Consider the following 115343-nt stretch of genomic DNA (forward strand, 5'->3'; position numbering starts at 1 on the left):
GTTCAGGTAAGACCACTCAGGTGGCCAGGATCGCCGCCGAGTTCGAAGCGCAAGGACACAGCGTCGCCGCGGTGACGATCTGGGACGCGTTCCTCGATCCGAAAGTCTCGCCGAAACTGCCTTGGAACAGCCCCGCCGAGATCTACGGTTATTTGCAGTTGCTCACCCCGCTCAGTCGCGCGCACTTCCTGTTCCATGCCATGCAGCTGTCCTTGGATCTGGCTGCCGAACGCGGCGCGGACATCATGCTCGCGAACGCCTACTGGTACAAGTACTACGCCACCGAGGTCGCCCATGGCGGTGATCCGGCCGTATTGCGTAGCTTGACTGCGGGTTTCCCGGAACCGGATCGCACTTTCTACCTCGCGGTGAGTCCGCAGGACGCGCTGGGCCGCAAGCAGTTGCGCAGTGACTACGAGAGTGGCTACGGCGATGAGGAGTCGTTCTTGGCTTTCCAGCAGCGCAGCCACGATGCGCTCGACGCGTTGTCGGAGGAGCTGGGTTGGATACGGCTCGACGGCACCGCGGCGCCCGCCGAGGTCACCCGCGCCGTGATCGCTCAGCTGAGCGAGGATGACCGATGAGCACCGCTGGTACCCGCCGGGTGGCCCTGGTCGGCATCGACGGCGCGGGCAAGTCCTCGGTGTTGGCCGGGTTGCGCGTGCTTGCCGAGCCCGCCGGGATCGGCAAGTTCGCCTCGATGACCTGTCCCGACTTCCACGACACTCGTGACGTTCCACTCGCCGACCTCTCTCGGCAGTTGAGAGCGTTCAGCGTCGGCTGTGACGAGATCGGTGACGTGGCGATGAAGGCCACCGCGATGTATCTGCAGATGACTCTGTTCGGTCCGGTGGAACAGCATTTTCTGCGTACTTGGGCGCCGGATGTGTTGGTGTGTGAACGGCATCCGCTGATCGAGCTGTTGGTCTACGGCCCGCTCTATGTGGGTCTCGGGGGCACCGATGGGCGTTGCCGCGAGCGGGAGGGCGAGATCGCCGCGGTGTTGGAACGGCATCAACCAGGCACCTTCGCCGACATCCTGGCCTGGCAGCATGCGCAAGCCGAGCGACTTGGTAGCTCACCGGACCCGTGGATGTTGCTATCGGAGATCGCGGAACTGGTCGGTCGTGATGTCGCAGGCGCGATATCCGGTTTCGCCGACCGGTTCCGCACCACGCTGCCTGATGCGGTGTTGTGGCTGGACGCGCCACCGGAACACGCCGCGGCGCGTTGCGTACAGCGGTCGGCGGACGGACCAGTCGAGGCCCACGAGACCGCGGAGCGGCTGACCGCTCTGCGCGCAGGCTACGAGCGGGTGCGCGAAACCCTCGCGATCGCGTTTCCCGAGGTGGGATTCCATCGCATCGAGAGCGGTGACGGGATCGACATCGAGGAATCAGTGCGTGCCTGCGTGATGGAAGGGAAGTTGCTGGGATGAGCACACGCAGCAATGCCGGCGGGTCCGATCTGGAGGCACGGGTCCGCGCGATTGTCGCGGAGGTGCTGTGGGTGTCCGCCGCCGACCTGGACTCGACCACACCATTGGTCGATTACGGGCTCGACTCACCCACTTCCATAGAACTGACCATTCAGCTGGAAACTGCCTTCGCGGTGACGATCCCGGAGGACGTCGCCGCCCGGCTGACCACGGTCGCCACGATCGTGCAATACGTCGAGGACCAGACATGACCACACCGTCCCAGAACTTGCTTCCCGCGCACGCGAGTATCGTGCACGCGCTGCTGGCAGGTGGTGCGCGGGGTACGGAGGCGGCATCGACGATCATCATGCCTGAGCGTGCCACCGCGCACCACGATGCCGACATCTCCCTGAGGCACGACGATCTCGTGGTGATGGCGAGCCGGGCAGCGGCCGGGCTGGCCGCGAGCGGCGTGCGCCGTGGCGACCGGGTGCTGCTGTGCTTGACTACTTCGCCGGAGTTCGTCACAGCGTTCTTCGGCGCACTGCTGCTCGGTGCGGTGCCTACCGCACTCGCCACCCCAGGCGGATTCGGCGCCGCTGAGATCTTCCAGGACCGTTTCACTCGACTGCTGGACTATCTGGAGCCGACTGCCGTTGTGGCAGGCCCTTCGGTGCTGAGCGATATGTCTTTGCCCGCATCGGTGTCCGGGATCGACGCCGAGGGGCTGTATGCGACGGCGAACGAGTTGGATGCTCCCACCGTGACGCCGCACCTACCCGCGCCGGATGAACTCGCGTTCATCCAGGCCACCTCGGGCTCGACCGGGGTGCCGAAGGGAGTGCAGATCACACACGCCAATCTGGCCGCCAACTGCGAGCAGATCGCCCGTGTCGCCACGATCGGCCCCGGCGACACCTGGGTGAGCTGGCTGCCGCTGCATCATGACATGGGTTTGATCGGTGGTTTCCTCACGCCGCTTTTCCGTGGCGTCGATACAGTGCTGCTGCCGCCGAGCCGGTTCTTGCGCCACCCGGCAGACTGGCTGCGCGCAGTTGGCCACTACCGCGGAACACTCACCGCGGCACCGAATTTCGCCTTCGGTTATGCCGCCGCGCGGATCGCCGACCGGGAACTCGACGGAGTGGATCTGTCAGGATGGCGGTTCATGTTCTGCGGCGCCGAACCGATCTATCCACCCACGGTGCAGCGGTTCGTCGACCGATTCCGCGCCTGGGGGTTGCCCGCCGACGCGCTCGTGCCGTGCTACGGGTTGGCCGAAGCATCACTTGCGGTGACGGTCTCGCAGCCGCGCGCACCGCTCGCCCACGACACGGTCTCTCGCCAGAAGCTTGTCGAAGACGGCGTGGTCGTGGATGTTCCTGTCGGTGATGGCGACGGCCTCGACATCGTCGATTGCGGTGCGCCTGTGCCTGGCACCGAGGTCCGTATCCTGGCCGAGGACGGTTCCCTCTGCGGTCCGGACCTCGTGGGCCGCGTGCAGTTCCGTGGGCCGTCCACCACACCAGGTTATTTCCAGCTGCCGGAGACCACGGCCGCGGCGCTGGTGGACGGTTGGTGGGATAGCGGCGATGTCGGTTACCTGCGGGATGGCCGATTGCGGATCACCGGGCGGAGCAAGGATCTGATCATTATCCGCGGGGCGAACTATCTGCCCACCGACTTCGAGATCGCTGCCGAACAAGTGGCGGGGGTACGGCCGGGCGGAGTGGCCGCAGTGGGACGCACCGACGCCGAGGGAATGTCGGAGGATCTGCATCTGATCATTGAAACCACCCTGGACTCCGCCGAGCACGACACATTGGCTCGGGCAGTGCGCGCCGCGGTGAGCAAACGCACCGGGGTGCTGGCCGCTGGTGTGCGGATCGTCGCGCCGCGCAGCATCCCCAAGACCACCAGCGGCAAAGTGCAGCGCGCCGCGGCGCGGCGTCTGCTGGATGACGAGTCGGGAGGCCTCGTCGGCGCCGGACACGGGAAGGACAGCGCGCGATGACTGTGCTGACCAGAACCAGCGAGCGCCGTTTGGATGGTCCTGTGCTGCGGCATCCGCTGGGTGCCTATCCAGAGTATCGGGCCGATCCGCTCACCCTGTTCTATGACAATGCGCTCGCCTATGGCGGCAGTGTGCGGCTGCGGCTGGCGCACCAGCAGGTGCACCTGCTGGTCGAGCCGGAGCATATCGAACAGGTGCTGGTCACTCATGCGGAACGATATGAGAAGGGGATCAGCTACCGAAGTCTGAACTATCTGCTCGGCCCAGGTCTGCTGACCAGCGGTGGCGAACTGTGGAAACGGCAGCGTGCCTTGATCAAACCCGCGTTCGCGCGCAGGCACGTGGAGACCGAGATCCCGCTCATGGTGGAATGCGCCCAGCGGATGCGTACCCGCCTGGACGCGCGTGCCGACGACGGGGCGATATTCGATCTGGTGCCCGAGGTAATGGGGTTCGCTGCCGACGTGGTGTGCCGCGCGGTGCTCGGCGCAGACCTCGACGGTGTGCTACCGCAAATCGAAGACGATGTGCGGCAAGGGGTTTCCTGGGTGATGGAGCATATGTCCGCGCCCATCCAGCTGCCACCGGAGCTGCCGACGCCGGGAAACCGGCGATTGTATCGTGCGCGGCGCCGATTGCACCAGGTGGTGGATGAGGTGATCGGCAAGCACCGGCACACCGAGGGCGATGCCCACTCGCTACTGGCCCGGTTGCTCGCGGCGCGCGACGATGCTGGGCATGCGATGGACGATGAGCAACTGCGCCACGAGGTACTGACCTTCCTGCTGGCTGGGCACGAGACCACCGGAGGGGCACTGGCCTGGACGATCTACGAGCTGTGCCGGAACCCGGCTGTGCTCGACCGAGTGCGCGCCGAGATCGACACGTACCCGGATGCGCTGGACGATCCGGAGGCCGTGCGTGCCGCATTGCCCACGCTGGAGTACACCGGTCGCGCGATCGATGAGGCGATGCGCCTGCATCCCCCGGCGTGGGCGTTCAGCCGCACCGCGCTGGAGACGGACCACTTCGACCGGTTCGACTTGGCCCCTGGCGCGATCGTGGTGATCAGTCCGTTCGTCAACCACCGGCTGCCGCAGTTCTGGGACTCGCCGCTGACCTACGATCCAGACCGATTCACCAAAGAGCGCAATAGGGCGCGTCCCCCGTTCCGGTACTTCCCCTTCGGCTGGGGCGCGCATTTATGCGTGGGCCAGCAGATGGCGCTGATCGAGATCCGGGTGGGTCTCGCGATGCTGCTGTCCCGCTACGACATCGAACTGGTGAACGGGATGCGGGTGCGCGAAAACCCCGAGATCTCGAATACCCCCGACCCAGTCATGATCCGATTGACCCGGCGCGAACACGTTGCCGCACAGGAGGCGCGATGAGACACAATCGCGGAGCGCTGATCGCGCCGATGGGGTGCGGGATCTCCCGCAGGACACAGGAGGCGCGATGACCAGTGTTACCTCTGGCGCGATTATGCGTGCCGAAGCCCTTGCCATGAACCAGGAGCTCGCCGCGTACGCGGGCGCCAAAGCCACCAACCTGGCCAGATTAAAGGCCGCGGGATATCGGGTACCGCCGTTCGCGGTGCTGAGCACTGACGCCTGCGCCCGGGTGCTCGATCCGTCGGCCGACCTTGTCGCCGAGCTGCTGGCCGGACTCGATCCGGACGACCCGGCCGCCTTGCGAGAGGTCTCGGCCCGGATCCGCACGCATATCACGCAACTGCCCTTGCCCGCCGATATCGCGGCTGAGCTCGATACTGTGGTGTCCGAACTGTCCGCCACGGGCTCCGCCCCGGCGGGCGAGGTGCGTTTCGCGGTGCGCTCGTCGGTGCTCGGTGAAGACTCGGCCACCGACTCTTTCGCCGGACAGCTCGATACTGTGCTCAATGTCGCGGCGGCAGATCTGCCTGCCGCGATCGGCACCGTCCTGGCCTCTGCCTGGTCAGAGCGTGCGCTGTTCTACCGGGCTCGCCGTGGCCTCGACGGCGCGCCGATTGCCTGCGCCGTCGTGGTGCAGGTGTTGCTCGACAGCGCCGTATCCGGGGTGGTGTTCAGCTGTAACCCGCAGACCGGCGATCCCACCGAAGCGGTGGTCGCGGCGGCACTCGGATTGGGTGAAGGCGTGGTGGCGGGGACGGTGGATTGTGACACCTACTTCGTCGACCGTGGCACCGGCGCCATCACCTCCCGGGTTGTGGTCGACAAACGCAGCCGTGTGGTGTCTTCGGGGGATGGTGCCGGAACTACCGTCGAAGAGCTGGGCGATGCGGTGACCGGTGCCGTGTTGTCCGACGCGCAGATCCGGGAACTGACCGAGGTAGCGGGTGAGCTCGCCGACCATTTCGGTGCGCCGCAGGATATCGAGTTCGCCTATACATCCGATGGGCGGTTGCATCTGTTGCAGGCCAGGCCGGTCACCGCGACCGGTGCGCGGGAGACCGTCCTCGACAACGTCAATGTCGCCGAATCGTATCCGGGACTGTCGAGTCCGCTCACCTTCTCTGTGTTGCGGGCCGCCTATGAACAGGTCTTCCGTGCCTGTCATCGTGATTTCGGCGCCACCGCGCAGATCGTGGATCGCAATGCCACCGACCTGTACCCCTATCTGGTCGGGACCGCCCGCGGCCGGATCTACTACAACATCACCAACTGGTACCGACTGTTCCTCGAGATACCCGGTATGGAATTCGCCATCGAGGGCTGGGAAGCCGCACTCAATATCGAGAACCGTTATCGGCGGCCGGATGCGCCACCGCGTGGCATTGCCCGGCTGCGGGCGATCATCTTGCGGTTGCGGGTATTCGCGATCATCTTGCTCGGCTGGTTGCGGCTGCCGCGGCGGCTGCGCGCGTTCTTCACCGAATTGGCGGCAAGCACCGCCGACCTCGAACGTAGGCTGGACCCGGACACGCTAGAGCGGGAACGTGATCCCCAGGCGCTACTGGCGTGGACCGAACGTTTCTTCGACGAACTGGTGCCCGCGTATTCGGTGCAGATCTTCAACGACTTCATCGCTCAGCAGATGTTCCATGTGGTCGGACTGCAGCTGAACCGGGCGGGCATGGCCGAGGACGCGGCGCTCACCCTGCGCAATGAGTTGTTCTGTGGCGAGGACGGCGTCGACAGTGTCGATCCGGTGCGCTCTGCGCTCGCGCTCACCGCCATGGTGCGCTCCGATCCCGCGCTGCGCGAGCTGTTCGAGGGCACGGCCGATGCGCATGAGGTGTGGGCGACATTGTCGGACAAGCGGTTCGCAGGCTTCCGTGCCGCCTGCCTGCGGCATATCGCGGAGTTCGGCGACCGTACGGTGGATGAGCTCAAACTCGAAACAGATCCGTTGGGCGAGCATCCGGAGCGACTGGTTCCGATGCTGCGCAATTACTTGCGCGGCGGACAGAACGCCGATGACATGATCGCGCGGGAACAAGCCATCCGGCGCGCGGCAGAGCGCACGGCATCCGCGCTGTTCGCACAGAAACCATTGCAGCGTTTGCTTTTCCGGCTCACTCTCCGGCTCGCTCGGGAGCATGTGAAGCAGCGGGAGAACATGCGGCTCGGCCGCAGCCGCTCCTTCGGCTTGGTGAAGCGGGTGTTCCGGGAATACGGCAAGCAGATGTCCGCTGCCGGTTTGGTGGATGATCCGCGCGATATCTTCTGGCTCACTTATGAGGAGATCATCGCTCTCACTCGCGGTACGGCGGTGGACACCGATGTCGCTCGACTCGTGTCGCTCCGCAAGGCCGATCACGAGCACTGGCGTACCCAACAGCTGCCCTCCCGCATCGTCACCACGGGCATTGCCGCAGCGGGGATCAACGATCCCGCGCTGGAACAACCCCTAGAGGATGCTGTCGAAGGTACGCGGGTGCTGCGCGGCATCGGCTGTGCCCCGGGCCGTATCGAAGCCCCGGCTCTGGTGTTGCACACTCCGGACCCGGATGTGGTGATCGATGGACAGGTGTTGGTAGCCTCGACCACCGATCCCGGCTGGGTGTTCCTCATGGTCGCCGCGGGCGGCCTGGTGAGCGAGCGGGGCAGCCTGCTCTCGCACACCGCCATCATCGGACGCGAACTCGGCATTCCCACGGTCGTCGGCGTCCCGGACGTCACCCGCCTGGTCGGCGACGGTGATGTCCTGGTCTTGGACGGCCGGGCCGGAACAGTGACGCTCGGACAGGAGCAACAATCATGACCGCTCCCGATCTCGCTCATGGTGAGAACTTCAGCCTGGAGCATTATCTCGACCCCGCGGCACACACCTTCGAACAGCGTTTCGCGGAGTTTCATCCGTACGTCGAGCACGCCCGCGGCAGCGGGTTCGTGCTCCGTGAGGTGGCCGGCCCTTCTGGGGCGGTGGTGCCGGTACGCGATCCGGAGACCGGAGCGACCGACGAGCTCATCATGCTCGGGTCCAACAACTATCTCGGCCTCGGCAATGAACCGCAGATCGCCGAGGCCGCTATTGCGGCCATCCGGGAATACGGTGTGGGACACGGCGGTCCGCCGCTGCTCAACGGCACCACCACGGTGCACCGGCAACTCGAGCAACGGCTTGCCGAATCGAAAGGCTGTGAGGCGGCCATGCTCTTCGCCTCCGGCTACGCCGCGAATGTCGGCTGGGTGACCGGTCTGTTGCGCAAGGGCGACATCTTGCTCTACGACGAACAGAGCCACGCGAGTCTCTATGATGGTATCCAGCTCGGTCGAGTGCGTTCGATGGCCTTTGCGCACAACGACCTGGATCATCTGCGCCACCGGCTGATGCAGATCCGCTGGCGCAATCCGGGGGCGAACATCGTGGTGGCTGTCGAGGGTGTGTACTCGATGGACGGTGATATCGCTCCGCTGCCGGAGATTCGCGCGTTGTGTGACGCATTCGGCGCGTGGCTGGCAGTGGATGACGCGCACGGCACCGGCGTGCTAGGTACCTACGGGCACGGCACCGCCGAGCATTTCGGGCTCGGCCCAGGGACAGTGGAGCTGTCTATGGGCACGTTCTCGAAGGCTTTCGCGAGTACCGGCGGTTTTGTGGCCGGTTCCCAGGACTTGGTGGACACTCTGCGCTTCTTCGCCCGCTCCTACATGTTCTCCGCGGCGCTCACGCCGCCAGTGGTCGCATCAGTGCTCGCGGGGATCGACTTCTTGGACGAACATCCCGAGCGGGTGCGGCAACTGCACGACAATGTCACATATTTCGTCCAGGGATTGCGGGCCATGGGCTTCGCGGTAGATCCGCAGACTGCGATCATCCCGATCCTGGTGCCGCAACGTATCGCCGTCGCGGACGTAGTCACCGCCCTGCATCGCGAGGGCGTGTTCGTCAACGGGGTCGAATTCCCGGCTGTTCCCCGTGACCAGCAGCGCCTGCGTATCAGCATGATGGCCACCCTCACCAGGGAACATCTCGATCGCGCGCTGGACAGGATCGCCCTCGTCGCTCGCCGCTTCGGCTTCCATCCCGAACAAGAAGGGATCGCCTGATATGACCGATACTGTGCTCGCCGCGGGTGGAACGGCCGCCGAGCGGCTGCTGGTGCATGCCGCGTTGGCGGCGCCGACTGAGCAGGAACGCGGCGAACTGGCCGAGCTGGCCCACCGGGTCACCGATTGGGCAGCCTTCTTCGAGCTGGCCCAGTTGAACGCGACCGTGCCGCTGGTGCGCCGCTCCCTGCTTGCCGCCGACCTATATTCGCTTGTCCCTCCTGCGGTGCAGGCCCGGTTCGACGCTGTTACGCAGCGGATCGCGACCGCGAACGACCGCAGACTGGCCGGGGTGGTGCCGCTGCTGCGGCGGTTCGACGAAGAGGGCATCCGCTGCGTGGTGCTCAAGGGCATGCTCTTCTCCACCGAGATCTACCACGACCCCGGCTACAAGCGGATGAACGACTTGGACATCCTGCTGGAACCAGAGCAGGTCGACGCGGCTATCGCGATCTATCGTGAGCTGGGTCTGTTCGCGACCTCGGAGCTGCTCGGCAAGGCGCCCAAGGTGCGGGCCGAGCGCTCGCACCACCTGCCGTCGTTCGTCTCCCGCGACGGTGCGCTGGTCGTGGGCACCCATTGGGGACTGATCACACCGCTGACCCCCTACACGATCGACTACGCCTCGATCTGGAAACGAGTGCGGCGCATCGACTTCCACGGCGTTCCTGCATGGGCGATGGCATCCGAGGACAACCTGCACCACCTGGGTATCCACTTGCCCTACTACAAGACCGGGGTCCGCGAACTCGGGGACATCTGGAACCTGGCCCGCTATGCGGGCGCGGATCTCGATTACGAGCTGCTCGCCGCCGAGATCGCCACGGCGGGTACCGAAGGTCTGATGTACCACGCCCTTTCGCTGGCACACCGGCTGGTGCCCAACTCGCAGTTCGCCGCGCTGCTGGACCGGATCGCACCGCGCGTAGACCGGTTCACCCGCGCCGACACCGTGCGCAAGGTCGCGGATGTGCACACGCTGCTGCGTAGCCGCTCCACGCACACCTCCCGCATCGAGAAGGCATACACCGAGTTCAATATGACCGCCGACCCGAAGGAGAAGCTGGACAGCTTCGGCAGATTATGGTCGGGGTTGTTGCTGGCTCCCACGGAGGAGGCGGCCCGGATGAGTTCACTGCGCGATCCGGGTGCTTTCGGTGCTCTCGGCGCTCGAGTGATCGCGCCGTATCGGCTGACCAGGGTGTTCCAGCGCGACCTCGGTAAGTGGTTGTTCCCCGCCGCGCTCGCCAAGACAGTCTACGACCTCGGTGCGTCTTACGCCGGGCAGTTCCGGACGCGCACCGGACTCGGCGGCACCCGTCCCACGCCGCCGGGCATCGATGAATACGCGGCTCGGCTCGGGCTGACCAGGGCGGATCTGCAAGCTGTCCTGGACAGTCAGGAATGAGCGCACCCCCCACCGTGCTGTGGGATCTGGACGGCACCCTGATCGGTCTGCGGCGACGTACCTTCACGACATTGATGCCTGCCGCGGCGGCCTGGGTGTTCCGCGATCTCATGCCGCCACACCGTTTCTTGCCGATGCTACGCCGCACACTGCGTGACGTGCGCGCCAATGACACCGACCACACCAATAGAGAGCTGATGCTGAGCTTGCTCGCCGAGCGAGTCGGCAGCAGCTATGACATGGTCTCAGCCCGCTTGGACCGGCTGGCGGAGGTCGAATTCATCCGGTTGCGCGCGTGTTTCACGCCGCAACCGGAGGCTGTGACGATGGTGCGGCATTTGGCGCAGGCCGGTGCCTGCCAGGTGGTCGCGACTAATCCGCTGTGGCCACGCAGCACCGTGGTGACCAGGCTCGGCTGGGGCGGGCACGATCTCGGCTCGTTCGCCTACCTCACCAGTGGCGAGAACATGCATCGTGCCAAGCCGCGGCTCGACTTCTATCGCGAACTACTCGACCGGCTCGGTGTGGCGGCAGGCGATTGCGTGATGGTCGGTAACGACCCCGGCAACGACGGACCGGCAACGCAGTTGGGGATTCCAGTCTTCCTGCTCGGTGCCAGGATCGCCGAGGTGCCTGTCGCGATGACCAGGACCGGATTGGTCACCACCGGCGACTATCGCGCATTGCGTCGGTGGCTCGGTATCGAGGAGGATCCATGCTTGTCGTCTTGAACCCGCAGTCGAATGCGGGCACCGCGCTGCAGCGCTGGAAACCGGTGGAAACCATACTGCGCGAGCGGTATCCAGACTTGACTGTCGAATTGCCCGCAGACGAGCAAGCCGCCGCCGAGGTCGTGCGCACGGCCGTCACCCGCCCGGATCCGCCCGCAGTGCTCGTGGCCGCTGGTGGCGACGGCATGGTGAACTTGGTGCTGAACGCGCTTATGGATCCGGAAACCGATCGCCCGCGGGCCGCGGGCTCGGCGCTCGGCGCCGTGGGTCTCGGCAGCTCCAACGATTTCCACAAGCCGATGTCCGAAACCTCGCATGTGGGTACCGTCCCGGTGCGGCTGGATGCCGCGTGCGCCGAACTCGCCGATGTGGGCAAGGCCAGCATGCTGCTATCGGACGGTACGCACGTCGTCCGCTATTTCTTGCTCAATGCCAGCATGGGGTTGGTCGCGGCGGGCAATCACTCGTTCAACCACGCCACCGGCTTACTCAGCTGGCTCAAGGCACGTAGCGTCGACGCCGCTATCCTCGCCACAGCGTTGGCGACTATCGCCACCCACCGGCCGCTGCCGGTCACGGTGCGTGGTGGCGACTGGGTCCACACCGCACCGATCACCAACGTCGGCGTGCTCAAAAGCGTGCACTTCGCCGGTGGCATGCACTACGACACCGCGGTCACCCGCGCCGATGGTCAGTTCGATGTGAATATCTGGTCCGCGGCCGGTCGGCTACGGGTGCTCGGCCTGATCGCCGGATTGTACGCAGGTCGGTTCCGACGCTCGGGGCTGGCGGTGTGCTATCGGGACACAACGGTGGAGCTGCGGCCGGATCGTCCGACCCCGTTGGAGCTGGACGGGGAGATAACAGTAGTGGAATCGGCGCGGTTGGAAGTTCTTCCACGCGTACTGCGAGTGTGCACAACATGAGCGGTCAGGCCCGGAGGCGGCAGCGTGGTGTCACCACGCAGGGTCCCGCTCATGGAAGAAAGGACACAACATGACCGTCGTACTCATCACAGGAGCCGCGAATGGTATGGGCGCGGCTACTATTCATCATCTCGAGAACCTGGGGTATACGGTCGAGGGCTGCGACGTGGTAGCGGCACCTGGCCTCGATGAAGTGGACGTGCGCGATACGGCGGCGGTGGACCGCTGGGTGCGCGAGGCACATACCAGGCACGGCCGGATCGACGCGGTGGTCACTTTCGCGGCCTACGGTGTAGTCGGGTCGGTCGAGGAGACCACCCCGGAGGAGGCCGCGGCGCTGTTCGACACCAATGTGCTCGGCACGCAGCGGGCGCTGCGCGCCGTAATGCCGCTGTTCCGTAAACAAGGGGCGGGTAGGGCGATCGTGGTGAGCTCGGGAGCTGGTGCGATCGCCGAGCCGTACGGCGGTTGGTACTCGGCGACGAAGGCGGCAGTCGAGCGGATCGGTGAAGCAGCACGGATGGAGGCGGCCGGTTTCGGTGCGCAGGTGTCAGTGCTCATCCCGGGATGGACCGTTACCCCGATCATCGAAGCGGCCGAGCACGTGAGCGCCCCGATCGCCGCGTACGACAGCGACCGCGCATCTGTGCTGGACTTGGTGCGCGGCTACTTGGCGGCGGGACAGCCCGCTACGGCGGTCGCCGAAAAGGTCGCCATGATCCTTGCGGCCGACCGGCCCCGGCCGAGTTATCTCTGCGGCAAGGACGTGCGATTGTCCTTCTGGACTCGCCGACTGGTGCCCGCGCGCGTATACGAGCGACTGGTGCAGCAGTATTACGGATTTCGGTAGTTGCCGATAGCGCATTTCGGTCTGTCAGCTCCAGAATCCGATGTGTAGTGGCTCCCGCTCCCGGACTGTGCGATCTTCGGGCAGTCCGTCTTCGTGCTGGGCGTGGACCGGCCTCGGCCAGCACGCGCATCCGACAGGAATCCCGTGTGCGGGGCTACTCTGGGAGACGTTGGAGATCTCGCAGCCGGAGATCTCGCGGCCCTGATCCCGTGGTGCGGGAGGAAGGGTGGAGATGACCACTCGAACAACAAGAACAGTGCTGATATCCGGATGTGCGGTGCTGGTGCTGCTGTCCGGGTGTGCGGCGAACGACTCGCCGGCCACCATACCGGTGACAAGCTCTTCGACGGCGTCCGCCGCGCCGACTGGCTCCAGCCCGGCGGGCGCCACCTCCGCACCGATATCGCAGTCGGTCGTGGTGACCACTGCTGTGGACCGAGCGGCCTGCGGATCCGGCCAGGTGGATACGGCGATCGGCGAAAGCGAAGCGGCTATGGGGCATCGTGGGGTCCGGCTGAACTTCAGCCTCGCCGCAGGCGCGCAGCCGTGCACGGTGACCGGCTATCCCGGTGTGGACGCTGTCGGCAATGGCCCGGTCGTCCACGCCGACCGCACGCCGACCGGCTACCTCGGTGGCCTGCCCGCCGGTCAGGACACGGCGCCGACTGTCCTGCTCCAGCCGGGCCGTGCGGCTCATGCCCTGCTGGAGGCAGTTGTCTACGACAGCAACGGCCGAACCTGCGCGCAGTCTTCGAGGATTCTTGTCACCCCACCCGATTCGACCGACACTCGCTCCCTGCCGGTCACCATCGCCACCTGCGGGTTACAGGTGCACCCGGTGACCGGATAACCGCATGCCGAAGCGACCGGACCACCGCGTGGTAGGCGTGGCGACCACTGTCGGTTAAGCTCCTGCTCCTGTGGCTCTCAGTGCAACCGTGTACACCTTCGCCGTCCACTTGGCCGACGTCGATCGTGGCGTCTATCAGGAGCTGGAGTTACGCGTAGCGCGGCATCCTTCTGAAACGGCCGAGTTCATGCTGACGCGGTTGCTGGCCTACTGCCTCGAGTACGAGGAAGGCATCGTCTTCAGCGATGGCGGTGTTTCGTCCACCGACGAGCCCGCAGTGCTGGTGCGCGATCTCACCGGACACCGCACCGCCTGGATCGAAGTCGGCGCACCCGATGCGGAGCGGGTGCATCGCGGCAGTAAATCGGCCGACCGCGTCGTCGTCTACACTCATCGTGAGCCGACCAAGGTACTGGCGCAGCTCGCGGGCAAGCGGATCCACCGAGCCGATACGATTCCCCTCTACAGCTTCGACCGCGAGTTCATCGCTGCCGCGGGTACTGCACTCGAGCGGCGCAACACTGTGACTTTGTCGGTCACCGAGCGTTTGCTGTACCTGGATCTCAATGGCATCGGCTTGACCACATCGGTCGACGAGTATCGGCTCGGGTAGCTACTCCAGCCTTGCGGCGTCACAGAATTCAGGCATTCTTCTATGGAATGCGCTGCTCTATGGAATGCGCTGCGCGAAGCCGACTTCTCATCCACAGCGCGCCATTTGGATCGGGTCGCGTCAGAGGGCCGTCACCCGCTCTGCCGCTGTCTGCTGCCGAGGGCGGGTCCGAGCATATCGAGTTGGGTTTTGCCGAGGAAGCCCGCGAGTTCCACGGTGCCATCGGACCGGACCCGGACATCGAGCTGGTTTCGGTTGGTACGGGGATCATAGTGGCGGTAGCGGTCGGTGAGATGCAGGAATCGCTGGTTGGTCGAACCGACGAGCGCTCGGTGCTGTTCTGGTTGATCGGTTAGGTAGGGGCCGTCGACGAGGCAGTCGATGTGCTGGAGGAAACGGCGTTCGTCACGGCCGCGTGCGGCGAGGTCTTCCCGCAAGTAGCCGGTGAAGACGAGGACGCCGAGGCCGGCGGCGTGCGCTGCTTCGGCTAGATCGGCGCCGGGCGCGGGCCGGTCGAAGGGTTCGCCGCCGAGCAGAGTGATCCCTTCGCAGCCTGCGGTGATCGCGTCGGCAACGATCGTCTCCGGAGCGAAGTGGCGCCCGCCGCGGGTGGTGAACAGGTGGGGATTGACGCATCCAGGGCAGCGGATAGCGCAGCCCTGCACCCAGACAGCGGTCCGCAGCCCTGGGCCTTCGGCTGTGGTGCCGTGCAGGACGTGGGCGATCCGCAGCATCAGAACTCGAGCCTGCGGCCGGCGGCCGGCGGGGGCGCCGTTGTCGTGGTGGTCGATGTGGTGATGCGATCTTGGATCGCCAGGTAGACGTGTGGGGGTATCCCCGCTTCCGTCATGATCTGGTCGGGTGCGGAGTAGCGGCCGAGCCGATGCCTGGCGGTGACGATCGCCTGGGCTGCGGCAGCGTCCAGGCCGAGCTCGTGTTGCAGCTGGTGGGGTTCGGCGCTGTTGAGGTCCACTGGTCCCGCTGTCGGCACAGGCGTGGTGGCCTGGTCGGGAAACAGCGTAGGGGTGGCCGGAGCGGAGGGATCGGCGGAGGGGCCGGGGCTGCCGGTCCACGACGGAGCCGCCGTGGTGGCGGGCGGTCCGGGCCAGGGGCGCTGGGAGTGGTTCGGTGCGGCGGGGTACCCGCGCATGGCCGCGTCGACGGCGGGTGGGAGCTCGCCGCTTGCAGTGACCGTCGTCGGGTTCGCACCCGCCTGCGCCGTTGACTCGACGGCGTGCCACGGGCGTCTGGGATTGTAGGCCCGCCATTTCAGATAGGCGCGGTTCGTGGCGAAGGTGTGGATGATTCCGCCGATCCATGTGAACACACAGACCGCCGAGAGCAGGGAGCTGGCGGTGGAGTCGCTCGGCTCGGCTTTGGTGCCCGTGTCGACCGTGCTCAGAGCGATCACCAGGGCGATGCTGTACACCAGCCATCCTGCTGTTGCCAGTAGCCAGGTCTTGTTACGGACTCGCAGTCCGATGATCAGAAATCCGACGAAGTTGAGTATGCCGAACAACGGCAGCAGGCTCCACAGGGTCCAAGCACTGTTGCTTACTCGCCATCTCCGTGAGCAGAGGCGTTCTTCCGGAGTTGTCATGCGAGGTCTTCCTGCTGGACGAAGGCGGCGTCGGTGACGGTCTGGGACGCGTGATACTCCTGGGTCAGGCGGGAGTCGACGACCTTGGCCTGACGGCACAGCTGCTGAATGAGTGCGACGTCGTCGAGACACGAAGGTCCGGGACGGCCGGTCGATTGAGCGCTGATGGTGCCGTCCGCGGAGACGGTCACGACAATGCGGCGGTTCATCGTTGCTCTTCGAAGACGAGCTGGACAGTGCCGTCGGTGGCGTGTTCGGTGACCAGCCGCAAACCGAGCTCTCGGGCATGCTGCCGGACCACGGCCACGTTGCGGGCCTGCAGGACCCGGCCGACGGCGTGCTCGAGGTCGGCGAGCATCGTATCGGTGGCTTGTTCGTCGTTATTGATCCGGCCGAGGAAGACCTCGCCTACTCGCTGAAAGGTCGCCGCACCCAGCTGGGTGACGGCGGTAACGGTGTCTTCGGTGTGGACGATGTTCCGAGCTCCCAGTACGTGCAGTGCTTCGATCAGCAGCGCGTGGTCGGTGATCCGGGTCGTTTTGCATTTCCGGCACAGGTCCGTGTTGCGGCTTTCTCGCCATGCCGCCGCGGCGGCGATGCCGAGTGGGATCAATAGAAGTTCCACGCTCACGCGGTGTTCCTCTCCGGGATGCTCAGAACTCGAAGGTCCTGCCGCCTCGCCAGTTGCCGATCTCAGAAGAACCTTGTGGCGCGCTCTTGGTGTAGGCGGCGCGGTCCTCGGCGCCGGTGGCCGCCACCGCGCGGGTGGCTGCCCACTCCCGGATGTGCGCGATCTGTTCGGCTTGGGTGATCGACAGCGGAACGGTATTGGCGAGTGCGCGCTGCAAGTCGCCGATAAGCACATTGCGGCGTTCGGCGAAAGCGTCGAAGCACGCGGAGATGACCATCTGCTCGATCTCGACGCCGGAGAACCCTTCGCTCGCCGCGGCCAGCGAGGTGGTGACCTCGTCCGTGGGCTGTACGACGGGACCGGCGCAGTGCTCGCGGATGCGCTTCTGGATGTGCAGCTCCCAGATGGTGACCCGCTCGGCCTCGGTAGGCAGATCGACGAAGAATATTTCGTCGAACCGCCCCTTGCGGAGGAACTCCGAGGGCAGGCTTTCGATGCGGTTGGCTGTGGCCACCACGAATACCGGGTTCGTCTTCTCCTGCATCCAGGTCAAGAAGGTGCCGAATACACGTTGACCGGTGCCGGAGTCGCCCCCGGACGCTGACGAGCCGAAACCCTTCTCGATCTCATCGATCCACAGGATCGATGGCGATACGGCTTCCGCCAGGCGCAATGCCTCCCGCATGTTCTGCTCGCTCGACCCGACCAGGCCCGAGAAGACCCGTCCGACATCCAGCCGCAACAATGGCAGTCCCCACAGGCTGGACATGCACTTGGCGGTCAAACTTTTTCCACAGCCGGGCACGCCCGTGATCAAGATGCCTTTCGGGGCCGGGAGGATCCCACAGGAGTTACCGAGCCTGCCGAGAACTCTTGGGGTTCAGGTTTCCTTGTCCGGCAACTGTCGGGTCCGGCTTCCTCGCGTGGTCCGGTCGAGTCCGATCAGCACGACCAGCGTCCACACCACGAACAGCGTGATGGCCAGGCCGGTCGGATAGTTACGATCCAGCACAGTGGGGTTGTCCGGCAGCGCATGTCGTCTTCCCACCACTGGCGCGGCGAGCAGCACAAGCGTGACGGTGCACACGGCGCCGCAGGCGGCGGGGCCCCACCAGCCTGTGGGCAGGATGCGTCGCGCGCCGATCCCCGCTGTCGCCGACAATGGCGCGAAAACCGCGTCGTGCAACAGGATCCCCCCGCCGCACCACAGTACGACCGAGAACAGGTCCGTGCCGGCGAGTTCGAGCAGTAGCGTGAGGCCATATCCGCTGAGCCCGAGGCCGGCCAGCAGCAGCGCTGCCCGGATGGCTGTGATCAAGGCAGCACCTCGATTCGGGAAAGCCATTTTGTCTGCAGCACACCGGGGCGATTCGGTGCGATGAGACGGCAGGGATAGCCGTGGTCCAGGTCGAGGGGTTCCCCGTTCACTGTCATCGCGATGAGCGTGTCCGCGGCAAGGACATGTCGTTGTGGCAGTACCGAGCTGCGATAGATCCCGCCGGTCTCCAGCGAATCGAACCGAACGTCGCCGCCGGTGTAGCCGACGAGGGCGAGGACATCGCGCAGTCGGACACCCGACCACTGCGCGGACACCGACCAACCTTCGACACACGCGATCGGTAGCCGCGCCGCGGTCTGTGGCAGCGCTACCAGTTCGGTCCGGGTGAACTCACGTTGCCGTTTCCCGGCGCGCACTCGCAGCCGATAGCCGGGATCGCGTGCCCGTTCGGAGACACCGGCGGCGGCAGCCGAGCGATTGACCGGAACTCCTTGCGGTCCTTGCCCGCTACGCGGCGCGAGGACTGCCACCCACCGCAACAATGGCACGGTTTGCCCGGCTATTGCCAGCCCGGCCACCGCCGCGGACACCCATGCTGTGTTCAGTACAGTGCGGCGAGCGATCCGAGGTGCGCCATGATCGGTGTCGATCGGTATCGAGTGTTGCGGGGAAAAGCCATCGAGAGATGCTTGCTTCGAATTAGATTCGACCGGTCGGCTCAATGCTTCCCGCACCACTGGCAACTTCACCGCCAGATGCACCGCGAGTGCCCCTGCGGCCACATAGGCCATCGCGTAATGCGCGGTGGGGAAGAAGAACTTCCACGGGTAGTACTGTGCGATATTGGCCAGTCCGGTCGACAACTGGAAGATGACCGAGCCCACCAGCAGTGCGATCGATCCGCGCTCGGCGATACGAAGCGGCGAACCGAATATCGGCCGCTGGAACAATCTCGGATAGACCGCCCACAATTTCACCAGCAGCAGGGGAATGGCGACAACCCCCGCGATCACGTGTGTGCCCTGGGTGAGTCGGTAGAGCCAGAAGGGCCGGGTGGGCCACCAGAACCACGTCGGTGGATGTTGAATCCCATGGCTCAGCAGCCCGGTGCCGAAGCACACCATGATCGCGATGCCGAGCGCGATGCCAACCCGGCTTGCTACTTCGGGTCCGCGCGCACTCATGGTGTACTCGCATTCTCGTGCTCATCAGGGTGCCTTTTCAGCCAGGCGATGTGTCGCCCGGCCACCTCAGCGGTCGCGCGCAGCCGGAACCCGGTCGCGCGGGCCAGTGGCTCCGCGTATTCGATGCCCACATATGCCCACGGAAACCAAGGCCCCGCGGAATTTTTCGTTTCCAAGCGGAGCTGTCGCCGAGCGATGCCGGTGCCGGGACGGTCGAACTCGACTACGACGACTCCGTCCGCAGTGAGCAGATCGCGCGTCCGGTCGAGCAGCCGTAGCGGATCGCCGCCGATGCCGACATTGCCGTCGGCCAGCAGAGCATAGGTCCAACGCCCGGCTCCGGGCAGTGGCCCGAACAGATCGCGGTGCAGCGCGGGTGCCCCGCGAAATCGGGTGACCGCTACCGCCATCGGTGAGATATCCACCCCGAGTGCGACGACGCCGCGGCGCAGTAGCGCGGCGACCAGGCGACCGGGTCCGCAGCCGAGGTCGATGGTGGGGCCGTCGCAGCAGCAGGTCAAGGCGGTGTCGGCGAGGTGATCGGCGTCTTCGCCCGCGCCCAGCCATTGCTGTGTCGGCAGAGGGCGTATGGACCCGTCGATGGTGCGGACCCAGCAGTCCTCGCCTGCCAGCGCCCGATCGAAGATCTCGTTCACCATGCCGTGGTGCGATGATGTAGCCGCTGCACGACATCGGCGAATCGGCCCTCGGTGGCTGTTGCGACCCGCAGGGCGTCTTCGAAATGATCGACATCGGAGTGAGTCGGCAGTAAGCGAACACGCATACCGCATCGCTGTATCTCGTTTCGGGTCAGCAGTCCGGTGCGGGAAGTCGACATCGGTACATCCGTGAGCGCGCGCGCGGGTTGTGGTGTGGGCAGGCCGAGCGCCCACCAGCCGCCGTCGGTGGCCGGGCCGAGAACGGCGTCGCCGGTGTCGAGCAAAATCCTGGTCGCATGGTTCAGCAGCTCGGTGGTGAGTTGTGGAGTATCCATGCCGATCTGCAAGACCGGTAGCCCCGCCCGAGCGGCATCGGCGTGCGCGTTGGCCAACCGCTCGCCGAAGGTGCGCCCGCGTTGCGACAGCACCTCGACACCGGCCAGTAGTTCGCTCAATTCGCTGCGTCGCTCAGCGGCGGCGAGGTCGCCGGTCATGGCGACAACGCGGTGAACGACGGCACAGTGCAGGACGGCATCGAGAGTGTCGAGCAGGGATGCCGCGGCCACCTCGGCTGCTTCGTGCGGGGTGAGCGGCGGAGTAAGCCGGGTTTTGGCGAATCCGGCAACGGGCGCTTTCGCCACGATCAGCAAGGTGGCGGGCTGGGGTGCTGGCCAGGTCATTTCAGCACCGTCCAGAAGTCTCGGGTGGCGCGCACCGATCCGCGCCATGAGCCGGACACCTTCGATATCCCGCCTGTCCGTGGCCGGTAGGTGATGTCCTTCTCGACTACCCGCCAGCCTGCGGCGGCTGCCCCCATCAGCAGTTCCAGCGGGTAGCCGAAGCGGGCGTGCAGCGGTCCCAGCGAGAGCAGCGCCGTCCGGCGGGCGACCCGCATCGCGGCGATGTCGTGCACCGGTACGCCGTACCTGCGACGTAGTCGAGTGGCGATCATCCGATTGCCGAGCCGAGCGTGCCAGGGCCAGCTGCCCCCCCGCACCGGACGGCGCCGCCCGACTGCGAGATCCGCACCTACGCGTATCTCGTGCACCAGAACAGGCAGTTCAGCGGGGTCCATCGATCCGTCGCCGTCGAGCACCGCGACCAATTCGGTCCGTGCCGCGGCGATCCCTGCCTGTACTGCGGCGCCGTATCCGGGGCACTGCTCAGCGACCACGCATGCTCCGCCCGCCCGCGCGACGGCGGCGGTAGCGTCGGTGGACCCGTTGTCCACGACCAGCGCCCGGTAGCCGTGTGGAATCGCCGCGAGCACATCCGGCAACGCCTCGGCTTCATCACGGCACGGAATGATGACGGTGACGCCGTCTCGTTCGTCCATGGATTCGGTCACCCTTGAGACGCTAGGTCCGGAACGGACAGGTGAGACTGCGAAAACGGTTACGAAACTCTGACGGTGTCTGTTTCATTGCGACTGTCAGCGGATCCTCGTGCACTTCGAGCCTATCGTGGCCGTGTGCACGATCTCACCGAAGCCACCCGAGGGCAGGTCGGCCGATTCCGTGGCGAGCTGCTCGCCGCGGGTGTCGCTGTCCTCTTGGTCGCCGCGGCATTCGAAGTTCCGCGAATTGTCGGTGGTCAGTGGCAGCGTTCGCTCTATGCGGGCGCCGCGCCGATTTTCGGCGTGTGGTCGCCGCATGTCGGCTGGGGGACTGTCCCAGCTGTCCTGATAGCCGTGATAGTCGTGCTGACCGGCCCGGCCATCGCGGCCCGGCTGTCCTGGCCTCGACTGCTGATAGCGGCATATGTCGTCGCGGTGTGCTGGACGTTCGCGTTGGCATTGGTCGACGGATGGCGTCGTGGCTTCACCGACCGGCTCACCGACCACAATGAGTACTTGTACGAAGTTGGCGGAGTTACCGATCTGCGCGTGATGCTGCGCGAGTTCTCCAGCCGGATTCTCGACTTCCAGCCGGACTCGTGGACCACGCATGTCTCCGGGCATCCGCCGGGCGCCTTGTTGTTCTTCGTGCTACTGGATTGGGTCGGGCTCGGCGGCGGAGCATGGGCGGGAGCGGCCTGTCTGTTGATCGGATGTAGTGCGGTGGTCGCGGTAGCGGTCGCCTTACGCGCACTCGGTGCCGAGTACCGCGCGCGAGCGGCGCTGCCGTTTCTGGTGCTCGCGCCCGCCGCGATCTGGATCGCGGTGTCGGCCGACGCGGTATTCGCCGGTGTCACTGCGTGGGCGGTGGCACTGCTCGCACTGGCCACCAGGTCCGGTCGGACAGTGACTGCGGTCGGGGCGGGGGTGTTGTTCGGTCTCGGTGTCTACCTCAGTTACGGTCTGGCGCTCATGGTGTTTCCGGCCGTGGCCGTTCTGGTGGCGGGGCGGACGGTCCGGCCGCTGCTTCCAACCCTTGTCGGCGCGTTGGCAGTCGCCACCGCGTTCACTCTCGCCGGTTTCTGGTGGCTGGATGGCTATCATCTGGTCATCCAGCGTTATTATCAGGGCATTGCCGCTGAGCGGTCGTTCGGCTACTGGTGGTGGGGGAATCTCGCGGCGACTGTGTGCGCTATCGGTCTGGCTGTTGTCGCGGCGCTGCCGAGAACGTTGTCGCGGGCAAGCGTGCGCGCGTTGGACCCGGCGACGTTGTTGGTGGCCGCGGGACTGTGTGCTGTCCTGGTTGCCGATGCCAGCGGGTTGAGTAAGGCCGAGACCGAGCGGATCTGGCTGCCGTTCGATGTGTGGTTGTTGGCTGCCACCGCGTTCTTGCCGAGAGCCACCACCAGGATCTGGCTCGGCGTGCAGGCGCTTGGTGCTCTGTTGTTAGTTCATCTGATCCTGACGAATTGGTGAATGCCATGAGCATACTTATCGCAGATGATGATCCTGTTGTGCGCGACGTGGTCCGTCGTTATCTGGAACGCGATGGCTCGACCGTGCTCGAAACCGTCGACGATTATGTGACCAAGCCGTTCAGCCCGAGTGAGTTGGCGTTGCGGGTAGCTTCGGTATTGTATCGGTCTCGTTTTGTAGTCCCGGCCGACCGTTCGGTGCTGCGAGACGGTGTGATCGAGGTACGCTCTGCGGCCTGGCTGGTGCTTACCGACGGTGCCCAGGTGGAGCTGACCTCACGCGAATGCGATCTTCTGGCCAAGGTATGGGGCTGGGACGTATGGGGCTGGGACTTGGGTGATCTCTCCACGGTCACTGTGCATGTCAAGCGATTGCGCGTCAAGCTCGGTGATCATCATCGGATCGACACCATATGGGGGTGTGGCTATGCGTGGGGGCGCGCAGGTACCGAGCAGGATCGGTTACATGGATGAGCTGGCACTGCATCTGATCCTCTACACCGCCGCAGGGTCGGTGCCGGTGGTTCTGTTCGGGGCGATTCTGCTGTATGTGGTCGGTAACAGGTCACTGACCAGCAGTATGGTCGCGCTGGTTCTGATCCCGATCCTCTCGGCGCTCGCCGGGCTGGCCGTGGTCAGCGGGCTGATGTTCACCGCAGAGTTGCATCGCATGCTGGTGGTGCTCGCTGTTGTCGCCGCGGTTACCGTACCCACCGCGGTGCTGCTCGGCAGGCAGCAGGCGCGCAAAACTGTCTGGGAGAATCAGATCCGCGAGCAAGAACGAGCCGCCGAGCGCTCCAGGCGTGAACTGGTCGCGTGGGTGAGTCACGATCTGCGCACCCCGCTCGCGGGTATTCGCGCGATGGCCGAGGCTTTGTCGGGCGGCATGGTGTCCGACGCCGCGGCGGTCACGCACTACGCCGAGCAGATCGGTCGGGAGATCCATCGGCTTTCCGGCATGGTCGACGACCTGTTCGAGATGTCGAAGGTCGACACTGGTGCGCTACGTCTGGCGCTGGCGCCGATAGATCTGCGTGAGTTGATCGACGAGGTGCTCGCAGCCAATCGCTCGACTGCCGAGCGCGCAGTGGTGTCCTTGCGCGCCGAACAGCCGGACTTCCGCGTTATGGTCGCTGCCGACGACCGCGCACTCGGCCGGGTGCTGACCGATCTCGTCGCCAACGCCATCGCACACACCCCGCCGGGTGGTCATGTCGCGATCTCGGCCGGAGTGGTCGACGGGCGGGCGTGGGCGAGAGTGGACGATACCGGCCCCGGTATCGCCGGAGGCGACCTGACCCGGAACTTCGAGATCGCCTACCGTGGCACAGCAGTCCGTTCGCTGGTCGCTGTGGACGGTATGTCCGCGGGCAGCGGTATGGGGCTGGCTACTGCAGCGGGCCTGGTCGAGGACCACGATGGTGATGTCACCGCTCAGAATCGTGATCGTGGCTGCCGTTTCGAAGTGCGGTTGCCGCTTTCGGAGAACTGACTCACTGTGTCGGCGCACCCGATCCCGCGATGGCACGCAGCGGAGCGAACGCGAAATCAGCGAGCCCTTCGTGCGGACCGATCCGGGCGGAGAACCTCAGCAGCCGCCGGGCCGCATTCGGGTTCGCGACGATATGGCGGACATCACCGGGCCGATAATCGCCGGTCACCACCGGTGTGGGGCCGTGGCAAGCGTCCGCGAGCACCGTAGCGACCTCGCCGATCGTGATCGGCTGTCCGGAGCAGATATTCAGCGGCACGAACCCGGGCAGCGGCTGCTCGACAGCCGCGAGATTGGCTGTCGCGACATCGGACACGTGCACGAAATCCCTTGTCTGCCGACCATCTTCGAATACGCGTGGTGCACGCCCTGCCGCCAGTGCCGATCGGAAAATTGCCGCGACACCGGAGTACGGGGTGTCCCTCGGCATACCGTCACCGTAGACGTTGTGGTAACGCAAGGCGGCGACAGTGCCGCCGGTAGCCGCCGCCCACACGGCGGCGTAGTGCTCCTGCGCTGTTTTGCTCGCCGCGTACAGGCTGCGCGGCCGCAAAGGACTGTCCTCGGGTACCGGTGTCCAGCGCAGCGTATCCCCAGTGATCGCGCAGTAATGCTCGAACCGTCCCCCATCGAGATCCGCGCGGGTGCGCTGTCCGGGCTGGACCGACTCGCCGCGAGTGTTCCGATAGCACCCTTCGCCATAGACCACCATGGACGATGCCAGCACGAGCCGACGGCAGCCTGCCTCTGTCATAGCGGCAAGAACCACGGCTGTGCCCAGATCGTTGTGGCCGGCATAGGCAGGCGCATCAGCGACGCTCACTCCGGCCCCGACGACAGCAGACTGGTGGCAGACCACATCGATACCGCGCAGCAGCGGTGCCAAACCGTCGATATCGCGAACGTCGATCTGATGTACGCCCTCCGGGGCTCGCGCGCCGGGCCCGTGTGCTGCGGGCAGCATGAGATCTACGGCGATCACCTCGTGCCCGGCCTGGACCAATGCCGGGTGCACGTGAGATCCGATGAAGCCGGCCGCGCCGGTCAGCAGAATTCGCACAGGTATCGGATTCGTGTGGGGCGGGCTCGGCGGGCACTGCCCGCCTGGTCGGCATGCATGATCCGATTCTGTCCGTATTCCAGCTGGAAGTCGCGTGGCGCGGCCGCGGCGTCATACTTTTGTCAGCAATTACTCGGCGCGGGTTCGCCCCGCAACCGCGCGTCCAGCCAGCCGAACGCCGCAGGCAAGCCGAGCGCCCCAGCGGACAGGTGATCAGGACTCGGATACAACTCGTATTGGACACGCGCGCCCGCGGCGCAATACCGTCGTATCGTATTGTCGATCGCTTCCACCGGGATCAGCACGTCTTGGTGTGCCCGCCACTGGAAGATCGGCATGGTCGGTATGCCGTCGAAGAACTCCAGGCTGTTTTCTCTGAGTACCGCGCGTGCGCGTTCTTCGTAGAGAAGTGAAACCGAGGTCGAGACTTCATTGACGCTGAGTCCCGCACCCCTGAAAATGATTTCGTTGGTGCAGCTGTTGGCGATCTGGTCCCGGATCTCCATGCCTTTCGAATTCAAGTATTCGCTGATCGGCAATCTATCCGGATACTCTCGTTCCAAGCCGACCGCTGCTGCGAAGGCGAGGCCGAAGGCCGCATGCGCATCGTGGCCGATGCCATCGGTCATGGCTATCAGGTCCATCGGCACCCCGCCCGCGGCGACACCGGCGAAAGGCAGTTCGGGCGCGTATCGAGGTGCCAGCGCGGCCGCCCACGCGCTCGCCATGCCGCCACCGGAATAGCCCAGCATGGTGATCGGACTGTCGGCCAGCTCCAGCTGCGCGACGCGCCGTGCCGCGCGGAGGCTGTCGAGGGTGATCAAGCCCCCCAATTTCGCGGCACCGTAGGCACTGGTCGGACCGAGATGGTCGGGCAGAACCACCGACCAGCCGCGCAGCAGCATCGCGTTGAGCCCGGGTATCTCCCGGATCACCAGGCTGGGATCGTCGGTGTAGAGCAGTCGAGATACGGCGCACTGCGCGCCGAGCGAATTGACGTAGTGCTGATAGGACAACAGTGGCCCGCCGGGTGCGTGATTCGACGGAGTCAGCACGGTGGTAGTGGCCGCGATCGGCTTACCAGTGGAGTTGGTAGAGCGGAATTTGATCATCGTGATGCTCGTTCCGGGGAATATAGGTAGAGCGGGCATCGTCCGGACCGCTAGGACGTCACCGGGTGCGGCGCGGTCCAGCTCCGTCGGGGCGGCGTAGAACGGATCGGGATCCGGGTTCGGATAGATCGGCTGTGCGGCCGACATCGATGCGACCACGGACAGCGCGACCAGGGATAACGCGGCCACGGAGGTAGTGATAGTAGCTGATCGAAGCATGACGTTCGTCGACTCCCATCCATCACGACATTTCGTTTATGTTGGCGTGCTAAAGTCGAACGCTCCGTATCCCATTCGCCCCATTATCGAGATACGGACTCGATCACTCTAGGAGACGAGCGGAGAAAGCCGAGGTAGCCGCGCCGGTCGGCGGCTGCTCACCGCCGTGGCTCGCGATAGTGGAATCAGTCGCCGAAGTTCTTGTGCGGAATACCCGCGGTCAGGCCGCCGTCGATGACGAATTCGGCTCCGGTGGAGTACGACGATTCGTCGCAGGCGAGGAATACCACTAGAGCGGAAACCTCGGCCGGGTCGGCGGCCCGGCCGAGCGGAATCTGCAAGAAGTCCGCGGGGATGTTCTCTGTCATCGGGGTCCGGATCAGGCCGGGGTGTACCGAGTTCACCCGAATCCTATACTGCGCCAACTCGAGTGCGGTGGACTTGGTCAGTCCACGCACGGCGAATTTGGTAGCGGTATAGCCGTGCAGCTGGGGGCTGCCCCGCATACCCTCGACGGAGGAGATATTGATGATCGAGCCGCCGCCCGCCTTGACCATGGCCGGAGTCGCCTCCCGCATGCCGAGGAAGGTGCCGGTCAAATTGACGTCGATGATTCGTTGCCATTCGGCCAGCTCGTAGGAGACGAGCGCCTTACCGTTCGCGACGCCCGCGTTGTTCACCAGCACATTCAGCGACCCGAACCGGCGCACCGACTCGGCGACGGCCGCGCGCCAGTCATCCGGCTCACGCACGTCGAGAGACACGTAGACAGCACTGTCGCCCAGCTCGTCGGCGACCGCGGCGCCCTCCTCGTCGAGCACATCGCCCAGCACCACTCGCGCGTCCTCGGCGACCAGTGCCCTGGCGTGTGCTGCGCCCATGCCGCGCGCCGCCCCGCTGATCAATGCCACCTTTCCGGTTAACCGACCCATATCGTGATACCTCATCTCTCCCGAGTCTCATTCCAGGAATGAATGTCACCGACTGCGCCGTATACTCGGCTCACTGTGCGACGGTAGCCCAGATTCCGCATGAAACTCGTTGTGTGCGTGTGGTCTGCGCGAATCGAAATTGGTCTAGGGTTCGTCGTATGAGCGAACCGATGACGTTCACGATGGACACGCTACGCACCGCTACGGGTGCCGACCTCGGCGCGAGCGGCTGGATGGAGATCGATCAGCAACGTATCGACGCGTTCGCCGAGGCGACCGAAGACCGTCAGTGGATCCATACCGACCCTGAGCGGGCCGCGGCGGGACCGTACGGCACGACTATCGCACATGGTTACCTCACCTTGTCGTTGCTGCCGTCGATCATGGGCCAGATCTTTCGGATCACTGATGCCTCGGCACGAATCAATTACGGCGTGAACAAGGTTCGTTTCCCCGCGCCGGTTCCTTCCGGCTCTCGTATCCGAGGTCGGGCGCGGATCGTGACTGTCGAGCAGGTGCCGGGCGGTTTGCAGACGACTACCTCGGTGACCATAGAGCGTGAAGACGGTGACAAGCCGGTCTGCGTCGCGGAGATGGTCATGCGTGTCCTGGCGTGACCTGGATAGAAATCCCTGTGCTCAGAAGCTTTTCCGTGCTGCGGAAAGCAGTTCGGCGATTGTAGCCGGTACAGCGTCGGCGAGCTCCGCGATATCGGGCATCAGGTCCGCGCAGGCGATGAAGCCGAAATCGAGTTTGTCATTGTTCGACAACACGGTCACATTCAGTCCCGCGCCATGGAACACCGGCCCGAACGGATACATGCCGTCCACGCGTAGGCCGAGGAAGTGCAGCGGCACCGGCGGGCCGGGCACATTGGACACCACCAGATTGTGCACCACCGGGTGTATCTCGGCCAGCCGCCACGACGAGTATATTCGGGACGCGAACCGGAAGGTGTTCGGCGGCGCGTACTTCGACCAGTCCTGCAGGAAGTCGGCGCCGACGATCTTGTGCTCCTCCTTAGCCCCACGGTTGGCCTCGGCTACCCGCTGTAAGCGCTCTACCGGATCGGCGATATCGGTGCCGAGCAAGGTGAACAGCGCGGAGACTTTGTTGACGCCCGCCGTGTGCCGCGTCGACCCGTGCACGGATATCGGCACCGACGCGATGAGTGAGCGATCCGGTAGTTCACCGTGTTTGTCCAGGTAGGCGCGTAGCGCCCCGGCCACAATGGTCAGCACCACATCGTTTACCTTGACCTCGAACGCGTATCGGATCTCCTTGATGGCGTCGAGTTCGGCCTCGGCGAACGCGACGGCGCGCCGCTCGGTGATGGCCAGGTTGAACGGTGTGCGCGGGGCGGAGAACGGTATCGCCATCCCGGCTTTGTCCTTGCGGCGGCGTCGTGCGAAGCCTGTGACTACTTCGAAGGTTTTCGGGACCATGCCGAGGAAGCCTGCTTTGGCGGGCAACTTCACCACTGCCTCCGCCAGCAGTCGCCAGTCGTTCGGACTTGGTTCGGGGTGTTCTTCCTGATGGGGCACTAGTTTGGTGACACCCGGTTCCGGATCGCAGAGATGCGTTAACAGATTGGCGCCGGTGACGCCGTCCACAGCGGCGTGGTGGTATTTCACGATCACCGCGACCTTATCGTCGTCGAGGCCTTCGACCACCGATACCTCCCAGAGCGGACGATCGCGGTCCATGGGGCGGCTTGCGATATCTCCTACGAGTTGCTCGAGTTCGTAGCGACCGATCGGTGGGGTGATCGTGATCCGGTGAACGTGATTGTCCAGGTCGAAATTCTGATCTGTTATCCATACCGGATGATCCAGATTGAACGGCACCTCGTGTACACGGCGACGCAACTGCGGGATCAGTGGAAGCCGTCGGCCGAGCTCAGCTTTGAATCTATTGAACGAGTAATTTCCTGACGAGCGGTCCAGGATCAACAGCGCGCATATATGTAGATGCTGGGTCTTGGTTTCCAAGTAGAGGAAGCTGGCGTCCAACCCTGTGAGTCGCTCCATGTAGGAATTGTACTGTAACGCGTTCTAGTGAGGTATCGAGAACGTGATCTATCGGCTGTTGCGAAGACACGTGATAAGAAGGAGATGATCACCTTTTCATGTGACCGAAAGTTCTATATATTGAATCGAAATGATCAATTTTTTACTCGGGGGATGCGGACCAGCTATGTTGCTCTCGAACCGACGGCAGCTAGGCTGCTCTGTTCGATATGAGTGCGATTATTGTTACGGACTGGTAAGGATTTTTTGTCTGCGTCTGCGATTCGGGCCGTTTTCCTGCGGTCCGCGTCCATCAGCACGTCGGTTTCGGCTACGTGCCGATCTCGAGGTGTGTCCCGGCTTCGAGCGGGTGGTACAGACGCAGAGGAACGGGTATCAACCGCTATCGGGTGCGGCGTCGTGGTTCAGAGCGGGTAGCCGAACAGTCCGTCGGCCGTCGTCGGTTTCCAGCTAATACAGTGAAACCGACCTGGAATCAGGTGGAGATCACTCTGGTGAGCTCGGTCTCGATGGCGGCGACTCGCTGGGCCTCGATGCCCCATGGGCGCTGGACGCCGACCCGGCGATCCAGATCCCATAGCACGCATTCTTCGTCCACGGCCGCGACAAACCACCACGCCACTACTGTGCGACCAAGCTGCCGCGCTATCGCCTCATGCGAATTACTCTGTGGCCCAGAGTTTTCCGGGATATGATGTAGGAAGCGCCCATAGGCTGTCGCGCAGAATTCAGCGTAGCGCTTCGTGCACAGGATGAACCCGTGCCACGCCTCGTCCACCGCGTGCGATGGCATGCCGATCACCTGGTCATCGCGCAGTGCGGCGCCGCAGCAGAGCAGCCACTGTCGTAGCCCCTGCTCCACGAGCTCCCGCGGTTGCCAGGGACAGGTCTTGTACACGGCTTCGGGTAGCTTCAGCGCATCGACGGCGGCGCGAACGGTCAGTAGATCGATCTCGCGGGATCGGTATCTACGGAAGTTGAGGGACAGCACAATGCACTGTACTCGGGAACCGTTGGGCCGCTATCGTTTCAGTATGGGCGTCAGGCCCGGAGGTGGTAGCGCGGCTTTGTCACGTAGGGCTCGCTCATGCCAGGAAAGGACTCCGAATGAGCGTCATCACCATTATCGTTTTTACGGTTGCTGCACTGGTACTGCTGTTTTTCCTAGTGGCTTTGATCGCTGTCGTGTTCGGTGCCATCCGCTCGCGATTCAACCGCCACCGACCATCGCGGTATGTATTGCGACGTGGCGGGAATCAGGTTGGGAGACATGGCGATGCGAATTCCCCTGCTTCTTTCTGGACGGCAGGCGGCGCCGGCTTGATGGACCAGCACGACTGCGGGCAGTCGGGTGGTCACAGCGCAGCGGATAGCGGTGGGGGAAGCAGTTCCAGCTATGGCGGTGGCGACAGTTCCAGCTACGGCGGTGGTAGCTGCGGCGGTGGTGGCGGTGGGGGGTGACCCACCGTCGTTCGGCGGAAACGTGCCAGGTGCCGAGGCTGAGGTCGCTGCTGGATATTCGTCGGTCGGTTGTCTCTGCTCGGGCACGCCGATCAAGCGCATATCGCAGTCGAGTCCAGGATCGCCTTGGAACGCACTTTAACGGGGGTGTGCGCAAACCAGCTGGACTGGCGACTGGTCCGGCGGCAGCGCCGGGCAGCAACCTCCCCGTCGCTGGTACTGCCATCGTGGTCTCCGGCCTCGCCGTCGTGGTGATGTATCGAGTCGGTCGGCTGGTGGTAGCGCCGCGGCCGCACGGGCCGGAACGAGAACTACCTCGAGGACTGGTTTCCTCCGGACGATGGGCTGAGCACCACGACCGGGATGGGTCGGGTGGTCATCTTCTGATAAGCGCTGTAGCGTCCCCGATTCACTTTATCGACGATTGCCCATAGGCGCGCGTATTCCGGATCATCCGGCAGTGTCGGCCGTGCTGTCGCTGCCAGTTTCCGCCGCCCGATTTGGATTTCGCACTCCGATCGCGCCTTCAGGTTCGCCAGCCACCCCGGCGACCGTGGCGAGCCACCGTTGGACGCGGTCACCAGATAGTCCGCACCATCGCGGCCGTAGGTCAGTGCCGAAGTTCTTTCCCGTCCGGTTTTGCGTCCCACTGTCCGCAGCAGCAGTGTCGGGTTTCCGAACAACAGCCGATGCCCCACCAGCCCGCCGCTGTTGTCGTACATCCACTGATGCGCCTTCAGTACCTTCGCGAACAGACCAGCCATACCTGCCCTCTCCGTAAGTTCTAGAACTTCGTCAACTATCCGACTGGTCTCAACCCCGTCCGACGCGGTAGCATTCCCAACGCCCGCGGTCCCCGCGGCATGGGGCGGTAGCTCAGTCGGTTAGAGCCGTGGACTCATAATCCATTGGTCGCGGGTTCGAGCCCCGCCCGCCCCACAAAGAGCTTTTGTGAACTACTGACGGTAGTCGAATGGTGGCCGAACGGAGCTCTGGTGCCACCAAACCACTCCGCTCACGCAACGGGCGAAGCAGTCGGCAACTGTTACATACGTGTTGGTCACCCTGCACTCCGTGCAGCCGCTACGAGCTCGCCGATTCGCGTATCGGGCACGCGCTCGACGATCTGCTCGGTGTGGTGCTTGCGGTCGACCCGGCCTGTTGCCCGGCCGTGGATGCCGAGGGGTGCTGCTGATGGGGTAGCAGCTGGGGATGCCGCGCCCGGGTCCTTCATCGCGGCGACGGACGCTGCTGACACGCTGGATTCGCTGGTCGGTGGCCGCGACCATCTCCTACAACCTCGTCGAGGCAGCCATCATTGTCACCGAAGGTGTCCGGGTCTCCTCGACCGCCTTGCTCGGATTCGGCCTCGACTCGGTGATCGAGGTGACTTCGGCAGTGGTGTGGCTTGGCGTGGTGACGTCTGCTGTACGCCGCTCGAGGTTCCCGGCGGCCGCGATGCGGCCAGGTCCAGCTGTGCGTGCTGTGTCGCAGTCGGGCACTCCGCATCCGCGGACCCTGCTCAGCCGGTTGCGCTGTCGCTTCGTCCCGGAGTATCGGATACTACGATCATCGGACACTACGGAAAGGGCTTCTGATGTCCCGCATCCCGGGGGCGGCTCGCGCCCGCTACCACTATGAAATGCAGGCCGCCGAAACCAGCCGCACTCCCGATCAGCGGTGGGCGCACCTCGAACGCGCTCATATCCTGTCTCAGCCCGACCCGTGGCTGCACACCTGCAATCATGTCGCTATGTTCGTCTTCGCGGTGCGCCAACGTGACCGCCGTGAAGCCCTCGGGCAGGTCGTACGCATTGTCGTGGCTGCTCCCGGCTCGCTGTCCGGCCGCTATCCCAAGGGCAATACCGGACGAGCTCGCGTCGGGATACTCCAACCTATGCCGATCCCCGATGAACTTGCTGTCCTGATGAATCCGAAGGTCGCCTGATCAACTCGAGCCGGCCCGTGACCGGCGTCGTCGAGCGTTGTGCGCAGATTACCGCTGCTGGGTTCGGAGTGCGGATGCTTCCGCGCGTAATGGGAACAGGCGCTACTGGATCAAGAGGTGGATTCCTCCAGCGCCGACATATCGATGACCTCGCCGCGGTTGATGCTCACCCAATCGCGGCCACGCACATATGGTTTCAGTACTTCCCCGATGCGTTCGGTGGCAGCGGCGCTCTTGGGACGCTGGATTTCGTAGACATCCGGGAATTCGAGCATGCCGGTGACCAGTGCCCAGAGGCGGGCCGCGCGGTCGCCGGTCGGCGGATCGATCAGTACCGGTCCGAACAGTGGGGAACCATCGGGGAAGAACAGCGTGGGTACGCCGAAGCCGCCCGCGGCCGTGACGCGTTCATGATCGGCGCGTACTTCCGCGTGTGTCGATTCGTCCGCCATCGCGTCGTCGAGCACCGAGCCGGGGAAGCCGAGTCGTTCGAGGAGCTGGCGCGCTATCGCGGGGTCATGCGGCTTACCGCCGAGTTCGTGCAGTTCCCGGCCGATCTCGGCATACCAGCGATCCACGGCGTCCTGATCGCGGCGGCGTAGCAGAGCGCCGATGCGCATGAGCGACCAGCCGTAGGACCATGAGCGCTCCCAGGGATGCTTCTTCCCCTCGGCCCGATTGATCTCTTCCAGGCTGAAGAACCGCCAGTCGATCCGCAGTCCGGTCATTCGCCGGACTTCGCGTATCCATAGCGACGTCTGATACGCGTACGGGCACATGGGGTCGAAATGAAAATCGACGAATTCTGGTGCACTCATACTTTTTGACAGTATCGCCTCGCACTACTGTCGGCTATCGCCGTGCGTCACACGCGGCATACAGAAAGCGGCCCCACGGCCGCTAGGTCAGCGCGGGCGATGCCGCGGCGGCGGTGGGGATCTTCGGTAGCGCGTAGGGGTGGTTGTGCGCCAGCCAGCCGATCAGTTCCTCGCGAACCGCGCAGCGCAGGGCCCACACATCGTCGGCATTGCGGGCGGACATCGACGCGCGCACCACGATGCTGGTGGGCGTGCTGTCGGTGACCAGCAGGTTCCAGCCCCGTCCATCCCAGTCCTGGCGGGCCCGCAGATATTTGTGCAGATGCTCGCGTAGTTCCGGTACAGGGGTGCTGTGGTCCAGATACAGAAATACGGTGCCGGTGATCTGTGGCCCGCCTCTGGACCAGTTCTCATAGGGTTTGCTGTTGAAATAGGAGACCGGCATGGTCAATCGGCGATCGTCCCAGATTCGCACAGTGAGAAAGGACAGAGTGATCTCCTCGACAGTGCCCCATTCTCCCTCGACCACTACCGTATCGCCGATCTTCACCGAATCACCGAATGCGATCTGCAACCCGGCCATGAGATTGCCGAGTGTCGACTGTGCTGCCACACCGGCGATGATGCCGATCACGCCGGCCGAAGCCAGCAATGAAGTGCCCAAGGTGCGCAGGTCGGGGAAAAGTATCAATGTGGTCATGGCCGCAGTCGTTACGGCCAGCACTGTGGTGACGATGCGGCGAACCAGGGTGAGCTGGGTGTGCAACCGCCGTACCCGCGCTGTGTCGGCGGTGCGGGTGGCGTATTGGTCGAGTGTGTTCTCGGCTACAGCGTCGGCGGCGCGCATGGTGAGCCAGGCGGCGGCGATGATCGCCGTAGCGGCAAGACCGTTGAGAATGACTTCGCTCTGCTGTAATTCCAGGTGCGCCAATGGGTAGGTGAAATGCAATCCGGTCGTGGCCAGCAGCGCCTGCAATGGCAACTGTACGCGGCGCAGCAGTCCGGCCAACCGCATTCTCGGGTGTTTTTTCGCGCTGTAGCGCAGTAGGCGATCGATCAACACGCCGACCGTCATGGTTGCCACGAGTGTGCCGCTGAAGACGATGAGCGGCCGTAACACTTCCTCCAAGGTTTTCAACTCCTTGCTACGGGGTGTCTCGATGCCTTCCTGCTAGGCTACAGTTTGATAACGGTCACAATGCAGGGCCGGATCGGCCACGCCATCCAGCTTTGCGCAAGGGGGTCACATATCCTGGCTCGGTGCCGCATGCCTCGGAGGCCTGGTTCGATATGACACGCGCCATCGCGTCATGGCACATCGAAATGAGCAGGCGAGAGGGCGTAGGCTGGTCGCTCCGACGGCCGGCGCGACTTCTGGGAGCGGTGCATGAGCAAGGGTGAGGGGACTCCTCCCGCTACGACGCGGACCGGCACGATCAGTGTGCGGGTGCCTGCGGAGTCCGGACAGCTGGCGATGTTGCGGGCCCTGGCCGAGACCGTCGTACTCATGGCAGACTTCGGCATCGACGAGGTAACCGACATCCGGTTGGCGCTCGATGAGGTGGCCAGCGTACTGATGCTGGACGCGGTAGACGGCTCCGAAATCGACTGCGCGTTCAGCTTCGACGACACCGCGGTGGACGTACATGTCCGCGCGATCACGGTCTCGGATACCAGTCCGGATCAGTCGGGCTTCGGCTGGCATATCGTCGCGACGCTTACTGATGCGGTCTGCGTATCGCGGGCCGCATATGATCCCGTCGTCGGCGGCTATCCCACCGTGGTCGACTTCCGCTGGGTGCGTGGCGGCTCGGATGAATAACAAGCTGAATCGAGACGCTGCCAAGCGGGAGTCGAGGGGAGATAGCTACGACAATATCGAGCCGTTGTTCGTGGAACTGGTCGGGCTGACCCAGGATGATCCACGCCGGGAGGCGGTACGCACGGAACTGATCGACCGCTGTCTTCCGCTGGCCGAACATATCGCCCGTAAGTTCAGTGGACGCGGCGAGAGCTTCGAAGACTTGTTGCAGATCGCCCGGGTGGGCCTGCTCGCCGCGGTCGACCGATTCGATCCCGCGCGTGGCGCGACGTTCCTGTCTTTCGCGGTGCCGACGATCATGGGGGAAGTGCGCAGGCATTTCAGGGACTACGCATGGTCGGTGCGAGTACCGAGGCGGCTCAAGGAGATTCAGTCTACGATCGGTCCTACGGTGGAGGCTCTGTCACAGCGGCTGGGCCGGGTGCCGCGGGCACGGGAAGTGGCCGAGGAACTGGGCGTCGACCTCAACGAGGTGACCCAGGCACTCATCGCGCGCAACGCGTACAAGACATCCTCGATCGACGCGGCTTCCGACACCGACGAGGGGGAATCCGGTGGCCCCTCATTGCTGGACTCGCTTGGGGAGGAGGACCCCGACTTCGGCACCGTGGACAATTACCTGGCGGTGAAACCGTTGTTGGCCGCGCTACCGGATCGCGAGAAGCAGGTGCTCGCCATGCGCTTCTTCGACTCGATGTCGCAGGAGCAGATAGCCAGGCAGATCGGCTGTTCGCAGATGCAGGTCTCACGCATTCTCGCCAAAACCTTGAAATCGCTGCGCGAACAGGCTTTACGAGATTGACCTGACCGGCCTATGTGAACAGATCCGCTTGGATCCGGCGCGGGGAGAGTCGACTTGCGTTACATCGCCAGCGCGTTGTCGATCATGTAATACAGCTGGACCAATGGGTCGTGCACAAGCGTGAACAGCATCTGGAAAGTACCGCGCATGTCGATCACCTTCTGTTGTGGCTGTCGATCGGTTGCTATGACACATCTACTGCGCCACTTAGGCGCGTGGCACATAGATAAGTCTACGCTCCAGTTTTCTGGAGCGATGCGGAAATGACGCATTTCATGAATATCTATCGGAGAATTAGTCGATTGTTCGAATGATATGCATCGAAAATGCATCTTTTTTAGCGCCGATACGGTTGAACTGATCCGTCCTGCTCTGTCGCGACCTTGTTGCGGCGGGTGTGAACGATTATTACTCCACCGCCCACAGAAAGGCCCGGCCGAGGCCGGGCCTTTCTGTGGGCGGTGCGCATATGTGCCTGCGGTCCCGCTGAGCTCACCGGCACCGGCAAGGTCACCTGTTGTGGAGTGCCGCAGGGAGCTCTGGGTTACGTGGCCGGGATTGTGGGCGGCGCGAGCAGTCCCTGGGCGACGCCGACTCCGGCGCCGACGGCCGCACCGAGCGCGATGGCGGGCGAAGCGACGAACCCGTAGCCGACAGCCGCGCCGAAGATGGTGGTAACGACCGTCCCGGTCGGAAACATGGGGAGGCCGGCGATAGCACCGCTGATCGCGCCGATGACCAATCCCACCGACGCGACTGGGGCAGCCACCATACTGCCCACCGAGGCGCCTATGGCGGCGGAGCTGACAACATCTGCTGCGATGCGGTCGGAGCGCGACGGTTCGAAGCCCGCCGAGTCCAGGGCCTGGGCAATGCTTGCTTCCGGCCCCGCGATTGCGTCGTTGATCACCTTCCCCTGCTCGGGAGTCAGAAAGTCCGGCCTGCCGACCACCAGAGAACCAATGCGCAAGGTGCCGGGAGGCGCTTCGATCGGCGCGACCGGAGGAGCCAAGGCAGTCAGATCGGGCAGGTGCAGATTTTCCGGGATGACGGGAGCGAGTTCATTCGAATCCGGCATCGGCCGGTTGGTGCTCATGTCGTTGCGGCCGGCTGAAACGGGTGGTGTCTCGGGCACGGGGGGAGGCGGGGGAAGAATGCCAGGCGGCAGGAACGGCGCCAGCGGCGCCAATGGTGCCAACGGATCGAATGGAGCGGCGATCGGGGCTGCCGGGGCAATGGCGGGCACCGGCTCGAAGGGAAGCTGGATGGCGTTCTCCGGCATCAGCGGGTGGGCTGAGGCGGTCACGGCGCCGGCCACCGATAGCGGGATCGTGCTCGCGACGGCCAAGGTGGCAGCGCGGCGGAAAAGGGGGTGTGCCGGTTTTCTGGGTGTTGCTACGGCCATAGACCTTCCACCTCATTCTGAAGAGGACATATACCTACCCTTCTAGTTCGATCCAGGAGGACTTCCGGATACGCGGAAGGCGGATTTCTTTTCATGCCTCGATCGGTGTTCCGACACTGGAGGCATCGTGGGTAGTGAACCCGTTGACCGGTACCGTTATTCGGCGGGTCCGGTCTCGACTCCCGGCTCCGGCTGCCCGATAGTCGCCGCATCGATCTGTTCACCGATATAACGCAAGACGACTATGGCCATACCGGCGACCGGCACGGCCAGGAAGGCGCCGATAATCCCATACAGCGAGCCACCGGCCATAACGGCCAGCAGCACGATAGCGGCGTGCAATCGCATGCCGCGGCTCTGCAACACCGGTTGCAGCACATTGCCTTCCAGTTGCTGGACGGCGATGATGATGCCGAGCACAGCCAGCGCGGTGAAGAAACCGTTGCCGACCAATGCGACCAGTACCGCGAGCGCGCCTGCGACGAACGCGCCGACTATCGGGACGAATCCACCGAGAAACGTGATCACCGCGAGTACCAGTGCCAGCGGGACTCCGAGGAGCACCAGACTCACGCCGATGAGCACCGCGTCGATCAAGCTGACCAGCGCCTGGATCCGGATGAACCCGCCGAGAACTACCCAGGTACGGTGGAGCACTTCTTCCACATGCCTACCACTGCGATTGCCGCACACAGTGCGCACCCACGGCAGGAAATGTGCCCCGTCCTTGATGAAGAAGAACGTGAGCACAAGCACCAAAGACGTGGTCACCAATACCGATGCCGCAGTACTCACGCCATTGAAGACGCCGGTCGCGATCTGTTCGGAACTCGATTGTAATCGGGATACGATCGCATCGACCGCGGAGTCCAGTTGCTCGTCACGGATTCTCAGTGGTGGGCCCTGGAGCCATTCCCGCACCTGGTTGATGCCTGTGCTCGCCTTGTCCGCGAGCTCGGGCGTTTGGTCTATCACCGAGGGCACGATCAGTGCGATAGTACCGCCGAGCACACCGAGAAAGCCGAGGACGGTGAGCAATGCCGCCGCCGCGGGCGGCAGGCCGCGGATGGTGAGCCAGTGGACCGGCGGACGCAGCACGGTGGCGACCACTGTGGCCAGCGCCACTGGCAGAATCACCACCCATAGTTGAGCGACCAGGAATCCGAGTACCCACGCACCGGCAGCGATCGCGACGATGCACAGCGCCCATTTGGCCAGCCACAGCAGACCCGCGCCGATGATCTCACCGCGATCCCGTGGGGAGCGGTCCTCCGGTCGGTGATTCTCGACAGCTTCGCTCACGGGCCAAGTCTGGCAGAAGTCTAGGCTGGGGAGAGCTCATGATCGGTCGGCGACAGGGCATCCTGTTTGACTCCCGGATTACCGGTCATCACCAAAGAAAGCGACCGGAAGGGTAGTTCTCGTGCGCTGTGTGGTGTTGGGCGCGACTGGCTATATCGGTGGTCGACTGGTGCCGGAGCTGTTGCGGGCGGGCCATTCGGTGCGAGTAATGGCTCGCACCCCCGGCAAGCTCGCCGAAGCACCCTGGCGTGACCGTGTGGAGGTGGTGACGGGAGATGTGACCTCCGCTGTCTCGGTGCGCGCCGCGTTGTCCGGAGCCGATGTGTTGTATTACCTGGTCCATTCGCTTACCCGCGCGGATTTCGACACAGTGGACCGAGATGCGGCCAGGCTGGTCGTTACCGAGGCGGCGCACGCGGGGCTGAGCAGGATTGTCTATCTGGGCGGTATCACTCCACATGGACAGCGGATGTCGCGGCATCTGGCCTCCCGCGCCGAGGTCGGTGAGATTCTGAGTTCCGGGCCGGTGCCTGCGCTGGTGCTACAGGCCGCGGTGATCATCGGCTCTGGATCGGCCAGCTTCGAGATGCTGCGTTATCTGACCGAGCGGTTGCCGATCATGGTCACCCCTCGGTGGGTGCGTAACACCATCCAGCCGATCGCGGTGGGCGACGTGCTGTATTACCTGACCGAGGCGGCGAAGCTGCCGAGTGGAACCTGCGGTGTCTTCGATATCGGTGGTCCGGATGTCCTGACCTACGAGCAGATGATGCGGGGCTATGCCGAGGTGGCGCAGCTGCCCAGGCGGGTGATCATGCCGGTTCCTGTGCTGACCCCATGGTTGTCGGCACAGTGGATCAATCTGGTGACGCCGGTGCCCCGCGCGATCGCCGTGCCGCTGATGGAATCGCTTATCAACGATGTGGTCTGCCATGACCATGCCATCGCTACTCTCATCCCGGACCCGCCTGGGGGGCTGATCGGCTATCAGCGGGCAGTGACGCTGGCACTACAGAAGATTCGTGCTCTGGATGTTCCGACCAGGTGGTCGGATGCCGCTCAGCCAGGTATGCCGTCGGATCCGCTGCCCACCGATCCGGTGTGGTCGGGTGGTTCGCTGTATCGGGACGTCCAGGTACGTTACACCACCGCGAATCCGGCAACATTGTGGCAGGTGATCGAGGCGATCGGGGGCGAGTACGGATGGTATTCCTTCCCGTTGGCCTGGTCGTTGCGCGGGTGGATGGACCGGCTCGCTGGTGGCGTAGGTCTGCGGCGCGGCCGCCGTGACCCGCATCGACTGCACGAGGGGGAGGCCCTGGATTGGTGGCGGGTCGAGCTGCTGGAGCGACCGACCAGGCTGCGGTTACGCGCCGAGATGCGGGTACCAGGACGGGCCTGGCTGGAGCTGTCGGTCGAGCCGCGCGGCAGGGGTGCCGTCTATCGCCAGTGCGCCTTGTTCGAACCGCACGGATTGGCCGGACACCTGTACTGGAAAGCCATCGCGCCGTTGCACACGGTTATCTTCGGCGGGATGGCACGCAATATCACCGACGCCGCGGAGCGGTTGCGCGTGGAATGACTTGACCAGGCATGGTCGCTGTGCCGGCGCGGTGGTGGTGACAGCGAGAAGCGCTGTGGCGAGGAGAGTGTCCGGGTCAGCCGATCACAGCGTTCATGATGGTGCCCGCACTTGTGGCGATGATGCCGCCGATCATGGCTCCCGCCACCATCTTCGGCGACTCTAGCCCACCTCCGGTCCACTTCTCCCAGGCGAAGCGGCCACCTGCGTAGATGATGCCGCAGATGCCCGATAGCAGTACGAACCATGTCAGGTAACGGACTAGTTGGAGGAACTTGTCGGAGATCGGCGGTGCCTCTGGAGTGGGATTGCCGATCTGCGCCAGGGTGTCGTAAGCAGCGGCCAGGATCATCGTCGTTCGCTCATTCTGGATTCGGGGCAAGGGCAGTAATGCATGAGTTCAGTAATTCGCTGCCACAATCGTATCCGTTTGCTCGCCCCGATGCAGTCGGGTCGGCGCAGTCGCGACGGTGCGGCACAGGGAAGTTCGCATTCCGTCCGGTACGGGTACCCGATGCTGGGGATGGCGCGGGCAGCCTGTCTGTCGACCGGCTTTCCGGCATCGCCGGATTCGGTGGTGCGGCGCTACGACTGTCCAGACGAGATGGAAACCGAACCCGGCGCTCGCTCACCTGGCGTTCTGTGTGGTGCGCGCACCAGGGCCACCTTCGCGTATTGTCGTCGGTGGGCTAATTCATCGTTGGCCGAAAAGCTTTCGTGTAGCAGCCCGGCGACAGCAGAGTTGCAGTGGAGTATGGGGAGTAGACGGTGAGCAGCATTCAGGCGGCAGTCGGTGACACGTTCATAACACTGGCGCAGATAGATAATCCGACTCCGGAGCCACCGCCACTGGCGGACAAGATTTTACAGTTCGTCCGCTATTTCACGTGGTTCGCTCTGATGTCGGGCGTCATCAGCATCATCTACGCTGGAGGTCGCTTCGCTTGGGAGAAGTGGTCGGGCGGCTCGCAGTCGCCGAAGATGGTGGCGGGAGCCATGATCGGCGGCGTTGTCGCCACCAGCGCGGGCACGATTATGAACGCCGTCTTGTCGATCTGATCGCGCGCTGCGGTGGCTTCGGGCTCGGGTTCCGTCGCGTTGCCGCCCTTGCGGTGATCCAGCCCGGTAGAGTCTCGTGACCGATCGGTGGGGCACGTCTGGAGGATCGATACTTCGGTGGCTCGGGCACAACAATAATAAACAAGTATTACTAAACACTGTTCACGGGCTTTGATCTGTGCTTTTATCGATATGTACCGGGTCCCCGCAACACCGTGGGGTCTGCGTCCGGACCAGACCGGTAGGAGTTAGTCGTGACCATGCCCTCGATCCCCGCAGGATTCGATTTCACCGATCCAGATCTGCTTGCTACTCGCTTACCCATCGCGGAGTTCGCTGAACTGCGCCGCACCGCTCCGGTGTGGTGGTGTGCTCAGTCTCCCCACGCGGGTGGTTTCGCGGACAGCGGTTATTGGGTTGTCTCCAAGCTCGACCACATCAAAGAGGTCTCCAAGAATCCGGAGGTGTTCTCTTCCCAGCAGAACACGGCGATCATCCGGTTCAACGAGGACATCACTCGCGAGCAGATCGACATGCTCGGCGGCACGCTGCTGCTGAACCTCGACCCACCAAAACACACCAAGATCCGCCGCATCATCTCCAAGGGATTCACCCCGCGCGCCGTGGAAAGCCTGCGCGCCGCGCTGACCGAACGCGCTGACCGGATCGTGCACGCGGCCAAGAAATCCGGCAGTGGAGACTTTGTCGAGCAGGTGGCCTGCGAACTGCCCCTGCAGGCCATCGCCGAACTGATCGGCGTCCCGCAGGAGGACCGGATGAAGCTCTTCACCTGGTCCAATCAGATGGTCTCCTACGATGATCCGGATTTCCAGGGCGATCAGTACGCTGCCGCCGCCGAAATAACCAGCTATGCGTGGAACATGGCCGAGCAGCGGAGAGCCTGCCCTGCGGCGGACATCGTCACCCAGCTGGTCGATGCCGACATCGACGGCGAGAACCTGAGCTCCGATGAGTTCGCCTTTTTTGTCATCTTGCTGGCTGTGGCGGGTAGTGAGACCACCCGTAACTCGATCACGCATGGGATGAAGGCGTTCGTCGACAATCCCGGACAGTGGGAGCTCTATCAGCAGCAGCGTCCGCGCACCGCGCCCGACGAGATCGTCCGGTGGGCTACTCCGGTGATCGCGTTCCAGCGCACCGCGACTCGAGACACCGTCCTCGGCGGACAGGAGATCAGGAAGGGGCAGCGGGTCGGGTTGTTCTACAGCTCGGCCAACTTCGATGAGGATGCGTTCGCCGACCCGTTCACTTTCGACGTATCGCGTGATCCGAATCCGCATGTAGGTTTCGGCGGTACCGGCACGCACTATTGTATCGGCGCCAACCTGGCCCGGCTACAGATCGATCTGATGTTCAACGCCATCGCCGATGTGATGCCGAATCTGCGGCAGGTAGCCGAACCGGTGCGGCTGGGTTCAGGCTGGCTGAACGGGATCAAGCACTGGGAGGTCGAATACGCTTGAATTATTGGGTGCAAAAGTCCAAAACGCGGGGCCGTACGCCGGTTGTGACCGACGCCGAGATCCGGCGGATCGCCACCATGCTGCTGGTCGAGCGAGGGCCGGATGCGGTCACCTTACGCGCCATCGCACGTGAGCTGGGTGTCACCGCTCCCGCGCTGTACCGGTACTACAAGTCGCTCGAGGATCTGCTGGAGCGGCTGAGGTTGGACTTCTGTGCCGATTTGGCCGAGGAACTGACTGCTGAGATCGCCCCGTTGCCCGATGACGGCGTGGTGCAGTTCTTCGCCATCTGTCGGGGTTTCCGGCGCTGGGCATTGGCGCATTCCAGGGAGTTCACCCTGGTGTTCGCTTCGCCCGGCGGCGGGCGAAGACCTGCGTCGCGGCGATTCGACGAGCAGTTCGCCCGGGTCTTCCTCGCCGCGGCGGGCAGGGTGCTGGCGAATTACGACATCATCACCCCGCCCACCGACGTCATCCCGCCGGAGCTGCACGAGGAGCTCACGCACTTCCAGACCGAGCTGCTGGTGGCGCTTTCGGAAGCGGGCCAGAAGTTCCCCGCCGAGAAACTGGACCTCGGGGTGACCTACCTGATGATCCAGATCTGGGCGCGGCTCTACGGGCATGTCACCCTAGAGGTGTTCGGTAACTACCCGATCCCGCTGGACAATCCGGAGATCCTGTTCGATGCCATGCTCGACGACTTGGGGCGAACGACGGGCATGCTCGCCGGATGAGCCTTTGTTCAGCAGATTACTCGGCTAGATGCGAGCGCCCTTGGCGCGGTTACAGGCGCGACACAGGATCTGGAGGTTGGCGGCACTGGTCGCGCCGCCGCGGCTGAGCGGGATGATGTGATCGAACTCCAGGTAATGCCCTTCGCCGCATTCCACGCACCTGCCGCCGTCGCGCTGCCACACCTGTGCCTTCACCTCTTGCGGAATGCTGCGGGTGTCGCGTTGGCCTGGAGTGAGCACAAGGCGTTTCGCCACCCGTAACGCACCCTCTAATACGGCGGCGACATAGTCCGGGTCGTCGACGGCAAACCTCGCGCCGCCGCGCGCGGAGGTAGCCGCGATCACGACCGTGTCCTGTTCTGTATGCACGGAAACCACTCGCGACCAGGTCATTTCGGTGCCAGCGCTATCGCTGACGAAGCGTAGCTTCTTATTGCTCGCGATCAGCCTGCCTGCGGTGAGTTTGGGTCCGCGGGCCAACTGACGTACATGCGTCGCGGTCAGATCCACATGCACTGTCTCTTCCGGATCCAGGTGCAGGCCTGGTGTGCGGACCACCGGCAGGTCACCGGCCCGGAGCCGATGCAGCGCGTTTCCGCGCTGCATTCGCCTGCGCAGATCCTCGACCAGCGGGCCACTGAGCGCCAGTTCGGTAACCGACTGCTCGAACAGTTCCAGATCCGCGTCACGGACCTCGCCATCAGCGAAGGCGAAGGCGACCAGGCGCTCCACGTAGCTCAGCGCTATATCACGCACCGCGATCCTACCCGCCTCGGCATGGATACGCTGGTAGCGCAATGATGCCCATAATGCCGCCCACTCCGGCCCACGTGGGCCGTGGGTGGTGAGCACATGCCAGGCACGGGTGTGCCAGTGAGTGAGGTATTGCTCGATCTCTTGTTCGCATTTCTCGCATGGCGCCAGCCCGCCGAACAGCTTGCGGCGCAGCGGGCTCGCGCAGCGCTCGCAGCGCCTGCTATCGCTGGGTCGGGGCAGGTAGCTGTCGGTGGTCCACTCCGAGCCGTCCCACCAGCGCATGCGCTGGTGGTCCTCTGGGTCCTGATGCCAGTCGGCGCGCTCTGGGTCCGGTGGGGGCGCGGCTGGTGCGGCTTCCTGGGCGTGCCTGCTCAGGTCGACCGTGTGGTCGGCCGGCGCGCGGGGCCCGGCGGATGGCTGCGCGTGGTCGAGCGAACCGGCGTGTGGCCTGGGCTGTTCGCCGAAATCCGCTCGAGTGGAGCGGCCGCGGGTTTCACTGTCCTCGGGCTGTGCCGTGCCGTTCACCGGAGGGAGATGGCGCTCGGCGACCCGGTGCGCGGGCATGTCCTCCGGAGCCGTATTCGGCTGTGCGGCCTGTTCGGGCGGGGCTGAGCCGGATTCGCGGTGGAGCAGGCTCGACGCGTGCGATCCGTGCACAGCGTGCCGGACCGGAACACGGTCGGGCGGCCGGGTGGGCACTTGGTCGCGTTGTTCGTGACCGGACCGTGTGATAAGCCGTTCCCGCCCAGGTGGAGTACGGACCGACCGGTGTGGTCGGAATGGGTTGGCTGGATGTGTGGTTCGGGTCGGCTCGGCCGGATCGTTGACCTGCACACCGAATTCGGTGACCAATCCAGGAAGGCCGCTGGCCCAGCCTTGGCCGACGGCGCGGAACCGCCACCGCCCGTCCCGACGATAGAACTCGCCGAACATCAGTGCCGACACCGCGTCCACGCCCCCGATCTCGAAAGTCATGATCACCCCATCGACGGCATGCACAGTGACAGTCAGGTCATGGATATCGGTGAAAGTCCCTTCGTCGAGCGAGCCGGAGACGATGATGCGGTCGATGTCTGCTTCGGTGCGTGGCAGCGAGACACTCAACCGCGCCGTGCGTGGCGCGGGTTCCTGATCGAGTGTCACCGCTTGGGAGACGTGCCGCGGCGCGTTGTAGAACACCAGGTCCCGGTCGGAGCGAACCGTGCCGGAGGTGTCGAGCAACAGGGCGTGCGCGTCTACCGCATGGTCCGAATGCCAGGAAATAACCACGGCGAGCAGGGATGTCGGTACCGGTGCGTGCGCGCCCTTGCTGAGTTTCATCGTCTTCGAATATGCCACGCTTGTCCGACACGCCGAATTCGCGAAGATATTCCCTGGTGTGGCGAGAGGTGGGCCGATGGCTCGCTGCGCTGGCCAGATGCGCTCAACGGTGCGCGCGGTCGGTGGCCGCACGCAAGGTGGCGGCCGCTTTGAGCAGCACTTCGTAGTATTCATCGGCCGGGTCGGAATCGAGCACGATGGCACCGCCCGCCCCGATCCGCCAGTAGCCGTCGTAGCGCACCGCGGTGCGGATCACGATGTTCAGGTCCGCGGTGCCGCCGAGGCCGAGGAAGCCGATGGTGCCCGAGTAGATCCCGCGCGCTTCGGTTTCCAGCTCGTCGATGATCTCCATGGTGCGTAGCTTCGGAGCGCCGGTCATCGAGCCACCGGGAAAACACGCGCGCAGGCAGTCGACCACGCCTACATCCGGTCGTAGCGTGCCGCGCACCGTCGATACCAGCTGATGCACCGTCGCGTACTGCTCGGTAGCCATCAGGGAGGGCACGCGGACAGTGCCGATCTCGCAGACTCGTCCGAGATCGTTGCGCAACAGGTCGACGATCATCAGGTTTTCCGCCCTCGTTTTCGGGCTGTCGGCCAGTTCGCGACGTAAGCGTTCATCCTGTTCCGGCGTAGTCCCGCGTGGCGCGGTGCCCTTGATCGGCTTGCTCTCCACGATGCGGTGGCGATCGATCTTGAGGAAACGCTCTGGCGACGAGCAGGCGATGTCGAGGTCGCCGAAGCGCAGGTAGGCGGCATACGGAGCGGGGTTGCAGCGGCGCAGCGTACGGTAGAAATCGAGGCCGTCGGTCGAGGCGGCGGGAATCTTCGCGGTGTCGGTCAAGCAGATCTCGTAGGACTCACCCGCATGCAGCCGTTCCTGACAGATGGCGATATCGGCGAGATAGCGCTCCCGGCCGCGGGTGAGCAGCGGTGCGACAGCATCGCCATCCTGCGGTAATGCGAGCGGTGCCGGATTGGACCAGGTCGGAAGGGTTTCCAGAGTGGCGCGAGTGGTGTGCAGCCAGTCGTCGCCAGAGCGGGCCGTATCCGGTGTATCGCTCAATGCGAGCAGATGCGTCTGCCCGTTGATATGGTCGACCACCACGATCCGATCGGCGAAGATCCACTGCGCGTCCGGGGTGGGAGCGCGATGGATCGCACTCCCACCGCAATCGGCTTTGGCCTCGTAGCCGAGGTAGCCGACGTATCCTCCGGCAAAATCGAAAGGAAGATCGGGTACTTCGCATCGGCGTGCGGCCAGTTCGGCGGAAAGATAGTCGAGGATTCCGCCGGAGACGGTGCGCTGATGCCCGCTGGAGGATTCTACTGTCACTTTCCCGTCGCCCACCCGGTAGCGCACCACTTCCGCCAGCGGACCGCTCGCGTCACCGAGGAAAGAGAAGCGGTCCTTCCCCGGCTCCACATGTTCGCTGTCCAGCCAGAATGCCGTTGGGGATTCGCCGTATAGCCGGGTGAACGCACTTTCGGTATCGATCGCCCGCTCGATCAACTCTCGCCGTAGCCGAAGAGTCCGTGGTGGCGGAAAGTCCGGAGTGGTCGACGTGGTAATACGCGTGCGCTTCGGTTCCAGCGGTCGGCGCGGTGCGGTGTATCCGGCCTGAAATCGTGGTGCCGCTGAGAGTGCTGGAGGTGTTGAGAGTGCTGGAGGTGTTGAGAGTGCTGGAGGTGTTGAGAGTGCAGAGAGTTCCGAGAAGTTGCGCAGCAGCCTGGCGCCGAACTCACCGGCGATCGATTCCGGGTGGAACTGCACCCCCCACTGCGGTCGCGTGCGATGCCGTACCCCCATGACGACGCCGTCGGTGGCCACCGCGGTGAGCTCCAGCTCGTCCGGTAGCGGCCGCAGGGCACACAGTGAGTGATACCGCACGGCGGTGAAGCCTTGCGGGATACCGGCGAACAGATCTCGGCCGTTGTGCTCGATGCGGTCGAGATAGCCGTGCCTGGCAGTGGGCGCGGCGGCGATCACGCCGCCCGCCGCGCCCACGATGCCTTGATGGCCCAGACATACCCCGAGTAGCGGCAGGTCGGTCTCGCGGATCACTGCCGCGGAGATGCCCATATCGCGCGCCACCTCCGGTCGCCCTGGTCCCGGTGAGACGACCACACTGTCGAAGCGGGCGAGATCGAGCTCGGCGACTGTGCGCGCCTCGTCATTGCGTACGACCGTCGGCTCGACCCCGTTCACCTCACCGATCAGCTGATACAGGTTATAGGTGAACGAGTCGTAATTGTCGATCAACAGCGTGCGCATGGTTCTCGAAACCCTACGCCGCGCCGGTCGGGGCAAATTGTCGGCATATGCCTTTGGTCAGGTGGTGCGCAAGGTGGGTATGTCTGTTGCGTAACCGGCCGATGTGGATCCCACGGTTGTCGATTTCGCCGCCGTCGGAAAGTGGGTGGACGCACAAGGGCTGCCCGTAGTCGAATTCAAGGTTGTGACCGTCCTTGGTGGTGGAACGCAGAACATCATGCCCAAGAACGAGCTGCCCGATCTGCATGCGCGCGATCCGGAGACCCGCAGGCAGACGGGCTTGTCAGCCTAGGGATCGTTCTGGAGGGCGTGCGTGCGCGGGTAAGGCGCCTACGGGGTCGGCGACTTCCTGCACGCGATCACGCTGGAACACTTCGAACAGGCACACTGTCCGGTGGGTGATTGTCGGCATGTTGCCGATGATTGGCCTGATATCGCTGGACGAATACATTAAGCCATTTCTAGGGTGGTCGCATGACGATAGTTCCCGATGGCATTGTCCCCGACGTCAAGGACTGGACTTGGGTGCTCGAACGCGCCTGCCCCGAATGCGGTTTCGATGCCGCCGCGACCAGCTACATGGCCGTGCCCGCGCTGACCAGGGCGGCGGCTGCCCGCTTCGTCGCGGTGCTCAGCCGTCCTGACATCCGGCTAAGGCCGAACGAATCCACCTGGTCCGCCCTGGAGTACTGCGCGCACGTGCGCGATATGTGCCGGGTGTTCAATTCCCGTCTCGGCCTGTTGCTGGCCGGCGATGCCGAGGGGGGGATCCCGCGCTTCGACAACTGGGACCAGGACGCTACCGCGGTGGCCGATCGCTACTGGGAACAGGCTCCGGACCAGGTCGCCGCAGAGTTGAGCGAGGCGGCTGAGCGTATAGCGCACTCCTTCGAATCCGTGCCGGATGCTCGGCGCGGCCTGCGCGGCGCGCGCAGTGACGGGGCGGTATTCACAGTGGATTCGCTGGCGCGGTATTTCCTGCACGACCTGACACACCATCTGCGTGATGTGCGCGCCCAGGAAGTGGGGAAGCGGTAGAGAAGCGGGGAAGCGGTAGAACTGCAACGTGTTCCGAATCTATGCGATTCGGTGACTCGGAAATTTTGAGTCAACACTAGAACGCGTTCCATTTTTCTCGTACTGTGGGTGCAGTCACATATAAGCACGCGCATGCGAGAGGGTCGACAGGAATGAAGACAAAAGGTGCGATCCTTTGGGGGATCGACCAGCCGTGGTCGGTGGAGGAGATCGAGATCGGCGATCCGGTCGCCGGTGAGGTGCAGATCCGGCTGGAGACCGCCGGCATGTGCCATTCTGACCACCACATCGTGACCGGTGCGACCCCGATGCCGTCTTTCCCCGTGATGGGCGGGCACGAAGGCGCGGGCGTGATCACCCGACTCGGTCCCAACTGCCCACCCGATCTGCAGGTCGGCGATCATGTGATCTTGTCGTTCATCCCGGCCTGCGGCCGCTGTCCGGCGTGCGTCGCCGGACATATGGCGTTGTGCGACCTGGGCGCGGGGTTGCTGCTGGGCCAGTCGATCAGCGACGGCACCTACCGCATCCAGGCGCGTGGTCAGAATGTCATCCCGATCTGCCTGCTCGGCACTTTCGCGCCATACATGACGGTGCATCACACCTCGGTGGTGAAGATCGATCCGAGCATTCCGTTCGAGGTGGCTTGTCTGGTCGGCTGTGGGGTGCCGACCGGCTTCGGTTCGGCCACTCATGTCGCCCAGGTATCTCCCGGAGAGACCGTGGTGATCGCGGGCATCGGTGGTGTCGGTATGAGTGCCTTGCAGGGCGCGGTGCTGTCCGGGGCCTCGAAAGTCGTGGCCATCGACCCGAATCCGTGGAAACGGGAGCAGGCGCAGAAATTCGGCGCCACGCACACCTACGAGAGCATGACCGCCGCGATCATGCCGTTGATGGAAGCCACCGAGGGGCGAATGGCCGAAAAGGTCATCCTCACTATGGGCGAGATGCACGGCGAGTACATCGAAGAAGGCTTGATCCTCACCGCCAAGACGGGCACCCTCGTGGTCACTTCGATGGGGCGAATGGACGATGGTGACGTCAAGCTGAACAGCTTCCTCATGTGTATGCTGCAGAAAACGGTGAAGGGCTGCATCTTCGGTGGCGGCAATGCTCGCCAGGACGCCCCGCGCCTGCTCGAACTGTACAAGGCCGGTCAGCTCAACCTGGATGACATGGTCACCCGCACCTACTCCCTGGAGGAAGTCAACCAGGGCTACCAGGACATGCTGGACAGCAAGAATATTCGCGGCATCATCAAATACACCGAAGCCGACTGGTAGACCGGTCCTTCTCGTCAGGCGGGCGATCGGTTCGATCAGTCCGGCCGAGATCGGCTCGCCGAGCAGGTCTGCGGTGTTGCATCCCTGGCGACTGCCTGGTAGGTGGGCTCGTCCGCCATGACAGGGGCAGCCATAGCCGCACAGGTCTCGTAGGCTTGCACAGTGCGTTCACTCGAACAGATTCGGGAATGGCCGGTTCGGCATGCGGCGGCGGCGGTGGTCACCGCCAACGGCGACATCGAGAAGGAAGGCGATGTCGACCGGGTGTTCCCGCTCGCCTCGGTGACCAAGCCGCTGGTGGCCTACGCAGTGCTGATCGCGATGGAGGAAGGCGCGGTCGAACTCGACCAGCCCGCCGGTCCGCCCGGCTCCACCGTGCGTCATCTGCTGGCGCATACTTCCGGGCTCGCGTTCGACACCACCGACGTGCGGGCGGAACCCGGCGCCAGACGGATCTACTCCAGCGCCGGTTTCGAGGTACTCGCCGAATTCGTCGCCGAGCAGAGTGGGATCGAGTTCGCCGAGTATCTGCGTGAGGCGGTGTTCCAGCCGCTCGGCATGACGGCCTCGACGCTGACCGGATCGGCCGGGCACGCGGGACGCTCCACCGCAGCGGATCTCGCCCGCTTCGCCGCCGAGTTGTTGCACCCGCGACTGATCTCCGCGCGAACTCATGCCGAGGCCACCTCGATACAGTTCCCTGGTCGCTTCGGCGTGTTGCCCGGCTACGGCTCACAACGCCCGAACGACTGGGGGCTGGGTTTCGAGCTGCGCGCAGCAAAGACGCCGCATTGGACCGGTAGTACGAATTCGCCGAGCACTTATGGGCATTTCGGCCAATCCGGGACATTTTTGTGGGTCGACCCGCGCGCGGAGTTGGCGTGTCTCGCCTTGAGCGACGAGAATTTCGGTGATTGGGCGCGAGCGGCCTGGCCATCATTCAGTGACGCGGTTATCGCGGAGGCGACCGTCGCACGCGACACGACTGCTGAGTAACACGTGTCCCTTGGGTCGCTTCAGTATAGTCGAGTAACACCAGCCCGATGAGTCGTTGGGGAAGACGCTCTCGTCGAAGCTGGAGGTGTTGGTGGTGCGCGCATCGAGTCAGTTCGCGGACGTGACGGCGGGTGTGGTCTATATCCACTCGTCGCCTGCCGCGCTGTGCCCGCATGTCGAGTGGGCACTGACTTCGGCTTTCGGCGCCCCGGCGAAACTGCGGTGGACCGCACAACCGGTCGACGGCCAATTGCGCGCCGACAGCGAATGGATCGGCCCGGTCGGCACCGCCTCCCGGATCGCCAAAGCGCTGCGCTCTTGGCCGGTGCTCCGGTTCGAGGTAACCGAAGACCCCAGCGACGGTGTGGACGGTGAGCGCTATACATTCGTTCCCGGCCTCGGTCTCTGGCATGGCTCTACCAGTGCCAACGGCGATACCGTGCTCGGTGAGACGCGCCTGCGCGCCATGCTGCGATCCACCCGAGAACTCGGCGAGCACTCCGGCTACGACCTGGCCGCCGAAATCGACCGTGCCCTGGGCACCGCTTGGGACGAGGACCTCGAAACCTACCGTTATGGAGCGGAATCGGGCGCCGAGGTCACCTGGCTGCGCCGCGACGTAGGGTAGCGCCCGTCGACCGCGCGGCGGATGCCGCTGGCGGCGCGGCGTATTCGGCCGGAAGCGGGTCGGCACGGCCTGCCCTGGCGCAGATCGCCCGCGCCGCATGCCGACCGAGCACGGGGAACACTTCTCGTTGAGAAGCGACAGTCACTTGTGATCAGCGTGGCCGTCTGGTTGTCGTCCGCAGTGCCGTCGATGCGTATCGCGTTCAGGTGGAACGGCAGAGCGTACTGGGTGTGGGTTCGCGCGGCATACTTCGACGGTATTCCTCCCACTGCCTCGGCGGGAGCGCGATGCGCTGAGGTCGGATATCCGTGGGAGCCGGGATATAGTCGCGGGGAACGACTGATGGCATAGGGGGATCGAGGTGCGGATGCGCGGGACCGCGAAGGCGTTGGTCGTGGCGGCAGGTCTGGTCGCGGGGGTGGCATCGGCTGGTTGCGAGTCTGCGGCGGAGGATGGTCCCGGATGGTCGTCGGTGACGAGTACGGTGACCGAGTCCGGGTTGGCGGTGCAGGTGCCGAAGGGGTTCGATCCCTGCACGGATGTGCCGCAGAGCGTGCTGGATTCGGAGCGGTTGCACGTGGCTGTCGAGCCGAATCGGGCGGATGCTGACGGTCCGGGGGGCACCAGATGGCGTGGCTGCGATTGGGTACAGTCCGATGGGTATGCGGCCAGTGTGCAGGTGACGAATGTGACGATCCCTTATGTTCGCAGTCGGGGACTTGCGGATCCGCAGGAGTTCACGCTCGCGGGTCGTGCGGCGATTTCCACGCGGCGCGGTTCCCGGCCCAGTGAAACGTGCGTGGTCAATGTCGAGATGGTCGGTGGCAGTCTCGAAGTGTTCCTCGACAATCCCGCGTCGAACCGGAATACGGGACATATCGACACTTGCCAGTTGGCGCGCACATTGGCGGAGAAGGTGGCGCAGATGTTGCCTGCTGGGGTGTGAGTCCGGGACACCGAGTTCGACCAGGGAGGGATGAGAGAGATGAGTGCGGACGATACGTCGTCGGGTCCGTTGGCGGATCTGATCACCGAGGCCAGGGAGGGCCGGTTGGGGTTGCGGGTGGATCCAGAGGACTTCGTCTACATCGACCGTGACTGCCAGCGATTCAAGGAACTGATTCGCCTTATGCAACGGGAGGCGAAGGCGATCGCGGATATCGAGAGCGGCATGTGGGGCCTCGGTGAGGACAATCCGCGATTGACATCGGCGCAGACGTTGGTCGAGCGGTTCCGGGAAAAGGCGCAGGGTTCGGACAATAGCGTGTACGCGGTGTTGGAGCAGCATTACCAGATCGTCGAGGGAATCCAGACATTGCACCGGGAGATCTGTCAGCGGTATATGCGGGCGGACAGTGAGTTCGCGGCTCGGGTGCGTGATCTGTTGGCGCGGTTGCCCGAGCAGCCCACTCGGATAGATCCCGCGCAGAGTGTGCCGGGCACGGGGCAGCCCGAGGTGGTCGCGGCGGTGCCGAGGGCGCGATCATGAGCGGGAACGAAGCGCCGAGGATCAGCGACGGCGGGGAATGGGTGAAGCAGTTCGCGCATCAGGAGATCAAGGACACGTTCGACCCGCTGAGACCGACCGAGGCATTCGGTATCGCCGGGCGTTACAGCGATCTGTCTGCCGAATGGGAGGCCGGTGTCGAGGTCTTCTCGTCCAGCATCCGGAAATCCATCGCCGGTGCGTGGGAAGGATCTGCCGCCGAGGCCGCGCGCGATGCCGTCACCCGCTATGCGACTGCCGCGCAGGAGCTGATCGATCCGATGACGCGGCTGAGCGGCCTCGTGTTCGACGCGGCCGAGGGCATCCTCACCACCAAAACCGCCATCCCGGAGGTTCCGGACGAGAAGCCTTGGTGGCACAAGGATTCCTGGCCGTGGGTCGGCATCGCGCGCGACGATGTCATCAAGGAGCGGGCCGAGCAAGCCCAGGATGTGATGCGTGCCCACTATGTGCGGCCATTCCTCGGGCTGGACACTCGGATTCCGGTATTGCCGATACCGGTGGACCCGGTCGAGCCTCTGGATGTCGTGCGGCCCACAGGACAGCTCGGCGGTCCGAACCTTCCCGGCGGGACTGGTTCCGGAGCCGCGCCCGTCGCATCCGATCCGTCCGGTGTCGATCCCGGCGATCCGAATCATTCTCCGGATGTGCCCGGTGATCAGTCCGCATCGGATCGGTCAGTATCCGGCCAGCCCGTATCCGAACAATCTGTGCCCGAGCGAAAAACGGCTTCGGCGAGCGATTCCACTACCACCTCGGCCGGTGCGGGTTCTGCTGAAACAGGTTCGGCCAGAAATGATCCGAGTAGAATCACCAGAGATTCGCCCGCCGGTCCGACCGGCGCAGGTCCGGTTGGTGCCGGTCCGACCAGCACAACACCAGCGCCCACCCGAACCCGAGCACCGGGCACCCGTGTTCCGGGGGCCTCCGGCGGCGCGGGCGAACATCCCGGCCGACCGGGCCGCAGTATGCCGGGCTCGCCGACCACATGGAGCCCGAAAACCGGTGCTGCCGCCACTGGTTCGACACCGGGGCGTGGCTCCGCCGGTCTGCCCGGTTACGGTGCGCCTGTCGCCGGGCGCGGCAAGTCCGACGAGGATTCCACTCGCCCGATCCCGGATTATCTCGTCAACCAGGACAACGCCGACGAACTGATCGGCGAGCTGCCCAAAGCACTGCCAGATGGGGTGATCGGCGGCGACTGGAACGCATCGTCCCAGCACAGGGCCGAACGCTGAACAACTTGCCCTCCGCGCAGTTGAGGGGCTTGCAGGGCCGGTGTGCCTGCTGTCCGGAGGCCGATTCGAACGGATACTGATGCTTGAATGGACCTGGGATACCGAGGATTTCGCTGCCATGTGGTACGGCGATGCGAATGACCGTTTCCCTCGCCCACTGAACTATCGCAGTCGCTTCACCCACGAAAACGACTTCACCGCGCATCGCGCCGCGGTACGGGCCCGCTACTCGTCCGATGAACTGGAGCAGATCGCGCTCGCGCTGCACACATTGTCCACTTCGCCGCTGCGGATCGAAATCCTCGGCGGCACCCGCAGGCACAAGAGCGGCACCGGCGAGGTGAAAGAGTATCGCGTCGTGGGAGCGCGTACCTATGACCATGCGGTCGTACTGTCGCAGGCCGTCCTCGGCGAGCAGGACGGGCCGATCAGGGTTCGTCTGTTCCGGCCTGAGTCATTGTCGTCGTTCCTCGTGCGATCCATCCCGGCTTGTGCGCCCGGTGCCCGGCAGCCTGCGACATTCCATGCCGACGATCTCCGTCCGCGATCCGACGGGCACTGGCACAGTGCCGCCCGCTACACTCCACGCGAGCAGTACCAACGAATGCTACATCGTCCCGCCGACGGCGGTGGCGCGGCCGGGCTGCTGGTCGGGCCGCTGCTGAGCCGTCCCGAGCCATCGAACACGGTGCAGTGGTACGACATTACCGACGATGGCCGTTATACCGAGCTCACCGGCCAGAACGTCTCGATCCGCCCGACCACTCCCCATGATTTGGCGACCCTGTTCGATACCTGGATCGACCGTGCCCTGCAACGAATCCGGGCCGCCGAAGATGCCGTGCGATGAGAAAGCGGTTCGACCCCAAAGATTTCCATATCGGTCGGCTGTGTTCGAAGTGGGCGAGCGGAGTGTTTTGGCGGCACCACAGCTCTGTTCGGCCACCATTCGACTACCGTCAATAACGACCGGTAGTCGAGCAGGCTGGTCCGCCGCCCGGTGCCGGTGTCGACCAGTAACTTCTCGACACCGGTGGCGCGAGCGCAGCGGCGCACGGTTTCCCCACCTCGGACGCCACCATGTGCTGCGGCTGGTACACGAGCGCAGGCGCGGTCGGTGAGCACGTCGATTGACGCAAAACCGCGGAAGCTATTCTCGATTCACTCACTGAATATATTCAACGCATTCCAGGCGCGACACCCTAGTTCAGCGCATTCAGCAGTACCGAGAACTTCCGGAGGACTTCGATATCCGCAGCACTCGGAGGTTTCGCATCGAAGTGGGCGATGTTGTTGCGTATGTCCTTCACCTGGCTGAGATGATCGATGAAGCTGGCTCGGTCGATGCCATGCCAACCGAGCGCCCGCCAATTAGCCTCTGCGGCAGCATTGAACGACGCGTTCTGATGATGGGGGCGCAATAGTTTGAGATATTCGCCGAACATGAGGTCGCCGATGACTCCGGTCTTGTTCCTTCCCTGGACCGCTCGTATGGCGTCGGGGGTGAGTCGCGCACCGAGACAAGAGCGTAGCTGGAACTCGATTTTGCCGACCAGGAAGAATGGGAGAGCGGTTTCGTGGAAGTGGTTGGTGATATCTGTGGTGGTGATGATTCCTTTCAGTTCGCCATCACCGTTACGCACCAGGAGATACCCGTGTTCGCAAAGGTTGGGCAGTTCCCGGAACAAGTCCTCGTGGAGATCCACGGTCTGTGGATTTTTCATGGCATTGGTAAGCGTAGGCGCCACACCGGTGCGTAGATACATGGTCGCGACCGATTTCCAGGTGACTATTCCCTTGAGGCTGGATGTGCCGTCGATGACAGGTATCTGGGAGTAGTCTTCGGACTGCATCAGGTGCAGCGCATAGGTGAGTGTGTTCGCAGAGTTTACCGAAGTCAAACCAGCTGTGGCGGAGGGGATATCGCTGACGAGAAAAGGACGGGTCGGCAGAGTGCCCGGCTCCGGCTCCTCGGTTTCCTCCGACCCCTCCGGCGAGTTCGCCGCGGTTTCGTCGAGATCGATGATCCGCACGGACGTATTGTGTCCGCAGGTGATGAACGAGGGCTCGGTGGTGAGCCCGGCGTTCGCTAGTGCCGCGCCGATTACCGGTACGGACTCGAAGTTGCGGTAGCGAAAGCCGAAGAACGCGAGCAGCTCCGATACTGTCGAATCGGTGCCCTTCAGCTTCTCGATAACTTCGGCCGACGGGCCTTCTGACACCGTCACCGCGCTGTCTGCTCTCGGAAGAGAGTTCCCTTGCCCATGGCGTTTTCCACCAGTCGCAGTAACTGTCGGGAGCGGTTGACGTAGAACGCGTCGAAATCATCGGTGCGCAGATCGGCAGGATCGATCAGATGTGTTGCGACGATATCGTCGAACCACTCGTCTCGGGTTCCGGAATCGCCGGCGAGTACGGGGAGGTAGGAACTCGGCGGTCCGAGCAGGTTGCGACTGGCCCGATGGGAGAGCACGGTCTTGTTGACGATCGAATTCGCTTTCGAAGCAGAGATTTTGTTTCGATTGCACCAGTTCTTGGGAAAGATCTGGCGGATGTCGACCGCGTTCTGCAGCATCGTGCTGGGGGACAGGGGTTCGCGGTGGAAATACCAATCGACCGCGCCCTGCTTGACCAGCAGAGCGTAGATCCCCTTGTACGCGGCGCTGTTGCGGGTGCTGAGGGTATCGAGCCGGTCTTCGAGGAAGACCGCTTCGGCGACTGTATCGGGAGCGCGGCCGTCCGGTCGGGCCCATTCGATCAGTTGCTCCACATCGCGCGGAATGCGACTATCGGTCGACCCGCTGTACATTTCGCCGAGAACCCCACACCAGTACCAGCGTGTGATCCGACTCAGGACAGCCGGATCGTCCATGCGATCGCCCAGGATCGCATGGACAGCGGCCAGCGGCATGAGCTGTGTGCGGTAGGGGAGATCGGTGGGTTGGACGATGCACTGCCGAGTGAGGAATTCGCCGACCCAGGCGAAAGCTGTGCGCAGTCGGGGAGCGAGGCGGTCGAAGTCCGGCAGCGGCAGGTTCAGTAGATCGCGGCGCTTGCACGACACCGATGCGGTGTGGCCGTGCTGTTTGCGTTCCCATGTGTACACCAATGCGACCGCCTGCAGGAATTCGGCGCTGCTGAGACCGTTCTCCAGATTGATTTCCGGTTGCCCGAGCACTGGGAAGGAGGTTGTGAGGTCTTTCTTGATATCCAGCCAGACATCCGGTAACCGGTAGTAATCCGAGTGGCGGCTCTCGTAGTCGCGGTCACCGGCATAGGTGGCGGTGAGCAGCTCGAACACATTGAGCGGTACGCCGTTGGTATTGACCCGCTCGAAGACCGAGCACACCGCATCAGGTGTGGTGGCCGCTTCGAGCCGGATCATCGGGATGAGAAACGAGCGGACTTTCTGCAGCACCGCTTGGTCGAAACTCGACCACAGAGTCCAATTGGCATCGTCGAGCTTCACGAACTCGCGCATCCAGGTATGTACCCGATCGGTGTCGAAGACGATGTTGAGCGGGAAGTGCTTGGCACGGCATTCGGATTCGGTATCGGCGAGGTCGAGCTCGACCGTGCGGGTGGATTTGGCACGTACCTGCCGGTCGGGCGGCACCGAGACGATGGCGTCGTCGCGATCCGCCGAGGGGCCGACGGCCTTCTCGATATCGATGTAGTACCACCGGTGCAGTTCGTTGCCACGAGCGTCGGTGGTGCGAACGGGGACATCCATGTAAAGCGCTTGGAACAGCGAGGTGAGGCGCTGCTGCCCGTCGAGGAGCAACAAGTCGGGTTCCTTCGGCTGCGCGGTTTCGGCCCCGGTGAGCGGGCGGGCGCGGAACGGGGATTTGCCGCCGGTCTCCAAGGTCATCACCACCCCCATGGGGTAGTCCAGGGTGATGGTGGCGATCAGCTCACGGATGCGTTGGTCGTCCCATTTCCAGTCGCGCTGGAAGTCGGGAAGCTGCATGGCGCCGGTCCTGATCTGCTTCAGGACGTCCTGGAGCTTCGGACTGTCGAGTGCCACGATATATCCCCCTGAGATCGGTCGACTGGTGTGGGCGTAATACCTGATATCACAACAGTTCCCGCAATGCACACCATTCGAGAGCCAGACCGGTCGGTTTTCTCAGGATATGGGGCGCGTACCGCATATCCGGGAAGACGATACAGTCGGCTGGTTTACGTCGTGACATGCCATCTCGTCGGCTCGGCCAGCACAGCTCGGGCGGTAGGTACGTCGGCGAGCCGGGCGGCGACGCTCGCTGTCGCCAGGTGTTCGGGCAGTAGTGCCGAGAACTCGAGTCCGGCGACGGTCCTGGGATCGACGCCGGGCAGGGTGAGCCGGTCGGGATCGATGGAATCGATGGCCGCCTGCCAGTTCCGCGGGGTCAGATCATCGCGGAGCCGGATAGCGAAGTCGTTGGGGCGTTGGGCCGGAGCTGCGATGGCTTCCAGGGTTGCCGCGAGGGTGGCGTTCGCGCGGTAGCCCGCCCAGGTCCACCAGCGGACGCCGCCGGCGGCGGCAGTGATCAGCGTGGCGTCGGCGGCGACCGTTCCGGCGCGGCGAGCGCGTTCCTCGGCGAGTGCGCGCTGGGCGCGCCGGGTCAGCGATACCTCGGGGTCTTCGCCCAGCAGCACCGCGCGCATTGCGCGTGCCAGTTCGGCGGACAGGCCTCGAACGCCGGTAGCCGACCATTTCGCGATTCCGCCGCCCTCCGTGGGTTCGACGAAGGCGCGTCGCCGTTTCCAGTCGATATAAGTGACCCGCCAGTTGCGGCCCGCGAGCAGCAGGAGCCGAGGTCCGGGCCGATTGTCGGTCAGGATCGAGGGGTCGGTCCGGCCGATCTCCTGTCGTCCGGCGAGCACGGTGAACTGTGGTGGTGCGGTGAACGAGGCGGTGAGTTCGAGAAAATTCCTTCTGCCGAAGCGCTTGTCGGCTTCCGGGCCGATGAACAGCAGCCCCTGGTCGGAGTCGAGGTACCCGGCGGTGACCAGATGCGCCACTATCGGTTCGGCGGATCGGTCGAAGGGCGGCAGATCATTCCATTCCCGCCACCAGAGTCGATCGCCCAGCGTGCCGTGCTGCAGGGTGACCGCGAGCAGTTGTTGAGCGACGAGATGGCGAGGTTGTGCGGGCGGGGTGACGGGTTCGACCCAGCCGAGGTTCCACAGCAGCAGCAATCCGGCGGCCTGGAGCAGGGCATCCGTGCCGGTGGCCAGGAACAGGCAGTTACGAGTACTGCCAGGCCTGCGTCCGGTGCGGCCGATGCGCTGCAGGAACGACGCCACGGTAGCCGGGGTGTCGATGTGGATGACGCGATCCAGATCGCCGACGTCGATGCCGAGTTCGAGAGTGGAGGTCGAGACGATCACGCAGTCACGGGCTTCGGAGAAGGCCTGTTCGGCGCGGGCGCGTTCGTCGGCGGACAGAGAGGCGTGCGAGAGGAACACCGTGACCGCGCGCGCTCGCAAGGCCGCGCCCAACTGCTCCACCTGGCGGCGGGAATCACAGAAGACGAGCCGTTTTTCGCCACGGTGCAAGGCTGCGATCACCGTGGCGGCATTGTCGAGCGAGCCGACGTAGTCCAATTCCACCTCGCCGGGCGGACGTCGGGCAGTGATGCGAGCCGGGAAGAGCTGTGTCGGAGAAGGGTCCGACGAAGACGCGGCATTATCGGCGGGTGCAGGAAGGTCCGGGGCGACGACCGTGCCCGGCCGTTTCCCGGCGCCGGAGCCCTGCAGCCAGGTCAGCAGGGCGTGGGGATTGCCTACGGTCGCGGACAAACCCACGCGCTGGATCGGACGCCCGACCACTCGGTGCAGCCGTTCCAGCACGGCGAGCAGATGCCAGCCGCGATCGTCGCCGGCGAAAGAGTGCACCTCGTCGATGACGACCGCCCGGATGCCGCCGAGGAGTTCGTCGTGTTCGGTTTTCACCCCGATCAGCATGGCTTCCAACGATTCCGGGGTGGTCAGCAGGATATCGGGCGGTTCGCGGCGGATACGGTCGCGCTGGGATTCGCCGATATCGCCGTGCCACAGTGCCGCGCGGCGGCCCACCCACCGCGCGTAGCTGTCGACGCGGGTGGCGAGGTTGTTCAGCAAGGCTTTGAGCGGGCACAGATACAGCACCGATACCCCGCGCCAGTCGTCCCGGCTCATCGCGGTCAGCAGCGGGAAGCACGCGGCCTCGGTTTTTCCGCCTGCGGTGGGGGCGAGCAGGATCGCGTCCGCGCCACGCAGCAGCGGATCGATCGATGCTTTTTGCAGCGGGCGCAGGTCGGGCCAGCCCAGGGTGTTGACGAGATGGTGGACTACCACCGGGTCGAGCCGGTCGACCGGATCGACTGTTGTCTCGAGCCGAGCCTCGGCTTGGTTGTTCACAGGTCCAGATCGATATCGTCGGCGTGGACGAGATTGCGCTCGGTGTCGGTCAATTCGGCGGAGCCGACCGTGAGCCGATAGTGCTGTCGGGGATCGAAATCGGGGAACTGATCGATGCGGTCGAGCACATCGCCGACCAGCTTCTTGAGAAACAGCCGCGGTGCGACGCCCACCTTGCCGCCGAGCGACCCGGTTACCGCCCGCGCCAGATCGGCGATATACGCGTCGTCGGCCACGGCTCGCACTCGGACGCTGTGCTCGCTGCCTTCGGCATACAGGCCGCGAATGGTGATCCCGACAGCGGTGAGTGAATCGAGGGTGAACCCGGGCAAGCGCATCTGCACCGCGCGCGGGTTGTCGAACCGCGCGTCGGTGGTGAAATCGGTGGCCAGCCGTTGCGCCAGCGGCGGCAGCCGTTGCACGCCCTGCTGCCCGTCGAAGAAGGCGGGAGTGCCGGTGATCAGCAGATACATTCCCGGAAAGCGGCCGGAATACACCTCGTCGATGAGTTGGCGCAGCGCGTTGAGCGCTTTGTCCCGCGCATCGGAGCGCACTCGCTGCAAAGTCTCGACTTCGTCGAGCACGACCAGCAGGCCCCGGTGGCCGGAGTCGCGCAATACCGTCAGCAGGCCCTGCAGGAAGCCGAAGGCGCCGAAATGATCGAGGTCGCCGCGCACTCCGGCGGCTCGACGGGCGGAAGCGGCGACATTGGGCTGCCCGCCCAGCCAGGCCAGCACAGCTGCCGCGGTGGCCTCGTCGCCATGAAGTACGGCGGTCCGGTAGCCACGAACGGCTGCCGCGAACGACGGGGCGTGCCGGGAGACTTCGGCCAATCGCGCGGACATGAGCTGCTCGACGGCCGCGGCCAGATCGCTTTCGGCGGCGCCCGCCGCGATGGCGTCTTCCTCCAGGGCGTAGAACCAGGCGTCGATCACCTGCCGCAGCGCACTGGGCGGAAAGCTGGACGTGCTGAGCCGTTCAGTGAGCCTGCGATAGACCGTTTCCAGCTTGTGCAGCGGCGTCTCCGTTTCGGAGATCTGCACCTCCGCGACGGCGAAATTGCGGCGTTTGGCCCGTTCCCCGAGCCAGCGGGAGAAGAACGTCTTACCCGATCCGTATTCACCGCGCACCGCCTTGAAGACCGCGCCGCCTGCCGCGACGGCGTCGAGTTCGGCGTCCAACGCGGCCTCGAACCGATCGAGCCCGGTGGCGAGCAGGTCGAGCCCGCTGTCGGGGACGGCACCTCGGCGCAGTGCGTCGATCACGGCCCTGCGGCGGGCCGTGCTCACCGAGAGCGGCCGCACATTACTCACCGGGCCAGTCTCGCACGCGTGGTGTCCGGTTCGGCGGCGGTCGGCCGGGTGTGGACCGCCGATACCGGTATCGGTGCGTGCCGCGGCCGCGCGTAGTCGCGTCCGGTGACGCGTCTGCGGTCTGTCATCTGGGTAGCCTGAACTGGTCCCGCAACAGCTCGGTGTGCAGCCGCAGCGTGCGGCCGTCGCCGAGAGTTTCCAGCACCTGGACTCCATCCACATTGAGCAGCTGGACGAGGATCGCGGCGAAGCCCCGTGCGCGGTCGGGCAGGTGACCCACACGCTGCGCCAGGGCCGTGCTGGACTGCGGTCCGTCGAGCAGGGCGCGGATCGCGTTCTCCAGTTTGGCGATAGCCGGCTTGCGCCTCAGCTGTCCGAGTTGCGCTTCGAATATTTCCGAGGCGAACAGCCGGGCGATCAGTACGTCTGCCGGATTCGTAGCGACCGAGACGGGTTCGGCGGCTGGTTCGGCGGACATAGGGATGTCCAGCGAGATCTGGTTGGTGAGTTGTTCGCGGACTGTGCGGGTGATCCGTCGTTTGGCGGCGGTGGCCGCTGCTGGCGCTTCGGTGACGGGCTGGGTGGTTTCGGACGGATCGGTCCACCATAGCGGTCGTTGTTCGCCCAGCTCGCGCCACCCTGCGGGCGGTGGCGCGCCGAACGGCAGGAAGGCGAGCACCGGGATGGTGATCTCGGCAAGGCTTGCCCCACCGTGGTATCCCGCCTGCTGTGTGCTGTAGCGGGAGTCGCTGTCCCAGAGAGCGACGATCGAGGCGCCGGATTCTGGCCAGACTACGCGAGGACCGTGCAGCGCGATCTCGCTGTCGGCTAACCGGTCGCCGGAGGCAGGCAGGCGGTGACGTGCCGAGGCGGCGGTGCGAGCCTCCACCGGCGTCCCGTGCCGGTCGACGACATGACCGTGGTCGCTGGTGATCAACACGACCATACTGTGTGCGGTGGCGGCGCCGACGAGCGCGCGCAAGTCTCCGATTTCCCTCGCTTCCCAACCGGAGTCGTCGAGTTTGCTCTCTTTCGCCAGGCGATCGTCGATCGTGTTGAGTACCACGGCGACATGCTTTTTCGGGTCGGCGAGGGCGGCGTGCAGGTCGGCGCCGAAACGGTCGCCGGGCGCGCTGCGCAGGTCGTTTTTGTGAAAGACCTGCGCGTCCTTGTCGCCCCAGAACGGCTGCGCGGGGAAGAGGCGCTTCTCGGTCGCCTGATCGCCCTTCCGCAGGGCGCCGGCGAACAGCGAGGTGCGCGATACCGCGGTCAGACTGGGCAGGGCCGCGGCCATGGTGCGGCGGCAAGACTCGCCCCGGCCGGGCAGCGGATCGTATTCGGCGAAGTTGCCGCGCAATTCGCCGGCCAGTTCGGTGGCGATGGCGGCGCTCATTCCGTCCACGACGATCAGCAATACTCGGCGGGTGGTGGCGAGTGGGCGCACGATGCGGTGCAGAAAGGTCTCGACAGTGAGCATCGAACCCGGATCGGAGCCCGATTCGGTCCATATCGCAAGGGTTTTCGCGAATTCTCGATCGAATTCGCGGCGCAGTCGCCTGGTTCGGGCGATCAGGGTGCGATAGGCGAGCCGCAGGGCGGCGTTTTCGTCGCCGCCCGCTTCGAGGTAATCGAGGGCGCGATCGGCCCACGCGGTATCGCGCATCTGACGATTCAGCGCCGCGGCGACGGTATCGGTGGTCGGATCGGGGTCGGTGTGCAGCCAGCGGGTGAGCCGTTGCGCCATCCGGACCCGGCTGATCCGCACCAGATGGTCGGGTGCGAGATCATGCTCACGCAGCCACGTGACCGCCGCGTCGATCTCCTCGGCCCGCCCGCGACCGAGGGCTTCGCCCGCGGCAGTGCAGCGAGCCGCCAGGCCCGCGGGCAGGATCGGGCTGTCCGTCGCGGCCGCTTCGGCGCCGAATTGCCGAACCAAGGCCTCTGCTCGGGTGAGCGCGGTATCGGCGATCTTGCGAGCTCGGCGCGCCTGCTCATCGGCCTCGTCGTGGAGTTCGGCGCCCGCGCGGGCGCGGACCAGCAGGTCGCGGACGTATTGCTCACAGGTGTGGCCGAATGCGGCCAGCAGGCGGTCGAGTGCCTCGCCCACCACAGGCGGCGGGTCGCCGAGCCAGCGTTCCACCCGCCCACGCGCCTGGTATACGGCATTGCTGGGGCTCGCATGCTGCCACAGCGCCGCGCACACCAGCCCGTAGGCGACGGCCTCGGTACCGTGGCCGGTGTGTGCCAGTGCGGTTACCATGCGGCCGGTAGAGCTGGATTGTTCTTTCTCGCTGAGGAATTCGGTGATCCCCTCGCGCTCGGGGGCACGCAGGCCGAGCAGCAGTGCTTGGCCGTCTTGGCGTTGGGTCCAGTCGAGCAGAGTGAAGGGGTCGATGCGGTCGCCGACCGGGCCGAGATCCAGCCTGCGCGCGGTCAGCGCGGCCAGCGCCGAGGCGCGGGTCAGCGTTCCGCACGCCAGTTCGGCGGGCCAGCCGTGCGCGCCGGTGGCGTCGAGCAGCGCCTCACAGGCCCAGTCTTCGCGGCGCAGCCACTGATCCAGGTCCTTGGCGCCGAACGTTTCGCGCACGACGTCCCAGCGGTCGACGGTGTGCACGCGAGCGCGGTGGGTGCGGGCGAGGATCGCCGGATCGAGGTCGTGTTCCTCGACGTCGGTGAGCACGACGAGCACGCGCGGATCGGAATCGGTCTCGTCGGCGTGGGCCAGCACTGTTTCGTGCAGCGCCAGCGGTGAAGCCGCGGCCACCACCCGTGCGTGTCGGTCGCCGGTGAGGTCCAAGACGGCCTCGCCTTCCCACACCGGTTCGCCTCGTAGCAGCAGTGTCACGGGAGTGCCCGCGGCGCCGAGTACGTCCGCGAGACGTTTGTGTGCGCAGAGATAGTGGGAGACTGTCGTTCGCGACAGCCGCAGGGCGGTCGGCGCGATGGTCCGCAGCACTATTCCACCACCCGCCAGAGGATTTCCACTGTGGCCGTGGGTTCCAGTTCCGCCAGTTCGGCGGCGAGGGTCGCGGCCGCCGCGCCGGTCGGGGCGGTGTACTCACCGTAACGGCGGGTGGCGCGCGCCCCGGTGCCGAGGGGCTGGGTAGTGCCGGGCTGCGGTGTGCTGCGGGCCGCTGGCGGTGTGCTGTCGGTTGCCTGCGGCATGGTGCCGGTCATGTCGAGAGCGATGTCGTCCGGTCCCGGCGGGGCTATACGATCCGGTGCGATAGGAGGTTTCGCGCTCGTCTCCTGCTGCCGTTTGCGCTCGGCCTCCTCACGCAGCCTGCGGGTGGACAGTGCGGTGACCTCGGCGTCCGTGCTGCGCAGCGCCTCGGCCAGGTCGGCGGACCGCTGGTCGGCGCGGGCGACCGTGCGTAGTGCCTCCAGCAGCGCGTCGCCTTCGGGGCCGAGGTAGCGGGCCTGCTCCAGATTCGCCCACGCGGTGTGGGTGAGTGCCGAGATCACCTTGTCTGCCGATTTGATCGAGGTGGCGTAGCGGCCCGGAGTGAGTTCGGCCAGTTCGAAGCGGGCGAGCGCTTCGACGGTCTTCTTCGCGCCCGCGGACCCGCCGCTCGCTGCGGCGAGGGTGGTCAGCAGATCGACCGCACGGCGGGCGATGGCAAGGCGTCCCCCGGACGCGGTGTCGTCCAAGCCGAGGAAGTCGGCATGCTTCTCCAGCTGTTCCACCAGCCGGATCGCCGGATCGTGGTATTTCGTCGCGGCACTGGTGATCTGACGGGCGAACTGCTGTACCAGACTGCCCCGGCGCAGCGTGGGCGGCTTATCGCCGAAGATCACCTCGAATCGGTGGCGGGCGGTGTCCCATTCCGCTTCGCTGGGCAGCGGCTGGGTGCGCAGCGCGTCGCTGGACTGGATCTTGGCCAGCTCCGGGGTGTCGATGGGCACGCCACGCACCCAGACCCGATCGTCCATCTCAGCGAAAGACGCCACCACCAGGTGCGCGATGTGCCGTTCCAAACCGCGTGGTTCGGGCAGATCGGTCCAGTCGGTCAGCGTGGTTACCGACAGATCACCAGTGATGCCCTGGTTCTGCGCGGTTTTGCGGAAATGGTCGGCCCAGCGCCGCGACAGCTCGAAATAGGCTTCTTTCTGCTGTCCCAACCCGAGCGGCTCGGCGATCCGACGCAGCAGCGGGCGGTCTTTCGCGGGTACCTCCACTCGCCCGTCCCTGGCTTCGGCGGCGGCACGGACCTGGACGAACACGTGCTTCGCCTCGGTCGGTTTCACGGCAGTGCCCGCGGCGTCCGGGTCCAGGTTCGGGTGGGCGGGGTATTGGTGGGCCAGCAGTTTGCCCGCGACGGTGCGGATGGCATCGTGCAGGGATTGGCCGATCGAGACGGTCAAGCCGTCGATATCCGGCAGCGGGTGGAAGTGTTGGTCGAGATCGTCGGTGACGTCGTTGGGTTTGCGCTCGGCCAGCCCGTAGGCCTGCTTGAAGGTGGCGAGCACCTGTTTGCGCAGCGTTTCGCGCTGGGATTCCAGCAACTGCCTGGCGCTGGCCCGATTGTCCTGATTCAGGTGCTGGGCGTACTGGGTGTCGAACCGGTGCGGGTCGGCCAGCGCCTTGGTGACCACGAGCAGGCGGCGGAAATCCTCCCGGCGCGGCTTGGTCAGATGGGTGGGCAGCCAGGCCACGGTGCGAGGGTGGTTGCCGCTCTGCTGTTCCCGCAGCCGCCGGATGCGGTCGGCGTCCTCCACCGGAGTATGGATGCCCTCGTCGTAGGGTAGGTCGATGACGATGCGCCAGCGACCTTCGATCGTGGGGTGCAGGTCGTAGTCCGGCAGTGCGTCCTCGTCGCTGACATTGCCGAACACCACCTCGACCACGCGGTGCGACCCCCGCCAGACGAAGCGCAGCTCATCGGCATCGTAGCGGCCATCGGCACGATCGAGCCCCAGTTCCGCGCAGAGCAGGTCGCGGGCCAGTGCCGCCCGGTTGGAGGGGTTGTCGTTGACCTCGGCATTGGCGAGCACCGACTCCACCTCGACCCCGGACAGTTCCAGGCGCACACCTGGATTGAGATCGGTGCCGGTGGGCTTGATCTCCGGGAACCGGGAGGCCCACTCGTCGATCATGTCCTTGATCACGCCCTCCTCCCGGCCCGGGATCATGGTCGTGATCGAGCCGTGGTTGAGCGCGCCGAGCCGGCGAATGGTCAAGTCCCGCAGCGCGGGCACACTCGGCGCCAGCGCCGCCAGCAGCACCGTGCAGGCCAGCCGGTTGTGACCGACGAACTTCTTGCAATTGCCCGCCAGCCTGGCGTCGGTCATGGTGTCGCGGCGATTGAGGTAGGTCTCGATATCGTCCTCGGTGACCTCGCAGGTGCTGAGCAGGTAGGGCCGCAGCCGCGTCTTGTACAGCTTGTCGGCCGCATCGAACAGCACCTTCTTATCGGCGACGAACGGCCGGTTGCCGCCCCTGGAGAGCAATTCGTAGAGGTCGCCGAGCGGCACCAGGTCGCCCAACCGCAGCTCGTCGCGGTGGTCGGCCAGTAGCTGGCCCATGATTTTCAGGCCGGTGCGCGAGCGTTGCAAGGCTGCCGAGATATGCACCAGAGTGTCGAGAAAGGCGGGAGAGAACGGGTAGCTCAACCGGAAAGACGCCTCATCGGCGCCGGTGGTGCTCTCGTCCGAGCCGAGCAGCGTATCCCACACCTTGGGCCCGAGTTTCTTGGTCCGCTCGAACGCGGCGTCGATCTGCGCGGCCGCCGCCGCGTCGCGCGGCTTCAGCAGGCGGGCGTGCGCGATCTGCGGTAGATTGCGATCCTCCAGCCGGATCAGCTCGAACCGGCCGGAGGCATGGTTGAGCGCGTCCTGAATAGCGGTTTCCGCTGCGCCCGCGAGCTCTTCGCCGACCAGTTCGCGCAGATCGCGCTGGCGTGCGATGAACGAGACGATCGGGATGGCGCGGCGGGCGTCGCCGCCCTCGCGGAAGTTGGTGATCTTGCTGGCTTCCCTGGCCACTCGTTTCTCATCGTGGATGAGGCTGGCCAACCAGAGGATCAGCTCGTCGAGGAACAAGATGATGGCGTCGTAGCCGAGCGATTCGGCATGCGCGGCAATCACACTGAGCCCGGCGTCGAGAGAGATGAAGCCGCACTCCTCCTCGGCGGCGCGCTGGGTGAACCCGGGCAGCAGGGTGGTGCTCGCATCGTGCACCAGCTTGGCGCGCAGCTCCCGCGGCGTGGCCGGACGCACCAGGTCGAGTCCGCTGCCGTCCTCGGCTTCGTCGGCCGCGAGCGCGGTGTCGACGCGCTGCGTGGTCCAAAACGCCGCCGCCTCACCCCATTCGTCGTCCTCGGCGGCGCTGTAGTCGCGGTTGAGCGCGTCGAGGAACTGCTGCTCGCCCATAGTGGCGCGCAGCTGCCGCAGATCGGTGAACAGCGCGTCGGTGCGATACACCGGCGGGATCGGCGCCTCGGGATGCGCGCGTCGCACGAACTCGACATAACCGCCGAGCACCCGCTGCTCCATGGCTTTGGCGTCGATCATGTGATACGGCACCATAAGAAACTTCTTGCCATCCGACAGCAGCCATTCGTGCTTGGTGAGCAGCGAATCGAACTCGTCGCGGGCGCGGGCCGCCGGGATGCCGGACAGCAGGGCGTACAGCACCGCCATGAAATGCGATTTACCGGCGCCGAACGAGCCGTGCAGGAACGCGGGTTTCGAGGTGTTGCCGTCCATCGCGGACTTGATCAACGCGAGGGCCTCGTCGAAATTGCCCAGCAGCCGCTCGGTGAGCACATAGTCCGCGACGGCCTTGGTCGAGCCCGCCTCGGTCACCGCGTCGGCGAGAGTGAGCACGTAGTCGGAGCCCGCTACGTGCTCCTGGATATCGATGAGGTCGCGCAGCAGCGGAGGCCTGCTCATCAGTTGTCTCCTCCCCCTGGGGTGGTGGCGGTCTTCTTCGTCGTGGCGCGCTTGCCGCCGCGGGTGGCCGGCTGCGGGCGCCGATCGCGCAGGTCGTCGTCGGTCACGCCGTGCTCGTCCGGTGTTCGCGGGGGATAGCGTCCACAGGAAACCACACGTCGGGGTGGGGTGTCGCGGGCTCGGGCATGTCTTGACAGTAGTCCCCACGCCGTCGCCGACGTCCGTATCGCACCGTACTCGGTGACGACGCACTGTGTTGTGGTCGCCTCGTACATCGGATGCCTGCTCGGCGTAGAGCTGTTCGATAGGTCACAGTCCGGTTCGGTTGCGCACGGGGGACGGGGCTGTCGCGGCTCGTTGAGTCGCACTCGGCTCTGGTGCGGGTAGGGATGTGTTCCGCCACTGACTGTTCGAGTGCCACAGAAGCAGGATGTACTGTGCGGGCGTGATTTCCGGTTGGATCCGTACAATGCGCAGGTGTCAACGGAACTCGTGTCGAGGCTTCGTGATACAGCGGGTATGGTTGCCCGGTCCGATCAACGCATCAGTTCGGCTTCCCATTCGGCGTAGCGTCTTCGCATGGCCGTGATGCACTCCACCGCGACCTCGTAGGCGGTGAAGTCACGATCGGGCATCTGGTGGAGGTACGACAATGACTCAGCGAACATACGCGGGTCGAATCCGGGATTGTGTGCGACTGCGACCGAGATGAGCTGTTCGCGTGTGTAACGCTCGCTCATGAGGACCGCGTCGATATCGAGATAGTCTCTCGGCGCCCATCGGTTGAACAGCGCAGCCATTTTGCCTGCCACGGCGTCGTCGGGGTGTAGGACCGGTCCGACCTCGAGCAGAACCGGTGATCGGGACCGCCAGAACACGCCGAGGTCTACCTTGGATGCCTGCCCGTCCGGATAGGTCACCGTCATCTGCACCAGGTCGGGAGTCCGACGAAAGACGGTGACGGTAAGTCCGGCCTCGCCGAATGCGGTGGTCACGTCGTCGGCTACCGTGCCTGGTGTTCCGCGTTTGTCGCAGAACTAATCGAGGTCCTCGGACGGCCGTGCGCCCATTCCGTGCAGCGCGACAGCATGGTCGCCGCCGAGTACGAATCCGCGGTTGCCGACCGCGTGCGGTGCGATGCGCGCCAGTTCTTGTTGGCGTGGATCCCTCAAGCAGCGGCTCGAAGCTGCGGGAACTTGCTCTCCCACAGGGCGCGTACCGGTCGCGCCGGCCGCATCTGCGGCCAGATGGCGGTGAGCAGGCGCCCGTTCACCAGTTCCCGCAGATGCCGCCTTGTCCCTTCCTCGAGGACAATCTTGTAGGCTGCGGTCCGGTCGTAGGCGTCAGCTAAATCGAACTCGGTCCGGCCGCCCCACGCCAGTTCGACCGGTAGCCGGAGTACACCGTGTTCCGGCCCGCGCAACTCCACTAAAGAGTCGACGACCGCATAAGGTCTGACCTCAGCGAAGCTGAACGGCACACCGGCATGATCGGGCATGCTCACAGTCTGCCGGACATCTGGTGGCACGTAAACCTTCCTCGAAGGCGTTGCCGTCGCACGTGGTTTCGATGAGTGTGAGGATTCGGTCGGAGTTGCCCGGCCGCGGCGGCCTGCTCATCAGCTGTCTCCGCTTGCCGGGATGGCGGCGGTCTTCTTGGTCTTCGTCGCGGCGCGCCTGCCGCCGCGGGCGGCGGGTCGCGGGCGCCAGGCACGCAGATCGTCGTCGGTCAAGCCGTGTTCACCTTGCATGGTGCGCCGATCGCCCGACAGGAACGTCGCGGGCGAGATGCCGTAATCCGGGTCCGTCTCGTGGTGCCACTGGTCCAGCCACGGCTGCAGTTCCAGCAGGCCGGCCAGCAGCGGGGTGATCTCCTCGGTGGACAGGCTGTGCTCGGCCAGGTGGATGGCGATCGCCATGGCCTGCTCGCGGTGATCCCAGCCCGCCCAGCCGTAGAGCTGCGGGGTGGCGGTATTCGCCGAACCATAGGAGATGAACCGCTCCTTGGGCACATCCAGTTTGCCGCGCGCCTGCCAGTAGGAGGCGCGCAGGAAATCGGTGGAGGTGTACTTGGGCGGCACCGGGATCGCGGCGCGGAAGGTGTTCTTCTCGTGGCCGTCCGGCATGGCGTCTTCCTGGCGCTGCAGGTCCCAGACGTGTTCCCAGTCCTTGCGTTTCTTCAGGCCGGACGGTTTGTAGCGCAGGGCGGCCAGGAAGGGAACGTGTTCGATGGTGATCAGGTCGGCCACTACCCGCGCCAGTTCGGTGCGCGGGGCGTACAGGGCGGCTACCGAGGCGAAATCCGCATCGGCGGCGAGGCGGTCGGTGAGCCGGGACAGGGTGAGGATCTGCGGTTGGCCATTGTCGCCGAACCACAGGTCGCGGGACTCCATGCGGTCCAGGAGCCAGGAGCGGAGAGCCTTCTCTTGCAGGGCATCCCAGCCTTCGGTGGCCCAGCGGCGCTTGTACTCTGGGCGCTCGATCATGCCGATGGCGCGATTGGATTCGATCATGTCTATACGGCGTTGGACGACCTGTTTGTATGAGTTCGGCCAGTGATCGGGGATCTCGGTTGTTGGAGTCGCGTTATGGCGAGTGAACCAGTCGTCGGGAGCCTCCCCCTCAGCGATGCGGCGGGCGAGGATGATCTCAAAAGCACGCTCGCCGAAGCTGATTTCAGGTATATTGTTTCCGGCCGCGTATAGCTCTTCGGCGAGTAGGCCGTATATTGAATAAACCTGCCAGTCCAGCTCCTCTTGTAATGCGATCATACGGTCACGGGTAGTCTGCCATTCTTTCTTGCTAGCACGGAGCTGGTTTGCATCAGGTGTTTCGGCATTCGCTGAAGATTCTGGAAGTACCTGCTTTGCCTTGGATGCTAGCTCATCCAATGCTTTTGTCGTTTGCAACGGAAATTGATTGGCAACAGGGAATTGCTCGAGCTTCGTTCCTGTGAACTCATAAAAGTCATCGAAAGGAACACGTGTCTGGCGTGCTCCTTTCGAGTCGACAGTACTTCCCTTGTTGTGGCTCACCATCTTGAGCCAGAAGCAGGCGGTGGAGCTGTTGAGCAGCCCGAGCAGCCGTAGATGCTCCTCCTCGCTAGCCCCCTCCTGAAACTTGATCACCGGCGCGGAACGGTTGAACACCTTTCCGCCTCGGTCGAGCACGAAATGGTTATGCGTCGCTACGAAGGCGAAAATCAGAAGGAATTTGCTATTGAGGCGGTCGTCTTTATGGAACGCGTAATCTGACCATGACATACCGCGATCTTCCTTGGTCTTGGAAAACATAAGACTGCGTCGAAGAACGGTGCGTCCGGGCCACATGCTCTTCTTCTCAAGTTCGGATCGCTGAGCGGTTGTGGCATCGGGTGGGAAAATGGCGACGGCTCCAATTGAGGTATCCCAGTCGCGAACTTGGTCTCCTTCGACAAAGGGGCGCAAAGGTCGTCGTTGATTCATGATCCAGGTAGCTGTCGGAGCAGGAGAGGTAAATAAATCATCATCGCCTGTAATCGCCGAGAATCCTGTTGATTCTATGACATTAATGAGCCTTGAAGTTAAACTGTTCTCAAGCGATTCGACCATTTCAAGTCCACCGTCAAGTAGAATCCACGGCTGCTTGTTGAAGTATCGCTCTCGGTCGAGATCGTCCACCGAAACCCATTGGCTCGCACTGGGCGCTGTGTCGATCTGGTCGATAATCGCTCGCCAGACCAGCCCGTTCTCGGCTTGTTCCGGTGCTTTGGGTTCACCTTGCACGCTTCGGACCGTGCGGATGGTCGAGGCGCGGCTCTTGCCGGAGCGGCGGGTGCCGACCAGGATGACGGTGGGAGTGCCATGGCCGGGAATGTAGGCCCCTGAGGTATCGATGACTTCCGTGAGTTCCACAGTATGAGCGAAGAACTCCTCGATCAGTTTGGTTCCGAACTCTCGCTTCATGAAGGAGTTCGAGGTGATCTGCCCAACACGCCCGAAGCCGCGTCCATCGGCATCGCCGAGCTTGGCGAGCTCGAAGAACCGTTGTGCGAACGGAACCGACAGCGCGTATTTACCGGCACACGCCTTGTACAGCCCTCGGTAGATCTCGTTGAGATTCTTATCCTTCACTGTGATATACGGCGGATTGCCCACTACCACGTGATACCGCCCCGGCTCCAGAATCTTCGGATAGTCGTGCACATCCTCGGTGGCGTAGGAGAATTCGGCCAGCGGATCCCCCTTCTCGCCGTCGAAGGTGAGTTCCAGCTGCCGTGCCTTGATGAGCGAGTCGCCGATGGCGAGCTTGATCGGCCAGTCGTAGCGGGCGGCCTGTGCGAGGGTGCGGATATCGGCGGCGGCCATGGCGGCTACCAGCAGCCGGAAGCGGGCGATGGCGATGGCGAAGGGATTGATGTCCACGCCGTGCACTGAGTTCAGTGCCGCCCGCACCCGCTCGTGCCGGTCCTTGGTGGGCTGTTCGTCGGCCCAGCGCCGGGTCAGCCGTTTGAACGCGCCGAGTACGAAGTGTCCTGAGCCGCAGGTGGGGTCGATGAGCTCGATGTCTGCGTAGCCGAATTCGCCGATGGCGGGTTCGAGAGTGCGGTCGAGGATGAATTCCTCGACGAACTCCGGGGTTTGCAGCAGGGCGTAGTGCTTGCGGATGTTCTCGGACAGGTCTTGGTAGAGGTCGCCGAGGAAGCGGGTGTCCCAGCCGGTGCCGCCGTCGTCGTCCAGCGGATCGGTGAAGTCGTGGACGAGGGCGCCGTGTTCGTCGCGTTCGCGCCAGAATTCGACGAGGGCGCGGGCGCCGTCGTGCGAGAGCGGGATCTGATAGAGCGCGTTGTGCGCGGGATCGAACAGCAGGGTGCCCGCCTGGCCCGCGCCGAGTTCGGCGAAGGCGCGTTCCAGCCAGCCACGGTAGGTGGGGTCGGGGTCGGATTCCACGTAGGCGTCGTAGCGGGCCTGGGCGAGTTCGCGGCGGTCGGCGGTGGGGCCGGTGAGATACGGTTCGGCGATCAGCCGGTTGTCCTCGCAGAACCGGACGAAGACGGAGCCGAGCACCCAGGCCACGGCGACCTGGGTGAGGCGCTCGGTCAGCCAGGTGCTCTCGGTGGCGGCGGTGCGGTTGAGTTCGCGGGCCAGCGCCCATTCCTCGTGCAGCCGCGCCCGTGGCTCCGGCAGGGCGCGCAGCTGCTGGTCCAGGTCGTCTTGCACCGCGTCGACCTGCTTCTTCAGGTCGGAAAGCACTGCGGCGCGGTCGATCATGCTGGGACTCCTGTATCGGGTGCGGGGGTGGTGCGGTGCACATTGCGGATCCACGATTCGGGCAATTGGATCCATTCGTTGAGCGCGGACTGGTACGGCACGGTTACCGCGGCCAGGTGCGGTGGGTGCAGCGGATCGGCCTGCGGGCACAGCAGCCACAGGCCGCCCCGGCCGCGGCGGGCCTGTTCGGCCAGGCGACCGAGCACGCCCATGGCGTGGTAGCGGGCGAACACCATGGTGTCGGTGAGCAGCAGCGGGCCGTCGCCCGCGATATCGGCGGCGATCTCCGGCTCGATACGGGCCCACGCGGTGCGCACGTATTCGGAGAACTTGAGCGCGGCGCGCGAACCGGGTTCGGCGATATCGGCGCGCAGAATGGTGCCCCAGGTGGGTTTACCGCCGGGCGGAACCAGGTCGTGCAGCACTGCCAGCAATCGCGCGGTCGCCGACATCGGGCGGGCGGCGAACCGCTCCCGCAATTCGGCGATGGCGGCGGAGGTGGCGGTGGCGGGGGAGGTGGGCGTGGTCAATACTCGGAAGCCGTCGCGCGGTGCGGCGCCGGCGAGTAGTTCCTCGGCGCGGGCGGCCATGGCCAGGTCGGGGTCGTCGGAGTAGCTGCCTGCGGCATGCGAGGTGACGGCCGAGGACCAGCGTGGGGTGTGCTGGGTGACGCTGGATTGAGAATCGGCGTGTTCCGGCAGGTAGCGCTGCACCCGGTTGTCCGGATGTGTGGCCACTACCAGCGCGAAACCGGCTTCCCGCAGGGCTTTGGTCAGTTCCGGGGTGGGCTGGTCGCGGTCGCCGCCCGCGATAGTCAGCTCGGGGAAGCGGGCCAGGATTCGCTTGAACACCTGCTCGGCCCGCAAGCCCGGCTGCTGCGCGAGCGGCAGGCCGGGGGTCATGGTGAAGAGCCCGGCCTGGGTGAGCCGGACGGCCCGCACCAGCGGCAGATCTCGCGGATAGATCTCCAGGCGCGGTGTCACCGCCGCGTTCCTGGACGCGCCTACCGCCACCTGCACCAGCCGCCGCTCGTCCAGAGCGAGGGTGCCTGGGGGCGGAGCGATGGCGGCGAGCCGGGCCAGTACCGTCGCCGCGGTCGGCAGTGTTTCCTGTGTGGCCAGCGCGTCGGCCGCCTCGCCGAGGCGCAGGGCGTAATTCGCCAGGGCGGGGGCCGCCGGAGTATTCGGGTCGGCGTCCTCGCCCGCTCCGAGGGCCAGGACGACCACCGGCTGGGCTCCGATATCGCGTTTCTGGACCACGGACAGCTGTACTTCGTCGGAGGCGAACTGCTCCGTTTCCACCACCACCCGCACCGCCGCCAGGCCGAGCGCGCGGCGCTGCGCGCGCTCGTCCAGTCGGGTGCCGCGCCGGGCGACCAGGGCGTCGGCCAGTTCGTTCGCGGCCGCGACCCGGCCGAAGCCCGCGAGGAGTTCGAACACCTGCTCGCGCAATGCGCTCACCGCAGGATCTTTCTTCCACTGCTGCCGCTGCGCTTTCAGCAGCTGGGCGATGCGGGACGGGGTCAGGCCGAGGGTTTCCGCGACCGAGCTCTGCGTGGGCCAGGCATCCAGCTCCGGTAGGTCCCCCGCGCCCGGAATGCGCAGCAGTCGCGCCAGCACATCCACCTTGGTGGCGTTGGAGCCGTTGTTGTTCCGTTCCGGAACGAAGCGGTCGGCCAGTGCGTCCAGGCTCAGGGTGCGCAGCAGGTCCGTGCCGAGATCGGCTTCGGCGGCGTCGATCTCCGCGCGCGCCTGTTCGCGGGCCGCCGGGGTGAGCGGGGCGGGCTCGGCGGCGCCGAGGCGTTTGCGCCACTGTTTGAGCCGTTCGTGGATCTCGCGGCGGGCGCGCACCCCGAGTCCGGGGGCGTTGATCAGCGTGGTGCGGCCGTAGTCGAGCAGTTCGCCGACGGTGGTGACGCCCAAGCCGTAGAGGAATTGTTCGGCGGCCGGGGTCAGACCGGCCTGGGACAGGTGGGTGTCGTGGGTCGCCTGTTCGGCGATCGCCTTTCGCTGCTGCTCCGGTGGGATCGCGTCCACTTCGGCGGGGGGGCGCGGGTGCGCGCTCAGCGGCCGCGGCGGCAGCGTCCGGGTCAGGTCGAGGAAGATCTTGCGCCAGGCGTCGCGCATGGGTTTCAGTTCCGGAAACCGCTGCGCGACATCCCGATGCAGCGCCTTGCGGAAGAACGCCACCAGGCCGTCGCGCACCGCGGGATCGAACGCGTCCGCGGCGATGCGCGGGTACGGGAATTCCGCTGCGGGCAGCTGCCGGGGCAGCACACTGCCGTCGCCCCAGCGCGGCAGCTCGCCCGAGGCCATTTCGTGCAGAGTCACCGCGAGGGCGTAGCGTTCGGCGTGCGCGTCGTAGACCGATCGGGACAGGGTGCCGATGAACGGGTCCAGATAGCCTGCGGTGCCCGCGTCGGTGTGCTGCACTGGATAGCCGGCCAGCGAGAAATCGATGAGCACCAGCTCGCGGGTACGGTTGGGGCGCACCCGAATCGCGATATTGTCCGGTTTCAGGTCGCGATGCCAGACGCCTTCGCCTTCGAGGAAGTCGATGACGCCGAACAGGTAGTCGCTATAGGTTTCCAGCCTGCCCACCGGCAACCGGCCGTTGTCACGCAGCTCGCGTGCGACGGTCTCCTCGGTGCGCTGATTCGTCTTCGCGTCCAAGCCCTGCTCGTCGCCGACATATTCGAGCACCAAGGCGGCGTGGCCGCCGATGGTCTGCACCTCGGGAACAACCAAGCTGATCACGCCGGAATGCCGCCGCAGATTGCTCAGCACGGCGGCCTCGCGGGCCAGCGACTCGCCCCGGTCGTCCGACAGCGCCACTTTCAGCACCACATACGCTTTGGCGCCGCGGTGCTGCCGCGCCTGCAGGTCGTGGACCAGCAGCGCCCGGCTGGTCGATCCGGTGCCGAGGCGGCGGCGTACCAGCCAGCGCCCGGCCAGCACCTCATTCGGCGCCGCCTCCAGCGGGTTGTGCTCCGCCTCGGCGGCGGTGCCGTCTTCGGGCGCGGTGAGGGCTTCTTCCACATCCTCCAGTAGTTCGAGGAAATCGTCCATGGCGGTGAGCCGCTTGGCCGGTTGGTAGTCGGTGGCCGCCGCCACCAGCAGATCCATATCCTGGGGCAGGTTGTCGACCAGGGCGCCGGGGCGCAGGTCTTCGCCGGATTCCAGGCGCGCCAGCAATTCCGTCTGCGTGCTCGCCGGGGCCTTGCCGGTGATCAGCAGATAGGTGAGCATGCCCAGCCCGTACACGTCCATGGCGATCGGGTCGGGGGCGGCCGCGGCCAGCTCCGGGGCGAGATAGACATCCGAACCGGTGGACAGATGCTGCGCGGACAGGGCGGTCGGGGCATGCCTGGTCATGGTCGGCGCGGTGCCTGTCGACCGTTGCGTGGCCACCTGCCAATCGGAGATCTGCAGCCGCGGCGCGCGCCAGCGTTCCGCCTCGCCGCCACGCGGGAGCACGTGAATCGAGCGAGCAGACAGCGCGCGGTGGTACAGCCGTATCGAGTGTGCCGACTTCAAGGTCTCCGCCAATTGGCGCACCAGGGCGACGCGGTCGACGATATCCAGCTGATCGCCGTATTGGGCGAGGTAATCGTCCAGGCGCAGAGTATCCGGATGGTAGCGGAAGATCAGCGCGGGGCCGGTCGAATGGCCGGACGGGTCGAACAGCTCCAGTTGCGCGACGCCGGGATGTCGGAACCTGCGCAGCACCGTGGCTTCCCGTCGCGCCGCCGCATCCACCGACGCGCGGCTCTGCTCGTCCGCGCCGCGCTCGCGTAGATAGATCCGAACCCGTACCTGTTCCCGCAGCTCGGTGTGGGTGGCGCGGTAGTCCTGCCAGGTCGATCCGGCATCCAGCGGCTTGCGTTCCAGCCGGTAGGGGCCGACGGTGAAATCGGCGTCGCTGCGCCGGATGCCCACCCGCTCTAGCGCCTTCCCCATGGCCTTGGCCCGCTGGTTATCGATGGTGTGTTTGACATCCCGGACCGGCGCGTTCAGCCGGTCGAGCAGTTCGCGGATCGTGTGCGTGTTCGCTCGATCGCCCACACCGAGCTCGAAGCGCAGCCTGGGATTGGTGAGGCAGACCACCGGGTGCACGAACACCCTGGCGCCGTGCTCGGCGAGCAGGCCGGCCAGTTCCTTGCTTTTCTGGTTCGCCAGATGCAGTGGATTGCGGTGGAAGCGGCGGCCGCCGCGCTCGAGGGTCTGCACCCAGTCGCCGCCCTGGGATTCCAGACGCCCGCTCCAATCCTTGAGTTCGATCAGATACACCCCGTTCGGGGCGATGACCAGCAGATCGACCTCACGGATATGGCCGGTCTTCGCGGTGAAGGTGAAGTTGGACCACGCGCGCCACGGAGCGAAGTCCGGCAGCTTCGTCCGGATTGCCTCCAGCCCCCGGCGCTCGTGCTCGAAGCTCGACTCGGTGACCGTTTCCCACCGACCCTCTTCCATACGCGCGCAGTCCTGTTCTCCTCGTTCGTCATGCCGCCGCCCCACCCCTGCCCGCGGTAGACCGTCGGATGTCTGCACCGTCGTCGCCATACCGGCAGACCAGGACGCCCCTGGGATCCGACCCGTACTGCCGACAAGCAGACTAGCGTGTCGAACCCAGCTTGCGACGACTCGGCGGCGACCTCGGATCGAGACCGGTGCGGCAGATCGAGTGATCCAGGCCATCGAAGTGGACCGGTCACCGCAGCGAAGCGGCTGCTCCGTCGGAGAACATCGAGTCGTGCAGCTCGATACGGTCGGGTTGCGTATCGGCGGGCCGGCCGAACACCACCTGGGCGGTAATCGTGTTGCCGAGGGACTTGGTTGCCGAGGCAAAGCCGTACGGGATGCCGGAGATATTGCGCATGGTCATCGATACGCCGGTATAGCTTGCGCGGTCCACTGCCGGTCGGTGAGGTCGCTGCCGCACTGACCCGGCCGCAACGGTTGTGCAGCCAGATGGCGGTTCGCTAGGGGAGCAGGATCGGCGGGTGATCGACCTGACAATGCAGATCAAACACATCGAGGCTACCTGACCGCCGGCGTGAGGAGTGGTCCGCTGATCGGTGGGCGCCGGGTGCGAGAGCACGGTCCGGTGGTGTCTTCTCGCGGTGACGTCTACATGAGACCGGTTCTCATGTCGACGTTTTCGCCTTCGAACGCCCCGAAATAGCCGACCTCCCTGTCACTCGGCATAGCCGACTGACTGTCCGTGATCGGTGATATAGCCGACGCGGGTACCCGCTCGGGTCGACACCGAATCGGCCGATACCGGCCGGAAGAGGGTGAGCACATCAGCGACGAATCGAATTCGGGTAACACCCAACCGGCATAAGGCTCGACCATGGTCCGCGGCCACCACTGTCAGTGCGCCGAGTAGCACGACCCACCAGGTTGCGACCGCCGCCAGACGCACCGGGCGCGAACTTCTCGCGAACGAGGTGCGTAGCTGCTGACGATGGAACGGGACGTGCCGTATTTCGTCGGCCAGGATCAGCCCAGCGACCTGGGTGGTCAGCGGATCGTCCGTGCCATCGCGCAAGGCGCGGTAGTACCGCAGCGCAATGACTTCCGCAACGGTCAGCACCATCAACTCCAGCCGCAGTCCCAGCGCCCGACGCAGTGCCATGAAAAATGAGTCACTCCAATGCGAGGTGATCGTACTGTGTCCTGCAGCGGACAACAGCAGCTCCAACATCCGCGCGTGACCGGCTTCTTCCGCCACGAACAGACGTACTGCGTCCACGTACGTTGGGTCACCAGCCTGCTTCGCCTTGCGGATGAGCGAGGCGCCGTCCCCGTTCTCCCCGACCTGGAACCGCTGCACGCTGCGCACGACCGCGGCATCCAGTCGAGCGCCCTGCGCCCACTCGGGCTCGCCGGCTACAGCACGCCGCGTGGCTTTCTCCGCGAATTCGAGAACCCACTGTGAGAAATCATCCACGCCATCCATCGTCGTCCCCTATCCCTCTCGCCGAGAGTACGAACGCTACCGGCCGCATTACTGAGTTCATAGCGGACTGCCGATGAATGCTGTTCTTCCGCAGGAATTTCCAGCGCATTTCCAGTCTGGAACTGGGCCATCCCGTGTGTCCGTGATATCGGATCTCCACCGAAGCGATGTCGCTCTGGCTGATATGACCGCCGAGCAGACCCGTTAAGTCCTCGCCCCCCGAGGGACCATATCGTCTGTGCGGTTGCCGGTGGTGACGTGGCGAAGTGTACTGATCAGCGACAAACGGAAGAAGCAGGACTCGATGAGTCCACGTCGGACTGCTCGTGACAAGTCAGGAAGGGGTGTGAAGTACTTCGATATCACCTGGCCGTGTGATCCGGAACTGCACTATATGCCGCCTGTGGCGGAACTGCTTCCTGACGCTTGCCGTCGTATAGAGCGCGGTCAGTGCTTTGTTCTGCACGCACCCCGCCGGACACTCATCCTGTACCGATTGCTTAACCCATTGAGTGAGCGGAGTGTTTTGGTGGCACCAGAGCGCTGTTCGACAGCCATTCGACTACCGTCGGTAATTCGCGGCATGCGGCAGAGTGCGACGTCGGCCATGCGATCTCCTCGGAACGGCTGCTGTACTCCCGCAGGGAGAGTTACTCTGTTAGTTGCAGCTTCGCGGCGTCGCTTTGCCAAGCCAGCGTATCCGATCGCTGAATGTGCGTGGACGCGATAGCGAAAGCTGTGGTCGAGAAGGCAGGGGAGTGCGCATGACCGGCACCGATATCTGGGTACTGGCCGGTTATCAGAGTGATTTCGCCCGGAATCTCACCAGGGAGGGAAAGGACATCGCCGACTTGACCGGCGAAGTCGTGGACGGCACGTTGGAAGCGGCGGGTATTCGCGGTGAGCAGATCGGAGTCGTGCACGTCGGCAATGCCTTCGGGGAACTGTTCACCGGTCAGGGGCAGCTGGGCGCTATGCCCGCCACGGTGTGCGAGGAGCTGTGGGAAGTACCTGCGGCGCGCCATGAAGCAGCCTGCGCTTCGGGCAGTATCGCGGTGTTGTCGGCGCTGGCCGACCTGCGCGCGGGGAACTACGACACCGCGCTGGTCGTGGGGGTGGAGCTGGAGAAGACCGTGCCGGGTGATACCGGTGCGCAGTATCTCGGTACTGCCGCGTGGACCGGGCACGAGGGCAGGGACGTGAAATTCGTCTGGCCGAATATGTTCAGCCGGATCGCCGAGGAATACGCCGATCGATTCGGCCTCGACGAAGCACACCTGCGGGCGATCGCCGAACTCAATTTCGCGAATGCGCGGCGCAATCCGCGCGCGCAAACCCGAGACTGGACGATACCGCCGCTGACCGGAGTGGTATCGGATGCGGTCAACCCAGTTGTGGACGGCCGATTGCGTCGTTTCGACTGCAGCCAGATCACTGACGGCGGAGCGGGTCTCGTCCTCGTGACCGTCGACTACCTGCGCCGGAACCCGTACCTGCGACCGTGGGCCCGGCTGCTCGGCTGGGGCCACCGTACCGTCGGGCTGCCGCTGGAGCAGAAACTGCGCCGCTCGCAGGGCGATCCTTATATCATGCCGCATGTGCGGCGAGCGGTACACGACGCTTTCGCCCGCGCAGGCATCGGTCTGGATACGCTCGATGGGCTGGAAATCCACGATTGCTTCACTGCCAGCGAGTATCTCGCGATCGACCATGTCGGCCTCACCGGACCTGGAGAATCGTGGAAGGCGATCGAGAACGGGGATATCGCGCTCGACGGGCGACTGCCGATCAACCCCAGCGGCGGTCTCATCGGCGGCGGCCATCCGGTCGGTGCCACGGGGGTGCGGATGCTGCTCGATGCCTGCCGTCAGGTGGCAGGTGCGGCCGGGGACTATCAGGTCGAGGGAGCTCGCACGTTCGGCACCCTCAATATCGGCGGAAGCACCGCCACCACTGTCAGCTTCGTCGTCGGCGGCGCGCAGGCCGCTCTAGGGGCATAGGAGAACTTCATCATGGATGTCGAAATCGTCGGTCGATTGCTGTCCACCCTGCCTGAGGATGACGATCACCCGTATCGGACTGGTCCGTGGCGTCCGCAGACGGCCGAATGGCGCGCCGATGATCTCGAGATCGTGGAAGGGGCGATTCCCGCTGATCTCGATGGCGTGTATCTGCGCAACACCGAGAACCCCGTACATCCTTCGCTGAAGAACTACCACCCGTTCGATGGTGACGGGATGATTCATGTGGTGGGTTTTCGCGATGGAAAAGCTTTCTACCGCAACAGGTTCGTGCGCACTGATGGCCTGATGGCCGAGATGGCGGCTGGGGCGGCGTTGTGGGCGGGCGTCTCGGAGCAGCCTGAGCTGGCCGAACGGGAGCAGGGCTGGGGTGCGCGCGAGCGGATGAAAGACGCGTCGAGCACTGATGTGATCGTGCACCGCGGTACGGCACTGACCAGCTTCTATATGTGCGGCGATCTGTACCGGGTCGATCCGTTCACCGCCGAAACCCGAGGCAAGGAGACCTGGGGCGGTGCGTTCCCGTTCGACTGGGGAGTCTCCGCCCACCCGAAGGTCGATGTTCACACCGGCGAACTGCTGTTCTTCAACTACAGCAAGCAAGACCCTTTTATGCACTACGGCGTTGTCGACGCCGATAACGCGCTGGTGCACTACGTCGATGTCCCGTTGCCGGGACCACGGCTTCCGCATGACATGGCCTTCACCGAAAACTATGCGATCCTCAACGACTTTCCGTTGTTCTGGCCTGCTGAGGAACTGGCCAGAGGACGACATATTCCGCGGCTGCATCGCGATATCCCCTCCCGTTTCGCGGTGATCCCGCGGCGCGGCCAGACTAGCGAGATCCGCTGGTTCGAGGCCGAACCGACCTTCGTGTTGCACTTCACCAATGCCTACGAAGACGGTGATGAGATCGTGCTCGACGGCTTCTTCCAAGGCGACCCAGAACCCGCCGACAACGGGATGGGCGACAAATGGGAGCGGGCCTTCCGCTTCCTGGCACTGGATCGTATGCAGACTCGCCTGCACCGTTGGCGGCTGAACCTCGCCACCGGACAGGTGAAAGAAGAGCGGCTCACCGACAGCATCACCGAGTTCGGCATGATCAACAGCGGGCATGTTGGTCGGCCCTACCGATATACGTGGGCGGCGACCGGGAAACCCGGCTGGTTCCTTTTGGACGGGCTGGTGCGCCATGACCTGCGCACTGGCGCCGAAGATCGGCTGTCCTTCGGCGACGGCGTCTACGGCAGTGAAGCCGCCATGGCGCCACGAGTCGGCAGCACCGGTGAGGACGACGGCTATCTGATCACTCTGACCACCGATATGAATGCCGACGCGTCGTACTGTCTGGTGCTCGACGCCGCCCGGATGTCCGACGGTCCAGTGTGCACGCTGAGGCTGCCGGAACGCATCTCCAGTGGCACACATTCGACCTGGGCCGATGGTGCCGAGTTGCGGCGCTGGCGCACCGCGGACACCGCTGCCGAGGCGATCGGATTGTGACAATGAGCTCGGTGGTGAGCAGCAGGGTAGTGCCGGAGGCGTCGTCGCCCCACTCTGCTCGAGCCGGGAGCTGCCAACGCATCGACCAGAACGCTCGGTCTGCTCGGTGACGAATGGACCTCGGTGACGAATGGACACTGCCGTTATTGCGGTGCTCGGCGCGACGCGCTACCACCGATGCCGCGCTGAGCTGCCGATCCCCGACGCGATGCCGGCCACGCGGCTCGAGACGCTGGTGCGGGAATCGCAGCTGGAGCGTCGCGTATATCGAGAGCATCCGCTCTGCGCGGAGTATGTGCTGACGGTACGCGGTCGCTCGGGGTGGTCGATACTGTTGTCCGTCTGGGAGTGGGAGCTTACCTGGGGCCCCGACCATCCAGAAGTGCTGTCTGCCATATGGCACCGAGGCTGCGGCGCGGAGTTCGCTCCGTTGCTGTGCTGTTCGCTCTGCGCCGGGTGTGCTGGTGTCGTCGATGTCAGCACGCGATGGGGACCGAGTGGTTGACGGCCGCGCTCGGTCCCGAGGCAACAACCCGGCGCCGTTCGCGCGCCCTGACTTCGCTGCGGATCCAGGAGCGTCCCGGCTGGGTGGAGTACCGACTGACCGAAAAGGGCTCGGATTCCTTCTAGTCGTCGTGACGACTCTGCAGTGGGCTCGAGCGCTGATACCACACTCCGGAAGGTCCAGCATTGCAGTGGACACACCGGGGGAGCGGTGCCGAGTTCTCGGCCGTGCTCGCCTGCGATCACTGTGCCGCGCTGCTGCGCCGTCCGGATATCGATGTGCGGCCGCGGCAAGAACACACAGATGTGTCCGTTCACTTCACGCGCGATGGCCGAGTACGGCGAACATGGTCACCGAGAAGTGATAGTCACCTTTGGTGACACCCGTGTCCAGCTCGGTGGCCAGGTCGAGACGTTCTTGTTCGGTGATCGTGCCATCGGCGAGGGCGCGGTCGGTCATCTGCGTGAACAGTGGGCGGATGGCTTCTGGACCCCAGATCAAGGTTTCCGCGCCTATATCATCGATCGTGAACTCGGCGGCCTGGAGCAGGCCGCGCAGGCGGCGGCCGGATGCGGGGTTCGGGGCGGTCGTGAGCAGCGCCGCAGTCAGGCGGGCGATGACTTCAGGGTTGCCGGGATGGGCGATCATAGTGCTCCAGTCGCTGTCGATGAGCAGTGCGCGTCCGCCCGGCCGCAGGACTCGCGCGATTTCGGCAGTGGCTGCTGCGGGGTCATCGAGGTGCTGATAGACGCGTTCGCAGCGAACCGCATCGAAGTACTCGTCCGGAAACGGCAGGTGATAGACGGTGCTTTCGACGAAGCGGGCGCCGGCACCGGCAGCCTCGGCGCGAGCTCGGGCGACGTCGAGCATCGCGGGATTCGGGTCGACGCCGACCGCCTCTCCGGCGGGGGCGGTCCGGTCGGCGAACTCCAGCACTTCGGTACCGGTGCCGGAGCCGACATCCAATGCCCGCTCTCCTGGTCCGACGGCCAGGGCATCGTGGCCCCATCGGCGCATTCGCTGGATGGCCGGTAGTGCTGCTTGCAGGTCGAGAATGCGGATAAGCGTGGCGACCATATCCGTATCCGGGGTGCCCTCGGAGCGACCGCGGGGAATCGCGTCCGTGTGGAACGATATGGTGGGGTGGGGTGATGCGGGTTCACGGGACATACCCGATGGTGATCCTCCTTTCACCGCAGACTATGGCGCGGTGCTCGGTAGCGGTGGACGTCGGCAGGCGCGCGATAGATATTGCCGACCGATTGCAGATTATCCTGAAATCGGAATCCGGTCAGTGCACCAATTCTTGGCACGTCCGGCATCGACTTACCAGCGGTACCGGTTTCGGCGAGATAGGGGCTATCTTGATGAGTGCCTGCGGTCGGTCGCCCGTACGGATGCGGCTGCATTTAGCGTCGAGCAGTACCCAATCGTCGTCGGGCGAGCAGCGCACGCGCACTCGAATATCCGCGGACTCGCGCATTCCGGTATCGAGTTCGACGCAGGTGACAGCTACCAGAAGTCGACTTTCATCATCCAGTTCGGGATTGTGGTGTTGCCAACCCGCGAGTGGAGTGTGTTCGTCGGTGAGCCATTCACGTACGAAGCCGGTCTTCAGATCCATTAATGCGAGAGCATGATCGGACAGGGTCGATCTGAGCTGCCCAGTCAGAGAGCGCAGGTCGGAGTCGGCCGGCATCCGGCTTCTGGTGACCTCGCAGACGATCGCGCGCGTCATCCGATCGGGACCAGTGCCATCGCCGCGGACAGCGATGTGCAGCTGCCGACGAGACCCGTCCTCATAAGTCCTTGTGGCTGTACCGGCCCAGTGGTCTACGGGTGCTAGAGGATCGAACACGGCCAGAAAGGCCGCCCGATCATCCCAGTAATCGAGGTGAGCGGGCATTTCCTGGATCATGTACCCGTGCGGGAGATCGCCATGCTTCGGCCGAAGAAGGTACTGCGCCGCAGGGGAAGCGGTGACAGTACCGGACGCATGCCACTCGATCGTGCCGATGACCGGCATGGGAGGTAGCTGTCCCGCAATGCTGCCGACCCATACGGCGACTCCGTAGACCAGGCAGGACGGACCGAGCACAGGTACGGCTACCAGCCGCATCACCCGCTTGTCAGCAAGCATGACACATTTGTCGCGAGTCCGTCCCGACTCGGCGCACTCCTGCACTAAAGGCGCCAGAAAGCGCGCTACCACGCGGTCGGGTGCGGCACTGACATGGGAGAGTGCGGAGAATGCGCGTGGCTGCACTCCATCCAACACGACCGATGCCAGGTCCGGACCGGTCAGCGTCTCGACTACCGTCCAGCTTTGCCGCGAATGAGGTCGTCCGACCTGCCCGTAATGGCTCGGTTCTTCTGCGGCCATAGTATGGCGGACCGACTCCTGCCCCGAACCAGGCCGCACCGAATGATAACGGGCTGTTTCGCCGGCAGACCGGGCAGGGTTGTGGTGCATAGTCGACGTCCCTCCAGGGCACACCAGGTTTTGGACATAGAGACAGCGGATTCCTGCTCGAATCGTGGTCCGGTGCTGCGCCGCTGGCGAGAGTTGTCCCACAGATGGAACAACTCTTGAAATCGCCATAGCATTGTGTTATGCCGACGAATGCTTCGGGACGTCGATACTCGGCGCGTAGCACTGGTGGCGTAGCAAACCTCGACTTGCCGCCGCCGCAGCCGCTGGCGGTGATCGCTGGGGCCAGTCTGCTGAGTATGGCGGATATCGCCTTCCTGTCCCAGGTGCCCAGCAGCACATTGTCCAGGCTGTGGCATGAGGAGTCCTGGCTGGACGGAGTATCCGGAGCGACTCTGCAGCGGTTGATCACCGCCATACCCGACTTGACACGATATGTGGAAGGTCGCAGCCACGCCGCCCGCTTGACCTCGGCTTTGCGTCGATGCGCTGAGTCCGGACTCGCGGTGCGGATAGAGCGGTTGGAGACTCTGGTCGCTGAGGGGCAATGCGTGCAGTACCTGGCTACCGCACTGGAGGCTGCGGCGGGGATGATGCGGGGCAATGAACGAGACACGGTGTCGAACCTGGCTCGATGCTGGGGAGCAAAGCAAAGCGCGGCACTCGATGCGATCGTTACCCCAGCCGTCAGCGTGCTTACCGATCCCAGTGCGGTCGTCGACAATGCGCTACGAATGATCGACGCGGTGGATACCGGCACCAACTGTCTGCACACAACCGTCGGATACGGGATTCTTGTGCACAAGCTCACCAGACTGACCGGCGCTGTACCGGCCGATATCTCGCCGGACACTGCGGAGCGGTGTTCGGCGTTCGCGTATCGCAGCGGAGCCATCGGTGTGCTGCTGCAGACCAACGATCTGGATACGGCTGTCGTCTATCACCGAAAGCTGAAAGCCAACCCGTTACTGCGTCGCAACGAACTGTGGTCATTGGCCTCGTTTTCTGCCGACATACCCCAGACCCCGCAGCTCACGCTCGCCGGCGCGACCGGTTTGTCGCGTACCGCCATGGATGTGATGGGCGACGTCGCCGACCGCAACGATGCCTACCTGCATTATCTGGTCACCACCGCGATTCCCCTTCTGCTGACCTACGACCCGTCCTTCGGAGCGTCTAAGGACGTCCTCCGACAGGTCGTGAGCAACCGGCTGGCGCACGGTGTCGCCGATGAGCGTGCCCGGGCAGCGACCACAGCATTGGCGCGGTCCATACAGTAAGCGCGACACCAAAAGGTCAAGGTATCGACCAGGTAATGAATCAGCTCAACTGTGGCATTATTTCCGCGGCCGCCAACTCGATGTGGTCGAGATCATCGATATCGAGAATTCCCAGATGAATACGACTAACACCGATTTCCGCGTAGCGACCGATCGCGTCGACCACTTCGGCAGGGGAGCCACCACCCCCGTTTTCGCGAAGTTCCGCAACGCTGCGACCGATCGCCGCGGCACGTGCGGCCACCTCGGCATCGGTACGTCCACAACATAAAAACAACGTGCCGGAAAACGTCAGATCGTCTGGGTCGCGGTCGATGGCTCGACATGCCTCGCGGACCCGCTCGAATTGCGCCGCGACAACATCGAGTCCGACCAATGGAATATTCGGGGTATAGCCGGACGCGGTACTGAACGCCTGATGGTTGAACTCATCGGCATAGCGAGCGCTGAGCGCCGGAGTGCGCTTGGGACCCAAACCGCCCATAACGATAGGCGGGCCCCCGCGCTGGGATGGCTTGGGCAGTGCCGGTGAGTCGTCGAGGCGAAAATGGTTGCCATGGTAACTGAACCGATCACCGATCGGTGTCCGCCACAGCCCGCTGATCACCGCTAGATACTCCTCCAGCCGGTCGAACCTTTGTTTGAGAGGCGGGAAGGTGATGCCGTAGTAGCGGTGCTCGATCTGGTGCCAGCCTGTGCCCACACCGAAGTCGATTCGACCGCCGCTCATATGGTCGATCTGGGCGACTTGGATAGCCAGGGGGCCCGGTTCGCGGAAAGTCGCCGCAGTCATCAGCACCCCGAGCCGAATTGTGGAGGTCTCGCGGGCTAGTCCCGCCAAGGTCACCCAGGCATCGCACGACCCAGGCGGATGCTCCGCTTTGTAATGATCGGCTACGGCGAATCCTGCGTAACCGCAGGCCGCTGCGGCCCGCGCCAATCGAAGATATTGCTCGTACACGGCCAATCCTGATGGGGGTGTTGCGAAGATCCGTAGCTCCATGGGAGACAGCCTCTCGACTACCGGGCTGGTTGCGTACTCGGCTGACGCCCTTCGATTCTAGGCGTCGGTGGACTACGTCAGGGTGCCTGAGCGAGCAGGCGCGAAATCCGTCGACGCCTCTCCTCGCAGTCGACGCCTCTCCTCGCAGTCGACGCCTCTGCCTCGCATTCGGCCCTTATCGCGACCGTCGTCCTCAGCTGCTACTCACGCAACCAGGCATCTGCCCGGTGGTCCTTCTGTGGGCGCAGAGGGGATCGAACCCCCGACCGCTGGTGTGTAAAACCAGAGCTCTACCGCTGAGCTATGCGCCCGGGCCGTTACCGGCGGACTATGAATCTAGCGCGCTGAGCGCTTTCTCCCAAGCCGCCTGGTCACGGGGCTCTCCGGGGCCGTTCATCTCGGCGAAGCGGATGTATCCCGCACGGTCGACGACGAAGGTACCGCGGTTGGGGTAGCCCGATTTCTCGTTGAAGACGCGATAGGCCTGGGCGACCGCGCCGTGCGGCCAAAAGTCCGACAACAATGGGAAGGTATAGCCTTGCTCGGCGGACCAGATCTTGTGGGTGGGTGGCGGGCCGACGGAGATCGCGAGGATTTCCGTGTCGTCGTTCTGGAACTTCGGCAACTCGTCGCGGACCTTGCACAACTCGCCTTGGCAGATCCCGGTGAAAGCGAGCGGGTAGAACACGAGCAGCACGCTTTTCCTGCCACGGAAATCCGAGAGCGTGACATCCTGGTTGTTCTGGTCTTTCAGCGTGAAGTCCGGCGCGGCAGTGCCGACCTCGAGTGGCATAGCGAATCCTCCATCGTGTCGAGTCTCCACCGGGCGGCCTGCGCCGCCCGGTGGAAACCATAGCGGGGCGGCTCAGCGCTGCTTCGAGGGAGCCTTGGGCTGCACCAGACGACTGCCGGTCCACGTGCCGAGGCTGATCGCCGAAGTCTGGGTCAGACCCGCGGTAGGCGCGGATTCCGCGATCTCGCTCGGTTCGACGTGGCCGGGTTTTCCGGTCTTGGGTGTGAGTACCCAGACGAAACCGTCATCGGCCAGTGGGCCGATCGCGTCCATCAGTGCGTCGACCAGATCGCCGTCGCCGTCTCGCCACCACAGCAAGACGACGTCGATCACCTCGTCGGAGTCCTCGTCGACGAGTTCACCGTCGATCGCATCCTCGACATCGGCTCGCAAGTTGTCGTCGGCGTCTTCGTCCCAGCCTAATTCCTGGACAACCAAGCCGTGTGAAATGCCAAGCTTCTGAGCGTAGTTCTGCGCGTCCGCCGCGGCGACCACGGTGGCGTCCTCCTCAACTCCCGACAATAGGTAGTTGCAAGCGAACATGGTTATGGGCCTCAGCGCAAGCCGATCCGGCGAAATAGCTATGGAATGTCATGTTGCGCCGGTGTCGAGCACACTCATGGCGACCACACGTTCAGCGGTCGGGGCAGGAGTCGTGAACAGCGTCGCGCGCGCCGTTCACCCGCCTGCCGGCCTTGTTGAGCGGCCCGACGGGTGTGTTGTACGTCATTCTGCGCGTCTCGTCGGCCAGCACGCGCGCTGAGTCCACGTACTCGGTGAATCTGGCGGTCAGGTCCTCCGGCAGCGCGTCTCGATCGGCGTCGACCCCACTTTCCACTTTGTTCGCGGCGTCTTCGAGGATCTGGACGGCGATATCCCGCTTGCTGACGAGGTCGGATGCATTCGAGTCGAGCGCGGCGATGAACTCGTTGTACTTGGCGACGCCTATACCGGTGGTGGCGGGGAACCGGCCGCAGTTGTTCGCGATGGCCCGAGCCCTGACCGCTGCGCGCTGCGAGGAAGTCGCCGCCGCGGACGAGGCCGCTGCCTCGGTACGGTAGGCAGCCAGGTCGCTCGCATTCGGGCCGGCCGCACCATTCACTCGGTCGGCGCATCCCGCGACGACCAACCCGATGGTGACAGCGCTGGTCGCGCATATCACCCCGAACCCCTGTGAGTTCAGCAATCTCATTGTCCTCCCCGCTCCTCACAGCTTCCAGGCCGACTCGCACCGCCTGTCGAACCGTACTGGACTTCCGGCTGCCATGATGACCTAGGACGCACCATCGATAAGGATGGGTGGTGCGCCACACCCTTTCGTCAACGGGGGGCCGCCGACCACGCGAGCCCGCCGGGGAATACGACGCCAACAGCATGTCCACCCCTGCACGAGGAGCAGCTTTGACCGACCTGATCCACTCTTCCGCACCAGTGCAATCCGCTGGTACCGGCTCTCCTCCCGTTTCCGCCCCGCGCAGCGATCCGAACAGGTCGCCCGCACCGCAGGCAGGCGGGCGGGTGCGGGTCATCCGTGAAGGGGTGGCGTCCTACCTGCCGGACATCGATCCGGAGGAAACCAGAGAATGGCTGGAGTCGTTCGACGGAATGCTCGACCGGGAAGGCCCTGGCCGGGCGCGTTATCTCATGCTCCGCCTGTTGGAGCGGGCCGGTGAACGTCATGTCGCCATCCCGTCTTTGACTTCCACCGATTACGTCAACACCATCCCCACCGAGAACGAGCCATGGTTCCCAGGCGATGAGGAGGTGGAGCGGCGCTACCGTGCCTGGATCCGCTGGAATGCCGCGATCATGGTGCATCGCGCCCAGCGTCCCGGCATCGGCGTGGGTGGCCATATCTCGACCTACGCGTCCTCGGCGGCGCTCTACGAGGTCGGCTTCAACCATTTCTTCCGCGGCAAAGACCATCCCGGCGGTGGCGACTCGATCTTCATCCAGGGACACGCTTCGCCTGGTATCTACGCCCGCGCGTTCTTGGAGGGGAGGCTGTCGACCGACCAACTCGACGGGTTCCGCCAGGAGTACAGCCATGGCGGTCCAGGCCATGGATTGCCGTCCTATCCGCATCCGCGGTTGCTGAACAACTTCTGGGAGTTCCCCACCGTGTCTATGGGCCTCGGCCCGATGAACGCCATCTACCAGGCACGGTTCAATCACTACCTGCATGACCGCGGTATCAGGGACACCTCAGGTCAGCATGTGTGGGCATTCCTCGGCGACGGTGAAATGGACGAGCCGGAGTCGCGCGGTCTGGCGCATGTCGCGGCCATGGAGGCACTGGACAATCTGACTTTTGTGGTCAACTGCAATCTGCAGCGTCTGGATGGTCCGGTACGTGGCAACGGCAAGATCATCCAGGAGCTGGAGTCGTTCTTCCGTGGCGCGGGCTGGAATGTCATCAAGGTGATCTGGGGCCGTGAGTGGGACGCGCTGTTGGGCGCCGATCGGGACGGTGCGCTGGTGAACCTGATGAACAGCACCCCGGATGGCGACTATCAGACCTACAAGGCCAACGACGGCGCCTATGTTCGCGATCATTTCTTCGGTCGCGACCCGCGCACCAAGGCGCTGGTGCGGGATCTGACCGACCAGGAGATCTGGAACCTCAAGCGTGGCGGCCACGACTACCGTAAGGTGCACGCCGCTTATGCCGCAGCGGTGGCGCACAAGGGGCAGCCGACGGTGATCCTGGCCAAGACCATCAAGGGCTACACCCTCGGCAAGCACTTCGAGGGCCGCAACGCCACGCATCAGATGAAAAAGCTGACTTTGCAGGATCTCAAGGATTTCCGTGATCTGCAGCGGATTCCGATCAGCGACGCCGAGCTGGAGAAGGATCCCTACCTGCCGCCGTACTATCACCCAGGCATGGAGGCGAGGGAGATCCAGTACATGCTCGACCGGCGCAAGGCACTCGGCGGGTTCCTGCCCGAGCGGCGCGCCGCGGCGAAGCCACTGCGGCTTCCTGGCGACGAGGTGTACCGTTCGGTGCGCAAGGGCTCGGGTAAACAGAATGTAGCCACCACGATGGCGCTGGTGCGGCTGATGAAAGAGTTGCTGCGGGACAAGGAGATCGGCAAGCGTATCGTCCCGATCATTCCCGACGAAGCAAGGACCTTCGGGATGGACTCGTGGTTCCCTTCGTTGAAGATCTACAATCGCGACGGCCAGTTGTACACGTCTGTCGACGCGGAATTGATGCTCGCCTACAAAGAGAGCGCGGTTGGGCAGATTCTGCACGAGGGAATCAATGAGGCCGGGTCGACAGCTTCGTTCACCGCGGCGGGAACCTCCTACGCCACCCACGGTGAGCCGATGATCCCGCTGTACATCTTCTACTCGATGTTCGGTTTCCAACGCACCGGCGACGGGCTATGGGCGGCGGCTGATCAGCTCGCCCGTGGGTTCGTGCTAGGAGCGACCGCAGGGCGTACCACGTTGACCGGGGAGGGGCTGCAACACAACGATGGGCACTCGCTGCTGCTGGCCTCCAGTAATCCGGCGGTGGTGACCTACGACCCGGCGTTCGCGTTCGAGATCGCCCATATCGTGCGCGACGGCCTGCGCCGGATGTACGGCGGCGGCACGCCCCCGCGGAACGAGACGTCGTTGCCTGGCATTCGACCGCACGGTGGCGGTGGCGAGTTCGGTGGCGAAGACATCCTCTACTACATCACCCTCTACAACGAGCCGTACCCACAGCCCGCCGAGCCGGCGGATCTGGACGTCGCAGGGCTGCTCAAGGGCATCTACCTGTACCGACGCGGAGGTGAGGGCGCGCTGCGCGCCCAGATTCTGGTCTCGGGTGTCACGGTGCCGGACGGTCTGCGCGCGCAGGAGATCCTCGCGCAGGAGTGGGGCGTACAGGCGGATGTGTGGTCGGTCACTTCTTGGGGTGAACTTCGCAAGGATGCGCTGGACAAGGAGATCGCCGCGCTGCGCGACCCTGGTGCCGAGCCGGGGGTTCCGTACATCACCGAGGCGCTGGCTCGGGCCGAAGGCCCGTACATCGCCGCGACCGACTGGATGCGCGCTGTGCCCGACCAGGTTCGCAAATGGGTTCCCGGTGATTTCAGCACACTCGGCACGGACGGGTTCGGTTTCTCCGACACTCGCTCGGCCGCGCGCCGGGTGTTCAATGTCGACGCGCAGTCCATCGCGGTAGCCGCATTGGCCGGAATGGCTCGGATGGGCAGAATCGATCCAGCTCTTGCGGTCGAGGCGGCGGCGAAGTACCGCATCGACGACGTCTGCGCCGCGCCGAAATCCGAGGCAAGCGCCGAAGAAGAACTCGCATAGCGGAACATTGCATGGTGGACCGTAAACCGCCGCGGCCGCGACGGATCTCCGAAGGCTCTGCCGAGCACGAGGTGTATCTGCCGACAGGTGCGCTCTCACCGAACCGGCAGACCCGCGACCCCCTTCCGGATACGCTGCTCAAGCGGGTGAAGCAATTCTCCGGTCGCCTCTCTACCGAGGCGGTGGGGTCGATGCAGGAGCGGCTGCCGTTTTTCGGTGGCCTGGACGCCGCCCAGCGGGCCGGAGTCCAGATGCTGGTACAGACCGCGGTGGTGAACTTCCTGGAGTGGTTACAGGATCCCGAAAGCGACATCCGGTTCAGCTTGGACGCGTTCCAGGTGATTCCGCAGGACCTGGCGCGACGGTTGACCTTGCGCCAGACCGTGGACATGGTCCGCGTCGCCATGGAGTTCTTCGAGCAGTGGCTGCCCGCGCTCGCGCGCAACGACCGGCAGCTGGTCGCACTCACCGAGGCGGTGTTGCGTTACGGGCGCGAGCTCGGGTTCGCCGCCGCCTCGGTATATGCCAGCGCCGCCGAGTCGCGCGGTGCGTGGGACACTCGGCTGGAGGCACTCGTTGTCGATGCCGTAGTGCGGGGCGATACCGGTCCGGACATGCTCTCCAGAGCCGCGACGCTGAACTGGGACGCCACCGCGTCTGCGACAGTGCTGGTCGGTACCCCACCCGGAGAACAGGGTGTTTCTTCGGTGGGGTCGGCGCATACCATCGCGGCGCGGCATGGGCGCGCTGCGCTGGCTGTGGTGCAGGGCGCCAGGCTAGTGATGGTCGTATCCGGGCATCTGGGAGAGGTCTCGCAGGTTTCCCCCTTCCTGTTCGACCTGCTTTCGGAGGTGTTCTCGGACGGCCCCGTGGTAATCGGCCCGACTACTCGGACGCTGGGCGCGGCGCACGCCAGCGCGGTGGAGGCGTTGGCTGGGATGGAGGCGGTGGTCGGCTGGCGCCGGGCTCCGCGACCGGTGCATGCGGCGGAATTGTTACCCGAGCGCGCTCTGCTGGGTGATCGGGCTGCGATCGACGCGCTGAACGAGTACATCGTCCTGCCGTTGGCCGCGGCAGGGTCGTCGTTGGCGGACACTCTCGATGCCTACCTGGATTGCGGTGGAGCAGTCGAGATGTGCGCACGTCAGCTATACGTCCATCCGAATACCGTTCGGTATCGGCTCAAACGCATCGCCGAGATCACGGGCCGTGACCCGATGAATCCGCGCGATGCGTATGTACTCAGGATCGCCGCCACCGTGGGTCGTCTGACACGAACACGTAAAGAATCGACTGCTTCTGTCCCAGAAGTCGCTGAGGCCGCACTCGGTTCAGAGGGCTTGTAACGTTTTTGCCGAGTCGGTCGATCCGAGCGGACCACGTGGCCTTTTGTGGGACCCTCACAAAAGTACTTCCCAAGCTTCATTCGCGCCGACATCTCGTGCGGCCTGCTTCACAGTGTTTTCTTAGAGACGTGATCGCGTTGTTCGCCCCTGGACAGGGCTCTCAGACACCCGGCATGCTCGCGCCTTGGCTCGATCTTCCCGGCGCGGATGAGCGTCTCGCACTCTGGTCCAAGGCTTGTGGCTTGGACTTGGTCCGTCTCGGTACCACCGCGACGGACGAGGAGATCACCGACACTGCCGTGACCCAGCCACTGGTGGTTGCCGCGGCATTGCTCGCGTTTTCGGAAATCTCACAGGACGGGCTTTCAGCCGACACTTTCGTCGCTGGACACTCGGTCGGTGAGCTCGCCGCTGCGGCGATCGCCGGAGTCATCCCCGCTGACGATGCGGTCCGATTGGCTGCGATTCGCGGAGTGGAGATGGCCAAGGCGTGCGCCCTGGCACCTACCGGCATGTCCGCAGTGCTCGGTGGCGACGAGACCGCCGTGCTGGAGCGGCTCGCCGAACTCGACCTCGTACCGGCCAACCGCAACGCGGTAGGCCAGATCGTGGCCGCGGGCCGATTGGACGCGCTCGCCGAGCTCGCCACGAACCCTCCGGAAAAGGCCAGGGTTCGTGCGCTGCCCGTCGCGGGTGCGTTCCACACGGCATTCATGGCCCCGGCACAGGATGCTGTGTCCAAGGCTATAATGAAGATTACGCCGGGCGAGCCGATCATGACCTTGCTGTCGAATGCGGACGGCAAGCCCGTCGGTTCTGGACAGGACGCGGTAGACAAGCTTGCCGCGCAGGTCACCCGGCCCGTTCGATGGGATCTGTGTATCGAAACCGTTCGGCAGGCCGGTATTTCAGCAGTTGCCGAGCTGCCGCCGGCGGGCACCCTCGTCGGCATCGTGAAACGGGAGTTGAAGGGTACGCCCACCCTGCCCCTGAAGTCCCCGCAAGACCTCCCCGCGTTGGCTGAGCTGACTGCATCCGGTTAGCTTTCCTGCGCGACCGTGCATTGATATGTGATTGATATGCGAGGTCGTGGCCGAGCATACGGCAACCGTTGCCGTTGCTCTGTCAGAAAGAAACCAGTAACGCCCTACGGCTATCAAGAAGGGAGCCACGAAGTGGCCGCTCTGACCCAGGAACAAATCGTCGAGGAACTCGGCAAGATCATCGAAGAGGTAACCGGCATCGAGCCCTCCGAGGTGACGATCGAGAAGTCTTTCGTCGATGACCTGGACATCGACTCGCTGTCCATGGTCGAGATCGCAGTGCAGACCGAGGACAAGTACGGCGTGAAGATCCCCGATGAGGATCTGGCCAGCCTGAAGACGGTCGGCGACGCGGTCGCGTACATTCAGAAGCTCGAAGCCGAGAACGTCGAGGCGGCGGCTGAGCTCAAGGCCAAGTTCGACAACGCCGAGTAGGGCCGACACTGTGACCACTCCTTCCACCTTGAACGGAAACTTCCCCAACATCGTCGTCACCAGCCTGGCGGCGACCACGTCGATCGCGGGTGACGTCGATGCGACGTGGAAGGGACTCCTCAATGGCGAGAGCGGCATCGACGTTCTCGAGGATTCCTTCATCGAGGAATACGACCTTCCGGTCCGAATCGGCGGCCATCTGAAGGTCCGGCCGGATACTCTGCTGTCCAGGGTCGAGTGCCGGCGCATGGCTTATGTCGAGCAACTCGCGACTGTATTGGGTCGTGAGGTATGGCGGAACGCGGGCAGTCCAGAGGTCGATCCGGAGCGACTGGGTGTGGCCATCGGCACCGGTATCGGTGGTGGCGACGCCCTCATCGATTCCGTGGACAAGCTGAAAAACGGTGGCTATCGCAAGATTTCGCCGTTGGCTGTGCAAATGGTCATGCCGAACGGCCCTTCGGCCGTTGTCGGTCTCGAACTGAAGGCCAAGGCAGGAGTGGTCACTCCGGTCTCGGCATGCTCATCCGGCTCCGAGGCCATCGCCAATGCCTGGCGAATGATCGTTATGGGTGATGCGGATATCGTCGTCACCGGTGGCGTCGAAGGCTTCATCGATGTGGTGCCGATCGCGGCGTTCACCATGATGCGTGCTATGAGTACCCGTAACGACGATCCGAAGGGCGCTTCGCGCCCCTTCGACTCCGAGCGCGACGGCTTCGTCTTCGGCGAGGCGGGTGCGCTGATGGTCCTCGAGACCGAGGAACATGCCAAAGCGCGTGGCGCCACGATCCACGCGCGCCTGCTCGGCGCCGGGATAACCTCCGATGGCTTCCATTTGGTCGCACCAGATCCGACAGGCGATGGTGCGGCGCGAGCGATGACCAGGGCGATGCAGACCGCGGGTCTGACCGAGCAGGACATTACGCACATCAACGCGCACGCGACCGCAACGCCGATCGGTGACATTGCCGAGGCGAACGCGATCAACAAGGCAGTCGGAAACCATGCTTCGGTGTACGCGCCCAAGTCGGCGCTCGGTCACTCGATCGGCGCAGTCGGCGCACTGGAGTCCGTACTGACCGTGCTCAGTATTCGGGACGGAATCGTTCCGCCGACGCTGAACTTGGAGAACCAGGACTCGGAGGTCGATCTCGATGTGGTGAAGGGCGAGGCTCGCCGCCAGGAGATCGAGTACGCGATCAACAATTCCTTCGGATTCGGTGGGCACAATGTGGCGCTCGCCTTTGGTCGAGCGTAGCCTCACGATCGACTGCACAACAATCCTCGCGGGGTCGGCCGACTCACTCGGTACGACCCCGCTGGTTTTCGCTATACGCGGCCGCGGCCGCAGCATACTCATCCAGGTGAGGAGAACGCGATGACAGTCATCGTTCCCGCGTTGCGACAAGGAACGGCATCCGATCCGCGTGATCCACTCGGGCGGCTCCAGCGCTTCTTCGACCCCGGTACGATTCTTCCGCTGCATCCGCGGGACAAATCCGGCGTGTTGGCTGCCATCGGTGAAGTGGACGGTGTACGTACTGTGGCCTACTGCTCCGATGCCACCGTGATGGGCGGCGCAATGGGTGTGGCGGGCTGTAAGCACATTGTCGACGCCATCGACACCGCTATCGATTCGGATATCCCTGTGGTCGGATTGTGGCATTCCGGTGGCGCCCGCTTGGCCGAGGGAGTCGAGGCGTTGCACGCCGTGGGCCAGGTCTTCGAGGCCATGGTCCGCGCATCTGGTCTGGTCCCGCAGATTTCCGTGGTATTAGGCTTCGCCGCTGGCGGTGCCGCCTACGGCCCGGCGCTGACCGATCTGGTGATCATGGTTCCCGAAGGCCGTATCTTCGTTACCGGTCCGGATGTGGTGCGCAGCGTGACCGGCGAGCAGGTCGATATGGCCACGCTGGGTGGTCCGGAGACGCATGGGAAGAAATCCGGTGTCACGCACATCGTCGCCCGCGACGAGGCCGATGCATTGCATCATGCGCGCCGTCTGGTGTCGATGCTCGCCGGGCAGGGTGAATTCGATCTACTCGCGGTCGAACACGGCAATGTCGACCTGAAGGCGATGCTGCCGGAATCGGCCAAACGTGCCTACGATGTTCGGCCGATCGTCCGCGAACTGCTCGACAACGTCGAAGGAGGGTCGTCGTTCGAGGAGTTGCAGGGTCTGTATGCCCGCAGTATCGTCACCGGGCTCGGTCGTCTCGGCGGCCGTACCGTCGGCGTGCTGGCCAACAACCCGATCCGGCTCGGCGGCTGTCTGAACTCCGAAAGCGCTGAGAAGGCGGCGCGCTTCGTACGGCTGTGTGACGCATTCGGTATTCCGCTGATCGTCATCACCGACGTCCCCGGTTATCTGCCTGGTGTCGGCCAGGAATGGGAAGGTGTCGTACGACGTGGTGCGAAGCTCCTGCACGCATTCGCTGAAGCGCGGGTTCCGCGGGTCACCCTGGTCACCCGCAAGATCTACGGTGGTGCCTACATCGCGATGAACGCCCGTTCGCTGGGCGCGACGGCGGTCTACGCGTGGCCGGATTCCGAGGTGGCCGTGATGGGGGCCAAGGCAGCGGTCGGCATTCTGCACAAGAAGGCTCTCGCGGCCGCGCCGGAAGAAGAGCGCGAGGCACTGCACGAGCGGCTCACCGCCGAGCACGAGCGAATCGCGGGTGGCGTGGAGCGCGCCATGGCGATCGGTGTCGTGGACGCGGTGATCGACCCGGTCAAGACCCGAAGCACGCTCGCAGCGGCTCTTGCCGCAGTACCGGCCCGTAAGAGCAGGCACAAGAACATTCCCCTCTGATCCACCGGATCTCATGCGCCGCAGGTCCTGGTAGCATGCCGAGGCCGACGGCATCGTTCGCCTATGCCGCCCTCTTGTCGTTGTCCGTGTTGTCGTGATCGATATGCCCGAAAGCGGCAGAATCCTGTGCTATGGCGTCCGAAATCCCCGCCATGCGGGACCGCAAACGACAGGGAAGGCATTACACCCCACCTGCACTGGCCAGGTTTCTCGCGCACCGGTTGCTGCGGCATGCCGTACCATCCCGAGCCGGAGTTCTGCGAGTACTGGATCCGGCGTGCGGTGATGGTGAGCTGCTGTTCGCGGTGCATGCCGAGGCCACGGTGCGGTTTCCCGGTACCAGACTATTGCTGACCGGCTACGATCTCGACGCGAAGGCACTCGCTGTCGCCCGCGATCGAGCTGGTGCGGCAGGCGTGCCCGTGCGGTGGCGACGGGCGGATTTTCTCGCGGCTGAGGCCAGTCTCGCGACTGGTTCGTTCGACGTAGTGATCACCAACCCGCCGTATGTACGCACGCAGCAGCTGGGTGGATCGACCGCGCAACTGCTGCGCAAGCGGTTCGGTCTACGTGGGCGGATCGACTTGACCCATCCGTTCGTCGCTACGCTGCCACGGTTACTGGCTGCCGGGGGTGTGCTCGGCTTGTTGTGTGCCAATAGATTTCTGACCACCAAGGCTGGTGCGAATATCCGGGCCACGATGCTGACCGAGCTGTCACCGGTCGAGTTGTACGACCTGGGGGATACCAAACTCTTCGCCGCCGCGGTGCTTCCCGCGATCACCATCGCACGGCGTGAAAGCTACCGCGGCGACTGCCGATATGTCTCCGTCTACGAGACAGTCGGGCACAGCTCATGTGGAAAGAGCCTTTTCGAGGCACTGACCGACCAGCGCGGTTCGATTGTCGAGCACAAGGGGCGGACTTTCTTCGTCGAGGTCGGCAGGCTGGTAACCGGTCAGGAACCTGCGGTCACTCGCGATGTGTACGGAGCCGGACTCGATGGTGGTGCCGGACTCGATGGTGGTGTAAGCATGAGCACGGATGATCCGGCGCCACGTGCGGGACGATCCGCGCGTATCGGGGAAGGAAGAAAGGGCAGTAATCCGACATTCGGACCGCAGGCCGGGTGGCGGATGTCGCATGATGCGGTCGACTCCTGGCTGGCCCGGGTGGGTGCGGCTACGTGGCGCACCTTCGGGGACGTGGCACGGATCCGAGTCGGGGTCAAGACGACCGCCGACCGTGTGTTCATCTCCGACCGCTGGGCCGAGGTCGACCCATGCCCCGAGTCCGAACTGCTGCTCGCCTTGATCACCCACCGCGATCTCGCGCCGTGGCGGATCAGTCGCAGCCACGACCTGCGTGTGCTGTACCCCTACGATCTGGCTCGTTCGCGCCGCACACCGATCGACCTTGCCGAATTCCCCAGGGCAGCAGCGTATCTGCTGGCGAATAAGGAGACACTGGCGGGTCGTCGCTATCTCACAGAGAGTGGTCGGATCTGGTTCGAGATCTGGGTTCCGCAGCGTCCGAACCTATGGCAGGAGCCGAAGCTGGTCTTTCCGGATATCAGCGACCGCCCGCGTTTCGCGCTGGACCGTTCGGGCGCGGTGGTCAACGGTGATTGCTATTGGATCTCGTTACCAGATCTGTCCTGTGTTCCCACCGAAGCCACGCGACTGGCTTACCTGTTGATGGGCGTGGCCAATTCGGTACTCGGGTTGCAATTCTACGACGCGGTTTGTGGAAATCGGCTGTACTCAGGCAGGCGGCGGTGGATCACACAGTATGTGTCGAGACTGCCTGTGCCCGATCCGATGACCGCCCGATCCACGGCTGTGGTCGATTTGGTCCGTGAGTTCGTGGAGGGTTGCCCACCCGGTCCCGAGGCACAAGCTGAGCTGGACGAGCGTGTCGCGTCCGCGTTCGGTGTCCGATCACATGCCGACCTGGGCGCCGATCACCGGTGAGAGGTGCGTCGGCGGAAGCGTCGTGACCGCGACAGCGAAATCAACGGTACGGAAGATCCAGCTCAGCCATCTCCTGCTCGATCGCATTGGCGGCGAAGTAGACGCCACGGGAACGTAGTTCATGAATTCTGTGTTGGAGCGCCTCGACTCCGCCTGGCTGGGCCGCGATGTCGGCGACACTGATCCGGCCCTCTAGCCGATACGCACCCGACTGCATGGACGACATCGTGATACCTCCTGCTCGCGTGCTCTCCCGCATATCGACCCGGGTGGGTTGACCACTGCGCTACACGCCGCACGGGAGCCGTATCCGCAGGAGAGCCCGGGTCGCCGGGCACGCTGGCTGAATATTATCAGCGATCTTTGATGTCGACTTGGCCTGAGTGGGTGAACTGCGCATTCGGAATCTTGTCGGCCGCCGTGCCTGGAAAGTCGCGCCTTGCGGGGGATGCAGCTGACCGCGATGCGCGTCGGTGATGGTATGGATCCAGTGCCGGTACCACGATGGTGATATGAGGATCGGAGTACCACGGGAGGCCAAGGAACAAGAATTCCGGGTAGCCCTGACTCCGGCGGGCGCCGGAGAGCTGATCGGGCACGGACACGAAGTGATAGTGCAGACCGGCGCGGGTGCCGGTTCGGGGTTTACCGACGCAGGCTATGCCGCGGCGGGTGCGCGGCTGGTCGAGGACGCTGGGCTGCTGTGGCAGGAAGTCGAACTGGTATTGAAGGTGAAGGAGCCGGTCGCCGAGGAGTATCCGCGCATGCGCCGCGGCCAAGTGCTGTTCACTTTCCTGCACCTGGCTGCCTCGTGCGAGTGCACCGAGGCCGTGCTGGACTCGGAGATCACCGCCGTCGCCTACGAAATGGTGCGTTCCGCCGACGGGTCGCTGCCATTGCTGACACCGATGAGTGAGATAGCGGGCAAGCTGAGTGCGCAGGTCGGCGCGTACTATCTGACGGCACCGCTCGGTGGCGCTGGACTCTTACTCGGCGGTGTCCCCGGAGTGCGTCCGGCCGAGACGGTCGTACTCGGCGGCGGAGTCGCCGGTGCGAACGCGGCTGCGGTCGCCATGGGCCTCGGGGCCCGCGTGAGCGTGCTCGACACCAACCTACTCAGGTTGCGCGAACTCGATAACCGCTTCCACGGAAGGGTCACTACTGTTGCGTCGAACGTCGCTGAGATCCAGCGTGCTGTGCGCTCGGCCGACCTGGTGATCGGCGCTGTGCTGCGCCGAGGAGCGCGCGCGCCGGAACTGGTCTCCGATGATCTCGTCGCTGATATGCGGCCAGGGACAGTATTAGTGGACATCTCTATCGACCAGGGTGGTTGCTTCGCCTCCTCTCGCCCGACAACGCATGCGAACCCGACTTTCCGCGTGGCGAATTCGCTGTTCTACTGTGTCGCCAACATGCCGAGTGCGGTGCCGCACACCGCCACGATCGCGCTCACCAACGCGACGCTGCCCTATGTACGCGCTATCGCAGACCTCGGTTGGCGGCAGGCTTGCGTGGCGAATCCGGATCTCGCTCATGGGCTCATTGCGGATGCGGGCCGGCTGCTGTCGGCGGAAGTCGCCGACGCGCAAGAAGGTTCGAGTCGGTTCGGGGGGACGCGCTGATCGGCAACAGTCACGGCGCACTCGGAATCGCAGGCGACGATACAGGCAGGTCGAGTTGTGCCACATGCCTGTGGGCAGTGGATATCGGGTGCGCGGGCCGCGCACCCGTTCGATACTCTCGCCGGGTGCAGAAGGGGACTTCCATCGCGGGCGGGTTGTTGTTCGGATTCGCGTTCGATCGGATATTCGGCGATCCCCGGCGCTGGCATCCGGTGGCCGGATTCGGTTCGACGGCGGCCGCTGTGGAGTCGGTCACCTATGCAGATCGGCGAGCAGCGGGACTGGTCCACGAGGTGGTCACAGTCGGCGCGGTCGTCGGTCTCGGCATCGCGGCAGGGACAGGAGGGGTAGCGGCGACCGCGGCCGCCACCTGGACTGTCCTCGGTGGCCGCAGTCTTGCGCGTACCGGCCGTGTGATGGCCGATCGGCTGGAGAATGGCGATGTGGAGGGTGCGCGCGCGTTGTTGCCCGCACTGTGCGGCCGTGATCCGGCAGTGCTCGACGCGGTGGGGTTGACGCGGGCTGCCCTGGAGTCCGTTGCCGAGAACACCTCCGATGCGGCCGTCGCTCCGGTGGTCTGGGGCGCGGTGGCTGGTATACCCGGCTTGCTCGGGTACCGAGCGATCAACACATTGGACGCGATGATCGGCTACCGCAATGAGCGCTACCTGCGTTTCGGTTGGGTTGCCGCGCGCACCGACGATCTCGCCAATCTGCTCCCGGCGCGGCTTACCGGCCTGTTCACAGCAGTGCTCGCCCCCCTGATCGGTGGACACCCGGCCGCGGCGCTACGCGCGTGGCGCCGCCAAGCCGCGAGCCACCCCAGCCCCAACGCGGGCGTGGTCGAGGCATCGATGGCGGGTGCGCTCGGCGTCCGGTTGGGGGGCGGCACGCAGTACCCGCACGGCCTCGAGTCGCGCCCGCAGCTCGGCGATGGTCCCGCCCCTACCGTCGAGGATCTGCGCCGCGCGGTTCGCCTCTCCGAAGCCGTGCAACTGACTGCCACCTTGTTCGCCGCCGCCTTCGCCGCCGGTACGCGGCGACCGGCGCGGATCAGCCCCGGAGGCGGCCATAGCGATCGGCGAGGCGGTCGGAGGAGGCGGTGAGAGCGGTGGGATCGGCCCGCCGTTCCTGGTCGGTCTCGGCCGTGGGTGCCCCGGATCCTGGTGTCGGGGCGTGAGCTCCTCCGCTGGATCCTTTTGCTTTCCTTCTTTCTCGGATCTCGGCGTAGACGAAGTAGCCGAGGCCGAGTGGGGCCATGATGCCGAAGGCCAGCCATTGCAGGCCGTAGGACAGATATGGACCAGCGTCGAGTTGGGGGAGCGGGCTCGGCGTGAACGCGCCGGGCTGGTTCTCGTCCAGCTGCAGGTAACCGCCGCGTTCGCCGGCTGGTATCGGAGTGAGGGGTTGGCCGAGGACTGTGGATTCCTGGTCGATATCGATGGAATACACCTGACGGTAGCCGTCCTGCATACTGGGGTTCTTGCCTGGCGCGACTCCTTCGGAACTGCGGATACGAGCTTCGATGCGTTGGGGACCGGAGGGTGGTTCCTGGATCAGCGGCGGACGGGTGCCGTCGACCGCGGCCACCAGCCCGCGATCGACGAGCAGCATGCGGCCATCGTTCAATCTGAAGGCTGTGAGCACTGCATAGCCGGGTGCGCCGCCGAGATGACGCAGTCGCACCAAAACCGTCGAGTCCGGTACGTAGCTGCCCGTGGCGGTGACGCGTTGCCACTCGGTGTGCGCCGAGGTCGTCGGATCGGAGAGTTTCGGATCGGAGAGCACCGACGTGATATCGACCGGATCGGCCCGCACCGAGTCGGCGATCAGCTGATTACGGTGTGCGGTGGCTGTGTTCTTACCGAGTTGCCATGGTGCGAGCACGGTGAAACACAGATAGGCGAATGCGGCGACCAGCACGGCCAGGATCAGCCAACTGGGCCGCAACAGGAAGGTGAGCCTGCGCATCAAGACCGCCGACCGGGTAGGGGGTCGGGATCAGGTGGTTCAGCGATCGGGTCCAGCTCAGCGCGTACCCGGTCCAGTAGGCCTGGGACGGTCGCTTCGATCTGGTCGCGCACGCGCTCGAAGTCCGCCGTGTCGCCGTGATAAGGATCGGCGACCTCGTGGCTGTCGGCAGCTGGATCGAAGGTACGCAGCAGGTGTAGCCGTTGGGGCGGAACACCGAGGCGGACCAGTTTCCGCTGGTGTGAGCGATCCAGCGCGACCACCATATCGGCGTCGCGATGCTCGGCGCCGAATGCGGCAGCCACGTGCCCGGTCGGGTATCCATACTTGCGTAGGGTCGCGTTGGTGCGCGGATCGGCGTCGGCACCCACGTGCCACGCCCCGATACCCACACTGCTGACCCGTACTCGATTGGCCAGCCCGGCCCGATACAAGTGCACAGAGAAGATCTTTTCCGCCATCGGAGAACGGCATATGTTGCCGGTGCATACGAACAAGACGTGCAACTGACCCACGACTGCCATTCTGGCTGTTTGTACACCGAGCGCGCCACGTAGGGTGTGCTTTTGTGCTCGAAGACGTCATCGATCGCGTGAAACTGCGCCACCACGGGGACGTGGACGCACGCGAGGGCATGCTCGATTTCGCGGTGAATGTCCAGGGTGCCGCGCCGCCGGAATGGTTGAGGCAGCGTTTGGCCGCGCGGCTGTCCGACTTGGGTCGTTACCCGAGTGCCGAGGACACCGATACCGCCCGTCGCGCGGTCGCGGCCAGGCACAACCGCGCTCCTGAGGAGGTGCTTCCGCTGACAGGCGCTGCGGAGGGGTTTGCGTTGTTACCCCGTCTCGCGCCGCGGCTGGCAGCGGTACTGCATCCGTCGTTTACCGAGCCCGAACTCGCGCTGCGCGAAGCGGGCATTCCGGTGACGCGGGTGGTACTGGAACCGCCGTACCTGCTCGACCCGGCCGCGATACCTGCTGCGGCCGATTTGGTGGTGCTCGGCAATCCGACCAATCCGACCTCGGTATTGCATCCGGCCGCTGTCATCCGCGCCCTGTGCAGGCCGGGTCGTATTGTCGTGGTCGACGAGGCCTTCGCCGACGCGGTGGTGGGTGAGCCCGAGTCTCTCGCCGCCGATCCGGCGCCCGGCCTGTTGGTATTGCGTAGTCTGACCAAAACGTGGGCGTTGGCGGGTCTGCGCTGTGGCTATTTTCTCGGTGCCCCCGACCTGCTGGCAGGTCTCGGTCACGGGCGTGCCCATTGGCCTCTGGGCACTTTGCAGTTGGAGGCGATCATCGCTACCGCGAGCGCTACGGCGGTCGCGGAAGCCGAGCGGCACGCCGAGTCCCTCGCCTCGGCCCGCACCGTGATGATCGAGCGGTTGACCGGTCTCGGCATCCGAGTCCACACTCCGGCGGAGGGGCCGTTTCTGCTGTTGCATGTCTCGGACGGTGAACTGCTGCGCAGGCATCTGGCCGGCCGAGCTATCGCGGTCCGTCGCGCCGACACGTTTCCGGGACTCGGCCCGAACCATCTCCGCGTCGCGGTTCGCTGTGCCGCGGAGGTCGACCGATTGGTCGCCGCGATCCACTCGTCGGGTGTCGTGCCCCCGCAGGGGTGATCGCGGCGCTACGGACCTGGATCCGGGACCGCGGCGCAGGAAGAGCGCACCGAGTGACGCCGAAAACACATGGCGTACGGTACTACCGAAGCGAAAGAGGTGGATGATGACCACGCTCGCGGATCTCATCGCGGTGCTCGACACGGCTTATCCGCCCGCACTGGCCGAGTCATGGGATTCGGTCGGGCTGGTCTGCGGCGATCCTGCTGCGGAGCTGACTCGCGTGCTGTTCGCGGTCGACGCCACCGCAGCGGTGGTCGAGGAAGCGATCAGCTGGGGTGCCCAAGCCTTGGTTGTCCATCATCCGTTATTGCTGCGCGGTGTCGACACTGTCGCCACCAGCACTCCGAAAGGCGCGTTGCTGCATCGGCTCATCCGTTCCGGATGCGCGCTGTTCACCGCGCATACCAATGCCGATTCCGCCGCCCCTGGAGTCTCTGATGCGCTCGCCGCAGTGCTCGGTCTCACCGTGACCGGCCCGTTGGTACCGAAACTTGATTCCGCTGTGGACAATTGGGTGGTCCATGTGCCACGTGCGTACACCGACGCCGTGCTCGCCGCGCTTTTCGCCGCAGGCGCGGGTGGCAGCGGGAACTATCGTGATTGTGCGCTGCGGGTGCCCGCGACGACTCAGTTCCGCCCGGTGGCGGAGGCGGTTCCAGCGCATGGTGTGCTCGGTGAACTCCAGCACGTCGAGGAGGACCGCGTCGAAGTGGTGGCTCCACCCGCGGCGCGGTCGGCGATACTCGCCGCGCTGCGTGCCGCCCATCCATACGAGGAACCGGCTTATCACCTCAGCGAGCGCGCGTTGCTGCCCACCGCGCTTGGTCTGGGCCGGGTCGGTACCCTCCCGGAACCGGAATCGTTGCGTGCTTTCACTCTTCGGGTGGCCCGAGCTCTCCCGGACACCACATGGGGGGTGCGTGCCGCGGGCAACCCGGAGCGTGTCGTGCACACCGTCGCAGTGTGTGGCGGCGCGGGTGACTCCTTGCTGGACACCGTCACCCGGCTCGGCGTCGACGCTTATCTCACCGCCGACCTACGGCACCATCCGGTCGACGAGCATGTGCGCAAGGGTGGCCCTGCGCTGGTCGACGCCGCGCACTGGGCGACCGAATTCCCCTGGTGCGCACAGGCGCAATCGTTTGTCCGGAGCGCGCTGCCCGGTGTGGTGACCACCGTGTCCGCACTGTGTACCGACCCGTGGACGGTGGCATCGACTGGATGACTCAGGTGGCGGGCCGGAACCCATTGCCACGCTGATGTTCCCGATATGCCGAAGGGGAGCGGCACCGGGCTGGTTCCAGCAGTTGGTATGAGAGTCGTTCGGGTCGCGCTGGGTACATCTACGGTATGAGCTTCCCGGTCGATTTCGGTCTCGTGCAGCTCGGTCTGATCCTGCTGCTGTCGGTTGGCGCGGCGCTGTTGGTATCCGGCCTGCTCGCCCTGCGCAGGCTCGGGTTGCGGGTGCTGCTAGGGCGTGGCGCAGGGGGGCTGGTATTGCTGCTGGTCGCCGCGGTACTGCTGTGGATCGTGACCCTGCTGCAGACGTATCTGGGCCTGACCGGGGAGATCAAAGCGGCGCACGTAGTGGCCGAGCCGGTAGCCGGCCAGGAACATCAGCTCGATGTCGAGCTGACTGTCTACGATGACGACGGACGCGTAGACCAGCGCGCGACCTACCGAGTAGAGGGTGACCTGTGGGTGTTGCAAGCGGGCATCGTCGAATTGCATCCGTGGGTCAATGCTCTCGGCTTCCACTCCGGCTACCGGGTCAGTCGCCTGTACGGCCAGCGCCTCGACGGTGTCGCGACCACGCAGAACCAGATCTTCCTCGGTGACGGCGACCGGGATTTCTTCGCCGATATGCGGGAGGGGCGCTGGTGGACCCAGCCGTTCGTACGTTCTGCTTACGGCAACGCGGTGATCGCGGTCCCCGGCGAATATGACGTTTACATTTCCAGAGACGCCATCAAGACTCGCGCTGTCGGCGGGTAGCGCAAGGTCGCCGATACGGCGGAGTACGGTGGAACTTCGTCCCATCCACCCCGTCCAGGAGTTTGTCCGCGTTGAATGTCGAACCCCCGGTCCAAGCCGAGCTGCTCCGGCTCGCTGCCATTGACGCCGAGCTGACCCGGATCGCGCATCGTCGAACCGTGCTGCCCGAACAGCAGGAGGTATCCCAGCTGGAGACCGAGCGTAATGTGCATGCCGATGCCGCGGTTGCCGTGCAGATCGTGTTGGACGACCTCGATCGTGATATTCGCAAGTTGGAAGGCGAAGTCGAGGCGGTGCGTAAGCGTGAGGACCGCGATAAGGAGATGCTCGCCGCGGGGACGGTGAACGCCAAACAGCTTTCCGAGATCCAGCACGAGCTGGGCAGCCTCCAACGTCGTCGTTCGGTGTTGGAGGACGAACTGCTCGAGGTCATGGAACAGCGCGAAGCGTCCGCCGCCAACTATGACAACGCAGGCGCCCGGCTGAGTAGATCCGAAGAGGATCTGGCCGCCGCGCAGCGGCGCCGCGATGAAGCGCTCGCAGATCTGGAGGTGGCGCAAACCCGCTGTGACACCGACCGTGCCGCTGCGGTCGCGTTGATGCCCGCCGAACTACTCGCGATCTACGACCGGCAGCGTGCGCAGTACGGCGTAGGCGCCGCGCTGTTGCAGGCTCGCCGCTGTGGCGCGTGCCGCATCGAACTGGACCGCGGTGAGATCGCGCGTATCGCCAAGACCGCTCCCGAGGTGATCGTGCGCTGTCCGGAGTGTGGAGCGGTGCTGGTCCGAACCAAGGAATCTGGGCTATGAGCCTGTCCCGACCGGGTTCGTTCGCTCGTACCGGGCAAAGGTAGGAGCGCCGATGTCCTATCCCGAGGTGATCGTCGAAGCGGACGGCGGCTCCCGAGGAAATCCCGGTCCGGCTGGATACGGCGCGGTGGTCTACGACGCCGACCATGTCAGGGTGCTCGCCGAACGACGGGAATTCCTCGGTGTCGCTACCAACAATGTCGCCGAATATCGCGGCTTGATCGCCGGCTTGGCTGCGGCAGCGGAGCTCGGCGCCGAGTCTGTTGTGGTACGCATGGATTCCAAGCTGGTTGTCGAGCAGATGTCGGATCGCTGGAAGGTCAAGCACCCGGCCTTGATTCCGCTCGCCGACCGTGCTCGCCGACTGGCCGCCGAATTCACGCAGGTGAGCTACACCTGGATTCCCCGTGCGCGGAATGCCCATGCCGACCGACTGGCGAATGAGGCCATGGACGAGCCGAGTCAGGCCGTCGCCCCCCGCACGCAGGCGATTGTGCAGGACGATCCGGCTCCTGGCCGCACCGAGCGCGTCCGGCCGAGTCGGGATGAGGAAGCCGAGGAAGCGGCGATCGCGAGCGCTGGGCAGGCGAAGCCCCTACGGCATGGTCCAGGCTGGACCGGTGTCACTGGCAGCCCCACCCGGCTGCTGTTGCTTCGTCACGGCCAGACCGAGTTGTCTCGGCAACGCCGTTACTGTGGCCGTAGCGATCCGCCGCTCACTTCGTTGGGTAGGCAACAGGCCGCTGATGCCGCCGAGATGCTGTCGGCCACAGGCGGTATCACCGCTGTAATCAGCTCTCCACTCGGACGGACCAGGGAAACCGCGCATGCGGTGGCCGCTGCTGCCCAGGTCGGAGTGGAGATCCATGATGGCTTGATCGAGACCGACTTCGGCGCATGGGAAGGCCTGACTTTCGCCGAGGCCGCGCAGCGCGATCCCGAGCTACATGCGTGCTGGCTCGGTGATCCGGCTATCGCCGCACCTGGCGGGGAGAGCTTCGATCAAGTCAGGGAGCGCGTAGCCGCGGTTTGTCGTGATCTGATCGAGCGGTATCCCGGTGCGGTCGTGGCGGTGGTCAGTCATGTGACCCCGATCAAGACGCTATTGCGGTCGGCACTCGGTGTCGGTCCAGAACTGTTGTATCGCTTGCATCTTGATCTAGCTTCGCTATCGATAGCGGAGTTCTATCCCGATGGCGGATCTTCGGTGCGTCTGGTGAACGACACTTCCTATCTCTGAGGACACTCCGAGCTGTAGTGACAGGGGCGAATACGGTAGGCGAGGGGCGAATTATGCCCTATCGTGACCTGTTTTCGCTTGACATTTGCGCGATGCGTCGTATCTCACTTCATCGCTGTCAGTGCGGTGCGTGACGGTAGGATTCGGTTCGGCAGGCACAAGCGCCCTACCCGGCTTACTCGATCGGGGTCGATACGACCCTCGATCCGATGTTCACCAGGGGGATGGTGAATTGCGGGCAGTGTCGCTCGTAACTCACTTTTCGGTGGGAAACATTTGTGCCATTGAGCAGTTCGACGAGAGTGCAGGTTCAATGAGCAGTCGGGGCAAGGTTGTCGTTCTCGGGGCGGGAATTGGAGGGCTCACCACAGCGGCCGCGCTGCGGCAGGCGGGTTTCGGTGTCGAGCTCTATGAGGCGGCTCCCGAGCTTCGTGCGCGAGGTTTCGGACTTTCGTTGCAGGCCAACGGAATCAACGCGTTGCGCACTCTTGGCCTCGGCCTCGACGAGCGCTTGCTCGACAGTGGTGGGAGGGTCGAGAGCTTCCGATTCTGCAAACCCGACGGCACCCCGATCCGGGTTCTTCCGGTGCATCGGCTCGATGCCCAGCTCGGCGCGCCCGCTGTGGCATTACATCGCATCGATCTGCACGACGTCTTGTCGAGCGCGATCGGCGACACACCGACTTTCGTCGACGCGAAAGCAACCCGGTTCATCGATGACGGCGAGCATGTACGCGTCGAGTTCGCCGACGGTCGGGTCGCCGAGGGGGATGTGCTCATCGGCGCGGACGGCATCCACTCTATGGTGCGTGCTCAGTTGCACGGTCGCGCCGCGCCTCGTCCGGGCAATTTCGTGTGCTGGCTGGCTTGCATCCCGTTCGAGCACCGTAATGTCACGCGTGGTCTGTCAGCGCATTTCTGGGGTACCGGAATGCGTTTCGGCATTCATGACATCGGGCACGGTCGGGTGTACTGGTGGGGTACGCAGACCATGTCCGCCGAGGAGGCCGCGAATTGGCAAGGCGGCAAGGACGACCTGCTGCGCCGCTACGCCGACTGGGCGCCGGAAGTGCGTGCCTGCATCGAGCAGACCGAAGAATCCGCCATCCTCGCGGTGCCTGCCCAGGACCGCCCGCCGCTGGCGCAGTGGGGCCGTGGCCGAGTGACCCTGCTCGGCGACGCCGCGCACCCGATGCTGCCCAGCCTCGGCCAGGGTGCCAACTCTGCCATCGAGGATGCGGTGGTGTTGGCAAGCGTGCTTCGGGCCTCCATGAATCCTGCCGCGGGTCTGCGTCGTTACGAACAAATGCGTGCCGCCCGCAACGTCATGTTCGTCAATGGTTCGGCCGGGCTCGCCAAGATAGAGCAGACCAGCGAACCACGCTTGGTGCAAGTGCGTGACACCTACTTCCGGTACGCGCCTACGGAATTCTTCCTGCGTGAACTCGCCAAGCCGATGTCTTTTCCTTCGCTGGACGGGCCGACCGAGCGGCTTCCTCGACCACTCTCGCCGGTCGAGCGCTGGCACTGGATCGCCGATCAGCTCGCGCCGCTGCATATCCTGTCCAGGGTGCGGATTCGCGGACAGGTGGATATCGAGCAGATCCAGGCCGGTTTGGGCGCTGTGCAGCGGCGTCATCCGCTCCTGCGCGTCGCCGTCGCGGCCGAATCCGACGGCACCGCACCGCGTTTCGTGCCGGTGCAGGCGCCTATCCCGCTGCGCGTCATCGAATCCGAGGACAGTACAACCTGGTTGACCGAGATCGACGAGGTCGAGTTGCGTGAGCCGTTCGACTGGCGCACCGGACCGTTGGCCAGGGCGGTGCTGATCAGAGAAAGCGATGGCAGTAATGAGTTGATCATCACGCTGCACTACGCCATCGCAGACGGGCAGAGCGCGCTGTCGGTGGCCGAACAGGTGCTCCAGGTGGCCGCCGGACAAGCAGGTGAATTCCCGCCCGCCCCGGTGCGGCCTGGGCCGGAAGAGTTGTTCCCGCCACGTTTTCACGGCGCCGCAGGCGCGTTGCGCACAATGGGTTCGCTACTGCGTGATCAGAAATCGCAGTTGCGCAAGCCACGCAGGCTGGAACCCACGTCGTTGGCCCCGCCCGAACAGCGGCGCAGCCGGGTGGTGCATCGTAGCCTCGCCGCCCACCAGCTCGATGCGCTCACCGCGGGCTGCGCACGCCACGGTGTCGGTCTACAGTCCGCATTGTCCGCGGCCCTGTTGATGGCTACGGCCGAAGAAGCGGGAACGAAGAAGGCGACCTGGTACACCGTCGGCAGTTCGGTCAATTTCCGTGAACATCTCGATGGCGCTGCCGCGGACACCGAGGTAGGCACCTATCAGGGCATGATCGCGACTCCGGCGAAGTACGCGCCCTGGGCCTCACTGTGGGATATCGCGACCGAGATCGAACGAGAGTACGGTGCGCGGATGGATCGGCGCGACCATCTGTGCGCATTGAATCTGCTGAAGGTGGCCGCACCGAAATCGGTGGCTGCCAGCGAATCCACGGTGAAACTCATGGACACCCGCGGCCCTGGACATCTCTGCATGACCTACCTGGGCCAGTATCCCTTTCCGGCCAAGATCGGTTCCTGGCAACTGGAAGGCGCGCAGATCGTCTCCGGCATGTCGGTGAGCGGTTTCATCATGGCCACCGCGAACGCCACCCATGACGCATTGTTCTTCAACATCGGCTACGTCGAACCCGCGGTGTCGCGCGAGCGTGCCGAATACCTCGCCGACGCCAGTATGCGGGCGTTGTCATCGGTCTGCTGATCTTCGGGGCCCACGTCGCAAATACAACAGCAGGATCGCGGCACGGGTGCAGCCTGATGCCGTGATCCGCAATATCGATAACTGTGGTGCAGCTTTGCGTTTTGCTGATCAGGGTGGGCTCGATCGGATCGCACAGCCGGTATCACGAATGTCGCGATTGGAGTGACTGTGACATCCGAACCGAATGCGATTCCTGAAAAGCCTGTCGAAGCATGGCCGGTCAGCACGTATCAGCGGGATGTGTTGTCGGTGGCCTTCCGATATGCCCCTGCGCCTGTTACCAGGAACGCCTATTGCGCGTTCCTGGACGAACCTTTCGATATGGCCCGATTGCGGGCAGTGGTACGTCGAACATTCTTCGGCGACGACACCTTCCGTCTTCGTTTCGAGTTCTCCGAAGGTCGCTTCTGGCAGTGGGTATCCGATGAACTCCCAGAGGTCGAACTGATCGATCTCACCGGGATGTCGGATTCCGACGAGGCCCGCCGAGACTGGGTGAATCAGGCCAACATGACGCCCACGGCGGCGCAACAGTCGTGCCGGGTCGCGGCATTGGTCGACGGCTCCGACCATTTCTACCTCTATGTATCGGTGCACCACGCGATGATGGACGGCTGGGGTGCGAACTTGCTGTGGGCCGCGCTGGTAGACAACTATAGTCGCTCGGATCTGCCGCCAGAGCTGCTCGCCGAACCGGACCCGGTCACCGAGCATACCGATCGCAGCATACTCACCTACCGGAAGATTGCCGCTGAGCACGAGGCTTATCTGCACTCCGAGCAGTGGGTGGCCGACCGCGACGCACTGGTGCATCGCTTCGAGGGAGTGGTTCCGGCGCTGTTCTCCGGCCGGTCGAGTACTCCGAAAGTGGATCGGGGGCGCTGGGAGGTGATGGTGGAACCCGCTTTTCTCGAACGGATTCGAGGTACCGGCTTCTCCGTCTTCGCCTTCACTGTTTCGGCGCTGGCTGCCTATCTGACCGCTATCCATCGCTGCGCGGAGGTGGTGATCGGGGTGCCGATGCTCAATCGGCACAGCGCGGAGGCCTTCCGCACCGCTGGGCATCAGACCAATGTGCTGCCGTTGCGCATCCGGGTCGACCCCGCCGAACCATTGTCCTCGGTAGCGGCCGCGGTGACGACACAGATCCGGGAACTCAAGCGGCACGAACGCTTTCCCTACGGAGAACTGGCACGCGCGCTGAACAGCGATCCGACGGCGCCGCCGCTGTTCGACGTGGCGTACT

At 64.6% G+C, this 115343-nt stretch carries 102 protein-coding genes, 2 tRNA genes and 1 pseudogene (2 of these 105 running past the window's edge); 56 read left to right on the forward strand and 49 right to left on the reverse strand.

Annotation, left to right across the window (positions count from 1 at the left end; all coding sequences use genetic code 11):
• The 11 genes from ACX4ZE_RS00980 to ACX4ZE_RS01030 all read left to right on the forward strand — a co-directional run.
• Positions 1–584 carry the 3' end of an aminotransferase class III-fold pyridoxal phosphate-dependent enzyme gene (locus ACX4ZE_RS00980; protein WP_480271321.1) on the forward strand. 5347 nt of this gene lie to the left of the window's left edge, so only the last 584 of its 5931 coding nucleotides appear in the window; its start codon lies beyond the left edge, outside the window; the stop codon is at positions 582–584.
• Positions 581–1438, forward strand: a complete 858-nt coding sequence (locus ACX4ZE_RS00985) for a hypothetical protein (protein WP_480271322.1) — start codon at positions 581–583, stop codon at positions 1436–1438. Before ACX4ZE_RS00980 ends, ACX4ZE_RS00985 begins: the two co-directional genes overlap by 4 nt.
• On the forward strand, positions 1435–1689 hold the full coding sequence (locus tag ACX4ZE_RS00990) for an acyl carrier protein (protein WP_480271323.1): 255 nt from the start codon (positions 1435–1437) through the stop codon (positions 1687–1689). The genes ACX4ZE_RS00985 and ACX4ZE_RS00990 overlap by 4 nt, the downstream gene beginning before the upstream one ends.
• On the forward strand, positions 1686–3434 hold the full coding sequence (locus ACX4ZE_RS00995; RefSeq protein WP_480271324.1) for an AMP-binding protein: 1749 nt from the start codon (positions 1686–1688) through the stop codon (positions 3432–3434). The genes ACX4ZE_RS00990 and ACX4ZE_RS00995 overlap by 4 nt, the downstream gene beginning before the upstream one ends.
• Complete coding sequence (locus tag ACX4ZE_RS01000; RefSeq protein ID WP_480271325.1) at positions 3431–4825, forward strand: cytochrome P450; 1395 nt, start codon at positions 3431–3433, stop codon at positions 4823–4825. The genes ACX4ZE_RS00995 and ACX4ZE_RS01000 overlap by 4 nt, the downstream gene beginning before the upstream one ends.
• A 67-nt stretch (positions 4826–4892) precedes the next feature.
• Entirely contained in the window at positions 4893–7640 is a 2748-nt protein-coding gene (locus tag ACX4ZE_RS01005; protein WP_480271326.1) for a PEP/pyruvate-binding domain-containing protein, read from the forward strand.
• Positions 7637–8929 carry an aminotransferase class I/II-fold pyridoxal phosphate-dependent enzyme gene (locus ACX4ZE_RS01010; RefSeq protein WP_480271327.1) on the forward strand — a complete coding sequence of 431 codons (1293 nt, stop codon included), beginning with the start codon at positions 7637–7639 and terminating at the stop codon, positions 8927–8929. Before ACX4ZE_RS01005 ends, ACX4ZE_RS01010 begins: the two co-directional genes overlap by 4 nt.
• Before the next feature lies 1 nt (position 8930).
• Positions 8931–10337 (forward strand): nucleotidyltransferase domain-containing protein, encoded by a 1407-nt coding sequence (locus ACX4ZE_RS01015; RefSeq protein ID WP_480271328.1) that lies wholly within the window; start codon positions 8931–8933, stop codon positions 10335–10337.
• Positions 10334–11068 carry an HAD family hydrolase gene (locus ACX4ZE_RS01020; RefSeq protein ID WP_480271329.1) on the forward strand — a complete coding sequence of 245 codons (735 nt, stop codon included), beginning with the start codon at positions 10334–10336 and terminating at the stop codon, positions 11066–11068. Before ACX4ZE_RS01015 ends, ACX4ZE_RS01020 begins: the two co-directional genes overlap by 4 nt.
• Positions 11053–11994, forward strand: coding sequence for a diacylglycerol/lipid kinase family protein (locus ACX4ZE_RS01025; RefSeq protein WP_480271330.1), 942 nt, complete (start codon positions 11053–11055; stop codon positions 11992–11994). Before ACX4ZE_RS01020 ends, ACX4ZE_RS01025 begins: the two co-directional genes overlap by 16 nt.
• Positions 11995–12064: 70 nt before the next feature.
• A complete protein-coding gene (locus ACX4ZE_RS01030; protein WP_480271331.1) occupies positions 12065–12844 on the forward strand; it encodes an SDR family NAD(P)-dependent oxidoreductase in 780 nt (259 codons plus the stop codon).
• A gap of 24 nt (positions 12845–12868) precedes the next feature.
• Here ACX4ZE_RS01030 and ACX4ZE_RS01035 read toward each other — a convergent pair whose 3' ends face one another.
• Complete coding sequence (locus ACX4ZE_RS01035) at positions 12869–13270, reverse strand: hypothetical protein (protein ID WP_480271332.1); 402 nt, start codon at positions 13268–13270, stop codon at positions 12869–12871.
• Here ACX4ZE_RS01035 and ACX4ZE_RS01040 point away from each other — a divergent pair.
• Together ACX4ZE_RS01040 and ACX4ZE_RS01045 are read left to right on the forward strand one after the other, a co-directional pair.
• The gene (locus ACX4ZE_RS01040) at positions 13263–13694 is read left to right on the forward strand and encodes a DUF4232 domain-containing protein (protein WP_480271333.1); all 432 of its coding nucleotides are present in this window, start codon (positions 13263–13265) and stop codon (positions 13692–13694) included. The genes ACX4ZE_RS01035 and ACX4ZE_RS01040 overlap by 8 nt on opposite strands.
• Before the next feature lie 70 nt (positions 13695–13764).
• The gene (locus ACX4ZE_RS01045; RefSeq protein WP_480271334.1) at positions 13765–14307 is read left to right on the forward strand and encodes a YaeQ family protein; all 543 of its coding nucleotides are present in this window, start codon (positions 13765–13767) and stop codon (positions 14305–14307) included.
• 131 nt (positions 14308–14438) lie between these two features.
• Here ACX4ZE_RS01045 and ACX4ZE_RS01050 read toward each other — a convergent pair whose 3' ends face one another.
• The 10 genes from ACX4ZE_RS01050 to ACX4ZE_RS01095 all read right to left on the reverse strand — a co-directional run bounded on the left by ACX4ZE_RS01050 (position 14439) and on the right by ACX4ZE_RS01095 (position 20996).
• Positions 14439–15041, reverse strand: a complete 603-nt coding sequence (locus ACX4ZE_RS01050) for a 4Fe-4S single cluster domain-containing protein (RefSeq protein WP_480271335.1) — start codon at positions 15039–15041, stop codon at positions 14439–14441.
• Entirely contained in the window at positions 15041–15907 is an 867-nt protein-coding gene (locus tag ACX4ZE_RS01055; RefSeq protein WP_480271336.1) for a helix-hairpin-helix domain-containing protein, read from the reverse strand. The genes ACX4ZE_RS01050 and ACX4ZE_RS01055 overlap by 1 nt, the downstream gene beginning before the upstream one ends.
• The gene (locus ACX4ZE_RS01060) at positions 15904–16116 is read right to left on the reverse strand and encodes a DUF2997 domain-containing protein (protein WP_480271337.1); all 213 of its coding nucleotides are present in this window, start codon (positions 16114–16116) and stop codon (positions 15904–15906) included. The genes ACX4ZE_RS01055 and ACX4ZE_RS01060 overlap by 4 nt, the downstream gene beginning before the upstream one ends.
• On the reverse strand, positions 16113–16538 hold the full coding sequence (locus tag ACX4ZE_RS01065; RefSeq protein ID WP_480271338.1) for a hypothetical protein: 426 nt from the start codon (positions 16536–16538) through the stop codon (positions 16113–16115). The genes ACX4ZE_RS01060 and ACX4ZE_RS01065 overlap by 4 nt, the downstream gene beginning before the upstream one ends.
• Positions 16539–16560: 22 nt before the next feature.
• Positions 16561–17355, reverse strand: coding sequence for an AAA family ATPase (locus ACX4ZE_RS01070; RefSeq protein ID WP_480271339.1), 795 nt, complete (start codon positions 17353–17355; stop codon positions 16561–16563).
• Positions 17356–17418: 63 nt separating this feature from the next.
• Positions 17419–17856, reverse strand: a complete 438-nt coding sequence (locus ACX4ZE_RS01075) for a hypothetical protein (protein WP_480271340.1) — start codon at positions 17854–17856, stop codon at positions 17419–17421.
• Entirely contained in the window at positions 17853–19001 is a 1149-nt protein-coding gene (locus ACX4ZE_RS01080) for a molybdopterin-dependent oxidoreductase (protein ID WP_480271341.1), read from the reverse strand. Before ACX4ZE_RS01080 ends, ACX4ZE_RS01075 begins: the two co-directional genes overlap by 4 nt.
• Complete coding sequence (locus tag ACX4ZE_RS01085) at positions 18998–19660, reverse strand: class I SAM-dependent methyltransferase (RefSeq protein ID WP_480271342.1); 663 nt, start codon at positions 19658–19660, stop codon at positions 18998–19000. Before ACX4ZE_RS01085 ends, ACX4ZE_RS01080 begins: the two co-directional genes overlap by 4 nt.
• Positions 19654–20340 carry a TIGR04282 family arsenosugar biosynthesis glycosyltransferase gene (locus ACX4ZE_RS01090; protein ID WP_480271343.1) on the reverse strand — a complete coding sequence of 229 codons (687 nt, stop codon included), beginning with the start codon at positions 20338–20340 and terminating at the stop codon, positions 19654–19656. The genes ACX4ZE_RS01085 and ACX4ZE_RS01090 overlap by 7 nt, the downstream gene beginning before the upstream one ends.
• Positions 20337–20996 carry a glycosyltransferase family 2 protein gene (locus ACX4ZE_RS01095; RefSeq protein WP_480271635.1) on the reverse strand — a complete coding sequence of 220 codons (660 nt, stop codon included), beginning with the start codon at positions 20994–20996 and terminating at the stop codon, positions 20337–20339. Before ACX4ZE_RS01095 ends, ACX4ZE_RS01090 begins: the two co-directional genes overlap by 4 nt.
• Before the next feature lie 135 nt (positions 20997–21131).
• On the opposite strand from ACX4ZE_RS01095, the gene ACX4ZE_RS01100 reads away from it, so the two are divergent.
• Genes ACX4ZE_RS01100 through ACX4ZE_RS01110 form a run of 3 tightly spaced genes read left to right on the forward strand, consistent with a single transcriptional unit; the run spans position 21132 to position 23963 of the window.
• A complete protein-coding gene (locus ACX4ZE_RS01100; RefSeq protein WP_480271344.1) occupies positions 21132–22472 on the forward strand; it encodes a hypothetical protein in 1341 nt (446 codons plus the stop codon).
• A 5-nt stretch (positions 22473–22477) separates the two neighbouring features.
• Positions 22478–22945 (forward strand): response regulator transcription factor, encoded by a 468-nt coding sequence (locus ACX4ZE_RS01105; RefSeq protein ID WP_480271345.1) that lies wholly within the window; start codon positions 22478–22480, stop codon positions 22943–22945.
• A complete protein-coding gene (locus ACX4ZE_RS01110; protein WP_480271346.1) occupies positions 22938–23963 on the forward strand; it encodes a sensor histidine kinase in 1026 nt (341 codons plus the stop codon). The genes ACX4ZE_RS01105 and ACX4ZE_RS01110 overlap by 8 nt, the downstream gene beginning before the upstream one ends.
• A 1-nt stretch (position 23964) precedes the next feature.
• On the opposite strand, the gene ACX4ZE_RS01115 is transcribed toward ACX4ZE_RS01110, so the two are convergent.
• The 3 genes from ACX4ZE_RS01115 to ACX4ZE_RS01125 form a co-directional block, all read right to left on the reverse strand.
• Entirely contained in the window at positions 23965–25023 is a 1059-nt protein-coding gene (locus ACX4ZE_RS01115; protein ID WP_480271347.1) for an NAD-dependent epimerase/dehydratase family protein, read from the reverse strand.
• Between the two features lie 122 nt (positions 25024–25145).
• Entirely contained in the window at positions 25146–26354 is a 1209-nt protein-coding gene (locus ACX4ZE_RS01120; protein WP_480271348.1) for a lipase family protein, read from the reverse strand.
• Between the two features lie 185 nt (positions 26355–26539).
• Positions 26540–27286: a glucose 1-dehydrogenase gene (locus tag ACX4ZE_RS01125; RefSeq protein WP_480271349.1), complete on the reverse strand. Its 747-nt coding sequence runs from the start codon at positions 27284–27286 to the stop codon at positions 26540–26542.
• Between the two features lie 158 nt (positions 27287–27444).
• Here ACX4ZE_RS01125 and ACX4ZE_RS01130 point away from each other — a divergent pair, with 158 nt between their 5' ends.
• Positions 27445–27903: a MaoC family dehydratase gene (locus tag ACX4ZE_RS01130; protein WP_480271350.1), complete on the forward strand. Its 459-nt coding sequence runs from the start codon at positions 27445–27447 to the stop codon at positions 27901–27903.
• 21 nt (positions 27904–27924) lie between these two features.
• On the opposite strand, the gene ACX4ZE_RS01135 is transcribed toward ACX4ZE_RS01130, so the two are convergent.
• Together ACX4ZE_RS01135 and ACX4ZE_RS01140 are read right to left on the reverse strand one after the other, a co-directional pair.
• Positions 27925–29316 (reverse strand): WS/DGAT/MGAT family O-acyltransferase, encoded by a 1392-nt coding sequence (locus tag ACX4ZE_RS01135; protein ID WP_480271351.1) that lies wholly within the window; start codon positions 29314–29316, stop codon positions 27925–27927.
• A 475-nt stretch (positions 29317–29791) separates the two neighbouring features.
• Positions 29792–30307, reverse strand: coding sequence for a glycine-rich domain-containing protein (locus tag ACX4ZE_RS01140; RefSeq protein ID WP_480271352.1), 516 nt, complete (start codon positions 30305–30307; stop codon positions 29792–29794).
• A gap of 116 nt (positions 30308–30423) precedes the next feature.
• Between ACX4ZE_RS01140 and ACX4ZE_RS01145 the strand changes: the two genes are divergently transcribed.
• Positions 30424–30777, forward strand: coding sequence for a hypothetical protein (locus tag ACX4ZE_RS01145; protein ID WP_480271353.1), 354 nt, complete (start codon positions 30424–30426; stop codon positions 30775–30777).
• A gap of 311 nt (positions 30778–31088) precedes the next feature.
• Here the strand turns inward: ACX4ZE_RS01145 and ACX4ZE_RS01150 are convergent, their stop codons facing one another.
• Positions 31089–31541 carry a nitroreductase family deazaflavin-dependent oxidoreductase gene (locus tag ACX4ZE_RS01150; RefSeq protein ID WP_480271354.1) on the reverse strand — a complete coding sequence of 151 codons (453 nt, stop codon included), beginning with the start codon at positions 31539–31541 and terminating at the stop codon, positions 31089–31091.
• Between the two features lie 101 nt (positions 31542–31642).
• Between ACX4ZE_RS01150 and ACX4ZE_RS01155 the strand changes: the two genes are divergently transcribed.
• The 3 genes and pseudogenes from ACX4ZE_RS01155 (at position 31643) to ACX4ZE_RS01165 (ending at position 32725) form a co-directional block, all read left to right on the forward strand.
• Positions 31643–31716, forward strand: a tRNA-Ile gene (locus tag ACX4ZE_RS01155).
• A gap of 139 nt (positions 31717–31855) precedes the next feature.
• A pseudogene (locus tag ACX4ZE_RS01160) lies at positions 31856–31972 on the forward strand (transcriptional regulator); the annotation flags it as partial.
• Positions 31973–32374: 402 nt separating this feature from the next.
• On the forward strand, positions 32375–32725 hold the full coding sequence (locus tag ACX4ZE_RS01165; RefSeq protein ID WP_480271355.1) for a DUF3703 domain-containing protein: 351 nt from the start codon (positions 32375–32377) through the stop codon (positions 32723–32725).
• Between the two features lie 110 nt (positions 32726–32835).
• Here ACX4ZE_RS01165 and ACX4ZE_RS01170 read toward each other — a convergent pair whose 3' ends face one another.
• Together ACX4ZE_RS01170 and ACX4ZE_RS01175 are read right to left on the reverse strand one after the other, a co-directional pair.
• Positions 32836–33543, reverse strand: a complete 708-nt coding sequence (locus tag ACX4ZE_RS01170) for a mycothiol-dependent nitroreductase Rv2466c family protein (protein WP_480271356.1) — start codon at positions 33541–33543, stop codon at positions 32836–32838.
• An 82-nt stretch (positions 33544–33625) separates the two neighbouring features.
• The gene (locus tag ACX4ZE_RS01175; protein WP_480271636.1) at positions 33626–34663 is read right to left on the reverse strand and encodes a mechanosensitive ion channel family protein; all 1038 of its coding nucleotides are present in this window, start codon (positions 34661–34663) and stop codon (positions 33626–33628) included.
• A 267-nt stretch (positions 34664–34930) separates the two neighbouring features.
• Between ACX4ZE_RS01175 and ACX4ZE_RS01180 the strand changes: the two genes are divergently transcribed.
• Together ACX4ZE_RS01180 and ACX4ZE_RS01185 are read left to right on the forward strand one after the other, a co-directional pair.
• Positions 34931–35365, forward strand: a complete 435-nt coding sequence (locus ACX4ZE_RS01180) for an ATP-binding protein (RefSeq protein ID WP_480271357.1) — start codon at positions 34931–34933, stop codon at positions 35363–35365.
• Positions 35358–36167 (forward strand): RNA polymerase sigma factor SigF, encoded by an 810-nt coding sequence (locus ACX4ZE_RS01185; protein ID WP_480271358.1) that lies wholly within the window; start codon positions 35358–35360, stop codon positions 36165–36167. The genes ACX4ZE_RS01180 and ACX4ZE_RS01185 overlap by 8 nt, the downstream gene beginning before the upstream one ends.
• Positions 36168–36711: 544 nt before the next feature.
• On the opposite strand, the gene ACX4ZE_RS01190 is transcribed toward ACX4ZE_RS01185, so the two are convergent.
• Together ACX4ZE_RS01190 and ACX4ZE_RS01195 are read right to left on the reverse strand one after the other, a co-directional pair.
• Positions 36712–37572: a hypothetical protein gene (locus tag ACX4ZE_RS01190; protein WP_480271359.1), complete on the reverse strand. Its 861-nt coding sequence runs from the start codon at positions 37570–37572 to the stop codon at positions 36712–36714.
• Between the two features lie 156 nt (positions 37573–37728).
• Complete coding sequence (locus ACX4ZE_RS01195) at positions 37729–38874, reverse strand: AI-2E family transporter (RefSeq protein WP_480271360.1); 1146 nt, start codon at positions 38872–38874, stop codon at positions 37729–37731.
• 121 nt (positions 38875–38995) lie between these two features.
• On the opposite strand from ACX4ZE_RS01195, the gene ACX4ZE_RS01200 reads away from it, so the two are divergent.
• Complete coding sequence (locus ACX4ZE_RS01200; protein WP_480271361.1) at positions 38996–40456, forward strand: SDR family oxidoreductase; 1461 nt, start codon at positions 38996–38998, stop codon at positions 40454–40456.
• Between the two features lie 76 nt (positions 40457–40532).
• Here the strand turns inward: ACX4ZE_RS01200 and ACX4ZE_RS01205 are convergent, their stop codons facing one another.
• Complete coding sequence (locus tag ACX4ZE_RS01205) at positions 40533–40808, reverse strand: hypothetical protein (RefSeq protein WP_480271362.1); 276 nt, start codon at positions 40806–40808, stop codon at positions 40533–40535.
• A gap of 416 nt (positions 40809–41224) precedes the next feature.
• Between ACX4ZE_RS01205 and ACX4ZE_RS01210 the strand changes: the two genes are divergently transcribed.
• The 3 genes from ACX4ZE_RS01210 (at position 41225) to ACX4ZE_RS01220 (ending at position 43733) form a co-directional block, all read left to right on the forward strand.
• The gene (locus ACX4ZE_RS01210) at positions 41225–41515 is read left to right on the forward strand and encodes a hypothetical protein (protein WP_480271363.1); all 291 of its coding nucleotides are present in this window, start codon (positions 41225–41227) and stop codon (positions 41513–41515) included.
• Between the two features lie 254 nt (positions 41516–41769).
• Positions 41770–42999, forward strand: coding sequence for a cytochrome P450 (locus ACX4ZE_RS01215; RefSeq protein ID WP_480271364.1), 1230 nt, complete (start codon positions 41770–41772; stop codon positions 42997–42999).
• An 8-nt stretch (positions 43000–43007) separates the two neighbouring features.
• A complete protein-coding gene (locus tag ACX4ZE_RS01220; protein WP_480271365.1) occupies positions 43008–43733 on the forward strand; it encodes a TetR/AcrR family transcriptional regulator in 726 nt (241 codons plus the stop codon).
• Positions 43734–43757: 24 nt separating this feature from the next.
• Here the strand turns inward: ACX4ZE_RS01220 and ACX4ZE_RS01225 are convergent, their stop codons facing one another.
• Both ACX4ZE_RS01225 and pabB read right to left on the reverse strand, forming a co-directional pair.
• Positions 43758–45809: a TerD family protein gene (locus ACX4ZE_RS01225; protein ID WP_480271366.1), complete on the reverse strand. Its 2052-nt coding sequence runs from the start codon at positions 45807–45809 to the stop codon at positions 43758–43760.
• Positions 45810–45912: 103 nt separating this feature from the next.
• Entirely contained in the window at positions 45913–48084 is a 2172-nt protein-coding gene (gene pabB, locus ACX4ZE_RS01230) for an aminodeoxychorismate synthase component I (protein WP_480271367.1), read from the reverse strand.
• Positions 48085–48187: 103 nt separating this feature from the next.
• Here pabB and ACX4ZE_RS01235 point away from each other — a divergent pair, with 103 nt between their 5' ends.
• The 9 genes from ACX4ZE_RS01235 (at position 48188) to ACX4ZE_RS01275 (ending at position 55624) form a co-directional block, all read left to right on the forward strand.
• Entirely contained in the window at positions 48188–48376 is a 189-nt protein-coding gene (locus tag ACX4ZE_RS01235; RefSeq protein WP_480271368.1) for a hypothetical protein, read from the forward strand.
• A gap of 182 nt (positions 48377–48558) precedes the next feature.
• The gene (locus ACX4ZE_RS01240) at positions 48559–49122 is read left to right on the forward strand and encodes a DinB family protein (protein ID WP_480271369.1); all 564 of its coding nucleotides are present in this window, start codon (positions 48559–48561) and stop codon (positions 49120–49122) included.
• A gap of 152 nt (positions 49123–49274) precedes the next feature.
• Positions 49275–50405: an NDMA-dependent alcohol dehydrogenase gene (locus tag ACX4ZE_RS01245; protein ID WP_480271370.1), complete on the forward strand. Its 1131-nt coding sequence runs from the start codon at positions 49275–49277 to the stop codon at positions 50403–50405.
• 162 nt (positions 50406–50567) lie between these two features.
• A complete protein-coding gene (locus tag ACX4ZE_RS01250; protein WP_480271371.1) occupies positions 50568–51401 on the forward strand; it encodes a serine hydrolase domain-containing protein in 834 nt (277 codons plus the stop codon).
• A gap of 94 nt (positions 51402–51495) precedes the next feature.
• Positions 51496–52029: a DUF3145 domain-containing protein gene (locus ACX4ZE_RS01255; protein ID WP_480271637.1), complete on the forward strand. Its 534-nt coding sequence runs from the start codon at positions 51496–51498 to the stop codon at positions 52027–52029.
• Positions 52030–52396: 367 nt separating this feature from the next.
• Positions 52397–52975 (forward strand): DUF3558 domain-containing protein, encoded by a 579-nt coding sequence (locus ACX4ZE_RS01260; RefSeq protein WP_480271372.1) that lies wholly within the window; start codon positions 52397–52399, stop codon positions 52973–52975.
• Between the two features lie 39 nt (positions 52976–53014).
• The gene (locus ACX4ZE_RS01265) at positions 53015–53518 is read left to right on the forward strand and encodes a hypothetical protein (protein WP_480271373.1); all 504 of its coding nucleotides are present in this window, start codon (positions 53015–53017) and stop codon (positions 53516–53518) included.
• On the forward strand, positions 53515–54774 hold the full coding sequence (locus ACX4ZE_RS01270) for a WXG100 family type VII secretion target (protein WP_480271374.1): 1260 nt from the start codon (positions 53515–53517) through the stop codon (positions 54772–54774). The genes ACX4ZE_RS01265 and ACX4ZE_RS01270 overlap by 4 nt, the downstream gene beginning before the upstream one ends.
• A 79-nt stretch (positions 54775–54853) precedes the next feature.
• Positions 54854–55624, forward strand: a complete 771-nt coding sequence (locus ACX4ZE_RS01275) for an ESX secretion-associated protein EspG (protein WP_480271375.1) — start codon at positions 54854–54856, stop codon at positions 55622–55624.
• A 352-nt stretch (positions 55625–55976) separates the two neighbouring features.
• Here the strand turns inward: ACX4ZE_RS01275 and ACX4ZE_RS01280 are convergent, their stop codons facing one another.
• The 15 genes from ACX4ZE_RS01280 to ACX4ZE_RS01350 all read right to left on the reverse strand — a co-directional run bounded on the left by ACX4ZE_RS01280 (position 55977) and on the right by ACX4ZE_RS01350 (position 80571).
• Complete coding sequence (locus tag ACX4ZE_RS01280; RefSeq protein ID WP_480271376.1) at positions 55977–57002, reverse strand: CBS domain-containing protein; 1026 nt, start codon at positions 57000–57002, stop codon at positions 55977–55979.
• Complete coding sequence (locus ACX4ZE_RS01285) at positions 56999–58801, reverse strand: GmrSD restriction endonuclease domain-containing protein (RefSeq protein ID WP_480271377.1); 1803 nt, start codon at positions 58799–58801, stop codon at positions 56999–57001. The genes ACX4ZE_RS01280 and ACX4ZE_RS01285 overlap by 4 nt, the downstream gene beginning before the upstream one ends.
• A gap of 155 nt (positions 58802–58956) precedes the next feature.
• Entirely contained in the window at positions 58957–61161 is a 2205-nt protein-coding gene (locus ACX4ZE_RS01290; protein WP_480271378.1) for a DEAD/DEAH box helicase, read from the reverse strand.
• Positions 61158–62465: a BREX system ATP-binding protein BrxD gene (gene brxD / locus ACX4ZE_RS01295; protein WP_480271638.1), complete on the reverse strand. Its 1308-nt coding sequence runs from the start codon at positions 62463–62465 to the stop codon at positions 61158–61160. Before brxD ends, ACX4ZE_RS01290 begins: the two co-directional genes overlap by 4 nt.
• A gap of 5 nt (positions 62466–62470) precedes the next feature.
• Complete coding sequence (locus ACX4ZE_RS01300) at positions 62471–62602, reverse strand: hypothetical protein (protein WP_480271379.1); 132 nt, start codon at positions 62600–62602, stop codon at positions 62471–62473.
• A complete protein-coding gene (gene pglZ / locus ACX4ZE_RS01305; RefSeq protein ID WP_480271380.1) occupies positions 62599–65430 on the reverse strand; it encodes a BREX-2 system phosphatase PglZ in 2832 nt (943 codons plus the stop codon). Before pglZ ends, ACX4ZE_RS01300 begins: the two co-directional genes overlap by 4 nt.
• Complete coding sequence (gene pglY / locus ACX4ZE_RS01310; protein ID WP_480271381.1) at positions 65430–69368, reverse strand: BREX-2 system ATPase PglY; 3939 nt, start codon at positions 69366–69368, stop codon at positions 65430–65432. The genes pglZ and pglY overlap by 1 nt, the downstream gene beginning before the upstream one ends.
• A complete protein-coding gene (locus ACX4ZE_RS01315) occupies positions 69368–69643 on the reverse strand; it encodes a hypothetical protein (RefSeq protein WP_480271382.1) in 276 nt (91 codons plus the stop codon). Before ACX4ZE_RS01315 ends, pglY begins: the two co-directional genes overlap by 1 nt.
• 261 nt (positions 69644–69904) lie before the next feature.
• On the reverse strand, positions 69905–70363 hold the full coding sequence (locus tag ACX4ZE_RS01320; protein WP_480271383.1) for a hypothetical protein: 459 nt from the start codon (positions 70361–70363) through the stop codon (positions 69905–69907).
• A 42-nt stretch (positions 70364–70405) separates the two neighbouring features.
• Positions 70406–70540 (reverse strand): hypothetical protein, encoded by a 135-nt coding sequence (locus ACX4ZE_RS01325; RefSeq protein WP_480271384.1) that lies wholly within the window; start codon positions 70538–70540, stop codon positions 70406–70408.
• Positions 70537–70866 carry a hypothetical protein gene (locus ACX4ZE_RS01330; protein WP_480271385.1) on the reverse strand — a complete coding sequence of 110 codons (330 nt, stop codon included), beginning with the start codon at positions 70864–70866 and terminating at the stop codon, positions 70537–70539. Before ACX4ZE_RS01330 ends, ACX4ZE_RS01325 begins: the two co-directional genes overlap by 4 nt.
• Positions 70867–70986: 120 nt before the next feature.
• A complete protein-coding gene (gene pglX, locus ACX4ZE_RS01335) occupies positions 70987–74616 on the reverse strand; it encodes a BREX-2 system adenine-specific DNA-methyltransferase PglX (protein WP_480271386.1) in 3630 nt (1209 codons plus the stop codon).
• Positions 74613–79178: a BREX system serine/threonine kinase PglW gene (pglW, locus tag ACX4ZE_RS01340; protein WP_480271387.1), complete on the reverse strand. Its 4566-nt coding sequence runs from the start codon at positions 79176–79178 to the stop codon at positions 74613–74615. Before pglW ends, pglX begins: the two co-directional genes overlap by 4 nt.
• 148 nt (positions 79179–79326) lie before the next feature.
• Positions 79327–79500, reverse strand: coding sequence for a hypothetical protein (locus ACX4ZE_RS01345; RefSeq protein ID WP_480271388.1), 174 nt, complete (start codon positions 79498–79500; stop codon positions 79327–79329).
• 312 nt (positions 79501–79812) lie between these two features.
• Positions 79813–80571: a ferritin-like domain-containing protein gene (locus ACX4ZE_RS01350; protein ID WP_480271389.1), complete on the reverse strand. Its 759-nt coding sequence runs from the start codon at positions 80569–80571 to the stop codon at positions 79813–79815.
• Between the two features lie 773 nt (positions 80572–81344).
• On the opposite strand from ACX4ZE_RS01350, the gene ACX4ZE_RS01355 reads away from it, so the two are divergent.
• From ACX4ZE_RS01355 to ACX4ZE_RS01365, 3 genes are all read left to right on the forward strand, one after another.
• Positions 81345–82580, forward strand: a complete 1236-nt coding sequence (locus tag ACX4ZE_RS01355; RefSeq protein ID WP_480271390.1) for an acetyl-CoA acetyltransferase — start codon at positions 81345–81347, stop codon at positions 82578–82580.
• Positions 82581–82592: 12 nt separating this feature from the next.
• Positions 82593–84110: a carotenoid oxygenase family protein gene (locus ACX4ZE_RS01360; RefSeq protein ID WP_480271391.1), complete on the forward strand. Its 1518-nt coding sequence runs from the start codon at positions 82593–82595 to the stop codon at positions 84108–84110.
• 130 nt (positions 84111–84240) lie between these two features.
• The gene (locus tag ACX4ZE_RS01365) at positions 84241–84615 is read left to right on the forward strand and encodes a winged helix-turn-helix transcriptional regulator (RefSeq protein ID WP_480271392.1); all 375 of its coding nucleotides are present in this window, start codon (positions 84241–84243) and stop codon (positions 84613–84615) included.
• 318 nt (positions 84616–84933) lie between these two features.
• On the opposite strand, the gene ACX4ZE_RS01370 is transcribed toward ACX4ZE_RS01365, so the two are convergent.
• Positions 84934–85785, reverse strand: coding sequence for a methyltransferase domain-containing protein (locus ACX4ZE_RS01370; protein ID WP_480271393.1), 852 nt, complete (start codon positions 85783–85785; stop codon positions 84934–84936).
• 121 nt (positions 85786–85906) lie between these two features.
• Positions 85907–86998 (reverse strand): GAF domain-containing protein, encoded by a 1092-nt coding sequence (locus ACX4ZE_RS01375; protein WP_480271394.1) that lies wholly within the window; start codon positions 86996–86998, stop codon positions 85907–85909.
• A 230-nt stretch (positions 86999–87228) separates the two neighbouring features.
• Here ACX4ZE_RS01375 and ACX4ZE_RS01380 point away from each other — a divergent pair, with 230 nt between their 5' ends.
• On the forward strand, positions 87229–88326 hold the full coding sequence (locus ACX4ZE_RS01380) for a hypothetical protein (protein WP_480271395.1): 1098 nt from the start codon (positions 87229–87231) through the stop codon (positions 88324–88326).
• A gap of 40 nt (positions 88327–88366) precedes the next feature.
• Here ACX4ZE_RS01380 and ACX4ZE_RS01385 read toward each other — a convergent pair whose 3' ends face one another.
• The 5 genes from ACX4ZE_RS01385 to ACX4ZE_RS01405 form a co-directional block, all read right to left on the reverse strand.
• Positions 88367–89329 carry a TIGR03560 family F420-dependent LLM class oxidoreductase gene (locus ACX4ZE_RS01385; protein ID WP_480271396.1) on the reverse strand — a complete coding sequence of 321 codons (963 nt, stop codon included), beginning with the start codon at positions 89327–89329 and terminating at the stop codon, positions 88367–88369.
• 239 nt (positions 89330–89568) lie between these two features.
• Positions 89569–89640, reverse strand: a tRNA-Val gene (locus ACX4ZE_RS01390).
• A gap of 17 nt (positions 89641–89657) precedes the next feature.
• Positions 89658–90122 (reverse strand): peroxiredoxin, encoded by a 465-nt coding sequence (locus tag ACX4ZE_RS01395; RefSeq protein ID WP_480271397.1) that lies wholly within the window; start codon positions 90120–90122, stop codon positions 89658–89660.
• Positions 90123–90194: 72 nt separating this feature from the next.
• On the reverse strand, positions 90195–90617 hold the full coding sequence (locus ACX4ZE_RS01400) for a DUF3052 domain-containing protein (protein WP_480271639.1): 423 nt from the start codon (positions 90615–90617) through the stop codon (positions 90195–90197).
• A 139-nt stretch (positions 90618–90756) separates the two neighbouring features.
• Positions 90757–91314 (reverse strand): hypothetical protein, encoded by a 558-nt coding sequence (locus ACX4ZE_RS01405; RefSeq protein WP_480271398.1) that lies wholly within the window; start codon positions 91312–91314, stop codon positions 90757–90759.
• 209 nt (positions 91315–91523) lie between these two features.
• On the opposite strand from ACX4ZE_RS01405, the gene aceE reads away from it, so the two are divergent.
• From aceE to ACX4ZE_RS01440, 7 genes are all read left to right on the forward strand, one after another.
• A complete protein-coding gene (gene aceE / locus ACX4ZE_RS01410) occupies positions 91524–94439 on the forward strand; it encodes a pyruvate dehydrogenase (acetyl-transferring), homodimeric type (RefSeq protein ID WP_480271399.1) in 2916 nt (971 codons plus the stop codon).
• An 11-nt stretch (positions 94440–94450) separates the two neighbouring features.
• Positions 94451–95785 carry a PucR family transcriptional regulator gene (locus ACX4ZE_RS01415; RefSeq protein WP_480271400.1) on the forward strand — a complete coding sequence of 445 codons (1335 nt, stop codon included), beginning with the start codon at positions 94451–94453 and terminating at the stop codon, positions 95783–95785.
• 128 nt (positions 95786–95913) lie between these two features.
• Positions 95914–96828 (forward strand): ACP S-malonyltransferase, encoded by a 915-nt coding sequence (locus tag ACX4ZE_RS01420; RefSeq protein WP_480271401.1) that lies wholly within the window; start codon positions 95914–95916, stop codon positions 96826–96828.
• 132 nt (positions 96829–96960) lie between these two features.
• The gene (gene acpM / locus ACX4ZE_RS01425) at positions 96961–97263 is read left to right on the forward strand and encodes a meromycolate extension acyl carrier protein AcpM (protein ID WP_480271402.1); all 303 of its coding nucleotides are present in this window, start codon (positions 96961–96963) and stop codon (positions 97261–97263) included.
• 10 nt (positions 97264–97273) lie between these two features.
• A complete protein-coding gene (locus ACX4ZE_RS01430; protein WP_480271403.1) occupies positions 97274–98524 on the forward strand; it encodes a KasA/KasB family beta-ketoacyl-ACP synthase in 1251 nt (416 codons plus the stop codon).
• 120 nt (positions 98525–98644) lie between these two features.
• Positions 98645–100078 carry an acyl-CoA carboxylase subunit beta gene (locus ACX4ZE_RS01435; RefSeq protein ID WP_480271404.1) on the forward strand — a complete coding sequence of 478 codons (1434 nt, stop codon included), beginning with the start codon at positions 98645–98647 and terminating at the stop codon, positions 100076–100078.
• A 131-nt stretch (positions 100079–100209) separates the two neighbouring features.
• Complete coding sequence (locus ACX4ZE_RS01440; RefSeq protein WP_480271405.1) at positions 100210–102051, forward strand: Eco57I restriction-modification methylase domain-containing protein; 1842 nt, start codon at positions 100210–100212, stop codon at positions 102049–102051.
• A 40-nt stretch (positions 102052–102091) separates the two neighbouring features.
• Here the strand turns inward: ACX4ZE_RS01440 and ACX4ZE_RS01445 are convergent, their stop codons facing one another.
• Positions 102092–102277 (reverse strand): hypothetical protein, encoded by a 186-nt coding sequence (locus ACX4ZE_RS01445; RefSeq protein ID WP_480271406.1) that lies wholly within the window; start codon positions 102275–102277, stop codon positions 102092–102094.
• Positions 102278–102563: 286 nt separating this feature from the next.
• Between ACX4ZE_RS01445 and ald the strand changes: the two genes are divergently transcribed.
• Complete coding sequence (gene ald / locus ACX4ZE_RS01450; RefSeq protein WP_480271407.1) at positions 102564–103673, forward strand: alanine dehydrogenase; 1110 nt, start codon at positions 102564–102566, stop codon at positions 103671–103673.
• Positions 103674–103798: 125 nt separating this feature from the next.
• Positions 103799–104779 (forward strand): cobalamin biosynthesis protein, encoded by a 981-nt coding sequence (locus ACX4ZE_RS01455; protein WP_480271408.1) that lies wholly within the window; start codon positions 103799–103801, stop codon positions 104777–104779.
• Here ACX4ZE_RS01455 and ACX4ZE_RS01460 read toward each other — a convergent pair.
• Entirely contained in the window at positions 104727–105644 is a 918-nt protein-coding gene (locus ACX4ZE_RS01460; protein ID WP_480271409.1) for an SURF1 family cytochrome oxidase biogenesis protein, read from the reverse strand. The genes ACX4ZE_RS01455 and ACX4ZE_RS01460 overlap by 53 nt on opposite strands.
• Positions 105644–106168, reverse strand: coding sequence for a low molecular weight protein-tyrosine-phosphatase (locus tag ACX4ZE_RS01465; protein WP_480271410.1), 525 nt, complete (start codon positions 106166–106168; stop codon positions 105644–105646). The genes ACX4ZE_RS01460 and ACX4ZE_RS01465 overlap by 1 nt, the downstream gene beginning before the upstream one ends.
• Before the next feature lie 44 nt (positions 106169–106212).
• On the opposite strand from ACX4ZE_RS01465, the gene cobC reads away from it, so the two are divergent.
• The 7 genes from cobC to ACX4ZE_RS01500 form a co-directional block, all read left to right on the forward strand.
• Positions 106213–107265, forward strand: coding sequence for an Rv2231c family histidinol phosphate aminotransferase CobC (cobC, locus tag ACX4ZE_RS01470; protein WP_480271411.1), 1053 nt, complete (start codon positions 106213–106215; stop codon positions 107263–107265).
• 106 nt (positions 107266–107371) lie between these two features.
• Positions 107372–108493 carry a Nif3-like dinuclear metal center hexameric protein gene (locus ACX4ZE_RS01475; RefSeq protein ID WP_480271640.1) on the forward strand — a complete coding sequence of 374 codons (1122 nt, stop codon included), beginning with the start codon at positions 107372–107374 and terminating at the stop codon, positions 108491–108493.
• A 125-nt stretch (positions 108494–108618) separates the two neighbouring features.
• On the forward strand, positions 108619–109263 hold the full coding sequence (locus ACX4ZE_RS01480) for a hypothetical protein (RefSeq protein WP_480271412.1): 645 nt from the start codon (positions 108619–108621) through the stop codon (positions 109261–109263).
• A gap of 71 nt (positions 109264–109334) precedes the next feature.
• Complete coding sequence (locus ACX4ZE_RS01485) at positions 109335–110072, forward strand: zinc ribbon domain-containing protein (RefSeq protein ID WP_480271413.1); 738 nt, start codon at positions 109335–109337, stop codon at positions 110070–110072.
• 52 nt (positions 110073–110124) lie between these two features.
• Positions 110125–111312: a bifunctional RNase H/acid phosphatase gene (locus tag ACX4ZE_RS01490; protein WP_480271414.1), complete on the forward strand. Its 1188-nt coding sequence runs from the start codon at positions 110125–110127 to the stop codon at positions 111310–111312.
• Positions 111313–111625: 313 nt separating this feature from the next.
• Positions 111626–114097, forward strand: a complete 2472-nt coding sequence (locus ACX4ZE_RS01495; RefSeq protein ID WP_480271415.1) for an FAD-dependent monooxygenase — start codon at positions 111626–111628, stop codon at positions 114095–114097.
• A 168-nt stretch (positions 114098–114265) separates the two neighbouring features.
• Positions 114266–115343 carry the start of an amino acid adenylation domain-containing protein gene (locus tag ACX4ZE_RS01500; protein WP_480271416.1) on the forward strand. 6155 nt of this gene lie beyond the right edge of the window, so 1078 of the gene's 7233 nt are visible here — the first part of the coding sequence; the start codon lies at positions 114266–114268; the stop codon falls past the right edge of the window.

Source organism: Nocardia sp. TBRC8007 (assembly GCF_056629435.1).

What these genes read in the sequence shown, in the direction of transcription:
- ACX4ZE_RS01300 (WP_480271379.1), bottom strand. Translation starts at nt 62,602, where the DNA reads ATGACAGACCGCAGACGCGTCACCGGACGCGACTACGCGCGGCCGCGG.
- ACX4ZE_RS01010 (WP_480271327.1), top strand. Translation starts at nt 7,637, where the DNA reads ATGACCGCTCCCGATCTCGCTCATGGTGAGAACTTCAGCCTGGAGCAT.
- ACX4ZE_RS01005 (WP_480271326.1), top strand. Translation starts at nt 4,893, where the DNA reads ATGACCAGTGTTACCTCTGGCGCGATTATGCGTGCCGAAGCCCTTGCC.
- pabB (WP_480271367.1), bottom strand. Translation starts at nt 48,084, where the DNA reads ATGCGCACGCTGTTGATCGACAATTACGACTCGTTCACCTATAACCTG.
- ACX4ZE_RS01345 (WP_480271388.1), bottom strand. Translation starts at nt 79,500, where the DNA reads ATGACCATGCGCAATATCTCCGGCATCCCGTACGGCTTTGCCTCGGCA.
- ACX4ZE_RS01150 (WP_480271354.1), bottom strand. Translation starts at nt 31,541, where the DNA reads ATGGCTGGTCTGTTCGCGAAGGTACTGAAGGCGCATCAGTGGATGTAC.
- ACX4ZE_RS00995 (WP_480271324.1), top strand. Translation starts at nt 1,686, where the DNA reads ATGACCACACCGTCCCAGAACTTGCTTCCCGCGCACGCGAGTATCGTG.
- ACX4ZE_RS01240 (WP_480271369.1), top strand. Translation starts at nt 48,559, where the DNA reads ATGACGATAGTTCCCGATGGCATTGTCCCCGACGTCAAGGACTGGACT.
- ACX4ZE_RS01315 (WP_480271382.1), bottom strand. Translation starts at nt 69,643, where the DNA reads ATGTACGAGGCGACCACAACACAGTGCGTCGTCACCGAGTACGGTGCG.
- ACX4ZE_RS01030 (WP_480271331.1), top strand. Translation starts at nt 12,065, where the DNA reads ATGACCGTCGTACTCATCACAGGAGCCGCGAATGGTATGGGCGCGGCT.
- ACX4ZE_RS01275 (WP_480271375.1), top strand. Translation starts at nt 54,854, where the DNA reads ATGCTTGAATGGACCTGGGATACCGAGGATTTCGCTGCCATGTGGTAC.
- ACX4ZE_RS01180 (WP_480271357.1), top strand. Translation starts at nt 34,931, where the DNA reads ATGAGCAAGGGTGAGGGGACTCCTCCCGCTACGACGCGGACCGGCACG.
- ACX4ZE_RS01130 (WP_480271350.1), top strand. Translation starts at nt 27,445, where the DNA reads ATGAGCGAACCGATGACGTTCACGATGGACACGCTACGCACCGCTACG.
- ACX4ZE_RS01135 (WP_480271351.1), bottom strand. Translation starts at nt 29,316, where the DNA reads ATGGAGCGACTCACAGGGTTGGACGCCAGCTTCCTCTACTTGGAAACC.
- ACX4ZE_RS01025 (WP_480271330.1), top strand. Translation starts at nt 11,053, where the DNA reads ATGCTTGTCGTCTTGAACCCGCAGTCGAATGCGGGCACCGCGCTGCAG.
- ACX4ZE_RS01270 (WP_480271374.1), top strand. Translation starts at nt 53,515, where the DNA reads ATGAGCGGGAACGAAGCGCCGAGGATCAGCGACGGCGGGGAATGGGTG.
- ACX4ZE_RS01060 (WP_480271337.1), bottom strand. Translation starts at nt 16,116, where the DNA reads ATGAACCGCCGCATTGTCGTGACCGTCTCCGCGGACGGCACCATCAGC.
- ACX4ZE_RS01055 (WP_480271336.1), bottom strand. Translation starts at nt 15,907, where the DNA reads ATGACAACTCCGGAAGAACGCCTCTGCTCACGGAGATGGCGAGTAAGC.
- ACX4ZE_RS01110 (WP_480271346.1), top strand. Translation starts at nt 22,938, where the DNA reads ATGGATGAGCTGGCACTGCATCTGATCCTCTACACCGCCGCAGGGTCG.
- pglX (WP_480271386.1), bottom strand. Translation starts at nt 74,616, where the DNA reads ATGATCGACCGCGCCGCAGTGCTTTCCGACCTGAAGAAGCAGGTCGAC.
- ACX4ZE_RS01440 (WP_480271405.1), top strand. Translation starts at nt 100,210, where the DNA reads ATGGCGTCCGAAATCCCCGCCATGCGGGACCGCAAACGACAGGGAAGG.
- ACX4ZE_RS01330 (WP_480271385.1), bottom strand. Translation starts at nt 70,866, where the DNA reads ATGCCCGATCATGCCGGTGTGCCGTTCAGCTTCGCTGAGGTCAGACCT.
- ACX4ZE_RS01460 (WP_480271409.1), bottom strand. Translation starts at nt 105,644, where the DNA reads ATGCGCAGGCTCACCTTCCTGTTGCGGCCCAGTTGGCTGATCCTGGCC.
- ACX4ZE_RS01080 (WP_480271341.1), bottom strand. Translation starts at nt 19,001, where the DNA reads ATGAGTGCGCGCGGACCCGAAGTAGCAAGCCGGGTTGGCATCGCGCTC.
- ACX4ZE_RS01365 (WP_480271392.1), top strand. Translation starts at nt 84,241, where the DNA reads ATGGACACTGCCGTTATTGCGGTGCTCGGCGCGACGCGCTACCACCGA.
- ACX4ZE_RS01145 (WP_480271353.1), top strand. Translation starts at nt 30,424, where the DNA reads ATGAGCGTCATCACCATTATCGTTTTTACGGTTGCTGCACTGGTACTG.
- ACX4ZE_RS01375 (WP_480271394.1), bottom strand. Translation starts at nt 86,998, where the DNA reads ATGGCCGCAGAAGAACCGAGCCATTACGGGCAGGTCGGACGACCTCAT.
- ACX4ZE_RS01385 (WP_480271396.1), bottom strand. Translation starts at nt 89,329, where the DNA reads ATGGAGCTACGGATCTTCGCAACACCCCCATCAGGATTGGCCGTGTAC.
- ACX4ZE_RS01120 (WP_480271348.1), bottom strand. Translation starts at nt 26,354, where the DNA reads ATGCTTCGATCAGCTACTATCACTACCTCCGTGGCCGCGTTATCCCTG.
- ACX4ZE_RS01000 (WP_480271325.1), top strand. Translation starts at nt 3,431, where the DNA reads ATGACTGTGCTGACCAGAACCAGCGAGCGCCGTTTGGATGGTCCTGTG.
- ACX4ZE_RS01185 (WP_480271358.1), top strand. Translation starts at nt 35,358, where the DNA reads ATGAATAACAAGCTGAATCGAGACGCTGCCAAGCGGGAGTCGAGGGGA.
- ACX4ZE_RS01170 (WP_480271356.1), bottom strand. Translation starts at nt 33,543, where the DNA reads ATGAGTGCACCAGAATTCGTCGATTTTCATTTCGACCCCATGTGCCCG.
- ACX4ZE_RS01085 (WP_480271342.1), bottom strand. Translation starts at nt 19,660, where the DNA reads ATGGTGAACGAGATCTTCGATCGGGCGCTGGCAGGCGAGGACTGCTGG.
- ACX4ZE_RS01435 (WP_480271404.1), top strand. Translation starts at nt 98,645, where the DNA reads ATGACAGTCATCGTTCCCGCGTTGCGACAAGGAACGGCATCCGATCCG.
- ACX4ZE_RS01480 (WP_480271412.1), top strand. Translation starts at nt 108,619, where the DNA reads ATGAGCTTCCCGGTCGATTTCGGTCTCGTGCAGCTCGGTCTGATCCTG.
- ACX4ZE_RS01020 (WP_480271329.1), top strand. Translation starts at nt 10,334, where the DNA reads ATGAGCGCACCCCCCACCGTGCTGTGGGATCTGGACGGCACCCTGATC.
- ACX4ZE_RS01465 (WP_480271410.1), bottom strand. Translation starts at nt 106,168, where the DNA reads ATGGCAGTCGTGGGTCAGTTGCACGTCTTGTTCGTATGCACCGGCAAC.
- ACX4ZE_RS01265 (WP_480271373.1), top strand. Translation starts at nt 53,015, where the DNA reads ATGAGTGCGGACGATACGTCGTCGGGTCCGTTGGCGGATCTGATCACC.
- ACX4ZE_RS01105 (WP_480271345.1), top strand. Translation starts at nt 22,478, where the DNA reads ATGAGCATACTTATCGCAGATGATGATCCTGTTGTGCGCGACGTGGTC.
- ACX4ZE_RS01360 (WP_480271391.1), top strand. Translation starts at nt 82,593, where the DNA reads ATGGATGTCGAAATCGTCGGTCGATTGCTGTCCACCCTGCCTGAGGAT.
- ACX4ZE_RS01095 (WP_480271635.1), bottom strand. Translation starts at nt 20,996, where the DNA reads ATGGACGAACGAGACGGCGTCACCGTCATCATTCCGTGCCGTGATGAA.
- pglW (WP_480271387.1), bottom strand. Translation starts at nt 79,178, where the DNA reads ATGGCGACGACGGTGCAGACATCCGACGGTCTACCGCGGGCAGGGGTG.
- ACX4ZE_RS01190 (WP_480271359.1), bottom strand. Translation starts at nt 37,572, where the DNA reads ATGGCCGTAGCAACACCCAGAAAACCGGCACACCCCCTTTTCCGCCGC.
- ACX4ZE_RS00990 (WP_480271323.1), top strand. Translation starts at nt 1,435, where the DNA reads ATGAGCACACGCAGCAATGCCGGCGGGTCCGATCTGGAGGCACGGGTC.
- ACX4ZE_RS01245 (WP_480271370.1), top strand. Translation starts at nt 49,275, where the DNA reads ATGAAGACAAAAGGTGCGATCCTTTGGGGGATCGACCAGCCGTGGTCG.
- ACX4ZE_RS01395 (WP_480271397.1), bottom strand. Translation starts at nt 90,122, where the DNA reads ATGCCACTCGAGGTCGGCACTGCCGCGCCGGACTTCACGCTGAAAGAC.
- ACX4ZE_RS01405 (WP_480271398.1), bottom strand. Translation starts at nt 91,314, where the DNA reads ATGAGATTGCTGAACTCACAGGGGTTCGGGGTGATATGCGCGACCAGC.
- ACX4ZE_RS01495 (WP_480271415.1), top strand. Translation starts at nt 111,626, where the DNA reads ATGAGCAGTCGGGGCAAGGTTGTCGTTCTCGGGGCGGGAATTGGAGGG.
- ACX4ZE_RS01355 (WP_480271390.1), top strand. Translation starts at nt 81,345, where the DNA reads ATGACCGGCACCGATATCTGGGTACTGGCCGGTTATCAGAGTGATTTC.
- ACX4ZE_RS01260 (WP_480271372.1), top strand. Translation starts at nt 52,397, where the DNA reads ATGCGCGGGACCGCGAAGGCGTTGGTCGTGGCGGCAGGTCTGGTCGCG.
- ACX4ZE_RS01380 (WP_480271395.1), top strand. Translation starts at nt 87,229, where the DNA reads ATGCCGACGAATGCTTCGGGACGTCGATACTCGGCGCGTAGCACTGGT.
- pglY (WP_480271381.1), bottom strand. Translation starts at nt 69,368, where the DNA reads ATGAGCAGGCCTCCGCTGCTGCGCGACCTCATCGATATCCAGGAGCAC.
- ACX4ZE_RS01415 (WP_480271400.1), top strand. Translation starts at nt 94,451, where the DNA reads ATGGTGGACCGTAAACCGCCGCGGCCGCGACGGATCTCCGAAGGCTCT.
- ald (WP_480271407.1), top strand. Translation starts at nt 102,564, where the DNA reads ATGAGGATCGGAGTACCACGGGAGGCCAAGGAACAAGAATTCCGGGTA.
- ACX4ZE_RS00985 (WP_480271322.1), top strand. Translation starts at nt 581, where the DNA reads ATGAGCACCGCTGGTACCCGCCGGGTGGCCCTGGTCGGCATCGACGGC.
- ACX4ZE_RS01205 (WP_480271362.1), bottom strand. Translation starts at nt 40,808, where the DNA reads ATGATCCTGGCCGCTGCTTACGACACCCTGGCGCAGATCGGCAATCCC.
- ACX4ZE_RS01050 (WP_480271335.1), bottom strand. Translation starts at nt 15,041, where the DNA reads ATGCTGCGGATCGCCCACGTCCTGCACGGCACCACAGCCGAAGGCCCA.
- ACX4ZE_RS01015 (WP_480271328.1), top strand. Translation starts at nt 8,931, where the DNA reads ATGACCGATACTGTGCTCGCCGCGGGTGGAACGGCCGCCGAGCGGCTG.
- ACX4ZE_RS01090 (WP_480271343.1), bottom strand. Translation starts at nt 20,340, where the DNA reads ATGACCTGGCCAGCACCCCAGCCCGCCACCTTGCTGATCGTGGCGAAA.
- ACX4ZE_RS01490 (WP_480271414.1), top strand. Translation starts at nt 110,125, where the DNA reads ATGTCCTATCCCGAGGTGATCGTCGAAGCGGACGGCGGCTCCCGAGGA.
- ACX4ZE_RS01225 (WP_480271366.1), bottom strand. Translation starts at nt 45,809, where the DNA reads ATGAAACTCAGCAAGGGCGCGCACGCACCGGTACCGACATCCCTGCTC.
- ACX4ZE_RS01475 (WP_480271640.1), top strand. Translation starts at nt 107,372, where the DNA reads ATGACCACGCTCGCGGATCTCATCGCGGTGCTCGACACGGCTTATCCG.
- ACX4ZE_RS01165 (WP_480271355.1), top strand. Translation starts at nt 32,375, where the DNA reads ATGTCCCGCATCCCGGGGGCGGCTCGCGCCCGCTACCACTATGAAATG.
- ACX4ZE_RS01125 (WP_480271349.1), bottom strand. Translation starts at nt 27,286, where the DNA reads ATGGGTCGGTTAACCGGAAAGGTGGCATTGATCAGCGGGGCGGCGCGC.
- ACX4ZE_RS01445 (WP_480271406.1), bottom strand. Translation starts at nt 102,277, where the DNA reads ATGTCGTCCATGCAGTCGGGTGCGTATCGGCTAGAGGGCCGGATCAGT.
- ACX4ZE_RS01370 (WP_480271393.1), bottom strand. Translation starts at nt 85,785, where the DNA reads ATGTCCCGTGAACCCGCATCACCCCACCCCACCATATCGTTCCACACG.